Origin of the sequence: Sphingomonas sp. FARSPH, assembly GCF_003355005.1 — a bacterium.
Taxonomy (GTDB): Bacteria; Pseudomonadota; Alphaproteobacteria; order Sphingomonadales; family Sphingomonadaceae; genus Sphingomonas.
Genome location: NZ_CP029985.1, coordinates 2,960,172 through 3,074,763 on the forward strand (window position 1 = coordinate 2,960,172; position 114,592 = coordinate 3,074,763).

Consider the following 114,592-nt stretch of genomic DNA (forward strand, 5'->3'; position numbering starts at 1 on the left):
GCATGTCGATGACCCCGGTGCCGATCTCGATCCGCTTCGTGCGCGCACCGACCGCGGCGAGCAGCGGGAAGGGCGAGGCGAGCTGCTGCGCGAAATGATGGACCCGGAAATAGGCGCCGTCCGCACCCAGCTCCTCCGCAGCGATCGCGAGTTCGATCGACTGGAGCAGGACGTCCGCGGCGGACCGCGTCGCCGAATGCGGCGTGTCCGACCAATGGCCAAACGACAGGAACCCGATCTTTTTCATGCCGATCCTCATTTTGCAGCCGGGCTTGCCACGTGCCCGGCGCGGTATCCGTGCCTACATCGGGTCTTGGATGAACCGGGGCAAGCGGGCGCGGCCCCGCAGGGGACTTGAAGAGGAATGCGAACTCCGGCATCGCAGCGCTCCGCCGGGTAACGGCCTGGAAGAGTGTCCGAGTGGTTTAAGGAACCGGTCTTGAAAACCGGCGAGCGGGTGACCGTTCCGTGGGTTCGAATCCCACCTCTTCCGCCAGTCTCGCGTTTGGCATTCCGGCAGGTGCACGGCGGTATTCGGGCGAACGACCGGGCGCGGCCGTGGGCCTTTCACCTTCGTCATGGACGTCCGCGCCGTTACACCGGCTGCCGCGACACGGCGTGCCCGCGCCACGACGATCCGGGGTTCACCGCGGCGGGCGGGTGTGGCACGAGCAGAGCATGTGGGGGCTTCGATCACAACGGTGGCTACGGGTCGCATCGCTCGCGGTGATGGCGGTGCTCGGCTGCGACGCACCCGCCGCAGCGCAGGATGAAGCGGGATTTCAGGCGTATCTGCCCGAATTGCGCGCGCAGGCGGTGGCAGCCGGCGTGCGGCCGGCGACGATCGATGCCGTCTTTCCCACGCTGACGCTCAGCATGCGGACGATCGAGCTCGATCGCGCGCAGCCCGGCAATCCGGGCAGCAGTGCCACACCGCCGTTCGCGCCTTATCGGCGCAGCCACGTCGACGCGGCGCGTATCGCGCGCGGTCGCGCGATGTATCAGGCGCAGCGCGGGCGCCTGGCGAGCGTGGAACGGCAGACAGGCGTGCCCGAATCGATCATGGTCGCCATCTGGGGGCACGAGACCAATTACGGCGCCTATACCGGCAACTTCGATCTGCTGCGCAGCCTCGCGACACTCGCCTACGAGGGGCGCCGGCGCGCGCTGTTCGCCGGCGAATTCATCGCCGGGCTGAAGATGCTCGATCGCGGCGTGCCGCGCGCACAGCTGACGGGCAGCTGGGCCGGGGCGACGGGCAATCCGCAGTTCTTGCCGTCGGTCTACCTGCGCCTGGGTCGCGACGGCGATGGCGACGGCCGCGTCGATATCTGGAACAGCCCGGCCGACACGCTGGCGTCGATCGGCAATTATTTCGCCAACGCCGGCTGGCGCCCGGGCCAGCCATGGGGTTTTGCGGTCAGCGTCCCGGCGGAGTTCGACAGATCCGACCTCGCCAGCCGACTCGTCTCGCCGCGATGCCCGCGGGTGTTCGAGCGGCACAGCGGTTGGAAGACGATGGCGGAATGGCGCGCGCGCGGCGTGGTGCCGCAGGGCAGGGCATGGCCGGCCGACTCCGTGCTGGCCACGCTGATCGAGCCCGACGGACCCGGACAGACGGCGTATCTGCTCACCGGCAATTACCGGGTGATCCTCGACTATAATTGCTCGAACTTCTACGCGCTGTCCGTCGGCCTGCTCGCCGATGCCGTCGAGGGATGACGCGGCACCCCCATCGGCTTATGGTCGTCATCCTCACCCAAATTCGCCACCTCCATGTTTCGAAAGCGTCAGACCCTGCCATGAACAAGCTGCTCGCCGCTCCGCTTCTCGTCGCCCTGCTCGCCAATCCGACGATCGCCGCCGCGCCGCAGTTCCAGGGGACGGCGCCGATCGCCTATATGGAGGATCTGTCGTCGGGTGCGGTGCTGTACCAGCACGATGCCGATCGCCGCATGCCGCCCGCCTCGATGGCGAAGATGATGACGGTGTATGTCGCGTTCGACCTCATCAAGAAGGGCGAGCTGAAGCTCGACCAGACGATGCCGGTCCGTCCGGAAACCTGGCAGAAGTGGCACGGCCCGCAGGCGGGATCGACGATGTTCCTGTCGTCGGGCGAGAACGTCAGCGTCGAGAACCTGCTGAAGGGCATCGTCACGCTGTCCGGCAACGACGCCTGCGTCGTGCTGGCGGAAGGGATCAGTGGCACCGAACAGACGTTCACCGACCGGATGAACGATGCGGCCAAGCGTATCGGCCTGACGAACAGCCATTTCGGCACCTCGAACGGCTGGCCCGATGGCGGCGCCACCTACGTTACCGCGCGCGATCTGGCGCATCTGGCCGCCGCGACGATCCGCGATTTCCCGGACCTCTACAAGCGTTTCTACTCGCTGCCCAGCTTCACCTGGGGCAAGACGCTGGGCGCGGGGGCGGATATCACGCAGGCCAATCGCGATCCGCTGCTCGGTCGCGTCGCCGGTGCCGATGGCCTGAAGACGGGCCATACGGATGAAGCCGGTTATGGCTTCACCGGGTCAGCGGAACAGAACGGGCGGCGGCTGGTCATGGTCGTCGCGGGGCTGCCCACCTATACCGGCCGCGCGGAAGAATCGGTGCGGTTCATGGACTGGGGCTTCCGCGCATGGCAGGCGAAGCCGGTCGTTGCCGCGGGCCGCGAGGTTTCGACCGCAGAGGTACAGATGGGCAGCGCGCGCAGCGTCGGGCTCGTCGCGCCCAAGCAGCTGACGGTCACCCTGCCCGCAGGCGCTGCGCCGCAGCTGAAGGCGAAGGTCGTCTACGAAGGGCCGGTTCGTGCGCCGATCAAGCAGGGTCAGCATATCGCGGACCTCGTCATCCAGTCGCCCGACATGCCCGAACAGCGCCTGCCCCTAGTGGCGGCGAACGATGTTGGCGAAGCGGGCTTCTTCGGCCGCGCCTGGGCGGGGCTGACGTCGCTGTTCGGCTGATCCGCATGACGGGGGAAGCGGCGCTGCCGCTCGGCAATGCCGACGCACAGGTCGCTTTCATGGCCGCTATGCAGGGCAGTGCAATGCATCATGCGTGGCTGCTCGTCGGGCCCGAAGGCGTCGGCAAGGCGACGTTCGCGGAGGCCGTGGCGCTCCGCCTGCTTGCCGAGGCGAGCGGCACGCGGGCGCTGGCGCCGGGGCTGACGGTGCCCGCCGATCATCCGACCCGCGCGCTGGTCGAGGCGGGTTCGCATCCCGATCTGCGTATCCTGCGCAGGTTGCCGAAGGATGCGGAAAAGCCCGATCAGGATATTGCGCGCAGCATTTCGATCGCGCAGGTGCGCAGCCTGCAACCGATGTTCGCGACGACACCGGCGATGGGCCCGCGCCGCGTCGTCATCATCGATGCCGCCGACGATCTGGAGCGGGGCGGGGCCAATGCGCTGCTCAAGAATCTGGAGGAGCCGCCCGCGGGCACGTTGTTCCTGCTCGTCAGCCATACGCCGGGCCGGTTGCTGCCGACCATCCGGTCCCGGTGCCGGCTGCTGCGTTTTGTGCCGCTCGACGATGCCGCGATGACGCAGGCGCTGAACCGGCTGCTGCCGGAGGCGGATGCGGGCGAGATCGCGGCGCTCGTCGCGACGGGCGAGGGCGCGCCGGGGCGCGCGCTGCGCTACGCCGGGCTAGACGTCGCGGCGCTGGACGATGCGATCGCGACGATCGCGCGCGATGGCGATCCCGGCAACGCCCGCCGCGCGGCGCTGGCCAAGGCGCTGGGAGGCAAGGGCAATGCTCCGCGCTACGAGCTGTTTCTCGAACGCGTGCCCGCGCTCATCGCGCGTGAGGCGCGCGTGCGTTCGGGGCCACGATTGAAGGTCGCGCTCGACGCGCAAGCGGCGGCGCGCGACCTGGCGGGCGCGGCGCTGGGCCTCTCGCTCGATGCGCAGGCGACGGTGTACGAGATGGCGGCCATCGTCGCCACGCTGCGCTGAGCAGCGGTGCGTCAACGCCGGGCTTCACCTGCCCCTGTCGATCGACTAGGGACCCGTCCATGGCCGATCCCTATTACATCACCACCGCGATCCATTATCCGAACGGCCGCCCGCACATCGGTCATGCTTATGAGATGATCGCGGCCGATGCGATCGCGCGGTTCCAGCGGCAGGCGGGGCGCGATGTCCGGTTCCAGACGGGCACCGACGAACACGGCCTGAAGATGGCGCAGACCGCGCGCGCACGCGGCATGGAAACGCGTGCCTTTGCGGATGAGATGTCGTCGTATTTCAGTGACATGGCGAGCAAGCTTGATATCAGCCATGATCGTTTCATCCGCACGGTGGAGCCCGATCACTACGCGGCCAGCCAGGCGATCTGGCGCGCGATGGAAGCGAACGGCGACCTGTATCTGGACCGCTACGAGGGTTGGTATTCGGTCCGCGACGAAGCCTTCTATGACGAGAAGGAACTGGTGGCGGGGGAAGGGGGCCAGCGCCTGTCGCCGCAAGGCACGCCGGTCGAGTGGACCGCCGAAGAGACGTGGTTCTTCCGCCTGTCCAACTATCAGCAGCCCCTGCTCGATTTCTACGCCGCCAACCCCGATTTCATCCGTCCCGAAAGCCGCCGCAACGAGGTGTTGCGCTTCGTCGAGGGCGGCCTGTCCGACCTGTCGGTATCGCGCACCAGCTTCGACTGGGGCGTGCCCGTTCCCGATAGCCCGGGGCACGTCATGTACGTGTGGGTCGACGCGCTGACCAATTACCTGACCGGCGCCGGCTATCCGGACGATACGGCGACGATGGCGCGATACTGGCCGGCCGACCTGCATTTGATCGGCAAGGACATCACGCGCTTTCACACGGTTTACTGGCCCGCCTTCCTGCTGTCGGCAAAGCTGCCGCCGCCGCGCCAGGTGTTCGCGCACGGGTTTCTGCTGCACCGCGGCGAGAAAATGTCGAAATCGCTCGGAAACGTGGTGGGACCGGACGAGTTGACCGAGGCGTTCGGCGTCGATGCGGTCCGCTATTTCCTGCTCCGCGAGGTCAGCTTCGGGCAGGATGGCAGTTATTCGGCGGAAGCGATCGTGACGCGCGTCAACGCCGAACTCGCCAACAGTTTCGGCAATCTGGCGCAGCGGACTCTCTCGTTCATCGCCAAGAATCTGGGCGGCGCGCTGCCGGAGGCGGGGCGTGCCGATCCGGCGGACGCCATGCTGATCGAGGAGGTCGTCGTCGCGTGCGCGGGATTGCGGGCTGCGTTCGGCGACCTGATGCTGAGCCAGGGGATCGAGGCGTGGATGCGCGGCGTGTTCGCCTGCAACCAGTATATCGACGCACAGGCGCCCTGGGCGTTGCGCAAGACCGATCCAGACCGGATGCACGCCGTGCTCGGTACGTTGGTGCGCGCCATCCGCATGCTGGCGATCGCCATCATGCCGGTGGTGCCCGCGTCGGCCGGCAAGGTGCTCGACCAGCTTGGTGCGACCGAGCGCGATCATGCCGCGATCGACGACGACGGCTGGTACGGCCGGCAGGTAGCGTCAGGCTTCGTGATGGCGGCGCCATCGCCGGTCTTTCCGCGGCTCGAACTGCCGACGACCGAGGCGGCGTGATGTTCGCCGACAGCCACTGCCACCTCAATTACAAGGGCCTGATCGAGGATCAGGCGGCCGTCCTGTCGCGCGCGCGCGAACGCGGCGTCGGCGTCATGCTCAACATCGCGACCCGCGAGCGCGAGTGGGACGATATCGTCGCGACCGCGGAACGCGAGCCGGACGTCTGGGCGTCCGTCGGCATCCACCCGCACGAGGCGGACCAGCACCCCCATGCCGATACGGCGAAGCTCGTCGCGCGAGCGCAGCATCCGCGCGTCGTCGGGATCGGCGAGAGCGGGCTGGACTATTTCTACGATCATTCCGACCGCACCCGCCAGCAGACGAGCTTTCGCGCGCATGTCGCGGCGGCGCGCGAAACAGGCCTGCCGCTGATCGTGCATACGCGCGATGCAGAGGAGGACACGCTGGCGATCCTGCGCGACGAGATGGAGCAGGGGCCATACACCGGCGTCATCCACTGTTTCACGGCGAGCGGCGCGTTCGCCGATGCCGCGCTCGCGCTCGGCCTGTATATTTCCATTTCCGGGATCGTCACGTTCAAGAACGCGCGCGATCTTCAGGCGACCGCGGCGCGTCTGCCGGCCGATCGCCTGCTGATCGAAACCGATGCGCCGTTTCTCGCACCCGTGCCGCACCGGGGCAAGACGGGGGAACCGGCGTTCGTCGCGGACACCGCGGCGTTTCTTGCCAACCTGCGCGGCGAGCGTATCGAGAATCTAGCGGCGCGGACCGCAGACAATTTTTACGCGCTTTTTGCGAAGGCGCGCCGGTGAAGGTGCGCATCCTCGGTTCCGGCACGTCGTCAGGCGTGCCGCGGATCGGCAATGACTGGGGCGCGTGCGATCCCGCGGAGCCGCGTAACCGGCGCAGCCGCGCCTCGCTGCTCGTCGAGCATGACGGCGTCCGCATCCTTATAGACACCAGTCCCGACATGCGCGAGCAATTGCTTGCCGCCGACGTCGGCGCAGTGGACGCGATCATTTGGACGCACGATCACGCCGATCACTGTCACGGCATCGACGACGTCCGTCAGATTTTTCACGCTCTCGGTCGCCCCGTCGTCGGTTATGCACGGCAAGCGACGCTGGACGCGCTGCAACGGCGCTTCACCTACGCTTTCGCGGGCCGCGAGGGGTATCCACCAACGATCGCGGCAAACGTTCTGCCCGACCGGCTGACGATTGGTGGCGTGACGATCGACGTGGTCGACCAGCCGCATGGCAACATCCTGTCCGCCGGACTGCGCTTCACGGCCGATGGCAGGTCCGTGGGCTATGCCACGGATTTCCATGTGATGACCGATGCGATGCGTGCGCTATATGCCGACCTTGACGTGTGGATCGTCGACGCGTTGCGCTACGCCCCGCATCCGACGCATCCCGATGTGCCCGCGGTGCTGGGCTGGATTGCCGAGCTGAAACCGCGGCGGTCAGCCTTCATACATATGGACCAGAGCATGGACTATGCCACGCTCCGCGCGACGCTGCCCGCCGGCGTGGAGCCGGGCTATGACGGGCTGGAATTCCATTCATGACGCCGGATTGGGGCGGTCAGGCCGCCCTGTGTCTGCTCCTGCTCATCCTGCCGATCTCGGCACTGATCGCGCGCCGCGTACCGATCCTGCGCGTGTTGCTGTCGCTGGCGAGCTGGGCGGCGATCGGGGCCGTCGCGCTGGTCGCGATCAACCAGCGCGAACGGTTCGATCCCTATCTGCAGCGGATCGCGGCGGCGCTGAAGCTGGACGATCAATCCGTCGTCGGACGGGAAACGCGCATCCGGATGAGCGGTGACGGTCATTTCTGGGCGCGCGTGCGGATCGACGGCGTCGAGCGACGGATGCTCGTCGACAGCGGCGCGACGGTTACCGCTCTATCGGCCGCGACGGCCGCTGCTGCGGGCCTCGACATCAAATCTGGCCTGTTTCCGTTGGTGATCAACACCGCGAACGGTCAGGTCGAAGCCCAGACTGCGACGGTGCGCGACGTCCGGCTAGGCGACATCGCCGCGCGCGATCTGGGCGTCGTCGTATCGCCGGCATTCGGCGACACCGACGTGCTCGGCATGAACTTTCTGTCGAAGCTGAAGTCGTGGCGGGTCGAAGGGCGGACGCTGATCCTGGTACCACACCATCCAAATGTTTTAACATAATACATATTATCGATCCGGTTGAATTGTAAGGGGTGCATTCTAGATCGAAGTGCGAAAACCTAGCTTAAGTGCGGGTTCCACCCGGCGGAGGGTTGCGCATGGGCAGCTACACGCATCTGGATCTCGACGAGCGCCGCAAGCTGTATCAGCTCACCAGCGCCGGTAGAAGTCCGCGCCAGGCGGCGGCCGAGCTCGGGCGTCACCCGTCCACGATCTACCGCGAGCTGAAGCGCAATCACCGGTTTGACGAAGAGCCGATGTTCCGCGGGTACTTTCCGCTGACTGCTCAATCGATGGCGGCTGGGCGACGGCTTAGGGGCGCGAAAATCAGCCGCTATCCCGAGCTCGCCAGCTACATCGTCGACCGGCTGGAAGCCGCCTGGTCGCCGGAGCAGATTGCCGGCTACCTTCGGCACCGTACCGCAGGGCCGCTTCGGGTGAGCCATGAAACGATCTACCAGTTCGTGTATGGGCCCGACGGTCAGGCGGCCAAGCTGGCACGGCTGCTGCCCACCGGCAGGCGGAAACGCCGACGTCGCTACGCTCGCAAGCCACGCGGCCTGAACATCCCGCCCGCCCACACCATCGCGGCTCGACCGCCAGACATCGCTGAGCGGGCCGACTTTGGCCATTGGGAAGGCGACCTCATCGCGTTCAAGCTGCAGCACGGTAAGGCTAACCTCACCTCGCTGGTTGAGCGCCGGAGCCGCTTCACCGTGCTGACGCCCAACAGCAGCCGTCACTCGGCCGGCATCATGGAAGGCATCGAGCGCCACCTCGGCACCTTCCCCCCTTCCCTCCGTCGCACCATCACGCTTGACCGGGGCACCGAGTTCGCCGGGTATGGGCGCCTACGGGAGAGCTTGGGCATGACCGCGTACTTCTGCCAGCCCTCAGCGCCATGGCAGAAGGGCAGCGTGGAGAACAGCAACGGCAGGATACGGCGCTTCCTGCCCTCCGACACGGACATCGCACAGGTACCGCGAGGCGAGCTCGAGCAGTTGGTAGACCGCCTCAACCGAACGCCACGCAAGTGCCTTGCATATCGAACGCCGGGCGAGGTCCTGGCCGAGCAGGTCGCCCTCGTGCTTGAAGCGGAACCGTGACGTTTCGGCATGTCCGCAAGCGCCCAAACTCGCCATCTCAGCCACCGATGATCGTTCCCGAAATCGGCCGCTCGTACAGGATGCGGTCGGCGGTAGAGGAGCAGCAGCCTCGGGCGGACTTAGCTCTTCACTACCAGCCCTGCCCGCCATCGACGCCTGCAAGGATGGCGTCAGTCGCCGCACACGGCGGCCCTGAAAGAGTCCGACCCGTAAAGCGCAACAAAGGCGGAGCGTTTGGCATCGTGTCGCGACCTGTCCTAAGCTCGACGACATGGAACCTAGCAGCAAAGCCACCGCGAAAATACCAAACGATAGTCCTGTCCTTGAAGGCGTAGGCTCGAACGAACTGCCGGGGCGGCAATGTCCTTGATTTTTCGTCCACAACATCGGACGGATTGAAGCTCTCTCCAACATCTGCGATGCCCAAATTTTGCCTGCGAAATTCAGCGGCAACCTCTGGAAGATCGCGCAGTGAGTTAACGATTCGGGCTGGCTCGGAAAGTTGGCACTGCGCTGGGACACCCCCCAGCGGTTTCGAGGCTATGGTTTGGGCATTTGCGACCGGGTGACTGAACCCAAGAGCGCAGGTTACAGCCAAGATCCGTGCTTTGTTCTTCGGCATGCCGCATCTCCGATCTCAGCGACTCAATGGTCGCACACGAACCCTTGCTACGATGCCGGGGGTCGGCGACTGTCCGCTTATAGCTCTTCCATGACAATACCGGCCCGGCTGTTCACCTGCCAATCTCGGCCATTGGCGTACGTCGCCGTTCGGGCCGGCAACGAGCGTGTGTGATTAAGAGGCTAGACAACAGTCCGGTTCCGCGACCAAGAAGGTGATAGTTGTCCCTTACGTCGCCTTCGCCGTCAACGATACTGAAACCCTGGACGCTTATGATACGATCACTCGCAATGAGAGTGACCCCATGACGGCAAACCGCGAGCCCGAGGTACGATCAGGCGCCAGGGGAGGATGGATGGCGCGCGCCATTGCCAGCCTTCTTCTGGGTATTATATCCCTACCCTTGGGCTCTGGAGGCATCTTCAATGCCGTACGCGGCCATGCTTCGCCGCCCGAAACGTTCGTGTCGATTGTTTTCTTTGTGGTCGGTGTTGCGTCGCTTCGTGGTGTGATCCGCAGCCTCAAACACTATCGGCACCCCAGCTCGCTGATCATGGACGAAGATGGGATCGAGGTGGCGGATATCTATCAAACTCGAAGATGGGCGTGGACCGACATTCTCGGTGCGACGACCGGTCGGGGTACTATCTTCATTACGTTGATCGTTCGTCGGTCGGCGCGGAGCCATTCCTACGTCGACATCGGTCCCTGGCCGAGAGGCACGCTACGAGATATTCTCGCCGAAAAGGCTGCGCGGTAGCGCTGCAACCTTTCGAAGGTTGTACTTGTGCCCTCCTATGCCTTTAGAGGGCTGCTCACCGAGCCGTCCGCGCATAATTGCTAGTGGTTGTTCGCGGCCGTTACCGGCGTGACCGAGCCCGCTGCTGTCGCAGCGGGTCCGAGGGCGCAAGAGCCGAGAGGCCATCGCATCAGCGGGGCAGCGCTGCGCTGCTTGGGAGGCTACACGCTGCCCCGCTGCCACGAGGCGGTGTCGCACTTCGGCTTGAAACCGCAAAGCGCCCATACGAAAGGAGACATCTCCGCTCGTACGAAAGGAGACTCCTGGCTTGAGCAGCCCATCCCGGGCTTGCTGCAAGGAGTCCGATGATGACGGGTGCTGTTGAGCCGTTCGAAGGGAACGAAATTGGTTCGTACGCGGGCAAGGCCATTCAGGCATACCTCGATAAGAGGATCAGTGTTGCGGACCTTAAAGCGTCTCTCGGCGTAGCTCGAGCTTATATGTACCGCCTCATTGAGCGGTACCGGCTCGACGGTGAAGCAGGCCTCGTCTCTAAGAAGGTCGGAAACTCAAACGGGTCACGTGCGGTCGGCGACCGCAAGCGGATCATGGACCTAGTCCGAGAGTAAGCGTCCGGTGACGGCGTCACCTCAAACGGGCCGGTAGTTCCACGGCAGCAGTTCAGCGACCCGGCGGGCCGGATGGTCTGCGATGCGTCTGATGGTGTCGGCCAGCCAGGCCTCGGGGTCGACGCCGTTGAGCCTGGCGGTTTCCACCAGGCTGTAGATGCTGGCGGCGCGGTGCCCGCCCTGGTCGGAGCCCGCGAATAGCCAGTTTTTGCGCCCGACGGCGATACCGCGCAGCGAGCGCTCGGCGGCATTGTTGTCGATCTCCAGGCGACCATCGTCGGCATAGCGGGTCAGCGCCTGCCAGCGGGCGAGCGCATAGCGGATGGCGACCGCAAGGTCGGAGCGCCGGGACAGCTTCGGTCCGGTCGCGTCGAGCCACTGGCGGAAGGCATCGAGCAGCGGTCCGGCCCTGGCCTGGCGCGCGTGCCGTCGCTCGTCAGGGAGCCGGCCACGCACATCCCGTTCGACGGCATAGAGGCCGGCGATATGGTCCAGTGCCTCGCGGGCCGTGGGGGAGCCGGTTGCGGCATGGACGTCGAAGAACTTGCGCCTGACATGCGCCCAGCAGGCCACCTCTGCGATGCGGTCGCCATAGAGGCGGTCGAACCCGGCATAGCCATCGGCGTGCAGATCGCCCCGGAACCGGGCAAGATGTCCGGCGGGTCGTTCGCCCTTGCGGTCGGGCGCGTAGTGGAACAGCACGGCGGGCGGAGCCTCGCCGCCAGCCCCGCGCTCGTCGCGTACATAGGTCCACAGCCTGCCCGTCCTGGTGCGACCGGCACCAGGGGCCAGTACCGGCACCGGCGTGTCGTCGGCATGGAGGGTCGCGCCGCCCATGACGTGGCGCTCGAGCGCGTCGACCAAGGGGCCGAGGAGCGCGGCCGAGCGCCCGACCCAGTCGGCGAGCGTGGAGCGGGCAAGGTCGACGCCCTGGCGAGCATAGATGCCCGACTGGCGGTAGAGCGGCAGATGGTTGGCGTATTTGGACACCAGCACATGGGCGAGCAGCCCCGCACCGGGTCGACCGCGCTCGATGGGCATGGACGGCAACGGCGCCTGCACTATGCGCTCGCATGACCGGCAGCTGAGCCGCGGCCGGACGTGGCGCACGACCCGGAACGAGGCGGGCACATAGTCGAGCTGTTCCGTAACGTCCTCGCCCATGCGCCGCATGGCACCACCGCAGTCGGGGCAGACGCACGGTGCCTCATGCACGACCTCGGTGCGGGGCAGATGATCGGGCAGCGGCTGTCGATACGGCCTGGCGGTCTCCCGTGTCCGGGTGACCACCGGCATCGCCGCAGTGGCGGCTTCCGCCTCGCGCTCTTCCAGCCCGAGTTCCAGCTGGTCAGCCTGGTGCGTCAGCTTCTCCGACGAACGGCCGAAGGCCATGCGCCGCAGCCGCGCGACCTGCATCCGCAACTGCTCCAGCTCGGCGCCGGCAGCAATGAGCATGGCCTTCAGAAGGGCGATATCGTCGGGCAGCGAGGCGGCATCGGGCGACACGCCCGCTTATACCAGAACCCCCGTGCCGATACACGCGAAAGCCGCAGGAAACCGTACTTTTTACCAGGCCAAGGTCGGCTGCGAGGACCGGATCGGATGCCGCCAGTCCACCCCTTCGAGCAGCATCGACAGCTGCGCCGGGGTCAGCACCGCGACGCCGTCCGCGGTCGCCGGCCAGGTGAACCGGCCCCGCTCCAGACGCTTGGCATGGAGCACGAGACCCTGACCATCCCACCACAGCAGCTTGACCAGATCGCCACGCTTGCCCCGGAAGGCGTACACCGCACCGCCAAACGGATCCTGGCGCAGCCGCTGCTGTACCAGCGCGGCCAGCCCGTCGAAGCCCTTGCGCATGTCCGTGACCCCGGCCGCCAGATACACCCGGACACCGCCCGGCGGCCCGATCAAGCAAACCCCGCCAGCACGGTCTTGAGCACCCGCGCGTCGATGGGAGGTGCCAGGCGGATGCGTTGCCCGGCCGGGCCGACCACTTCCACCACACCCGGTCCGAGCGGCTCCGAATGCGGCACCATGGGCGCGCCCGCCACCTCGACCGGAATGAATGCCGGCCCCGGCAACGGCAATGCTTCGCTCGCCACCCCGTCGCGCAGCAGCGTGCGTCGCCAGCGATACACCAGCGACGTGCACACCCGGTGTCGCCGCGCCACCTCCAGCACGCTGGCACCCGGCATCATCGCCTCCGACACGATCCGCGCCTTGTCATCTTCGCTGAACCGCCGGCGCGGTTCAGGCCCAACCATCTCGATAATTCGCGTCGCCATGATGCCGCACCGGTGTCTGCCACAGTGCCGAACCTGTGGCTTGCGCATCACCTCGTCAGCAAGGTGGAGAAGACCGGACGCTTACGTCCGAGACCACTATCCCGATTTTGGTCCCACGCTTGCAGCTGAGAAACTCCTCGAGCAACATGGAGAGAAGGTCGGCGTAACGACGCTGAGCAGGTGGATGAAAGAAGCCGGTCTTTGGATCGACCGTCGCAGCCGCCGACCGAGGATCTTCTCACCTCGAGAACCGCGCGAATGCCGCGGCGAACTGATCCAAGTTGACGGATCGTACCACCGTTGGTTCGAGAAGCGTGGCGACGAGTGCTGCCTGATCGTCTTCATCGACGATGCCACTAGCGAGCTCATGTACCTTCAGTTCGTTGAGCACGAGACGTCTTATAACTATATGAGCGGCCTGAAGATCTACATCGAACGTTTCGGCATCCCTGGTGCGCTGTTCTCTGACCGACACGCGATCTTTCGCGTTCCCAACCTGACTTCCGAGGGCGAGCGGGGTCAGACGCAGTTTGCGCGTGCTTGCGTGCGTCTCGGTATCGAGACGATCTGTGCGAAAACGCCGCAGGCCAAGGGTCGGGTGGAGCGCGCCAACCGCACTCTCCAGGACCGGCTGATCAAGGAGATGCGACTTCGTGACATCTCGACAATGGAGAAGGGCAACCTATTCCTCGGCGAATATATACGTATGCACAACGAGCAGTTCGCGCGCCCACCACGAAGCGATCAGAACGGTCATCGGCCGGCGCCCAACCTCGATCTCCGATCACTGATGACGTACACGGTCGAGCGGAAGGTCTTCAAGGATCTGACCGTTTCGTTCAACAAAATTAGGTACGTCCTGGAAGAGTCGGAGACCAGTTGTAGAGCGATCGGAAAGCGAGTGATCGTTGCTGTCCCGCTCGAAGGTGCCGTGGAGATCCTCTTCGAGGAGATCCCCCTTCCCTACAAAATCTTCGACAAGATCCGCCGCGTGCCTGGCACTCCCGAAGTTTTCGATCACAAGCAGTTGGGTGCGGCGTTCGCGCTCGCAAAGGCGATCGGTGAGGCCGAGCCGCACCACTTCCAGAGAAATGGGCACGTGCTGGCGGGATTCCGCAAGCAGTTCTCGGATCCTGCCGACCTGAAAAGCAAGTCGCTTCAGGGCGCTTCGGCCTCTGTCCGCAAGACGTTCAACGGTCGACCTCGTACACCTCTTGGTCGTCATCCGATCGTCATTGCGGAACCCGCTCGGCGAAATTGACGGTCAGCCGGCTTCTTCCCCGAATGCTCTGCAGCGGCGCGTGAAGGCGCGCAACAGCTGATAATCTTCGAGGTATTTTCTGGCCCTGATTTCCGGGTCGGGTTCGTCCCGGATCGGCAGGAAGGCCCGGAGACCGAGACCGGGTCGCAGATCGACCGAGAGCATCTCGATGAGCGCAAATGCCTCACGTCCTGACCATCGCCAAGAAGGAGAGATGCCGGCGCGTCTGTAGAACCTGCTCTCCTGAGGCTCTCCCGTTAAGTCCCGTCGATCGACCAAGGCGCTCCCCAGCGTCCTGTTCAGCGCGCGGGCAGCCTTTCGATAAAGGGCAGTCTCCAACGCAGTCGACTCGATTGTCCCTGCAAGCGAGCTTCGATCGATTCTGATGGTTCCGCTTTTCAACTCTCCGGAACTCGCGAGCAGGGCCCAGCCGATGGCGGTGACTTGCCGCGCATCGAAGCAGATGGCGCCGACCCGGTCCGTTGGCAGGACTTCCGAGGCGATCTCGCCTTCGTACCGTTTGACGTACATGTACATGCGCGCACCTGCCCCCGATCTAAATGCTTGGGAGCGCCGGCGGAGCCGGGTGTTCGTAACCTGGGCACACGGTCCAAGCGCCGCCGCTTTTAGGCAAGCCCTGGACATGTGCGTCGGCCACCCGGCCACGAAGCTCGTGACCGGCGTGTGACTCCTGGGGTTACGACGCCCCACCTCCGGGACGTACCGGCAGGCCAGCGCCTTATGGAGATCCTGCTTGGGCGTCGCAAGTCCTCCTAGGCAGGCGGAGCTTTGTAGATCAACCTGCGCCGGGGCGTGTGACGTCCGAGCAGGTTCCGCTTTGTTGGACGTTTGAAACGCACCTCACTGACGTCTCGGAGGGTTTTTCCCCTTCCCTGTCCGCGCTGGCGAGAAGGAGCTGAGGGTCAGAAGTAACCCCACGCATGGAGGCGATTTGACCCAATTTCGGTCATTCAGCAGCATCTTGCGCCTCCCCAGAACCGGACGCCTGTTAACCTCTTAGGTCCCTACCAGGTACGGATGGGATCTGCACCAGATGGCCGGTCATCCCTCATGCACACGATCTGACGCGGACTTCTGACACCCCGAACGCCGCAGCAAACCGCCGGCTGCGCGCTGGTGTCACAACCGGACGGTTGTGACACCAAGGGTCACGTCAGATACGCATGAACGATCTCGACCAATTCCTCTGCCGCGGCACGTTGCGGGCTGTCAGCGGACGACGACGGATCGATCAGATGCTCGCGGATGTGGTCCTCGATGACCTCGGCAATGAAGCCGTCCAGTGCGCCCCGGCACGCCGTCGCCTGTTGCAGCACGCGCGCGCACTCGCGGTCCTCCTCGACCGCGCGCTCGATCGCCTCAAGCTGCCCGCGCATGCGTTTGAGGCGGTTGAGCAGCTTCTTCTTCTCTTTTTCGACGTGGCTCATGCCTGCTCCGGTTATTCAGGGTTGATCCTATACCCCGGATAGGTATGTGGCGTCCATCAGTCGCGAAGGTTCGCGACTCGAAACCACGGTGCGCGCCTGCGTGCCAGACGAAGGACCAAGATGAACGCCCGATCTGCCGCCGTGTCCAGCGAGGACGACAGTAGGAGCTTTGCTCCGCTGATCCGCACCGCGGGACAGGAAACGGTCGGGGAGTTCGCGCCCATCGCCTGATTGCGGTGTCGCCGATCTCCCGGACCGGATTTTAACCCGGAATACCAGGAGGTCGCCATGACCCTGCTTGTGCTGCGTGTCGAACGACACCCCGATACTGTCCGCGTCGAGCATCTGAGCCGACGCATTCGCCTTGCTCTCTATACGTCCGGCATTCCGCGAAGGCGGGTGGTCTGATCCCGATCACCCGGCGCCACTTCTCTGCGCCGTAACCGAATAGCAGCAGGATAATCTCATGATCCGGACACCCTCGCTGCTGGCGAGCGCCTGCGCGCTTGCCAGCGTCACTCTTCACGCGCCTGCGATGGCTCAGGACGTTCAGGAGCGCGCGCCCGCCGTCACCGCGCCCGCCGCAACCGTCCTGCCAGATGCGATGCCCGCGGATGAACGCATTGCGATCCACGGTCAGGCGACATTCGTCCTCCAAGGCACGCCTGGCTTCGCCTCTCCGTACAGCGGCACCAACAGCCTGACGCCGCGGCAGGCCAAGGAGACGGTGGACGTGACGCTTTACGCCGGCGTGCGCCCGTGGGCGGGTGGCGAGCTATGGGTGAACCCCGAGATCGATCAGGGTTTCGGTCTATCGAACACGCTGGGCGTCGCAGGCTTCCCCAGCGCGGAGGCGTACAAGGTCGGCCGGAGCAATCCCTATTTCCGGCTTCAGCGGCTGTTCTTCCGCCAGACAATCGGATTGGGCGGGGAGCGCGAGGCGGTAGCGGGCGTCGCCAACCAGCTTGGCGGATCGCGCATGACCGATCGCCTCGTTCTGACCGCGGGCAAGTTCGGCGTCGGCGATGTGTTCGACACCAACAGCTACGCGCACGATCCGCGCGGCGATTTCCTCAACTGGTCGGCGGTCGATGCCGGCAGCTTCGATTATGCCGCGGATGCTTGGGGCTACACTACCGGCGTCGCGGCCGAATGGTATCGACGCGCATGGACGCTGCGCTTGGGCGCCTTCAACCTGTCGAAGGTGCCCAACGGCGAAACCCTGGAGACAGGGTTTCAACAATACCAGTTCGATGCCGAGATCGAGCATCGTCATATGCTGGCCGGTCGGCCGGGAGCCGTGCGTGTAACGGTGTTCCGCAATCGCGGACGGTTCGGGCGCTTTGACGAAGCGCTGGCGCTGGCAAGGCTCACCGGCGACGATGCCGATACGGCGCTAGTGCGTCGTCGGCGCACGCGCGCCGGTATCAGCGTCAACGCGGAGCAGGCCGTCACCGACGCGCTGGGCATCTTCGCTCGCGCCGGCATTGCCGATGGCCAGGTCGAGCCCTATGATTTCACCGATATCGATCGCACGGCGCAGCTCGGCTTGGTGCTTAAAGGCGCCTGGTGGCGACGTGTCGGCGATACGGTCGGCGCGGTGTTCATCGTCAACGGCATCAGCCGCGAGCATCAGCGCTATCTCGACGCGGGCGGCTTGGGGGTTCTGGTCGGCGATGGGCGGCTTCCGCACCCCGGCTCGGAATATATCGGCGAAGCCTATTACAAACTGGTCGCGGTAAAGGGCGTCGAGTTCTCGCTCGACTATCAGTTCGTCGCAAACCCCGGTTACAATCGCGACCGCGGCCCGGCCAACGTGTTCGCGTTTCGCGCGCACGGAGCCTTTTGACGGTGCCCGGCCGATGTCCCGGCACCGCCACACTCCGGCGCGGTGGGAGCTGATGGTGCCGCCCCGTGTCTGGTTCACCTTGGCGGACGGGTCACTCCACGGCATCCGTCTGCTTGTCCGCACTCGCATCCGCGCACCGCGGCTGCTGAATTTCGGCATGATCCTGACCGCACGCTTCTCGCGTGCCGGCGTCGCCTCATGGCGGCATCGGATTACGAGAAAAGGATGACGATGTGACGCCTCAAGCGCCTGACGTTCAGCGCACCGGATTCCTCGGCTTCTCGCCCCGTCGCCTCCGCGGCGGCATCGGCTGGCCCGATCTGGCGCTGTTCGCGATCCTGCTTGCCGCCGGTGTCGGCGTCGCCAAGGGTGTGCATGACGCGATCGAGCCGCTGTCACGGCTTCGCGTGGAGGCGGTGACGCTCGATTGGCGCAATCTGCCCCAATATGCGCTGCTGACGACGCTACGCCTGTTCGCCGCGCTGGCGGCATCCTTCGTCTTCACGGTGCTCGCCGCGACCGCGGCGGCCAAGAGCCGGCGCGCCGAACTGGTCATCATCCCGGCGCTCGACATCCTCCAGTCAGTGCCGGTGCTCGGCTTCATGACCTTTACCGTCACCGCGTTCATGGGCCTGTTTCCCGGCAGCCGGGTGGGCGTTGAATGCGCCGCGATCTTCGCGATCTTCACCAGCCAGGCCTGGAACATGGCCTTCAGCCTGTACCAATCGCTGCGACAGGTGCCCGCAGACCTGAACGAGGTCGCCAGCGGGTTCGGTCTGTCGCCGTTGCGCCGGCTGCTGCGCGTCGAGCTTCCGTTTTCGACGCCGGGCCTCGTGTGGAACGCGATGATGTCGATGTCGGGCGGCTGGTTCTTCGTCGTCGCGTCGGAAGCGATCAGCGTCGGTCATACCCAGATCATGCTGCCCGGCATCGGGTCGTGGCTCGCGCTCGCGATCGAGCGACAGGACCTAACGGCGGTAGCGCAGGCGGTCGCCGCGATGGCGATCGTCATCCTGCTTTACGACCAACTTGTGTTCCGGCCCATCATCGCCTGGGCGGACCGCTTCCGCGTCGAACAGACCGCCAGCGCCCATCCGCCGCAGTCCTGGGTTTACGACCTCTTCCGGCGTGCTCGGTTGCTGCCGTCGCTGACGGCGCCGCTAAGGGCCGGAGCGGCGCTGATCTTCGTGGCGGAGGCCGCGCCCCGACAGATGGTGCAGCGTCGCCGGTTCGCACCGCGCAAGGACGACCGGTTGCCGGGCCTGCACTTGTGGACGGTGCTGGTCATCGCTGCCGCGATCGCGGCGAGCCTCTATGCCGTTCGCTTCCTCGGCCAGACGCTGACACCAGGCGATGCCGTACGGGCGCTGGGTTACGGCCTGCTGACCTTGCTGCGCGTCGTCGTGCTGATCGCCATCGCCAGCCTGATCTGGGTGCCGATCGGTGTCTGGATCGGCCTGCGCCCGCTGTGGGCGGCGCGCATCCAGCCGGTCGCGCAGTTCCTCGCCGCCTTCCCGGCCAACGTCCTGTTCCCGATCGCGGTGGTCGTCATCGTCCGCTTCCACCTCGATGCCGACGTGTGGCTGTCGCCGCTGATGGTGCTGGGCACGCAATGGTACATCCTGTTCAACGTCATCGCCGGCGCAAGCGCGATCCCCAACGATCTGATCGAGGCGAACCGGATGTTCGGGGTGCGAGGCTGGCAATGGTGGCGACGCCTGATCCTGCCCGGTATCTTCCCCTATTACGTCACCGGAGCGCTGACCGCGTCCGGCGGTTCGTGGAATGCGAGCATCGTCGCCGAGGCCGTGTCCTGGGGATCGACCCACCTGCGCGCGACGGGGCTCGGCAGCTATATCGCGGACGCGACCGCGGCCGGGGACAGCGCGCGTGTGCTGCTCGGCATCATGGTCATGTCGGTGTTCGTGATCGCGATCAATCGCCTGCTCTTCCGCCCGCTCTACCGCATCTCCGAACGCCGCCTGCGCCTGTCCTGAGGAACCACAAGGCATGACCATTGCCCGCCCCAAGCCCGTCGTCACCATCGAGCGCCTGAGCCATAGTTATGGCGGCATCGAAGGCGGCACGCTGATCCTCGATGATGTCGAGCTGACCGTGAACGAGGGTGAGGTCGTCGGCCTGCTCGGGCGGTCGGGCTCGGGCAAATCCACCCTACTGCGCTCGATCGCTGGCCTGGTCAGCCCGACCGCGGGCGAGCTGACCTTCGCTCCTGACGATGCCGGTGATCCCCGATCGGTCGCGATGGTATTCCAGTCGTTTGCGCTGATGCCGTGGCTGACCGTCCAGCAGAATGTCGAGCTGGGCCTTGAAGCGCAGCGGGTGCCTGCGGATGAACGACGCCGACGTGCATTGGCCGCGATCGACCTGATCGGCCTCGACGGGTTCGAGAACGCCTTCCCCAAGGAGTTGTCGGGCGGGATGCGCCAGCGCGTCGGTCTGGCGCGCGCGCTGGTGGTCGAACCGTCGCTGCTGTTGATGGACGAGCCGTTCTCCGCACTCGACGTATTAACGGCCGAGACGTTGCGAACCGATCTTCTCGATCTGTGGGACGAGGACAAGCTCGGCATCTCGTCGATCCTGATCGTCACCCACAATATCGAGGAAGCCGTGCTGATGTGCGACCGCATCCTCGTGCTGGCATCCAACCCCGGGCGGATCGTCGCGGAGTTCCGGGTCGATCTTCCGCAACCGCGGGATCGGCTCGATCCGGTTTTCCGTGATCTGGTCGAGCAGATTTATGCCCGGATGACGCAGCGCCCCGTGCCGTCGCCCGCATCCGCTACGCCGTCGATCGAACACGGTATCGATCGTCCGCTACCCGACGTGTCGGTCAACACGCTCGCCGGCCTGATTGAGGAGGTCGAGGCCGCCCCTTTCTCGGGCCGCGCGCCGCTCTCAGCCCTCGCGGACACGCTTCAACTCGAAATCGATGACCTGTTTCCGATTGTGGAAAGCCTTCAGCTCCTGCAGTTTATCGACGTGGTGGACGGGGATGCGGTGCTGACCAAGCGCGGTCACGCATTCGCGCAAGAGGACACGGATCAGCGGAAGGCCAATTTCCGGCGCACGCTGGAGACACATGTGCGGCTTGCCCGTCATATCCGCACGGTGCTGGACGAGCGGCCGACACACCAGGCACCGGCACGTCGTTTCCGCGACGAGCTCGAGGATCACATGTCGCCTGACTTTGCCGAGGTGACGCTGAAGACAGTAACGGAATGGGGCCGCTACGCGGAGCTGTTCGCCTATGACGATGACGATGACAGGTTCAGCCTCGATGACCCGGCCTGAACCATACTCACCTGATTACATAGGTGTCAGGACCGGACGGCTCTGACGCTTGGGGTTTCGAAGACAATGGCAGTGCTCGAAGGCCGTCGCTTACGAATACCAGTTCTCAGGCAGTCGAGCCGATCGTCATTGCGCCGTGCTTCCGCTTGGCTTCCGGCTCGACGTGAATCGAGATGATACTGTCCGGGTGCTCAACCTTCAGTGCCGCCTCGATCCTGTCGCAGATGGCATGCGACGCAGCGACGGTCATCGATCCGGGCACAATCAAGTGGAAATCGATGAACGTCATACGGCCGGCATGCCGGGAGCGAAGATCATGCGCCTCCAGCGCCCCAGCCATGTGCGCGTTGATCGTCGCCTCGACGGCCGCGAGGTCCTCGGGCGGTAACGCGGTATCCATCAGTCCCCCGACGCTTTCCGTAATGAGGTGCCAGCCTGCCCACAGAATGTTGAGCGCCACCAGCGCAGCAAGGATGGGGTCGAGAATTTCCCAACCGGTCACCGCGACCAGCAAGACGCCGACGATCACGCCCCCCGAGGTGTAAACATCGATGAGCAGGTGCTTGCCGTCCGCCACCAGTGCGGGCGAACGGCGTTGCCGGCCGGTGCGGATCAGCAGCCAGCTCCATAGGCCGTTCAGCGCCGACGCGCCCGCACTCACGGCAAGGCCCAGCGCAGGGGCTTGCAACGGGTGTGGATCACGAAACGCGCCATAGGCTTCCCGCAGGATCGCGAGCGAGGCGACGAGGATCAGCACGCCTTCCAGAACAGCGGAGAAATATTCCGCCTTGGAGTGCCCATAGGGATGATCGGCATCGGCCGGCCGCAGGCTGATCCGGATCGCGAAAAATGCCGCTACGGCCGTGACGACGTTGATGATGCTCTCGATCGCATCCGAGTAGAGCGCGACGCTGCCTGTCAGGGCATAGGCGAGGTATTTCAGGCCGAGAACGACCAGGCTGACGAGGATGCTCCCCGCCGCCAGTTTCAGGATGTTCGTCGGCTTCGCCGCTGCCGCGCCCGTCACCGGCGGTTGCCTGAGCTGATGGCCGGCACGCAGTTGGCAATGCGGCTTGCGGTTTGCGTCTCTGCCACGTTCTACGCCTCCCTCACGCCGCGCCGGACAGATGCTGGAACAGGATCGATCCGCCGATGGCAACAAGAACGAACCCGCCAAGGATGCCGGCATAGCGACCGAGATAGGGACCGACATGCTTGCCCAGGATCATGCCGCCTGTCGCTACCACCGTCGTGATCCCGCCGATGACCGCACATGCGATCCAAAGGTTCACGTCCATGAGCGCAAGGGAGACCCCGACGGCCGCAGCATCGATGCTGGTTGCGATGGCGGTCGCGGCCAGACGCCAGAAACTCGGGCTGGAAGGCTCGGATACCTCGTCCGCATCGTTTTGCTGAAGGGCTTCGCGGATCATATAGGCACCGACTGCGAGTAAAAGCCCGAACGCCACCCAACGGTCGTAGCTGGCGATCCAGTCGTTCAGCAAATAGCCGAGCAGGTAGCCGATCGCCGGCGTCAGCGCCTCGAAGAAGCCGAAGACGATGCCGACGCGCATCGCGTCCGACCAGCGGCTCCGCTGCTCCGTCGCGCCTTTGCCAAGCGACGCCGCGAAGGCGTCAACGGACAGGCTGGCGCCGAGGGCGCCAAGCGTCAGAATACCAGTCATGCAACATCACTCAGGGGCCTGACAAACAACGACGAGCCCACCTCCGGCCACTTAGAGGCGACACGTCGTTGGTCTTGCCGGGCAAGCCTGATGGCTTGCTGTCCACGCCACGGCGGCAATCCGAAGATGCCGGCGATTATGTTGACGAGGACCCCGCGCAGCAGGTGGCTACTCCCCAAGGAACGACGCAGTACCTAGCGGGATAGGGCAATCCGATCAATCCCATCCGATTGCTTTTGACAAACAATAGTCATAGGGGGTACGCCTATGTCACACCTTACCGGGACTAATGCCGATCTCGTCGCGCGCGTTCGCCGCATCGCAGGTCAAGTGAATGCCGTGGAGCGCGAACTGACGGCTGACGCGTCATGCACGAAGGTGCTGCACCTCGTCGCAGCCGTTCGCGGTGCGGTAAACGGCCTGATGGACGAGATCATTGCCGAACACCTGGAGGCGCACGTCGCGCGTCCCGGTCTGAGCGACGAGGAACGCGCCGAGGGTGCTGAAGAACTGCTGGCGGTGATCCGCCGCTACGCAAAGTAGGTCGGCTAATGGCTACCCTGTCCGAACTCGACGCTCACACCCATGAGCATGTCTACCTTGGCGCAGCGCACGACGAGAATGCGCGCCGCACGCGCTGGGTCGTCGCGCTGACGGCCGTGATGATGATCGGCGAAATCATCGCCGGCTATGTGACGGGCTCGATGGCGCTGCTTGCGGACGGCTTTCACATGGCAACCCACGCTGGTGCGCTTACCGTCGCGGCGGTCGCCTATTCCTTTGCGAAGCGCCATGCCCGCAACCCCGCGTACAGTTTCGGCACCGGCAAGGTAGGCGATCTAGCCGGGTTCGCATCCGCTATGGTGCTGGGACTGATATCGCTCGCGATCGGCGTCGAGTCTGTTGCCCGTCTTTTCCAGCCCATCACCGTCGCGTTCGGTGAAGCTACCTGGATCGCGGTAATCGGCCTGCTGGTGAACATCGCCTCCGCTTTCCTGCTTTCCGGCGGGCACGGTCATGACCATGGGCACCACCACGGTCACGATCATGGGCGCGGGCATCACCACGGCCATGGTCATGGCGGCGACAACAATCTGCGCTCGGCGTACATCCATGTTCTGGCCGACGCCCTGACCTCGGTGCTCGCTATCGCTGCCTTGGTGGCGGGCCGGTATCTGGGCTGGGTCTGGATGGACCCGGTCATGGGGATCGTCGGCGCGATCGTCATCGCGCGTTGGTCGTGGACGCTGATGCGGGACATCGGCCATCCTGCTCGACCGGACTGACAACCATGTCGCCGACGAAATTCGCGAGCTGGTCGAGACACCCGGCGATGCGCGAATCACCGATCTCCACGTCTGGCGGGTGGGGCCGGAAGCCCATGCCGCGATCGTCAGTGTGGTCGGAAAGCCTGACGTGACGCGCGAGCTGATCGAGCGCCGGCTCGCGCCGGTGCACGAACTCGCCCACCTTACCATCGAGCGCCGCTAAGCCATGAAATCGCCTTGCGTTGAGCTATGCGGCTTTGATGGTCGTAGTGGCTGGTGCCGGGGGTGCGGCCGCTCGCGCGAGGAAGTGCGGCGCTGGCGCAACTTGCGGCCCGGCGAGGCGCGCCGGGTGCTGGACGAGCTGCCCCGCCGACTGACGAAACTGGCGCAGACGGACTCGCCGGCTCGGGCGAGCAAATCGTGATCTACCTGGCCATCAAGGCAGCTATCTCCGGGGTGCTCATCGCCGTCGCCTCGGAGTTGGCGAAACGCTATCCCGGTTTCGGGGCGCTGATCGCGTCACTCCCTCTTGTATCCGTGCTGGGCATGATCTGGCTGTGGAACGCGAAGCCCGACTCGGAGAACATGGCTGCGCACTCCGCGGCGACGTTCTGGTACGTCCTGCCGTCGCTGCCGATGTTCCTCGTCATCCCCGTCCTGCTCCGGCAGGGCTTGCCCTTCTGGCTTGCGCTGACGATGGGGTGCGTGCTGACAATCGCGCTGTATTCCGCGATGACATTCACCGGACCAAGGTTCGGGCTGCGGCTGTGATTGTAATCGGCCTGTGACGTAGGGTCGCGTCTGCAACCAGTCGAACACTGATCCGTGATGCCGCGAAGCGCTGACCTTTGATCGAATATGCGCTGCTGTTCGCCGGGGCGTTTGTGGCGGCCGCGATTTCGGGATCGGCCGGGTTTGCGGGTGCGCTCCGGCTCCTGCCCCTCTTCACGCACATCGTCGGCGTCAATGCGGCGGTGCCGCTACTGACGATCGCGCAGCTTGTCGGCAACCTGTCTCGGGCTGCCTTCGGTATCCGCGACATACGCTGGCGCCCGGTCCTGCTTTTTCTCAGCGCCGCGCTGCCTGCCGCCGCACTTGGAGCCTGGTGGTTCGCGGAGCTTCCCAAGGCGCTGATGGTACGCGGCATGGGTGTCGCGATCCTGATCTTTGTCGCGCTGAAATTGCGCGGGCTGACATTCGCGCCGTCGCCGCGGCTGCTGATAATCGGCGGAGCCGTAGTCGGGCTGCTGTCCGGACTGGTTGGCAGCGCCGGATTGCTGGGCGCGGCGATCTTCCTGTCGCTCAACCTCCCCCCCGTCGCCTATGTCGCAAGCGAGGCTACGACGGCGGTCGCGATGCACCTCGTCAAATGGATCGTCTATGATGCTGCCATCGACCTCGGGTCCGGATTCTGGCCCTCGGCCGTAGCCATGAGCATCGCGATGATCGCAGGCACATGGGCGGGCAAGCGTATCATCGAGCGGCTGCCGCTAGCGCAATTCCGGATGCTGGTTGCCGGATTACTCGTGGTCACAGCAGCGCAGATGATTGTTACGGGCTGAGCCTGCTTTGCGAAAAGCGCGTGCGCCGCATGCCGGGGTCACAACCGAACGGTTGTGAGACCTGCCAACCAGCCGCTCGCTGCTGCTCTGACCCACAATCGGACGTTCACCTGAACGCCATCGCTCTCCAGGTTCTGCCATTCGTCCAGGTCAGAAGATTGGTAGCTACCCAATCGCCTCCTCATAAACGGCGACTTCCGCCGAGTTGAGTAGGGCGCAACGGTCGTTCGCATGAAGCATGGCGGGACCCGTGAGGCTATTCGGCCATACGGGTAGCCATGAGGATCGCGATCATCACCGACACCCACCTCGCGGATGGCGCTGACGATTTTCGACGTAATTTAGACGAGGGCATCGATTGGATCGCGGGCGCAAACATCGACCTCATCATCCATCTGGGCGATGTGACCGCAAATGGCGTCATAGCTCCCGAGCAATTCGCCACGGCGGCGCAAGTGCTAGGGAGGGTCCGCGTGCCGCTGCTCGCGCTGCCAGGCAATCACGACGTTGGCGATCCGACGAGCGGACATGAGGCGCCGCTCTCGATCAAGCAGATCCATGCGTTTTGCGATGCATTCGGTCCCGATCGGTGGGTTCATACGTCCGGAGCGTGGACGCTGATCGGCCTGAACGCGCAGGTCCTTGGCAGCGACCTCGAACGTGAGCAGATCGCCTGGCTCGCCGAGGCAGCCGGCGCTGCGCGTGGTCCGGTCGCACTGTTTCTTCATAAGCCGTGGTTCGACACCGGACTCGAAGAGCCATCGCTTCCTCCGACGCGATACGTTCCGCCGTCCTCGCTTAGGGCGCTAAGATCGACGCTCGCTGGAGCCGATCTGCGGCTGGTGGCGAGTGGTCATGTCCACCAATTCCGCCGCCGCATCGTCGACGCCGTCGAGCATGCGTGGATTGGCTCCACCGCCTTTGTCATCCCGAAGCGCTGGCAGCAGACGATCGGACGCAAGGAGACCGGTGTCGCGCTCCTGACGCTCGATGGCGATACGTACGTCTTGGAGGACGTGAAGCCACCACAAATGCGCGACCTCGATCTGGCGGACTATCCCGATGTCTACCCCGAGCTACTCGAGCGTGGATGACCACTTGCCGCGCCGCTACGCGCCCTATGCGGTCGCGGTGCTGCTGCTCGCCTATGTCGTCGCGTTCGTGGATCGGCAGATTCTCAATCTCCTGGTTGAGCCGATCAGGCGCGACACGGGTCTTACCGACGTCGAGATCAGCCTGCTTCAGGGACTGAGCTTTGCCATTTTCGTGTCGGTGGGCGGATTGCCCATCGGTCGCCTCGTCGACACACGCCGGCGCACCGCCCTCCTCGCCATCGGTATCGCGGGGTGGTCGCTGTGTACCGGCGCGTTCGGGCTCGCGGGTAGCTTTGCCGGTATGCTGCTGGCGCGGATCGGTGTCGGCGTCGGCGAGGCGACGATGACGCCGAGTGCCTATTCGCTCATCGGCGATTACGTGAGCGATCGCCGGCTCGGACTCGCCGCCGCGATCTATGGCCTTGGACCGTTCGCGGGTTCGGGGCTGGCGCTGCTGCTCGGCGCGGCGGTGCTTCGACTGCTACCCGCCGATGGGTTCGTCGTGCCGCTGATCGGGAGCATCCACAGCTGGCAGATGATCTTCTTGCTTCTTGTTCCGGTGGGGCTTCTTGTCGCGATCTGGGTTGCGTCCTTGCGTGAGCCGCCACGCCGACTCGCGACACCCGAGCCGCCGGACAAGGCCGCGATCAAGCACTACTTCGCGCAGCATGGTGCAACGATTGCGGGAGTGAATGCCGCGACGGGCTTTGGCGCGATGGCGACCTATGCACTGCTCGCATGGGCACCCGCGCTCTTGTCGCGCCGCTACGGCCTGTCGACCGCGGAAGCGGGGGAGCGTTTGGGGCTGGTCCTGATCACCGCGTGCTGCGCAGGCGTGCTGCTGGCGGGGCAGCTCGGTGACGTGCTACGCCGGCGAGGCCATGCTGGCGGACGGCTGATCGTCCTCGGCGGCGCATTGTTGGGCGCGATCCCGCTCGCCGCCTGGGTGCCATCTGCGCCCACGGCGAATGCCTTCCTGTGGCGCGCGACGCCGCTCTACTTCCTGCTCGCCGCGGCGATCGGGTCGGGACCGGCGACGCTCCAGGAGATCACGCCGAACCAGATGCGCGGGGTACAGCACGCGATCGCGGTGCTTATCGCAAGCCTCTTTGGTCTGGGGCTCGGACCGACGGCCGTTGCAGTGACGACGGAGCACGTGCTGGGCAGCTCAGCGCGTCTCGGCGATGCCCTGATGATCCTGCTGCCATTGATGCTGACGGTTGCGCTTGCCGCCACGCTGCTGACGATCCGCAGCTACGCGCGGACGCTCGCCGCCGTCACGCGCTAAGCGCGTCGAACCGGACCCGCGAGGCTGTCGCTTCGCGCTTCAGCCAATGTGCTAGGCGCGTCTCCGCCGGGGAGCGCGCCGCACGCCGTCCTGCGCGATACAGGCGATAGCGCTCGCCGGTCGGCAGTGCGCGTCCGCACGGTGTCAGCAACCCAGCAGCGAGCGGTCGCTCGCATAGCATCGGCACCGCGAGCGCCACACCCATCCCTGCCGCCGCCGCCTCGTACATCATGCCCAGCGTCGCAAAGCTCCTGATCGGCTGCTCGCCCGCGAGCCCCGCGCCTGCGAGCCAGCGGCTCCACATATCATGCGGCTCACGCACGCCGAGCAGCGGATAATCGGTCAAGGCCGCTTCCTCTGCAGGGCTTGCGCGCCCGTCCGCCAGATGCGGCGCACAGACGGGGCGCGCATCGACATGGATGATGGGCTCTGCCTGCAAATCTGCGATCTCCACGCCTCCCCAAAGGGCAAGCTGCGCCTCTCCCGAGCGCAGGATATCGGGATCGCGCGTCGGCACGACGTCGAGGTCGATGCCCTCCTCCTGCTTCAGTCGAGCAAGGCGCGGCGCGACCCAATGGGTGGCCATGCTATGCGAGGTCGCGAGCGTGATGCGATCGGGATCGGCGCCCAGCATCGTCGTCGCACGTCCGATCGACGCCACCGCGGGTTCGATCAGCGCGAGATAGCGTTCGCCCGCCGGAGTCAGCCGCAGCCCAGGGCCGCTGCGGTCGAACAATGCAACGCCGAGAAAGCCCTCAAGCGACGTGATGCGCCGGCTCGCGCCCGATGGGCTCAACGCCAGCGCAACCGCACCGGCGCGCAGGCCACCGGCGTGCGCCACGCTGACGAACGCCTCGATCGCCTCCAGCGGTGGAGTCTTGCGGAGCATGACCACCTTATGGCGCGGCTCCGTTCCCGTTTTACGACAGCGTCAGAAACGCGCGGACAGCCGCGCATAATAACTGCGGCCGTTCAGACCGATCGGCGTCTCCTCTCCCGTGGGAAAGCTGCCGCCGGTCGACCCGATCACGCTCGCTTGATCCGCAATTTGGTCGGGGCGTGCGTCGAACAGGTTCTGGACGCCCGCGCCGAGACGCAAGCCCTCGCGGACGCGATACCCAGCCGAGAGATCCACCGTCTCCTTGCCGCCGAACGTCTGCACCGCGACCAGCGGCTGCGACGTGTAAGTGCCGAACGCCGCAGCGTTGAGGCCCAGATCAAAACGGCCGCGGGTCAGGTCGACTTGCAGCGTCGCCTTCGCGCGTGGCTGTGCCGCGGTCAGGAACAAGATCGACTTGGTCGCGAGCAGTGGCAGGGTGGGCAGCACCGGGTTTGCGCGCAGGGTGTCCAGCCGATTGTTGAGGTAGCTGTAGCCGGCCGCGACCGACAGTCGGGTATCCGCGCCGAGGCTGCCCGCCCAACGCGCGGTCGCCTCGACGCCCTTCGTCGTCGTATCGACTGCGTTCGTGAAGAAGCGCACCTGACTGAAGCCCGTGATCCCGCTTCGCGCCAACACTGCCGCCACTGCGGCGCCGCCCAACTGCTCGCTGAGGGCGATTCGGTCGCGAATGCGGATGTGGAAATAGTCGACGGTGAAGGAGAAGCCGTCGAACGGTCCGATGACGAGACCCGCGGTCACGTTGCGCGATCGCTCGGGCTTCAGCGCGGTGGCACCGAGCGCCTGAGCCACGGGGTCGGCAACCGGCAGCGTCGCTACGGTCACCATTCGGCCGGCACTCGTCGCCCCCTGTATCGCACTGAAATACTGTTGCTGCAGCGACGGCGCGCGGAATCCCGTGCCGATCGTACCGCGGATCGCGAGCCCCGGCGTGGCGTCGAGCCGGGCGGTCGCCCGCCAGGTCGCCTGACCGCCGAAGTCGCTGTAATGATCGTAGCGTGCTGCTCCGCCAAGCAGCAGCGCAGCGAGTGGGCGCAACTCGGCGTCGAGGAAGGCCGCCCACGCGTCGCGCTTCTCGTCAGTCGGCGTGCGCGGGTTGAAGCCGGCGAAACCGTCCGCACCCAATCCGAAATAGGCCGCGGGCTCGCCGTTGCGGACGGCATAGCGCTCGTGTCGATATTGGCCGCCCGCGGCGATATTGCCGCCTGTCAGTACGCCGTCGAGCGCGCGTGCGAGCGTCAGGTCCGTGACATATTGGTCGTAGGTGACGCCACCCGAGTCGAACCGGGTGGGGCTTGCCGCACCGAGCGAGACGTTGGCCGTGTCGTAAACGGTGAAGTCGGCCCGGTTGCGGCCAAAGCTCTGGCTCAAGTCCGCCCGTATCCCGGCTACGGTCGTGCGCACCCCGGCGGCTGCCTCCACGTCCGTGATGCGCGGTGCGATGATCGGCAGAAAGCCGTTCGGATAGATGATCGAGAAGCTGGGTAGGCGGAAGCCGGCGGCATTGTTCGACAGCTTTCGCGTGTACGTGCCGAACCCGTATAGTTCAGCCGCGCCAAGCGGCAGCGCGGCATCGAGTGCCGCGCTTGCCACGTCCGCGCGCGGGTCGCCGATGCGATAGGTGACGCGTCCAAGCCGCTGATCGACGAAAGCGCGGTTGGTCGGGTCCATCTGCCGCGCGCTGACAGCCCCGGTGACGTGGCCGCCGTCGCCAAGCGGCAGGCCAGCGCTCGCACTGGCGAGCGCCATGAGCCCGTCGCCTTCCTCCGTGACACCGCCCATGAGCTCGCCGGTGCCGCCAGTAGCGTTCGACCTCAGGATAATGTTCACCACCCCCGCGATCGCATCCGAGCCATATTGCGCAGCCGCGCCGTCGCGCAGCACCTCGATCCGCTCGATCGCCGCCTCCGGTATCGTGTCGAGGTCGACGCCCGCGGCACCACGACCGATCGAATTGTTGACGTTGAGCACCGCATTAGCGGCGCGGCGCTTGCCGTTCACCAGGACGAGGGTCTGGTCGGGTGAGAGTCCGCGCAGCGTCACTGGGCGGGTATTGGCTGCGGTGGCGGTGGTTGCGGCACGCGCGAAGTTGATCGAGGGCTGGAGGAAGTTCAGCGCGCGGCCGAGATCGGGATAGCCGCTCCCGGTAAGCGTCTCGCCCGAGACGACGTCGATCGGCGCGGAGGAGGCGAGCGCGGTGCGTCCAACGGAGCGTGTCCCGGTGACGACGATGTCCGCACCGGGCGCAATCTCCGCCGGTTGTTCGGCCGATCCGGCGGGATCGGTCGACTGTGCTGCGACGGGCGCCGCAACCCATGCCATCGTGGCCGCCATCGTTCGTGCCGCCCAAAGCCCCGTGCGCATCGTCCGCTCCCCCGCCCGTCGTCTGCGGCCCGCGATATACCGCTAGAGAGGCGAACCGCAGACCGCGGCGGTGCGCACGCCCGTTGCGGCGCCGACAACACCCGACGCCCGCGCATCCATGCTAAGAGCGGGTTGAGAGGAGCATGATATGACGGCAGTCCCCGACGGCTTCGAGCTGCACACGCGCACGTCCCCACTGACCGCGCCATGGGAGCCGATCTATGCGCGACGGCACGCCGAGCGCTATCTCCTCGCGCTGGAGATACGCACTGCCCACACCAACTCGCGCGGCCTGCTGCATGGCGGCCTGATCGCGGCGCTCGCGGATAACGCGATGGGACTCAGCCTGGGCGAGATGCTGGCCGCCGAAGGCCGTCCCGCAACACGCGGTGCGATCACGACGTCACTGTCGATCGACTATTTAGACCGCGCCGACATCGGCGAATGGCTCGTCTTTACCACCGGCTTCATCCACGCCGGCAAGCGGACCGCCGTAACTGAGGCGATAGTGACCGCAGGAGATCGCGTCATCGTCCGCGCGAACGCCGCATTCGCATTCTCATGAGGCGCAACCGAACAGTGCGTCAATGCTCCGGTACTTTGACGCGTAGCGCGACCAAAAACTGGCTCTTTTGACCCAGTTGCGGTCATTCAGCGGCCTTTATGCGCTTCCCAACTTCGCTCGTTCGTTCATACGAAATGATGAGGCCCCGAAGGAGCCGCGAAGGCTGACGCGGAACGACGTGAAGCGGACAAAGCCGCCATCTATCGAGGTCTAGTCGAACGGGGTTCAACCGAGAGCAGCCATTCACGAGCGTCCTGATTGGCATCGAAATTTCGGAATGGGGCTGGCCCTAAAGCGCCGCTTTCAACTGCCGAGGGGTCTTGCCATGAATGGCCCGCACACGGCGGGCAAAATGGGATCGTGAGGCATAGCCGGCTGCTTGAGCCACCTGCATCACGGAATAGCCGGACGATCCCAGAAGCGCACGCGCCGTTGCCATGCGGACGGACAGCGACACCTCCCGGAACGATGTTCCCGATCTGCCCAACTGGCGGCGAAGGGTGGACGCTCCAATGCCAAGCTCGGCCGCGACCTCGTCGACCTGCCATGCCCGCCCCGGATCGGCCAAGATGATCGCTTCGACCTGTTCTCTCCGGCCGACAGCCGTCAGCATCCCGGCGACCGGGGTTTCCGCCAGCAGCACCAGGATTTCCAGGACGCGGTAGCGTGCCACGGTCGCGGCGACCGCTACATCCATCCCGGTCAACGCACTGGCGGCGTGGCCATATGCCTCGACAAGCGCTGGCGTCAGGCTAATGTCGAGCCGATCGGGTATGGCACCGGTCACCGGGAGGCGCAGGTTGCTGCGTAACGTCCGGCGAAGAATGTCGTCGACCGTGATGCAGATCGATTCATATCGGCCGGATGCAGGATCGGGATTGTTGACCAGATCGAAATCCATGCCGGCCGGGATCACGAACGGAACACCTGCGGCGAATGTCTGCGCCACATCGCCGCGCCAGACTTCCTTGGTGCCGCTTAACACAACCACGACCGCCGGATGCTCCATCCGACTGCGGGCGATGCGTTCGCGCTCCTGGATACAATAGCCGAAGATGCGAACGCCGCTGTCCGCACCATGAGCGACAGTGCCCTGCACGCCTGCCGGTGCACGCAAGTCAGCTAACCGGCTCAATAGTAGCGCTCGCAGCGCTTTGTGATCGTAGGCTCTGATCGGCATGGCACGACAATCGCCCGATCGCTCAGGCCCGGCAAGGACGCAGTGAGCGTTTCGGGCGCAAATACGAGCATCGCCGGCGCATAGGCTCCTCGATGTCCGGGCATTGTCACATCTTATTCGAGGAGAACGCCATGCCTGTTTCGCTGTGGTCCCGTTTCGTAGCGGGGTGCCTGTCCCTTATCGTGAGCGTGGGCGTTCAAGCCACGGCGCCCAAAGCCGAGGTGATGATCTGGCGCCTGGATTGCGGTCAGATCGTGATGAAGGACGCCTCGCCGTTATCCGATACCGGGATCTACGACGGCCAATCCCGTCGGCTGAGCGTCGGCTGCTATCTGATCCGCCACGGCAAGGAGTTGATGCTATGGGATGCGGGCCTTCCAACCTCGCTGCTCGGCAAGCCCATAGATCAACAGCCGATCAGCCCTACCTTGGCGGTTGACCTTCTGACCCAGCTTGCTCGCCTCGGCATTCGTCCATCCGATATTACCAGGCTGGCGCTAAGCCACTACCACTTTGACCATGCGGGACAGGCGGCGACATTCCCCACAGCCACGTTGATGATCGGAGCTGCAGACTGGACTGCGTTGCATTCCAAGAAGATGCCTTTCGGTGCGGACCCAGCCCTCCTTGCGCCTTGGCTGAATGGGAAAGGCAAAGTCGACCCGATCGAAGGAGACCGCGATGTGTTCGGCGACGGCTCGGTGGTCATTCTCGCAACGCCAGGACATACACCCGGCTCCACTGCACTGCTGGTACGCCTGCCCAAGACCGGTCCCGTGCTCCTGAGCGGAGACGTCGTCCATCTGGAAGCGCAATGGCCATTGTCGGCCGTGCCGACCTGGAACACGCAACGCGCCGACAGCTTGGCATCTATGAATCGGTTGCAGAAGCTTGCATCCAACCTCGACGCCACGATCATAGTGCAGCACGACCCAGCCGATATTCCGAAGCTTGCCGCCTTCCCCAAAGCGTCTCGATAAAACGGAGCCGCGCCGCCGTTGGGAAGGTCGGAAGGACAGGAAAGGCAGCCTCGGTTCCTGATACCTCCTGGTTTGATCATTTTACGATGAGCCGGGAATAGGCCGTCGTACGCCGCCGCGGTAACGGCTTGACCCACTTCTGGCCATTCAGGGTGCCTTGCCCGCTCCCCAGCTTCTGCCGTTCGTTCATATCGCAAACGGTCGCTGACCCGCGGTCACCTCCGCTCAGGGAATACCCGGCATTGGGGGAAAGCGGACATAGCTTTTGCGGAAGACGGGATCAGCAGAGCGTCTGGAATGGGTGCTGGCTAGCCGCGAATAACTCGTGCCCCTTGTCGTCGGTCAGCCTGACCAGATGTATACCGCGCTTCTGAGCTGCATCTATCAGCTCCGCCACCCCGCCGTTCACCTCCACCCATTTCAGGTTGCGCTGGCTCATCGTAGCGCCACCGGAGGCGACCTTAGACATCCAATCATCGATTTTCTCCGATCGCATCGGCGTCCTCCTCTTGCCGGCAACTATACAGTCCAACGAGGTCTTCCGCTATTGTGCGGAAGCGGACCATCGCTCCTCGGGGGAAGCGGACGATCTACGAATGACTCTTGAAGCAAAAAACGCACACAGGAATGGGCGATAGCGCAAAAGTCGAGAAGACCAGCAACTCGTCCAACTTCCAATGTGCGTCTGTGCCCGCCCAAGCGAGGGTGAACCACATGCCAGCCCCTACAATGAGGGTATAGCAAACCGCCGCGACGCGAGCGGTGATGTCCACGCTTCCTGGCATCCCCCGTGATACCACTAGCCTTAATCGCTGCATATGGGCGGAAGCGTACATCCAGCGGGCGGCCTGAGCGGATGCCTCTGTTACTGACGCTTGACCACATGCGTAATCGCTGGTTACCGGTGCTCTCGGCGCTCAGGACGATCAACACCGAGCAGGGTGGAAGACGTACGCGCTCTCTGGGAGGCGGGTTTGGGCGGCATGTTTGGAGGTCTTTTTGCGCTGGTGGCGGTCGCGACGACTGCGCCAGACTATGCTGGGCGCTTACGCGCGGACGCGGCCGCCTTTCGCGCCGAGGTGACCGACTCTCATCCCGGCCTCGTCAACGCTCGTGACACCCAGTTTCGCAGCCGGCTTGACGCTGCCTACGCGCAGGCATTGCGCCGCGCGCGAACGACGAGAACCTATGCGCAATACAGCTGGGCACTCTCTGAACTGACCTCGGCGTTCGACGACGGGCACCTCGGGATCATGCCGGACCCAAAGGCTGACGCTGACTATCCCTGGGCTTTTTCATGGCCCGGGTTCGTGACGGAACTCGCCGCCGACGGGCACAGGGTCTCGGCGTCCGAAGAGGGCGGAGTCTCAGCGGGTGCGCTGCTGGTCGGCTGCGACGGTAGGAGCGTCGACCGCTTGGCCGCAGACCGGATCGGGCGGTTCATGGGAAGCTGGAGCCTCGCCAGCCAGCGCCGTGCGCAGGCGGCGACGCTGTTCCTGCCCCCCGACAACCCATGGCTCGGCACCATCCGGCGGTGCACCTTCGAGCAAGGAGGCGTCCGCCGGACCGTGACTCTTCATTGGCGGCCAATCGAAGCGGCCAAGCGCAAGCAGCTGCTTGCCCGGTCGCGCGAACGCTTTCACGCGCCCGTGGCGCTGGAGCGACTGGCTGACGGGACCGTCTGGGTCGGTCTGGGGTCGTTCGACAGCGACGCCACGTCCCCCGACGGACGCGCGCTTGACACGCTGGTGGGCCGGATCGACGCAGACGCGGGCGAACTACGGACGGCTCCTCGCGTCGTGTTCGACTTGCGCGGCAACAATGGTGGTTCGTCCGCATGGATCAACCGATTGGCTTCATCGCTCTGGAGCAAGCCTTTTGTCGACGCCAGACGACCCGACGGCGGCTACGCCGAATGGCGGGTCTCGCCGGGTAATATCGAGCGGATGCAAACCTATCAGACGCAGGCGGCCGCTCGACGAGAGATCGATCCCAATTTCTACAACTGGGCGACCAGGACGCTCGGCGGAATGGAGGGGGCGTTGCGCGATCACCAGGCATTGTGGACCGAGCCGCACGGATCGCGGGCGCCCCGCCCGGTGGCGCCGCCCAATCCGGTGGCGAGCAAGGTGTTCGTGCTGACCGACTACGCCTGCGCGTCGGCATGCCTCGACGCAGTTGATCTGCTCACCGCGCTCGGCGGCGTACAGGTTGGGCAGGATACCAACGCGGACACCGATTACATGGAGATCCGCGAGCGCAAGCTCGCCGATGGTACCGTCATATGGGTGCCCATGAAAGTCTATCGCGACCGCCCACGCGGCTCCAACGTTCCTGCCGTTGCTCAACACGCCTGGGATGGCCGGATGGCCGACACCGCTGGGCTTCAGCGATGGATCGCAACACTCTGAGCGAGGAGGCCGGCAGTCCGTGAACGTCCGCTATTGGGCGTGAGTGGAACGTCCGCTTCGACCGACGTGCCAAACTACGCGGACGGCCGGTCTTGGGGTAAGCGGACGTCCACAAAGCCTGAGCGGCATTCAGGGGTTACGACGCCAATCGAACTGCGTTGCGTCCCGCCGCCTTCGCTGCGTAGAGCGCCTGATCCGCTCGATGAGCGAGATCGGCAAAGCTCTCGGATGGACGGGCAGCGGCAACGCCGACGCTCAGGCTAAGCATTGTTACTGCCGTCTCATCAAAGGCGAGCGGCTCGCGCCGGGCGGCGGCGCCGATGCGTTGCCCGATAACGTGCGCTTGATCGAGGTCGCTGCCGGGCAGGAGGATCATGAACTCGTCGCCGCCAAGGCGTCCGATCACATCATTTGAGCGAACCTGCGCCGTGAGGATATGTGCTAAGTGGCACAGCGCGCGGTCTCCTGCCTGATGCCCCCAGCGATCGTTGATCGATTTGAAATGATCAAGATCGACGGCGATCACGCTGAGCTGCTGCGTTTCGTCCCGGCGGTGGAATTGGTGCCCAACTACCAGATCAAAGCCCGCGCGGTTGAACAAACCGGTCAGCGGGTCGGTGATCGCCTTCTCCATCATTTCCTTGTCGTGTTCGGCAAGCGCCGCGGTAATACGCGCGCGCTTCGTCACCTCGGCGGCGACCGGCAGCGCAGTAAGGAGAAGGATGGCGAGGAACGCTTGAAAAAGGTGCGCCTGTCCTACTGGGCCCTCGGCGAGCATTGCGATTGGTCCTCGAGTATACATTGTCGCAATCCCGCCGATAACCGCGACGATGACCACGGCCGCCTTGGTTCCGAGCCGACCGGTGCGGAACGTAGTAAGCATTATGGGCGGAAACAGCAAAAACAACAGTGGGCGATCCGCTACGAAGAAGACCCCATAGGCGACCAGCGCGGTGAACGTCAGCAGTGTGAACGTCTCGAGCCGCAGTCGCCAAGTCTTGCTCCGAAAGCACGCGACGAACTCACCGCGAAAGGTCGCCAGCAAGACTGGGGTGAAGACGAGCAGGCCAAGCCCGTCGCTCAGCGCCCAGATTGAAAACGACGATCCAATAGCCTCGCCGAAAACCAGGAAGGCTGTCGCCGCACCTACCAGCCCGCTCACACATGGCGCGATGACGCCTGCCGTCCCAATAAAGCGCAGCGTCGCCCCGGGGGATTGCAAAAGCCCGTCGATTGTACGCGCGGGACAGATCAGACGCGCAGCAATTGCGACTTCGATGACGTTGGCCGCGGAATAGAGCAGTGGACCGGCGATCGTATCTCGCGTTATCAGGTTGGCAGCAACGTTGGCGATAAAACCGGCGCTCAATATGGTCAGCCAGCGCGGCTTGCCGTCAACGAGCAGCAAGGCAAGGAGAACGGCGTTGGCGGGCCAGATCGTGGCGATGTCGCGACCGTTGCTCGTCAAATGGATCATCGCGGAGGCAGAGACAAAGTAGAGGGAAGCTGCAAGGAGCCAGAGGCGGGTGGCGTCTGCGGCATGAGCTGCAGGACGATTCTGATTGGCCATCAAGGAACGATGGATCCGTTTCGGTTTCAACGCGGTTAAGAGTGCGTCCTTGAGCCGCTCGTATTGATCGCGAGCCTGAATATCTGATTTTGGGCGAGAGCGGTCGCCCTGCTCTCCCGCCGAGACGACCCAGAACCCGTCATTCGAGGTAACTTGACGACGCCCCAACTTCTGCCGCTCGTTCATCTTGCGCTACTGCGTCACGTACAAGGCACGCAGCGGAAGGAGCGCTCGCGATCAGCGTCTCCTCGTCGGTAATCCGAACTACGGATTGATCGAAGGTTGCTACATGTGGCCGTGGCTGCGATACCGGCCTTCGGGTGCGAGCTTCGGTTCGAAGGCGCAGGGTCATCACGTTGGTCGGGCCGCCAGCGCCGATTGCCTGTGACCTGGACCGCATATGTACAATTTGCATGCACTCGCTTTGCTCAAGCGCCTGCCCGCTTTGCTTTCTTACTTCGGAACTCCCGGCGACTTGCCATTCGCATTGCCCCACGCCGAAGCGCGGGTTGACTGCTAGGATTATGCGTGGCCAGGGAAAGGAACGTCATCGTACGGCGACCGCGCCATCGCTACGACGGCGACTTGGGATGCCCATCTGGCTGTCGCTGCTATGGCGCATTGCCCTCGTCTTGGCGCTGATCGGCGTCGCACTGGCGGGCCATTGGCCCGACCGGGGCGGACTGCGCGACAACATCGACGGCCATATCAGCTTTGCCGACGTTCTATACTTTACAATGATTACCATCACGACGGTCGGTTATGGAGACATCGTGCCGGTGACGGAGGGCGCTCGGCTGTTCGACACGTTCGTTGTCACGCCGATCCGTCTATTTGTGTGGCTCATCTTTCTGGGTACCGCCTATGACTTTCTCCTCCGACGCGTCTGGGACCGCTGGCGCATGAAAATGATCCAGCAGCGGCTGAGTGGGCACACGATCGTCACTGGCTTCGGCACGTCCGGCAGTGAGGCAGTCGCGGAGATGATGCGGCGGGGGACTGATCCTGCGACCATCGTTGTTATCGACGAGCACGCGGCGGCGATCGAGGTGGCCGAAGCCTTGGGCGTGAACGTCATGCAAGGCGACGCCAGCCGCAATGCAACGCTCGAGGCGGTTCAGGTCGCTCGCGCCAGGGCAGTGATCGTATCGGCGGGACGAGACGATACATCTATTCTGATCCTCCTCACCGCACGCCGCCTTGCCCCCGGGGTGCCGCTCAGCGTCGTCATTCGATCGGAGGACAATGAACCCCTGGCGCGCCAAGCGGGAGCGACCACGGTGATCAATCCGGCAAGCTTTGCGGGATTGCTGCTGGCAGGCTCGACCTATGGCGAACATTTGGCAGACTACATCGCCGACCTCTCAGCGCATGGCGGGCGCGTGGCGCTGCACGAACGCGACGTCGCGCCGACCGAGTGCGGCAAGCCACTGTCGGCGCTCACCACCGGACTCGGCGTGCGCATCCATCGCGACGGCACCGCCATCGGCTTTTGGGAGAAGGGCGCGGAGCGGCTCGAACCAAGAGATCGCATTGTCGAGATCGTACCGGCGGGCCGACCCTCTTGAACGGCTCAACCGCAACCGGCTCGAGAAATTCGACCAGTCGGCTCGGCCGGATCGCTTTGTATCGCTGGTGGCGTCGATCGATCGTCGACCCGATCGATCATGAGGCGGTGCTTGCCCGCGTTGTGGAAGAGAGCGGCTGGAGCCCGCGCTTTGCCTTCATGACGATGATGTCCGCAGGCATCGCCGTTCTCGGGCTCCTGCTCTCATCGCCGGCGGTGGTGATCGGCGCGATGCTCATCTCGCCGCTTATGAGCCCCATTCTCGGTTTCGGTTTCAGTCTCGCGCTCTTCGACTTCCGCGAGCTGCGTCGGTCGTTGAAGGCGCTGGCGATCGGCGCCGTTGCAGCGGTAGCGTTCACCTCGCTGCTGGTGCTCGTTTCGCCGCTGCAGGCGCCGACGGCCGAAATCGTGGCGCGGACCCGCCCGAACCTGTTCGACCTTGCCGTCGCGCTATTCGCCGCGCTCGCAGGAACGTTCGCCATCATCCGTGGGCGCGGCGACACGATCGTCGGCGTTGCAATCGCCACTGCGCTCATGCCGCCGCTGGCGGTGGTGGGATATGGCATCGCGACCCGCAATGCGCCGGTCGGCCTGGGCGCCTTTGCGCTATTCGTGACGAATTTCATCACCATCGCGTTGTCGGCAACGCTGATGGCGCGTTTCTATGGCTTCGCCCACCATCTGTCGCGGCGGCAGGGTTGGATGCAAACCATCATCCTCACGCTCGTTTTCGTCATGATGGTCATCCCGCTCGGCATTTCCCTCAATCGGATCGGCCGTGAGGCCGTGGCGACGTCGCAGACGCGCTCGTTCCTGTCCGACCGGTTCGGCGCCGAAGCGCGCGTGACCCAATTAGACATCGACTTTACGGCCGAGCCGATCGTGGTTCGCGCGGTCGTAATCACGCCACGGCGCTCCATGCAAAAGACGAGTGCGATACAGACAGCCCTCGCGAAGCAACTCGGCCGGCCGGTCCGGCTGAACCTTGATCAGATTCTGCTCGGCGCCGGTGCCGACGCCCTTGCCGCCCAACGAGAAGAACTGCGGCAGGCCGGTGAAGCAACGAACACCGCGGCGGAAAAGGTCACCGATCTTGCGAACGGCATCGCGCTGATCACCGGCATCACACCCGACGCAGTGACGATCGATCGTGACCACCATCGTGCGGTGGCCGCTGCCGCATTGCTGCCAGGAGCGAGCATCGCCACCTATCGGGCGCTGGAGAAACGGGCCGCGGAGCAGAGCGACGACTGGGACGTCGCCATCATCCCCCCCAGGGTCCCTTGCCAAAAATCGTCTTCCCCAGCGGTGGCGACACGCTCGATGCCGCGGCAAAGGACGCCTTGGTTACCGCTGCCTGGGCCGCTCATCGGTGGAATGTCAGCACGTTGGCGGTGCCGGGTCTGCCCGCCGGTGAGCCACCGACCTCACCTAACCTCCGCCAACGTCGCGCGCTAACCGTCGCCGCGCTGTTGCGACAGCACGGCATCGCCGTGCGGCCCGCCCAGTCGACGGGGAAGCAGTTCGTTTTGACGCCGGTCGCGGAGACTGCCCAATGAATGGTGATATCGGTCTGACCGAACTCGGCACGCTTCTCATCGTGGCTTCGTTGGTGGCAATGATATCACGGCGGATCGGCCTTCCTTACACGGCCGGCCTTGTGCTTGCCGGGATCGGCCTCGCCTATTTGCCAGTCGGTGCCGACCTGCCGCTGTCGCGCGAGTTGATCTTCAATATATTCCTGCCGCCGCTGATCTTCGAGGCGGCAATGCAGCTGCGATGGTCTCGCTTCAAGGCGGAGATGCCACTGACCGTCGTACTCGCCTTTCTTGGCGTGGCGATCAGCGCCGGCGTCGTCGCGGGCGGCATGCACGTGCTGCTCGGCTGGAGCCTGCTCGGCGCGGCCTTCTTCGGGGTGCTGATCGCAGCGACAGATCCCGTATCGGTCATCGCCGCGTTCAAGGAGATGAAGGCAGAGCCGCGGCTCAGCATGGTGGTGGAGTCAGAAAGCCTGCTCAACGACGGCGTCGCAGCAGTGGGGTTCGCGATCCTTGTCGGTATCGCCAATGGTGATGGGCTAACCGCGTCGGGGGCCTCGCTCGCGCTGCTTTGGACCGTAGCGGGTGGGCTCGTTATCGGTGCGGCGATCGGCTTCCTCGTGCTGACCGTCGCTGGCCGGACAACGGATCATCTCGTCGAGGTGACGCTGACGACCGTGGTCGCCTGGGGTTCGTTCCTGCTTGCCGAGCATATCCACGCATCGGGCGTGTTCGCGGCACTGGCGGCAGGGCTGATCGTGGGCAATATCGGGCCGCGCGGTTCGATCTCGGTTGCCGGTCGACAGCATGTCCAAGACTTCTGGGCCTATGCCGCCTTTCTTGCCAATTCGTGCCTATTCCTCCTGATCGGCAGCCACGAGGCGCACCAGCCGATCGCATTTGTCTCCATGCCGCTGGTCATCGCCATTGTCCTGACGCTGGTCGGCCGTGCTGCCGCGGTCTACCCGCTCGCACTGCCATTCGCGCAGTCGAAACTGCGGCTCCCCGCCACTTACCAGCATGTCTTGGTATGGGGCGGACTGCGCGGGGCAGTGGGATTGGCGCTGGCGTTGGCCGTGCCAGCGAGCGTCGCCGAGCGCGGACAGATCGTCATTATCACCTTCGGCGTCGTCGCCTTCTCGATTTTCGCGCAAGGACTGACGATGCCTCGGCTGTTGCGTCGTTGGAAGCTGACCGGCGCAGACGATGCGGAGCATTGATCAGGAACCGCAGGATGGAGACCCCTCGATCAAAACAACGATGAGGCCAAGCTGCGTTCTCCACGTGCGAGATCAATGTCGGGTGGGGTTCGGCCAAGTCGACGTGCTGCCTATCCCATCTCCGGCCGAACCGTTCGGCTCCCCTCACGACGCGTAGAACGTCTGGCGGGCCGGCGCGCCTTCGAAGCTAGAGGAGGAAGGAATTTCCTCTCCTTTCATGACGAGGGTCAAAGGCCCCAAGCGAGCGTCGTCGCCGAGAGCCGTGTCGTAGAGGACGGTAGAGCCCGCGCCGATGACGACGCCATTGCCGACGCGGATGTAACCCACCTTCATCAGCCGGTCCTCGTAGAGGTGGGTCTGCAGGACCGCATGGTTGTTGAGGACCGCGTCGTCGCCGATCACGACGCAGTCGAACTCGGTGATGTCGGCGCTATCGAGATAGGCGCCTCTGCCCGTCCTGACGCCGAAGAGCCGTAGCGCGACCGGGAGGAAGGGCGTGCCCCGCAGAAGATCCAGCAGCGCCTTGCCGGCCATGGCCCAATACATGACAGCCACGGCCTCGGTGCGGAGCGCCCACCAGCTCCACATCGGCCGCACCGTCGGTCGGTAGCGTCCCATAAGCAGCCACTTATAGGCGGCACCTACCGCCAGCTGAACGAGTGAGATGAGCGTGCTGGCGAGCACGCAGATCCAGAGGGCCTTGCCCCAGTTCTGACGATCGAAGACCGGTGCGAGCACCTCCATGACGATGGTGACGAGCGTGATGAACAGCGCGGTCGGCAACGTGATGTTGAACGCCTCGAACGCCGCACGGCCGATCTTGCGCCGCAGCGGCGGATCGAACGTCTCGCGGACATCGTGATCGAAGCGCTGGCGCGTCGGCAGGCCGAGCGCCGGGGAGCCGAACCAGGTCTCGCCCGCCCCGATGTCTTTTCCGGCGGGGGGCTTGGACTTCACGCCGACCAGCGCGCCCGTTCCGATATGGATGCCCTGCGGGATGACCGCCTCGTTGCCGACGAACACCTGATCGCCCGTCTCGGTGCGTTCGAGCTCCAGCCAGCCACGGCGGAGATGGTCGTCGGCGAACACGACGTCGTCGGCGATGAAGTTGCCGGCGCCGAGGCGGATGAGCTCGTATCGACCGGCGAAGCTCGTCGATATCTCCGTGCCCTTGCCGATCCGGCAGCCCATCAGGCGATACCAGCCGCGCATGTAGAGCGTGGCGAACAGCGAGGAGAGCGTGTCGAGCGCGGCGTCCACCATCAGTCCGACGCCCCAGCGGCGGAGATAGAACAGGCCGGACACCGGGTAGCGGCCGGGTCGCACCCTCGGAAGCACGACCCACCGGATAGCGACGATCAGGACCATGGTGATGGCGATCAGCCCCGCCCCGGCGGAGAGCGCCAGAATGGGCATATACCAGAGATAGGAGACGCCGATGACCGGGTGCACGAATCCGTCCAGCCATTCCATCAGCCTGAAGGCGGGGACTATCGGAAGGATTGCGATGGCCGGCAGAACGAGCAGCATCGCCAGATAGGCGAGGCCGCGAGCGCCGCGCCCCAGAGTCGTTTGCACGGGCGGAGGCGCCAGGTCTTCCGGCTTCGCCTCGCCGACCTTTCCAGCCGGGGCGCCGTCCCATATCTCGCCGTCCGGAACGGTTGTGCCGGCGCGAAGCGCCGTCAGGTCAGCAAGTTCGGAAGCGCGGCCGACCAGCACGTCGCCTTCGATCGCGCAGGAGGAGCCCACCGCGACGTCCGCACCTAGGCGGACGCGGCCGACCACCATGTGGGTGCCGTCGATGCGGGCGTTGGCGAAGACGGTCTTGCTTCCCACACTCGCGTGGTCGCCGAACTCCAGAAGGTCGATCGCTCCCGCGTCGAAGTCAGACAGGAGAACGTCGCGTCCGACCTTCGCCCCGAGCGCCCTTAGGTAGAGCGGTAGGATCGGCGAGTTCTGCATCCACTTCATGTGGACGAGCGACAGAACGCGCTGAACCAGCCACACCCGAAAGTAGTAGGCGCCCCACAAGGGGTAGCGCCCCGGCTTCGTCCGACCGACAATCAGCCACTTCGTTGCGATCGCGAACAGCGCCAGCGCGAGGTTGATGCCTGCGTAGGCGAAGAACACCTGAAGCAGATCGGTGACGATGGCGGCATTGTCGCTGTCGATTAACGTGTAGCTGATGAAGATCGCAAGCCAGGGCGCGGCTTGCATCGTCAGGAGGAGCGGCATCACGGCAAGCTGCGCGAGACCGCAGAGATAACGTCGACCTGCAGGGGCGCGCTCCGGTGGAGCGGGCGGCGCTACGGAACCAACCGCGGCGCTCTCGTCGACCAGCTGGGCGATGCGCCGCAGCGTCCGGACCTGATAGATCTGGTTGAGCGAGAGCCCCTCGATGCCGCCCCGCCGGGCGGCGGACACGAATTGCGCGGCGAGAAGCGAATGTCCGCCGAGATCCAGGAAGAAGTCGGCGTCCAGCGCGACCGGCTGGCCGGAGAAAAGCGGTGCCGCGAGTTCCAGCAGCCTCCTCTCCGTGTCCGTCCCGTCCACATCCTCCATGGCGCCGACGTCGACCCCGGGCAGCGGCCGGTCGGAGAGCGCGGCGCGGTTGACCTTTCCCGAGGCGGCCAGGCGGGGAAGCGTATCGATCGCGATAATAACCGCCGGGATCATGTAGGGCGGCAGTTGCTCGGCAAGCATTGCCTTCCAAGCCGCCACGTTCGCTGCGGCACCCGGCTCGAGCAGCACGTATCCGACCAGCTGATCGTTTGCGGAAGCGCGGCTGACGACGACCGCCGCCTGCGTGACGCCCTCGGCTCGGGCCAGCCGCTCCTCGACCTCGCCGAGCTCGATGCGGAAGCCACGGATCTTGACCTGGTCGTCGATCCGGCCGCGGAAGAGGAGATCGCCTTCCGCCGTCATCTCGACCGCGTCGCCGGTGCGATACAGCACCGGGTCGTGCCCCGTTCCCTCGTGGCGCGGGTTCGGCACGAACTTCTCCCGCGTAAGATCCGGCCGCCCTACGTACCCCAGCGCGACCCCCGGACCTCCGATGAGCAGCTCGCCCTGGCAGCCTCTCGGGACGGGGCGCAGCGCATCGTCGACGACGTGGACCGAGACGTTGGCGAGCGGGCGTCCGATGGTCACCGCCCGACCGGGCTCGAGGTCGGTGGCGGTGGCGACGACGGTCGCCTCGGAGGGTCCGTAGCTGTTGACAAGCCGCCGACCGGGCGTCGCGAAGCGGCGGACGATCGCCTCGGGGCACGCTTCGCCACCGACGATGATCAGCCGCACGCCGTCGAGGTCTTCCTCGATCATCCCGAGCAGCGTCGGGACGACGTCCATGGCCGTGACGCCCCGCTCCCGGGCCAGGGCCGCGAGGCGTTCCGGATCGGCCAGGACGTCCGCCGGACAGACCTCCAGCCGGGCGCCGACGTGCAGCGGCAGCCAGATTTCCTCCAGCGACAGGTCGAACGCGATCGATCCGGCCTGCAGCATCGCGTCCTTCTCGTCGAGGCCGTAGGCGAGCGCGGCTGATCGGAGGAAGTGGCAGATGCTGCGGTTGGCGACGAGGATGCCCTTGGGCCGGCCCGTCGAACCCGACGTGTAGATGACGTAGGCAGGATCGTCGGGACGAGCGGAGGGCAGGAACGGCTCGGGCGCTTCATCCGCCAGTGCCTCGTATTCGAAGACCAGCGTGTCCGTTGGAAGACGAGCGCTCCACCGCTGCGGCAGGAGGATGCCGAGCGCTCCCACGTCGGCGAGGCATTCCCGGATCCTCTCCGGCGGAACGTCGGCGTCGAAGGGCAGCCACGCTGCGCCCGTCCTCGCGATCGCGATCTGCGCGATCAGCACGTCGCGGCCGCGCGGTATCCACAGCCCGACGAATGCGCCGGGGCCCGCACCGCGGCGCCGCAGCGCGCCCGCGAGCCGAGCGGTCGCTTCGTCGAGCTCGCGATAGGTCAGCGCGCCCCGCGCGTCGGAGATCGCGGGCCGGCTCGAGTGCGCCGCCACGCTCGCGCCGAACAGGTCGGCGAGGGTCTCGTCGCGGATGAGGTCCGGCCGTGCGGGGCCGAAGGCGACGCTCTCGCTGCCCGTCACGACGCGACCTGCGTGCCGGACGTCGCGGCGTCGCCCGGTTGCAACGGGCGGGCGATCGCCGCGACGAGAGCCGCATCCATGCGCACGATGTCCACCCTTGCCGCCGGAACACCGTCGGCCGACACCTCGAGGCAGTGGGTGAAACGCACGCGCCAGTCCTCCGGCGCGACCTCGACCCGGTCGGCCAGCTTGGCCGCCGCCTCCTTCGCGGCCCAGACCACGACGTCCGGTCTCGCGAGCGACGGCATGACCAGGGCCACGGCGTGCTTCTCGGCTTGGGGCGCGACGAGCTCGTCCAGCTCCCCCTCAGCGGGGCCGAGATCAACCACATCGAGGCCGAGGGCATCCTCGAGGCCGATCGCGAGCCAGGCGTCGCCATCAACGTAGCTGAGGCTGAAGGCCGGACCGCCGCGAAGGTAGGGCTTGCCGGTGCGCGTCCTGCGGAGCGTCACGTCGGCCGTTGGGCGCCGCAGCACCTGCGAAAGGGCGAGCCGCATCGCGCCATGAGCATGGGCGTAGCGCCGCCGGTCGCAGTGCCTGACGAATGTATTCAGCCGTCGTCGTTCCCACTCTTCTGCGAAGTCGTGGAACACGCTGGTTGCCTCGTCGGCATCGACGTGTGCGAGCGGAATGAGCATGAGGGGCGTGGTCTGCAAGATGGTGTCCGGATCATGGTCCGTCCGCGGCCGACATGCGACCACCGGACCTGCGATGGTTTAATGGGAGCCGCGGTCCCTCTCGCGACAGTCGCGATAAGGCCCCTCGTCAGCGCCAATCAGAACGGCGCGCTCCTCGTCCTGAGCGAGCGCGACGTCGCCGCTCGCGAAGCGTTCCCCGATCGATGACCGGCGCCGTTCCAGGACATAGATGCTCGACTTCGTCTTCACGGTCGCTTGCGATCCGCTGATCATCGCCTCGAAGCCGATGCCCATCGCGCACTCGTAGCGTCGGATCTCGTCCGAGCTCTCTGCAGGCTCGGAGGCCGCGCACGCGAGGAGCAGCGCCGCCGATGCCGCGACGAAGGGGAGATAGCCCATGCAGGAGTGCCTGCCGCCCGGCGACGACATCGCCCTTCAGCCGTTCGGCGCGACGACGATGGAGACCGCGCGGCGGTTGCGTCCCCAAGACATCTCGTCGGAACCAAGGGCCTCGGGCCGCTCCTTCCCGAAGGAGATCATGGTGATTCTGGCCGGGGCGATGCCCTGCCCGATCAGGAAGTCGGCGGCTGCCTTGACGCGGCGGTCGCCGAGCGCGATGTTGTATTCGCGGGTGCCGCGCTCGTCGCAGTGGCCCTCGATCGTGAACGAGACGCCCGGGTGGGCACGGAGCCACCCGGCCTGTCGAAGCAGTGTCGATCGCGACGCCTCGTCGAGCGAGGAGGAGTCGAGTGCGAAGAACACGCGATCGCTTCCCGCCTCTCGCGCGAGGTCGACCTGAAGCCGCGCACTGACATCCTGCGCGCCGCCCTCCCCCTGATCGCCGACGTTCTGGCTGCCGTCGTTCTGCAGCGGCGGCATGGCGCCCGAGGGAACCCGCTTGTGGGCGCATCCCGCGACCAGAACCGCTCCCAGCATCACCGCCGTCCGCACCGCATACCGCATGGCCGTCCTTCTCCTCGGGCACGGCGTAGAGGCGATCGGAGCATGGGTGTTACTATAGGTTTTATATGCATGGACCCCGCTTTTCACGGGCCTAGAAGGGAGTGGCGGACGGGGCGTGGGGCGTCAGCTCTACCCTCGATCGCACCATCACCGCTGCGGCGGGCGCGCCAAGCTCCCCCGTCAACCTGCCCGTCGCAGCGGACCAGCGGGACGGTGCCAAGACGGTGAAGGATGACGAATATCTGATGGCGGCGGCCGAAGGCGGTCCCGTCCCCTTCAGCGTTCGCGACTACGCCCTCAGCGCCGGCCTCACCGTCTTCGCGTGCCTCGTCGCGAACCTGGTCGCCGACGCCTACGGCGAAGTCGCCGCCGCCCTGATCCTCGTGCTCGGCATCGTCGTTACTGGCGCGGTCGGCGGCCTCGTATGCGCGCTCGTCGCTTCGGCCGCCTCGTTCCTCGTCTTCAACTTCCTCATCGCCGAGCCGGTGCTAACCTTGCGTCTCGCCAACGGGCGGGACGTGACCCCGCTCGTCGTGTTCAGCCTTGTCGGCATTCTGTCCGGCGTGCTCGCCGGCCGGCTGCGCGACCAGACGGCCGCCGCGCGTGCCAGCAACATGCGTCTCGGCCAGCTGCTCGCCTTCAGCCGCGCGCTGCAGTCCGCCGCTTCCGCCGAGGACGTCGCGGCCACCCTCAGCAATGTCGCCGAGCGGACGCTGGGCGTGCGTGCGGAACTCCGGAGCGCCGGCGGAGGCGATCGGCCAGGTAACCCGCCTGAGCCGCGTCCCGAGGCATCTGGCGGAGCGGCGGACGCGACACGCCTGACGCTCGAGGGAACCTCGGGCGGGCTCGGAGAGATCGTCCTGGATGGCGATGCTGCTTCCAAGCTGGGGAAGAGCCTCACCGAGGCGCTCGCTCGGCTCGTCACGCTGGCCTTGGAACGCGCCGCGCTCGCCGAACGGGTCGCGGAGCGGGAGGCGGACTTCAAGGCGGAAGGGCTGCGCACGGCGCTGCTCTCCTCTGTGAGCCACGACTTCCGAACGCCCCTGACGACGATCAGCGCCTCGGCCTCGAGCTTGCTCGACTACGGCGACCGCCTCGACCGCGAGACTTCGGCGATGCTGTTGAAGGGGATCGTCGACGAATGCGAGCGGCTGAACCGCTACACGGCCAACCTGCTCGAGATGAGCCGGCTGGAGGCCGGCCAGGGAATGGTCGGTGCGCAGGCGCTCGGCGTCGCGGAGATGATCGCGGTCGCGGTGCAGCGAATCAGGTCGCGCTCTGGCGAGCGCGTCATCCGGGTGGACGCGGCGCAGGACGGAGCACTCGTCAACGCCAACGCCGCCTTGTTCGAGCTCGTGCTGGTCAACGTGCTCGAGAACTCGGTCTCCTACAGCGACGACGGGACGCAGATCGTCGTATCAAGCGACGCCTCGGACAAGACGTGCCGTGTCCGCGTCGCCGATCAGGGCTGGGGCATACCGGAGGCCGAGCTCGGCCGCGTCTTCGGCCGCTTCCATCGCGTGCCGCACTCCGACCGCGCTGCTCGCGGCAGCGGGCTTGGCCTCGCTATCGCGAAGGGCTTCGTGGAGGCGATGGGCGGTTCGATCGAGGCAAGGACCCCCGGGATCGGCGACCGGGGGACCGAGATCGTCATCGAGCTGCCGAGAGTGACGAAGGGACCGGAAGCGTGATCAGCCTGCTGCTCGTAGATGACGAACCTGCCCTCATCGCGGTCCTGGAACCGGTACTCTCCGCCGCCGGCTATGCCGTGACGACCGCCGCAAGCGCCGCCGCCGCGATCCGGGCGTTGGAGGACCGGGAGCCGGACGCGATCCTCCTCGACCTCGGGCTTCCCGACAGGGACGGCCACAGCGTTATCGGCGAGGTGCGGTCGCGCAGCGACGTGCCCATCATCGTCATCTCGGCGCGGCATCAGGAGACCGAGAAGATCGCGGCGTTGGACGGCGGTGCCGACGACTACGTCAACAAGCCTTTCGAGATCGGCGAGCTGACGGCGCGTATCCGTGCGGCGACGCGCCGTCACGCGAACCAGACGGCGCGCGCCGGCCGGTTTGCTGGCGGTCCGCTGGTCATCGACTTCCGCACGAGGACCGTGACGCTCGAGGGCGACCCGGTGAAGATGTCGCCCAAGGAGTTCGAGATCCTAAAGGCACTGGCGCTCAGCGCGGGCCAGGTGGTGACCCATCGCAAGCTGCTCGCCGCGGGCTGGGGCGACGAGAAGGGGGACGGCCAGTATCTGCGCGTCTACATCGGCCTCCTGCGTCAGAAGCTCGAGGCCGAGCCGAGCGAGCCGAAGCTCATCCTGACCGAACCGGGCGTCGGCTATCGCCTGGCGGTCTCGTGATCGCGGCCGCGCGGACCTACCGGCTGCAGATGCCTGGCGACGCCAGCCGTTGTGCTCAGGCGGGTCCGCTGATCAGCTTACCTCGACAGCAGCCGGCGCCGCCGTTGTCGGGCCGGGCTTCACGCCATAGCAGCCCGTGATCAGGCGGAGGACTCGAGCGACCGGTCGCTGGCCCCGGCATCCGCGCGGCAGGCGCCACGATCACGTCGCTTGCAGCCACGACGCATCGACCGATCAGATGGAGCCGATGCGCCCGAGACTATCGGTCATCCGGGAGGACCCGGCCCCGCAACGCGTCCGGCGATGGGCGGCGTCGCTCGTCCCGACGCGTCGCGCCATATTGGAGAACAGGCTGCTCCGGCCGATCGCGCATCGGCTCGCCGATCCGGCGCTATGGCGCTTCCGCCGCAGGCCCGTCCGATCGGGGGTGGCGATCGGCCTGTTTTGCGGGCTGGTCGTTCCCGTCGGGCAGATGCCGCTGGCCGTGGTCGCCGCCCTGCCGCGCAGAGCCAATTTGATCGCCGCGACGACCGCGACTCTCGTCAGCAACCCGGTAACGTGCGGACCGATCTACCTGCTCGCCTACAGGCTAGGCGGATCGGTCATCACGGCCATCGCAGGCGGCGACCGCCCATCGGCGGTGGCGTCGACCGTCGTCGGACTTATCTGCATGGCCGTCGTCGGCGCACTGCTCGGGTTCGCGACGGTCGATCTTCTCTGGCGCCGCAGGATCGTGACCCGGCGCCGAGCTTCGCAGGCGAGCAGACGCGCGGCCCAGACCTGATCAGGCCTGACGGTCCCCCTTCAGCCGGTCGCACTCGACGATCCCGTCGCCGTCCCAGCTCGACGTAGAAGCACGAAGCCGAGCAGTCCCGCCGCCAGCGATCCTGCGAGGACGCCGATCTTCGCCTCCGTCTGCAGGAGGGGGCTCGACGGGAAGGCCAGCAGCGTGATGAAGATGCTCATGGTGAAGCCGATCCCGCACAGGCATGCGACGCCGAGCAGCTGGAGCCGGCCGGCATGGGCGGGCATGTCCGCGAGGCCGAGGCGGACTGCGATCGCCGCGAACCCGAAGACGCCGACGATCTTGCCGATCAGCAGCCCGGCCGCGACGCCGATGGTGACGGGCGCCACCAGCGCACCCGGAGGCAGACCCAGGACCGGCACCGCAGCGTTGGCCAGACCGAATATGGGCACCACGAGGAAGGCGACCGGAAGATGAAGCAGGCGCTCCAGCCGGTGGAGCGGACTCGCACAGTCGGCATCGGAACGGCTCGGCGTGCGGTCCATCGGGATGGTGAACGCGAGCATCACCCCCGCCAACGTCGCATGAACGCCGGAGCGCAGGACAAGCACCCACAGAACCAGACCGACGAGCATGTATGGCGTCAGTCGACGAACCCCAAACCGGTTGAGGCCGATCAGCACGACCAGCGCGGCTCCCGCCCCGGCGAGGTCGGGCAGCGAGAGCCCCGCCGTGTAGAACAGCGCGATGATCAGCACCGCTCCCAGGTCGTCGATGATCGCCAGCGCAGCCAGGAAGATGCGCAGCGACGCCGGCACCCGCTTGCCGAGCAGCGCGACGACCCCGAGCGCGAAGGCGATGTCGGTCGCGGCCGGGATCGCCCACCCCGCCGCCGTCGGTCCGCGGTTGAAGGCGAGATAGATCAGCGCCGGCGCCAGCATCCCGCCCGTCGCTGCTATCCCCGGAAGGATCCGCCGGGGCCAGGTCGAGAGCTGGCCGTCCAGCATCTCACGCTTGATCTCCAGTCCGACAAGCAGGAAGAACAGGGCCATCAGGCCATCGTTGATCCAGTGCACCAGGGAAAGCGGGCCGAGATACGCGTGCAGCATCGTGGCGTAGCCTGGTCCAACCGGCGAGTTGGCGATGGCGAGCGCGACGACCGCCGCAGCCATAAGAACGAGCCCCGCCGACGACTGCGCGTGGAGGAAACGGCGGATTGCGCTCGAGTGCGCGGAGTGGTGTTGCATGGCCTGTAGTCCGGACGCAGATCAGGGCCGCTGGCGGCCCGACCAGCGTGAGATACCTGCCTGCAGCACCATGACGCCGCAGACACCCGCCCCCGCTATCGCATCGGCACGCCCGCTCGGCAACCTTGGCGATGCGGACCGAGGCCGCTCTTCCGCTTAGTAAGACTTACGATAGACGGAGGAAGACGCAACCACCTCCACGCCGCAGCGGGTCAGGAACATTGTCGTTCCGTTGATGTAAATGTCACCAGTACGCTTTAATGACGGCTCAACAGGAGGAACCGTGGAGCTTAAGACGCTAGTCGCAGCCATCGGCATGCTCGCTGTCAGCATCAGCGTTTCCGGCGCCGCGCAGGCACAGCGCCACGGACCGGATCGCCTCGAGCATCGAGACCATCGCGGCCCCGACCGGTTCGATCGCGACAGGGGTCCGCGCGGTCGCTACCATGCTTATGGACAGCACGATCGCTGCCGCGTCGTCTACCGCCATCATCGGCGCGTCCGGGTCTGCCGCTGACGCACGCGCGTCGCCGCCCGCCTGGCCTGGCGGCGGGCGGCAATCGATTCGGAAGACCACCCGCGGCGCGCGATTCTAGCGTCTAGATGCCGTCGCTCGCACTATGGCCGGCGGTCCGCATCGCAACAGGTGCAGTAAGGCTACATCTAAAGTGTCAGCAGCTGTAGAGAACGCCCGCGATGTTGACCGCCCCTCTAATCCGAAAAACTCCCGTTCAAGCGGAAGTCGGATTACTTGAAAGCAGACGCTGGTCCAAGTGGACGCAAAGCCCCCGCCAATCACCCTTTTTTCGAACAGACTGGCTTGGCCTACAGCTAGGTCGGTCGGCCCGCGGCCAGCACGTGGGCCGTAGTCATGCCTGAGCGGTGGGCCTGATCACGATCTCGCCGACGTTGACGCCCGCCGGCTGTCTAATGGCGTAGGCGATAGCCTCGGCGATGGTCTCCGGCGGCATGGCGATCGATCCGCCTGCTGCGATCTGCTCCCGTAGGGTCTCATCGCGGATGTGGTCGGCGAAGCCGGTCGCCGTAAAGCCGGGCGTGAGGGTGGTGACGCGGAGGTTGCCGGCAAGCTCCTGGCGCAGCCCGTCGCAGATCGCGACCACGGCCGCCTTCGTACCTGAGTAGACCGCCATGTTGGGGACGATCTTGCGCGCCGCCGTTGACGCCACCGCGATGAAGTGGCCGGAACGTTGGCTACGGAAGATCGGCAGGGCCGCAGCGATGCTCCACAGGACGCCCTTGACGTTAACGTCCACCATCGTCTCCCAATCGTCGAGCGCAAGCGCGTCGACCGGGCCGATCGGCATCGCGCCCGCATTGGCGACGAAGACGTCGAGTCGACCGTAGGTCGTGACCGCATGCTGCGCCAACATGGCCACGTCCTCGCGCCGCCGGACGTCGACGGGAACGAAGGTCGCAGCTCCGCCGCTCGCGGTGATCTCGTCGACAAGGCGCCGCAGCCGGTTCTGGTTCCGCGCGCCTAACACCACCTTCGCGCCTCGTTCGGCGAGATATCGGGCTGTCGCCTCGCCCATTCCGCCGCTTGCCCCGGTAATCGCCACCACCGCACCGTCGATTATCATCGGACTTTCCTTCCGTGTTGCGCGGGTCGTGGACCCAAACAGCATCAACCGTACCTTTCACACGGCATGCTGGTGGGGTGGTTCGTTCAGGAATCGAGCCCCGGTCAGCTCCTCGGAAACCTGCCAGAGGTGCACCGCCACGTCCTGATCCAGCGCCTGCGGCGGAATCGTCGCGGACGTCGGATAGCCGCGTACCTCGCCGATGCCGTCCGGCCCGTAATAGGCGCCCCCGGCCGCATCCGGCGCGGTCGCCGCGTAGAGCGTCGGCAACGCGCCGCGGTCGGCCGGCTGGAACAGGAATGGCAGCAGCGTCCTCGCGAGCCCGTGGGCGCTGCGGCGGCCGGGACCGTTGTGAAGCAAGTCCGTCCGCGCGATGCCAGGATGCGCGGCGATGCTGACGATGCCCATACCTGCGGCGTCGCTTCGCCGCTGGAGCTCCAGCGCAAACAACAGGCAGGCGAGCTTCGACTGGCTATACGCCTTCATCGCCTTATAGCCGCGCGCGGAGTTCAGGTCGTCGAAGTCGATGACGCCCGTACGCGCAGCCACGCTCGACAGCGAGACCACGCGCGCGCCCGCGGGCAGCATCGGCAGAAGGTGCGCCGTGAGGGCGAAGTGGCCGAGGTGGTTGGTCCCAAGCTGCAGTTCGAAGCCGTCGGCGGTTACCTCGCGCCGCGGCGGGACCATCACGCCAGCGTTGTTGATCAGCATGTCGATCGTTTCGTGACGCGCGGCGATGCGGTCGGCGAACGCCGTGACCGAAGCGAGGCTGGCAAGGTCCAGCTCTTCGAAGCGGACGTCGGCGACGGGGAGCATCGTTCTGATACGGTTCACTGCCTCGGCACCCTTGGCCCCATTCCGGCCGGCAAGAACGACGCACGCGCCCGCCCGCGCCAGTGCGACGGCATCCTCGAACCCGAGCCCGCCGGTTCCGGTCACGATCGCCGTTCGGCCGCGCTGCGGGGGAATATCGTCCTGTGTCCACCTTGCCATGTTTGTGCCTTTCAAATAAAATCTGCACCCGGTGTAACTTGTTACATGCACTCGGTGCAACTATTTTTTCAAGGTGAGCGTGTGGCCGATGCATCTGATGTTGCTCCGCCGACCGGCGTTCGGGAACGCAAACGGCGCGAGACGCTACGGCGGATCACCGACGCTGGCGTGCGCCTGTTCATCGAGAAAGGCTTCGACGGCACGACGGTAGACGAGGTCGCCGCCGCGGCGGGCATCTCGCGGCGCACCTTCTTCCACTACTTTGACTCCAAGGACGACATCCTGCTCTCGTTGCAGAGCGACATTGGCGAGGTCTTTGCTGCGGAGGTCCGCAGGGCACCGCTCGCTGATACCCCGTTTGAAATGGTCCGCAACGCGGCGTTGACCGTCTGCGCGTCGTTCCCACATGACGATATGCTGGCTCTGGACCGGCTGATGCGTGGAAGCGCCTCGGTGCAGGCCCGCAAGCAGGCGAGCTATCGCCAGCAGGAAGAGGCGCTCTTCTCTTCGCTGCGCGAGCGCTGGCCCGAACCCGAGCGGGAAACGCGGCTGCGGGTGGTGGCTATGGTTGCCGTCGGCGCCACCCGGCTCGCGTCCGAGACCTTTAGCCGGGAGAACGGCGCCCGGCCTTTTGACGGGATCCTGCGTGAAGCCTTCGACGTGATGGCCACGGAGTTCACCATGGGCTGAGTTGCGCAGTTATTTGAGGCTGGCGAGACCCACGATCCGCCATTCAGGCGGTGATTGCAGTTCCCAGAAACCGGTCGATCGTTCGCCAACGCTACCCACGTGACCTCAGTCGCTATTAACCCCCTGTTGCTGCTCGGACGCACCATCCGCTAGGTTTGCGCGATAGATAGGCTGGACGTCTTGAACCTCTTTGTTCGAGTTGCCGAGGCGGGCAGCTTCTCCAAGGCGGCGCAGCAGAGTGGCATCGCACAATCGACAGCGAGCAAACGGATCGCCAGCCTTGAGAAGCGGCTCGGCGCTCATCTATTGCGACGGACGTCGCGCGGCCTTGCCCTGACATTGGCCGGGCAGCGCTACTATGATGAAGCGCTACGCTTGGTAGATGCGTTCGAGCAATTGGACGAGACGGTTGGTGAGCACGAGCGTACACCGGCTGGCGTCTTACGCCTGACATGTCCGCCGGGGCTGGCCACGTCATACCTGCTGCCGCGGCTCGGCGCGTTCAGAGCGGAGCTTCCTAAGATTTCGCTCGACTTCGTCGTGTCCCAGGGCAATCTTAATCTCGTCAAGGAGGGGATCGACCTCGCGATCCGGTTTGGAGATCTTGAGGATTCCGAGATGCGTTCGCGTCAGGTCGGCACGGCGGAAGCGATCGTTGTCGCCTCCGCAGCCTACCTCCCCGAGCGAGGCGAACCGACGACGCGTTACGAGTAGCGCGATCATTCGCTGATCGCCTCGGCCCGCAATGGGAAATCCCGCTCCGGGACCTTCCGTCGTGGTCAGGAGTGCGTGACGATCGATCCGCATGGCTCGATCCAGTCGGACGACGTCGAACTCACCCTAGGCGCTGTGAAATGTGGTCTAGGGATCGCCCATGCCGCTAGCTGGCTGTTTAAGGACGAACTCGTATCCGGCGAGGTCCGCAGGCTTCTGACCGGATACGAGTGCCCTATCGTACCTATCAGCGCCGTTTGGTCTAGGAATCGAAGCCTTCCAAAACGTGAAGCTGTGTTCCTCACCTACCTGGAAGCGATCTGCGCTTCCGAGCCTACGCCGCTTCAGTGACGCCGATGAACCGACTAGGTCGACCAGACGAACTTGCGGCGGCTGCCCTCTTCCTCGCTTCTGACGACAGCAGCTTCTCGACGGGGATGGAGTTGCTCGCAGACAGAGGCCACGCGGAGCTTTCGAACCAGCGGTAGCATCGCTTCAAGCCTTTACTTAGCTTGCAACGAACGCAGGGCGGAAGTTCCATGGGATCGCAATGACCCATTTGCAGACATTCCGGATCCCATTCCCGCCCCCCAATTTCAGACATTCGTTCATGTCCGGTCGGTATCTCGAGCGGCAACCGTGGGATGACGAAATCTGTGACGAAACTGCCGGTTGGCGGTCCGGTAGTGAGGGTCAGCTCTAGCCAGGAGAGGACATTGGAGGAGCTTTCTATGTGGCCTATCCTGCTCTCTGGCGCATTGCGATCGCCGTGACTACCTCTCCAGATCAACAGGGAGGGGGCGAGGACCCGAATCGGGATGGACAACAAGACGAAGGGGGCTTGGCTTCTCGCCCAGTCTAAAAGTTTGGACGGCTATTCCGGCGCCGGTGCCGCTCGCCTTGAGAACATCTCGTATTCCGGAAAGGTTGGCCGCCTCTACAACTTGCTCCGCCGGCAGTCAGACGAGCAAAACACGTTCACAATCTCCAAGCAGATCGTGGACAACGCGTGTCAGTTGAACGGTATCGACAAGTCGGCGCGCCGCGACGGACTGCAAATCCTGAAGGACGCGGGCCGCATCGACGTCGCGGGCGACGGATCGGTTGCCGTGCTGGGCGCAACTACGCAGGCGGTTTTGGAGGCGACCGTTGAAATCTTCGACGATCAGGGCCCCAGTTCCGACGAGCAGGCAATCATCGACCTTTCTGAGCGGGTGTCAGGGAAGCCGATGAAGCGCGCCGAAGCCGAGGAGTACATCTCCGACACGCACAAGCTGATGAAGGCCGACGCGACTACCCTCGTAGATCTGTCGAAGAAGACGGCGCTGATCGACGAGGAGGGTGAGCGCGGCAACGGCCTCCTCTTTAATTCGCACACCTTCCGCGACGGCAAGTACGCGGAGAAGGCCCACCGGGTGCTGGAACAGCTCAAGGCCGACGAGCGCACCAGGCTGACCGAGGTTCAGGACATGCTGTCGCGCCGCGGCGCGATGTATGAGGCGGAGGTCGAGAAGATGCTCGGCCCGGACCTGTACAAGCGGCTGGTCAGCGTCGGCCTGTTCGACCGCATGGAGGTCAGCAACAGCACCGAGTCCGTCGGCTACATCGCGTCGCCTAATGACTTCCAGAAATACGGCCGCCCATTCGAGGAGGACCCCATTGACGACGCGAAAGCGCTTATCGCGTCGCTGACCTACGGTCAGACGCGCAGCAACTCCGTGCGCGGTCGGATTACGATGCCCGAAGCACTGATCCGCACCCTTGTCCGCGGCGACGAGCTTGCCGCTGGGGCTGGCGGTATCCGCGCGATTGGGGAGGACTATCGAGAGTTGGAGGCGCGGCAGGTCGTGGAGACGACTGAACAGAGCCGGGGACGATTCACCATGCGTCTCCTAAAGAAGGACGTTGGTGAGTTGGCCCTGACCATCGTCCGCGGCGGAGCGGCGGCCCAAGACGCAGTGCTGATGGACGGCTCCCCGGCGCGCGCCTTCAAGGGTCCTCATGCAAGCCGAAACGAGGTACGGGTCAAGAACGATATTGCCGACAAGCGGTTCGTGCACGACACGCTTGACCGGCTGAGGAGTGAAGGTTGATGGCTTTGGCGAAGGGCGCTGGTCTTGAGGAATTAGCGCGGGCGTATTTCGCGCGGCAGGGCTTCGTTGCCATCCGCAGCGTCTCGATACAGTTCGAAGAGGAGGAGGTCACCGACGTGGACGTCTGGCTGTACGGGCGGCAGGGCGGCGGTGTTCGGACGCGGGCGCTCGTCGACGTGAAGGACAAGAAGTCTCCCAAGGCGTTTGAGCGCATAATGTGGGCTCGCGGTATGCAGTTGGCCCTCAACTGCGACCGGGCGGTGGTCGCCACCACTGACACCAACACGAAGGTGACGCGCTTCGCGCAGCAACAGAAGGTCGCTTTGCTGACGGCCGCCTACCTCCGCAACTGGTCGGGCGGCGACGACGTCTTGAAGGAGCGACTGAGCCTCGAAGAGCTGACGTCGAGCATCCAGTCCTACACCGGTCACAAGCAGGACGGCGATTGGCTTAAGCAGATTGCCGCGGCAAAGTCCGCGGTGGTCAGCCTGGCCCCGTACCCCGCCTTCAACAAGGCAATTGCGTCTTTCCGTTTCTTCGCCGAGCGCGCCGCCACCCGTCCCCAGCACCGCGAGCAGGCACTCCGTGGCGCGTTTCTATCGGCAGCTCTGGCCTGCATGGCGCTCGACGCAGCGCTGGAGAAGCTGTCCTTCGAGGAACCGAAGGCGCGCTACAACTTGCTCTACTCCGGCGTCACCTACGGCGACGCGGGAGACAACCGCGTGCAGAGCAGCATCGACACCGTCCTTTCAGTCATATCGAGGGGCGTAAAGAACGGTCCGGCGCTGGCCCGTCAGACGAGCGACGCACTGGAGGAGATGTTCGCCGGGGTGCGTGCTGAGATCATCGCCGAGTTCTTCGCCAAGGAGCAGAACGCGGCGCACCTGTTCCCAGTCGCGCGCGAACTAGAGGGTCGAGCCCACGCCCGGTCTCGCGAGAGCCTGATTGGGCTCTCGGTCGAGGCTAAGTCGATCATTGGTGTCTTCGCAGACTTCGTCGGTGCCAAGCGCACAGCCCTTTTGAGCAGCGAGTTCGTGGCCGCCGCCTCCACCTGTGCCCGCCAATACGAAGGCTGCCACTGGCTCGCCGCTGCCCCCGCCGACTGCGGTCAAGGCGATGGGTCCGGCTGACGGCACGGCGGCGGAAGATAGCGAGAGCGAGGTTTCGCAGCCTGCCGAATCACCCGATGCGGCGCCGACGCACGACAAGAAGGATGGTGACCCGAGCCCAACCCTTCTCTAGTGACGAGAGTTTCCTCGGCATATCGCCGGGGGACACCGCCGCTGGCGTCGTCCTGCCTAACTAGCTTACAAGCTGGCAACTTCGACATGGACGCAATGGCACTCAGACTGATGGGAAGTTTGGGTTCATAGGGCATGAACGAAGCTGTGGACCATATTTCATGTTCGAAAGGCCGACGGCTCGACGCAAAAAGCCGATACTGGCCTTCTTACTTATCGCTGGAGCAGGAGGCCGATTTTATCTGATCCGGACGTTCGAGTCGCACCTGATGAACGGCAACATCTGGTCGACAACTGCCGAACGAGGAGACCCAATTGCCGTCATCCATCATGGCCTTGCCGCTTCCCGATTTCTGCCGTTTGTTCACCTCGCTACATGCGCTTCTTTCACGGCGAAATCAGCTGATCGGTAAGCGTCCGGTGACGGCGTCACCTCAAACGGGCCGGTAGTTCCACGGCAGCAGTTCAGCGACCCGGCGGGCCGGATGGTCTGCGATGCGTCTGATGGTGTCGGCCAGCCAGGCCTCGGGGTCGACGCCGTTGAGCCTGGCGGTTTCCACCAGGCTGTAGATGCTGGCGGCGCGGTGCCCGCCCTGGTCGGAGCCCGCGAATAGCCAGTTTTTGCGCCCGACGGCGATACCGCGCAGCGAGCGCTCGGCGGCATTGTTGTCGATCTCCAGGCGACCATCGTCGGCATAGCGGGTCAGCGCCTGCCAGCGGGCGAGCGCATAGCGGATGGCGACCGCAAGGTCGGAGCGCCGGGACAGCTTCGGTCCGGTCGCGTCGAGCCACTGGCGGAAGGCATCGAGCAGCGGTCCGGCCCTGGCCTGGCGCGCGTGCCGTCGCTCGTCAGGGAGCCGGCCACGCACATCCCGTTCGACGGCATAGAGGCCGGCGATATGGTCCAGTGCCTCGCGGGCCGTGGGGGAGCCGGTTGCGGCATGGACGTCGAAGAACTTGCGCCTGACATGCGCCCAGCAGGCCACCTCTGCGATGCGGTCGCCATAGAGGCGGTCGAACCCGGCATAGCCATCGGCGTGCAGATCGCCCCGGAACCGGGCAAGATGTCCGGCGGGTCGTTCGCCCTTGCGGTCGGGCGCGTAGTGGAACAGCACGGCGGGCGGAGCCTCGCCGCCAGCCCCGCGCTCGTCGCGTACATAGGTCCACAGCCTGCCCGTCCTGGTGCGACCGGCACCAGGGGCCAGTACCGGCACCGGCGTGTCGTCGGCATGGAGGGTCGCGCCGCCCATGACGTGGCGCTCGAGCGCGTCGACCAAGGGGCCGAGGAGCGCGGCCGAGCGCCCGACCCAGTCGGCGAGCGTGGAGCGGGCAAGGTCGACGCCCTGGCGAGCATAGATGCCCGACTGGCGGTAGAGCGGCAGATGGTTGGCGTATTTGGACACCAGCACATGGGCGAGCAGCCCCGCACCGGGTCGACCGCGCTCGATGGGCATGGACGGCAACGGCGCCTGCACTATGCGCTCGCATGACCGGCAGCTGAGCCGCGGCCGGACGTGGCGCACGACCCGGAACGAGGCGGGCACATAGTCGAGCTGTTCCGTAACGTCCTCGCCCATGCGCCGCATGGCACCACCGCAGTCGGGGCAGACGCACGGTGCCTCATGCACGACCTCGGTGCGGGGCAGATGATCGGGCAGCGGCTGTCGATACGGCCTGGCGGTCTCCCGTGTCCGGGTGACCACCGGCATCGCCGCAGTGGCGGCTTCCGCCTCGCGCTCTTCCAGCCCGAGTTCCAGCTGGTCAGCCTGGTGCGTCAGCTTCTCCGACGAACGGCCGAAGGCCATGCGCCGCAGCCGCGCGACCTGCATCCGCAACTGCTCCAGCTCGGCGCCGGCAGCAATGAGCATGGCCTTCAGAAGGGCGATATCGTCGGGCAGCGAGGCGGCATCGGGCGACACGCCCGCTTATACCAGAACCCCCGTGCCGATACACGCGAAAGCCGCAGGAAACCGTACTTTTTACCAGGCCAAGGTCGGCTGCGAGGACCGGATCGGATGCCGCCAGTCCACCCCTTCGAGCAGCATCGACAGCTGCGCCGGGGTCAGCACCGCGACGCCGTCCGCGGTCGCCGGCCAGGTGAACCGGCCCCGCTCCAGACGCTTGGCATGGAGCACGAGACCCTGACCATCCCACCACAGCAGCTTGACCAGATCGCCACGCTTGCCCCGGAAGGCGTACACCGCACCGCCAAACGGATCCTGGCGCAGCCGCTGCTGTACCAGCGCGGCCAGCCCGTCGAAGCCCTTGCGCATGTCCGTGACCCCGGCCGCCAGATACACCCGGACACCGCCCGGCGGCCCGATCAAGCAAACCCCGCCAGCACGGTCTTGAGCACCCGCGCGTCGATGGGAGGTGCCAGGCGGATGCGTTGCCCGGCCGGGCCGACCACTTCCACCACACCCGGTCCGAGCGGCTCCGAATGCGGCACCATGGGCGCGCCCGCCACCTCGACCGGAATGAATGCCGGCCCCGGCAACGGCAATGCTTCGCTCGCCACCCCGTCGCGCAGCAGCGTGCGTCGCCAGCGATACACCAGCGACGTGCACACCCGGTGTCGCCGCGCCACCTCCAGCACGCTGGCACCCGGCATCATCGCCTCCGACACGATCCGCGCCTTGTCATCTTCGCTGAACCGCCGGCGCGGTTCAGGCCCAACCATCTCGATAATTCGCGTCGCCATGATGCCGCACCGGTGTCTGCCACAGTGCCGAACCTGTGGCTTGCGCATCACCTCGTCAGCAAGGTGGAGAAGACCGGACGCTTACGCTGATCGAACGTCTGGCATTGGGGGGTTAGCGGACATTAAATCCTCGGGCAGCGACTTGCCGGCGTTAAGGTGATATTTCGGTAGGAAAGGGGCCGCTCGATATCGCCATCGTCAGTAGCGATGGTTGCGGTCCCCTTGAACGTGGCTGGGATGCCGTTGCCCGGTCGACCGATGTCAGCCCGCTGCACCGGAGCGTAGAGAGTGACGAGGATGAAGGAGCGAAGTTCTTTCGGACTACCGTGGTTGAACCAAGTGGCACCTTGGCTACCATTTCCCTCGATAACGCCATTGGGTGTGGCACTGCTTCCAGCTTTGATCCGCCAGCCGTTCGGAATGCGGCAGACAGACTTAATATGCACACCCCAGGTTTCGATCGCAAAAGCCTCGATGCTCTCCGTGTCTTTCAGCGATATCCGCCCGATCGACAGTAGGTAGCTTCGTGGGTGGTCGACCGGTGCTGCGCCGATCATGAACAACGCCAAGGAGAGCAAGACTTTCATTTAAGCATGCTTGCACGCCAACGGAATGGCCGCAATTGGGCGGTAGCGGAACGTCAGCTACACGGCTCAAAAGGCTCAGGCTAGGTCCATCACACATTCCGAAGCGGCACCAGAAACCTGCCGCACGTTCAGCTTTACCGCTGGCCGATCAACCTTATTTCCGAACCGCCGGTTTACCGCGGCTGCGTACGCTAACCTGGCAATCTGGCCCGATGGAGATGATCGATGGGTCACTCGTCGATGGACCCCGCCTTTGACGAACTTCGACCTTGGAACGAAGGTCGGCTGATCGGTGCAAAGCGCGCGCTGAAGCAGCAACAGGTCTGGGCCATTCGCTTTTGGCTCGACCAGCATAAACGGTTGCGTGACCGAGCGCTGTTCGACTTCGCCATCGACAGCAAGCTGCGCGGCTGTGACGTGGTCAGAGTACGGATCTGAGATGTAGTTTCTGGCGGGCGCGTCCGTGACCGCGCCGTCGTGGTTCAGCAGAAGACTAGACGGCCGGTCCAGTTCGAGATGATGGACACGGCACGTAAGACAATGCGGGCATGGCTGGAGCGTCGTGGCGGCACACTGAACGACTTCGTCTTCCCGAGCCGAAACAACTACATGGCCCACATGAGCACCCGGCAATATGCCCGCCTCGTACACGAGTGGGTGGTCGGCATCGGTCTTCCGGCTCAAGATTACGGGACGCACTCGCTTCGGCGTACGAAAGCATCAATCATCTACAAGGCGACCGGCAACCTCCGCGCCGTTCAAATTCTTCTCGGCCATGCCAAGATCGACAGCACTGTCCGCTACCTGGGTGTCGACATCGAGGACGCTTTGGAACTGGCCGAACGCACTGAGGTCTGAGCCGACCCAGAATCGGTCATTCGCTGCCTCTCTTCACCTTGCCAACTCTTGCCGCGTATTCATGGTGCATCGGAGCAGGTGCTCGGCCTTCGGCTTGCCCGCGCGGACCATGTGGATATTCCGGCATGATGCTCTGTCTTCTTGGCACGTCGGCGACCTTCTTCGGGCCACACCACGCTCGGCAGCCCGCGATGCGGTGGGGCGGGCATGATCGCAGCACTATGCGGGCGCTATGTAATTAGCTGGAATCGATCTCGAAATGCTATGTCGAGGGCGATAACTGGATTGCCACATCAAGGGTTGTGGCATGGTAGCGTGGCATCGGTCGCGGCGCGCCGACATCGTTCTGCGCGCCACCGGACTTCTTCTTTGCTGGGTGAGTTACACCGCGATTTTGCGGCTCTTCGCCATGCACGTTCCGCCACAGAAAGCTGGCGTCCTTGCCTACGGGATTGCCGCGGTCGGCTTCATGGCCGCGAGTGCCGGCAGCGCACTGACCATCCTCGGTCACCATCTTTTCGATGAAATCGAGGTGAGCGCCCGCTGGCGGGGGCGCCCCGACCTAGATGTCTTCCCTCCGTCAGAAGGTAGCATTGCGATGGACATCCCGGAACCGGCCATGCTGGTCGTAGGCCGTGACATTGATGGTGACTGGACCGTCCGTGAGAGCGCTGGAATGCTCCTGGGGCGCTTCTCATCGGCACAGGCAGCGCAGCGCTTTGCCGAAGCGGAGCGGCGTGGACGAACATCGATTTCAGTTGCGACGTCAGCGGGGGCCCCGCACCGGATTGAGGGACGGCTGAGCCTCGTCAGCGATCGGACGCTGAAAAGCGGTGTGGGCCTTGGGTAAGCTACCTCCACGGTTGCTTGGCGTCGTGCTGCTTGGGTGTTTCGGCGGATCGACGTTGGTCCATCGCAATGTTTACGAGGCGGCGCGGCATGGTCCTGCGCAGGCCGCCGAGTTCGGCCTTGCCCTGCTGACGTTCATCCTCGCCAGCACCGGCATGCTACTGCTGGTCTATGGCGCCAGGCTGTTCAAGCCGGCGCCTGATCGCCTCCCCAGTGCCGAGCAACGTGTTAGAACCGCGTTCCGTGCGCGCCTGAAAGCGCCGATCACACCACAGGGTCGCGCGTTCGATACGCGTCAAGGCGCTTCAATGATGCAGACGCGGCACCGGATGGGTCTGTCGCGGCGCGCTCAATTGATCGCCGAATCCAACGCCCGGAAGTCCGATTGGACCCTGATTGACTGGACATTGGCTCCTCGGCGCTGATCAAGAACTTATGCCTGTCATCGCCGCCTATCTGTACCACCATGGCCGCCGTGTTCGCGAGATCGCGACCGACGAACGGGTCGATTGCCCCTCCGACCGATCGGAGTTCGTCTGGATCGGGCTGACCGACCCGAGTGCTGATGAGATCGACACGCTGCAGCGTCTCTACGACCTCCACCCGCTGGCGGTCGAAGACGCACTGAAGGACGGGCAGCTGCCGAAGGTTGACGTCTACGGCGATCAGTTGTTCGTCATCGGCCGAACTGCCCATCTATGCGACGGGCATATCGTCTATGGGCAGACGGCAGCCTTCCTCGGCCACAGCCATATCATCACTGTACGGCAGGCCTCGACAAGGTCGTACAAGCCGCTGCGCGAGCATCTGGAGGCCGCACCCGACCTGCTGGGCAAGGGCGGCGACTATGTCCTCCACGCCATCCTCGACTTCATCGTCGACGGCTATCTGCCGCTAATGACGGCCCTTGAGGAGGAGGTCGCGAGCATGGAACAGCGGATGCTCGACACCTTCCTCGATCGCGCCGAGATCGCCCGCATCTTTTCGCTAAGGCGTGAGCTGATGCGCTTCGATCGCATTCTGGTGCCGATGGAGGAGGTTGCCCGCAAGCTGTCCAAGAACGAGCTGCCGTGCGTCGATGCCGAGGCTCGGCTGTACTTCCGCGACGTGCTGGATCACGTCCGCAGGGTAGAGACGATGGCGAGCGGCTTGCGCGATCTGCTGTCATCGGTGTTCGAGTTCAGCAATCTTATCGAGCAGCAGCGCACCGGCGCCATCACACGCCAGCTTGCAGCGTGGGCAGCAATCCTAGCCGTACCGACTGCTATCGCCGGCATCTACGGGATGAACTTCGAGCATATGCCCGAGCTGCGAAGCCCCTATGGTTATCCCATAACCATAGGGGTGATCCTGACGATCTGTTCGGCGCTGTACTGGCGCTTTCGAAAGGCGCGTTGGTTGTAGACCGTCCGCACACCAGCCCGAATGCGACGAGCCGTTGTCACGCTTACGCGCGCACTATGCAATTTCCCGGAATCGATATCGAAACACTATGCGGTGCCCCGTACCTCCGAAATGCGGGCGCTGGACGCTCGATTATTGAAGGTTTGAAAGGCGATATGTCGTCTGAACCCACTCCGGAGCCCGACTACCGCGGGACGATTATCTACGTCGGTCAGGACAAAGCAGGCCACTGGCTCGTGCAGGATAGCGGCCACAAGATGGAGGGCCGGTTCGTCTCACGCGGCGCAGCGCTCAGCTTCGCCGAAGCGGAGCGGCAGATTTACCACGCGAGTCTCGAGATCGTCTCGGTACCGTTGGTTCCGTTTATCTCCTTCGAGCCGGTGAGCCCGGCCGAGCACGCACTGCGCCGCGCCGCCTGAGGATTACCTATGACACCGAAACTGAAGCCGTCCGTCACGGCTAATCGTCTGTCGTCCACATCAAGGGTTACTCCGTCCACGATCCTGGGCAGTCGTGCCGCCCATAACGATGCGCGCTGGACTGACATCTGCGCCGCGCTTGATGCCCTGCGCGAGCGAGGGCGCCATTCCGTCCGTATCGTCGACGCTGACTGCTCCTGCGGCACCTTGCTGATCGAGGCAGCGCGTCATGCCAGGACGCTCGGCTTCACGGCGATCGAAGTCCGCGGCATTGATGGCTCACCGGCGATGATCGGGCGGGCGCGTACAGCAGCCGCCCGTCTGCATGAACCGGCGATTGGGCTCACCTTCGAGGTCGCGGACATAGTCGACGCGCTGGCAGGCGAGGCCGATTTCCCGGCAGATATCGTCCTGTGGCACGGCAGCCGCGCAATCAACGACCGGCCAGGCCTACGTGAAAGCCTCGTCAATGCCGGCGACTTGCTCATCGCCGACCGTGATCAGGTGCGGGCGGCATGACCCGTCGCGATCTCCAATGGAAAGCCGGCGGCTTTGCACTGCTGGCCTCCTCCTGTGCGATGTGCCTGGCGCTCGACGGTTCGCCGGCGATGATCGTCTTCTTTCCACTTGCCCTGCTCGGCTTGCCGCTGATGATCCATGGCAAGCGGGTCGGACAATTGCTCCGTGCCGAGCGGCGCGGGCACAGCCACACCGCCGAAGTCGTCCATGCCGCCCGGGTGCGTCGCCGCGGGCAGGCGGACGATGGCTTCGGCCACTGATACGCAAGGTCACCTGTGATGAGCTTTTTCGACTATCGTGACGGCATCCTGTGCGCCGAGGGCGTCCCCCTGCCCGCTATTGCCGATGCGGTCGGCACGCCCGTCCACATCTATTCGGTGAGCGCGCTCCGGCAGGCCGCTGATGCATTCACGTCAGCCCTGCAAGGTCTGCCGTCCGCCCGATTCGCCTTTGCGGTCAAGGCTAATCCCAATGGCGCAGTCCTTCGGCTGCTCGCTGAGTGCGGCTACGGCGCCGACATCGTGTCGGGGGGCGAGCTGCGCCGAGCCCTGGATGCAGGGATCGCGCCTAGGGATGTGGTCTTCTCCGGCGTCGGGAAGACCGACCAGGAGCTGATCGACGCGCTGGAGACCGGCATTGGCCAATTCAACCTTGAACTGGAGGAAGAGGGTCGCGTTCTGGCGCAGTTGGCGCGGCGACGCGGCATGCGTGCACCTGCGGTGTTGCGCGTGAACCCCGATGTCGACGGCGGAACGCACGCCAAGATCACGACGGGGAGGCGGACGAGCAAATTCGGTGTCGATATCGGTGGCGCGCCGGACATGTATGACCGGCTAGCGCGGCAGGAGAACCTCGATCTGCAAGGGATCGCGCTTCACATCGGCAGTCAGATCAGCGATCTGGGGCCATTAGAGGCCGCGTACCGGCGGATCGGCGCCTTGGTGCTCGAACTGCGCGCACGCGGGCACACGATCACCCGTGTCGATCTGGGTGGTGGGCTCGGCATTGCATATCGGCCTGGAGACGTGATGCCGTCGCTCGCCGACTATGCGGCGATGGTTGCGCGTGTAACGCGCGACTGGAACGTCAGCCTCACTTTCGAACCTGGTCGCATCATCACCGGTCTGACCGGCGTGCTGCTAACACGGGTGATTTGGGTGAAGCCGGGTCCGAGCCGTCCGTTCGTCATCGTCGATGCCGCAATGAACGATCTGGCGCGCCCCGCGCTCTACGACGCATATCACCGCTTCTCGGCCGTTCGTCCGGATGGGAGAACGATGGTTGCTAACATCGCCGGGCCCATCTGCGAAACTGGTGACATGTTCGGTATCGATCGGACGATCGATAACGTTGAACGCGGGGACCTGGCCGTTTTCCATGCCACCGGTGCGTATGGCGCAGCGATGGCCTCAAGCTACAACTCTCGCCCGATAAGCCCGCAGGTGATGGTCGATGGGGACAGATTCAAGCTGGTCGGCGATCGTACCTTGCCGTCTGATTTTCCAACGCGGCCAATGCACCAATTTCAAACGGCAGATCGCGCTCTCAACGAAGTAGTGACACGAGCAGCTTAACGCAGCCGTTCCCTTTTGATTTCGAAAGGACCGGCCAGCAGGTCCGGCAACGCCACTTCGAGCGCGGGCCCCAACCACCCAACCGCCCCCTCGCAGTAGAGAATGAACTACGGCAATACGGTGAACCGGACCCAGATGCGGTCATTCCGCGCGAGATTGACGCAGCCTGATTTCTGCCATTCGTTCACGCGAGAAAAGAAGCCTGTTCGCCCGCCAAATTGGACGACCGAGCGTCGGGTATTGGGAGGTTTCGATCCTCCAAAATTTTGGATTCGCGTTCACCCGCGAGAGCAGGTCGACCAACTTGCCGAGAGATGCATCAATCACCCCACAGAATGTGGTCAAATTCATTCTGTGGGGTGAAGGCGACGGATGTCGCGAGCCGCCCTATGCCGAGCAGCGGCAAGTCGCTCAAGTGTCAAAAGTGCGAAAGCATGAGCCCGACGGAGGTTGTGACCACCCAGTTACAGACGTTCGTGCGCCTGCTATCGTCCCGCGACACCGGACTTGTGTGCATCTGGACTTAGCGAATCGCTTCCGTACCTATGGCGGACCAGCCGGAGCGGCCTGGACTGAGATACTTCTGCCTCGCAGGTAACGGAAGTGCGGAAAGCTGATAGCTGCCGATGGTGTGCCAGCTCAAGGCGCAGGCGCTCTGCTTCAGAGCGTGATGCCCGCGCTAACACTGGCCCCGTCAAAGCGATCATCAACTTCGCGCCCGTCGCAAATTACCGCGGATTGGTGTGGGCATCCCCTCCGCAGCGTCACTTGCCTGCACACACGTCACGCTGATCTCGCACTGCATCAGGAGGCTGCGTGATCGCCGAAAATGATCGGAGGTCCCCAGCTTTTTGCTCCAATCGATCAACTGTCTGATCCAATGTGCAAAGTTGATGACCTTTCCGACAGGTCGTCAACCGCTCATGATACCTTTCAGACAGGTGGACAGAGATCCGCCGCATTAGAGAGGATCATCGATGCGCTTTATCTCCGTGCTCGCCCTATCTACGTCGGTCGCCCTCGCGCTTCCCGCTGTAGCGGCAGCGCAGGCCGTGCCGGGAGAGGCGCAGACCAGCCCGGACGCCAGCGCGCAGACCGGCGCGAATTCCAACCCGGACGATATCGTGGTCACCGCGCGCCGGCGGGAGGAATCGCTTAAGAACGTTCCGATCGCGGTGACCGCGATCACGGGCGACCGGCTGAAGGAGCTGCAGGTCAACACCGTCAAGGACATCGCCAACTATACGCCGGGCCTCAGCATCAACTCGGACAGCGTCGGCCGGGCCTTCGTGACCATCCGTGGCATCGGCACCACGCTGATCGATACCGTCCAGCCGGGCGTGGGCATCTTCATCGACGGCATCTACCAGCCCAACACCAGCTATCTGAACTCGCCGATCGTCGACATCGCCCGGATCGAGGTGCTGCGCGGGCCGCAGGGTACGCTGTTCGGCAACAACACGCTCGGCGGCGCGATCAACATCGTCACGCGCCAGCCGGGCAACGCATGGGAAGGCCGCTTCGATTCCGCGGTCGCCGGGCCGGACAATTATGCCTCCGTGTCGGGCAGCATCAGCGGCCCGCTGGTCAAGGACGTGCTCGCCTTCCGGGTCGGTGCCTCCTACCACGTCCAGAACGGCTTCATGCGCAACACGCTGGATGTGGGCAATCAGAACCCGCTGGAGCAGAAGAGCGTCAACGGCACGCTGCGCTTCACGCCGGCGCGCTGGGCGACCTTTACCGCCAACGGCAATTACGACCGCACCTTCGGCGGCAACACCGGCTACATCCATGTCGCGGGCCCGACGGATTATACGCTCACCGGCGCGACCAATCAGCGCAGCCTCGCCACCATCGACTATTACGGCGCAAACCTGAAAAGCGAATTCACGTCCGACCGGCTGAAGACCAAGGCGACGGTCATCCTCGCCTACAACCGCAAGACGTCGTCGGCTGCAGGCGACGGCGACTTCGGGCCGATTGACCTGCTGCGCACCATGGGCGGATCACGGCTCGTCACCAAGACGGTGGAGGCGCGGTTCGACACGCAATGGACGGACGCCATCTCGACCCTGATCGGTGTCTACGGGAACCGCTATGTCCAGACGGCCGACAACCTCAGCACGCTGAACTTCGCCGCCCTCGGCTTGCCCCTCCCCGCCCAACGGTCGCCAAGCAGCACCTACGCCAGGAACGACACCCGCGCGCTGTTCGGGACGATCTTCGTAAAGCTCGGATCGAAGACCGATCTCGCCGTCGGCGGCCGGTACGATCACCAGGCGCTCGAGGCCAGCCAGGTCAGCCGGACCACCATCGGCGGCACACCGTCCTTCTACACCGCCCCCGCCTACAACAAGAACGCCTTCCAGCCGCGCGTCACCCTAACGGAACGGTGGACACCGGACTTCATGACCTACGCCTCGGTCGCGAAGGGCATCCGCGGCGGCGGCCAGAACGGCCCGGGCACCCGGCCCCAAGACGCGACCTATCGCGGCGACAATGTCTGGACCTACGAGCTCGGCACGAAGTTCAGCGGCATGAACAGCCGGCTGACCGTCAACGCCGACATCTTCTACAACGACTATAACGACTTCATCGGCCAGAACTCGCTGGCGCCGAGCTCGACCGGCGCAGGCTTCGTCGCCATCAACCTCAACACCGGCCATGTCGAAAGCTACGGTGCCGAGATCGAGGCGCATCTGCGGCTGACCGATCAATGGCGCATCGACGCCGGCGCCGCCTATCTCCACTCCCGAATCACCGACGACAGCCAGTATTTCGCCACGACCGGCGTGCACGTCTCCTCCGACCGCGTGATATTCACCCCCGACTATAATTTCAACGCGAGCACCACCTATACGGTGCCGATCGGCAGCAGCGCCTTGGTCTTAGACGGCGGGGTGGTCGGCAAGGGGAGCCGGATCGGTTCGTCCCTCAACCCCAATGTCGTGCCGCGGCTGTCCCCCTATGCGCTGGTCAACGGGTCGATCGCGCTGCGCTTTTCGAGCGGGTTCGAGATCGCCGCCTTCGGCACCAACCTGCTGAACGAGAAATACATCGAAAGCTATATCGACCGCTCCGCCCTTGATCGGGCGCTGGGGCCGGCCCTTGGGCCGATCATCGGCTCAAACCTCGCGATCCAGGGCGACCGCCGACGCTACGGCGCCCGCGCGAGCTTCAGGTTCTAGGAACGGTCATGGACCTGGGAACCCCCGTCACGCGCCAGCCGCTCGACGCCGCCTTTATCGAGCGGCTGCAGAGCAGGTTCGGCAAGGACCTGCACTTCGGCGAGGCGATGCTGCGCCAGCATGGTTCGAACGAGGCCCATTTCGACGTCGTGCTGCCGGATGCGGTGGTCTTCGCGCGGTCGACCGAGGACGTCGTCGATCTCGTCAATCTCTGCGTCGCCGCGCATATTCCCATCGTCCCATTCGGCGCGGGCACGTCCATCGAGGGCAATGCGCTACCGATCCGCGGCGGCGTCAGCGTCAACCTTTCGGAGATGGATGCGATCCTCGCGGTCCATGCCGAGGATTTCGACTGCACCGTGCAGGCGGGGTGCCGGCGCGAGAAGCTGAACGAGCATCTGCGCGACACCGGCCTGTTCTTTCCGATCGATCCCGGCGCCAATGCGACGATCGGCGGCATGGCCTCGACCCGTGCCAGCGGCACCAACGCCGTACGCTACGGAACCATGCGCGAGGCTGTCCTCAGCCTTAAGGTCGTCACCCCCGAGGGCAAGGTCATCACGACCGCCCGCCGCGCCCGCAAGTCAGCGGCCGGCTACGACCTGACCCGCCTGTATGTCGGCAGCGAGGGCACGCTGGGCATCATCACCGAGGTGACGCTGCGGCTCCACCCGATCCCCGAGACGATCTCCGCCGCGGTCTGCGGCTTCGAGACGCTCGAGGGCGCGGTCACCACCGTCGTCCAGTCGATCCAGTCCGGCGTGCCGCTGGCTCGTGTCGAGATATTGGACGACATGCAGATCCGCGCGGTCAACGCCTGGTCCAAACTGTCCCTGCCCGAGGTCACCACCCTCTTCTTCGAATTCCACGGCTCGCCCGGCGGCGTCGCCGAGCAGATCGAGCTGGTGGGAATGCTGGCGGCCGAGAACGGCGGCGGCAGTTTCGACTGGTCCAACCTTCCCGAAGAGCGCGCCAGGCTGTGGAAGGCGCGGCATGAAGCCTATTATGCCGCGGTCGCGTTGCGTCCCCGCGCCGTCGGCTGGACCACCGACGTCTGCGTGCCGATCAGCCGCCTGCCGGAATGCATCATCGAGACCAAGCGGGATCTCGCCGGGGCCAGCATGCCCGCAACGATCCTCGGCCATGTCGGCGACGGAAATTTCCACGTCATCTTCGCCATGGACCCAGATTCGGCCGACGAGATGAGGGAGGTGAAGGCGCTGAACGCCCGCCTCGTGGCGCGCGCCCTGGCGATGGACGGCACCTGCACCGGCGAACATGGCATCGGCATCGGCAAGCAGGACTGGCTGGTGCAGGAGCTGGGCGAGTCCGTGGACGTCATGCGGACGCTGAAGCGCGCTCTCGACCCTCAGGATCTCTTCAATCCGGGCAAAATTTTCAGCCTATGACCCCCAGCGTTTCCCATCGTGATTGCGTCCGTTTCGCCACCGCCAGAGCCGGGAGGGCCGCATCCTGTCCGCTCATCAGCTTCCAGGTGACCGCATGACGACGACGGAGCGCTCGTTCGGAGCGTCGCTGCTTCCCCTGCTCGCTCTCGCCCTTGCGATGACGTTGGGCTTCACGATGATGGGGTCGTTCGGCACGGTGCAGGAGGGCGCTAAGGCCGAGCTTCATCTCAGCGACTATACGCTGAGCCTGATCCAGGGCGTCAGCGCCGCCCTGCCCCTCGCCCTCTTCTCCATCCCGATCGGCATCCTAGTCGATCGGCGCAACCGCATCGTGATCATGATCGCCCTCGTCGCCACTTTCGTGGCGGGAACGCTGCTCACCGCGGTCGCACCAGGCGTATGGACGCTGTTCGTCGGCCGCATGCTGACTGGCATAGGCACCACGGGGGCGCTGACCGCCGCCCTGTCGCTGTGCGCCGACCTTTGCGCGCCCACCCAGCGCGGACGGGCGCTGCTCGTCGTGAATCTCGGCAAGTCGCTGGGCCAGGCGATGGCCTTCGGTCTTACCGGTGCCTTGTTCGGCCTATCCGTGCACAAGGCCGCGCCGGACTGGCTCTCCTATGGCGCACCGTGGCGCAGCGCGCATCTGGCGCTGGCAGTGATCGGCGTCGTCGTGGCACTGCCGCTGTTCCTGATGCGGGAACCACCACGGCACGAGGTCGCTGCCAGCACGCATGCTCCATTTCGTATCGTCGTTGCCGAACTCTGGGCACGACGTGCCTTTCTGCTGCCGCTGTTCCTGGGTCAGGTCAGCGTCGTGATGGCGGATGCGGCGGCGGGGATCTGGGCGGCGCCGGTGCTGTCGCGCCGCTTCCAGCTGCAGCCCGACCAGTTCGCTGCCTGGATGGGGCCACTGATCTTTGCGGCGGGCGTCATGGGCGCGATCGTCGGCGGCGTCTCCGCCGACTGGGGGCAACGGCGGGCCCGGCCCGGTGGCCTCCTGCTGGGCGCCGTCGCGGCCGCGGCCGTGGGCATACCCGCCGCGCTCTTCCCCGTGGCACCTTCGGTGCCGCTGTTCGCCATGGCGCTTGGGATGCTGATGCTCTGCGGATCGATCACGGGGGTCGTGACGTCCGTTGCGCTGACCGTGCTCATTCCCAATGAGTTGCGTGGCCTCTGCATTGGCGCCTTCATCGCCATCGCCGGTCTCATCGGCTTCGGCCTGGCGCCGATAATGGTCGCCGCGGCCAGCGGCCTGTTCGGCGGCGAACGGCACCTCGATCAGGGGCTGGCGACCGTCGGCATCATCACCAGCGCCATGTCGCTGCTCGCCTTCGTGCTGGCGATGCGGCGGGCACCTCGTTCCGCCACCGCACAGCCTATCTGAAAGCTCTTGCCGAAGCTATCTGATAGCTATAGGCTACAGCCAATCTGACGAGAGCAGGACGCGAGAGGTGACGATGAAGACGCGGATCGAGGTGTCCTCGGAGATGGAGGCGTTTCTGGGCGCGGGACCGATGCCCGCCGGCGACCGCCTGCGGGATGCGGTCGTCTTCGGCTTCCGACTGTCCGACGCCACCTTCGCCTATAGTCCGGGGCCGGTCGCGGACGATGATGCCGCGGACTTCGACATCGTCTTCATCGTCACGGTCGAAGGCTGCCTCCGGGTGTTCGGCGGCAGCCCTGACGAGGAAGCGATGTGGCATCTGCCCAGCGACATGCGGGCGATCGCTCTGGCGATCCTCGAAAGCCGGTCGGACTGCACCGCCAGCAACACTCTGCGGATGGCCAAGAGCATCGAGCTTCTCTGCGTGGCGTTCGAGAAGTTCTCGGACCAAAGCCTCATCCCTGCCGATGGCGCCGGCGACCTCTCCGCGACCGAGGCGCAGCGCATCGCCGCCGCCCGCCGTCTGATCGACGAGCGCTGGAACGAGAAACTCACGCTCGATTCCATCGCCCGCTCCTGCGGCATCAACAGGGTCAAATTGACCCGCGGATTCCGGAGCATGTTCGACATGAGCGTTGCCGATGCGATCGTGGAACGGCGGCTGGGCGGCGCACGCGAGCTGCTGCTGGTCACCGACCTGCCGGTGTCGTCGATCGGCTACCGGTGCGGGTATCTCAACAACGCCAGCTTCAGCCGTGCCTTCTCGCGCCGCTTTGGCCAGACGCCGTCTCACTTCCGGACCGGGCGCCTCGCGGCATGACCGCCGCCGTCGCCGGATCGCTCGTCGACCAGGCTGTCCGGCGCGTCCGCCAGCACATTCGCGAGCGCGATCTGAAAGTCGGCGATACCCTGCCCGGCGAGGGGCAGTTCGCCGCCGACCTGGGCGTCAGCCGCGCCGTCATGCGCGAGGCGTTCGGTGCGCTGGCCGCGCTGCGGCTGATCGACGTCGGCAACGGCCGCAAGGCCCGCGTCGGCGCGATCGACGGATCGGTGATGGCGGCGTCGATCGATCATGCGGTCGCGACGGCGCAGATCACGACGGCGGAAGTCTGGGACGTTCGCCGGTCCCTGGAGCTGCGCACCGTCGCCCTCGCGGCCGCCAACCGCACTGACGCGGACGCGGTCGAGATCACCAAGCACGCCCGCGAGATGACGGCCAGCGATGGCGACGTGGATCGGCTGATTGGCCATGACATCGCCTTCCATCAGGCGATCGCCCGCGCCGGCGGCAATGCGCTGTTCCATCAGATCGTGCGCTCCTTCGAGCAGCTGATGCGGATCGCCGTCCCGACGGCCTGGGATACGCGGTCGACATCGGCCGAAAGGGACGCCGTGTTCGTTATCCACTGTCGGATCGCGGAAGCCGTCGCGGACAGGGATGCCGCTTCGGCCGAAACGCTGATGGATGCCCATTTCGCCAAGTCGATCAGCGACGTCTTCGAGAGGAACGACAGGAGCCGCTGAACGGCGCGCGCCGTATCCCGGAAGGATAGCCGGGCGCCATTACCAGCAGGTATATCCGCCGTCCGCCAAAACGATGCTGCCGGTCATGAGGCTGGCCGCGTCCGACGCGAGGAAGTGGACGATCGACGCAACCTCCTCGGGCGTCCCGAGACGGCCTTGGGGCGTGGAGTCGATCCAGCGCCGGTACATCTCCCCGTTCTTGTCGGCGAAGGCGTTGAGCGGCGTGGCGATATAGGTCGGCGCCACGGCGTTGACCCGGACGCCGCGCGAGGCCCATTCCGCGGCGAGGCTCCTGGTCAGCTGATGAACCGCGGCCTTGCTGGCATTGTAGTAGCTCTGGGGCTGCGGCCGGTTGACGATGAAGCCCGACATCGAACCGACATTGACGATGCTTCCCCGTCCCGCCGCCAGCATGTGCCGGCCGAAGGATCGCGCGCACCAGAAGGTGCCGTTGAGGTTGACGTCCAGGACGTTGCGCCAATGCTCGTCTGCCACGTCCTCCGCCGGGGTGTCACTGCGCGCGATGCCGGCGTTGTTGACCAGAATGTCGAACGCTCTGGCGCTGTCGGCGACTTCGGTCACACGCGCACTGTCCGTGACATCGAGAGCAACGCCGTCCACCTGATGGCCCTTCGCCCCGAGCGAAGCCAGCGCCGCCGCGATCGCGTCCGCATCGCGGTCGGCGATTGTCACGCGGGCCCCGGCTTCCGCAAGAGCGTCGGCGCAGCAATAGCCAATTCCCTGCGCGCCGCCGGTGACGAAGGCAGTGCGCCCGTCGAGGCGCAGGCGGTCGAGATACATCGAAAGCTCCGGGTTCAGGGCAGGAAGTCGGCCGCAGGCATGCGCGGCTCGTGGATCGCCTCTCCGGAGGCAAGCCGGTAGACGGTCCTTGTCTGCCGATCGAACGGGGCCCAGGGCAGCGAGCCGTCCCGAGCGAACTGCACCCAGATGGCATGGACGCGGTCGGCGAGTTCCTGAGGAGGCGCGGTCCCGCACAGCCCCTCTCCCCCGGTACATGTCGCAAGGCTGTCGAACACGAAGGGCAGCTCCATGCCGTGGGACGCGCCGAGTCCGCCCTCATAGCGCGGGGAGCGCCAGTCGAACTCATAGACATGGGTCCGTCCCCGATGCTCCTCCGCAAAACGGCGCGCGGGCCAGCGGAAGACGAGGTCGCTCAATGCCTCCATCAACACCTGGCCCGCCTTCTTGCCGGGCGAACGATAGGCTTTCAGGACCGCGCGGGCGCGCGGCTGGGACTTGCGAAGGACGATCCAGGCGAGAATGCCGTTGAGCTTGTCGCGGATACCGCTCGGCACGAAATACAGGTTCATCTCGTCGGCGTTGCTTCCGATCAGAAGATCGACCTCGGCACCCGCACCGCGACGCAACGCTTCCAGCGGCTCGACCGGCAGGACGTCGTCGCCATGTACGGGTATGAACCGGCTGATGCCGAATACCGGCTCGCGCCCGTCCGTCCCCCGAAGGTCCAGCCGGGTGGTGGGCAGCGAAACCGTGTCCACGGCGTCGAGCAGCCTGTCCCCGGGCGGCACGGCGGCGAACCCCGCCCGATCCGGGGTCACGTCCAACAGCTTGGCGAGCTTGCGCACGAGGCGCTCGGCGACGCCGATGTCGCGGGTCATCGCGCCGTGGCCGCTCTGAACGATCGCCCGCCGAAAAAGGCCGATGGCAAGAGGCGAGGCGATAAGATCCGCGATCGCCATCGCCCCGGCGCTCTCGCCGAACACGGTGACGTTGGCCGGATCGCCGCCGAACTTGGCGATCTCGTCCTGCACCCAGCGCAACGCCGCGATCATGTCGCGAAGGCCGAGGTTCGTCGGCACGCCGGGAATGGGCAGGAAGCCATCGACGCCTAGGCGATAGTTGATCGCGACATAGACGATGCCGTCGCGCGCGAAGGTCCGTCCATCTTGCACGGACGCGTCCTTGCTGCCGACCACGAAGCCGCCGCCGTGGATGAAGACCATGACCGGCAGGCCGGCACCGCCGTCCGCAGGGCGAAGCACGTCCAGGGTGAGATATTCGTCGCCCGCTCTCCAGCCGTGGCCGATCAGTGGCGCGGCATCGAGGCCCGGCAGCTTGCGTGTCCGTTGCGGTGCGTTCGGCCCTTCCTCCGTCGCCGCACGGACGTCGTACCACGGCGCCGGGGGCTGCGGCGGCTGGAAACGCCTCTCCCCCATCGGTGCGGCCGCATAGGGAATACCGCGATAGGTTTCCACCGCGCCTTCGATGCGTCCGTGCACTTTGCCGGCTTTGAGGTCGATGGTTTCAGTTAGCGAACGTTTCATACCCGGATGATGATCTGGATCTAAGGATGACAGAAGCAATTTAGATATGCTTGGCGGAATGTTGCTGATGCAGAGCGTGTATCGAAGCAACATCGCTGCGAGTGATCCAGTGCCGCCAGGCATTGTAATTGGAAGGGTGATGGCGCCTCGACCCACGCGGACGTTTGTTGACGAACCGGCGCCGCGGCCGCAGCCGCCCTCCGCGGGCATCAGACCATCCAGGCATCAATGGTTCGTAACGATAGCGAACCGCTTGTCGTCCAAGCCTGCTTTTAACCAGACGAATGCGCTCGATGCCGCGTCCGGCGGGGCCGCCCCAAGCCAAGTGTGAGGCCAGTCCAGTCGCCGATGGCGTTCTCCTTGTGCGTCGCAAAGGACCCAATGTCGGTAGTTCGAGCGCCTTTGAGCGCGATCTGAAACCGGCCATTCGTTAGTCGTTCCCAAGCTTGTTGATCGACAACATCATACAAGCGGGCGATCGGCAAATTAGGTTATGGTCATCCGGGTGGTTGCAGTGTCATCTCCAAACGCTAATCTCTCAGAATGAGCGATAGCGAACCAAACAGCACATCTCTTACGATCGCAATTCAACTTCATCTCAAGGAAGCAGCTCGGCTCAGGAAGCTCGATCCGACCGACAAGCGTATAAAGAAAATCATGTTGAAAGTCTCAGACTTGGCCGTAGCTCGGATGAATCTGAAGGTTGCTTGACCCGGCCATGGGCCTTGGACTGGAAGGGGTACAGGCCGAACCTACTGCCGTGATGCTGGAGCAATACGGGCGGCCGAAAATCTCTGCGATCACGAAAATTCCGACTATGCTCATTCTACTGCTTGGACCCAGAAGCAGACGTATCGAGCTCCTCTGCCGGTACCCGGCTACGGTCATTCGTTAATCGTGCAAGTGGCGGACCCCGCACGCATGTCTCCAGGAGAACCAGCGGCTGAGATCGAAGCGGACGCGCCCGTCGTTTGACATTCTTCGTAGGTGTATAGCCCGATGCCGCCCGGCAAATTGGGTTCGGCCATTCCGACCCATGACATCTGTCACTACGCGGCCCACATCGCATGCCGCATGAAACGAACCTCATCGACGAGGTTGAACGATGCTACTGACCGCCTTCGCACTTGCAGCTGCTCTGCCGCACACTGCGGCTGCCGCCCCTACAACGACAGCGCTGGTAGCTGTCGCCCCGCAACACATTCGCGACGGCGGCATGGTCGGCGATCTCTATCGGCCCGCGCGCGCCGGCCGAGCCCCAGCGATCCTGCTCCTCGGCGGATCGGAGGGCGGCCTTGGCAACGCCGCCGCTGTGCAGGCCGCGGCGCTGGCGGCCCATGGCTATATCGTTTTCCAGCTTTCATATTTCGGCAGCCCCGGCCAGCCTGTCGCCCTGAAGTCCATTGAACTCGAAACCTTCACGCGCGCGCTCGACTGGTTGAAGGCGCAGCCAGGGGTAGCGGGCGATCGCATCGGCATCGTCGGTACGTCCAAAGGCGCCGAGGCAGCGTTGCTCGTTGCCTCGCGCCGAACCGATCTCAAGATCGCGGTACTCGGCGTGCCCTCCAGCGTCGTCTGGCCGGGGATCGACCGGGAAGGACTGGTCACAGAAAGCTCATGGACCGCGGGTGGCAAGGCGGTGCCGTTCACGCCTTACGGGTGGACGGGGGAATGGCACGGCATCCATGCCTTGTACGCCGACGCGCTGGCCGATCCGGCCAAAGCCGCGGCGGGCGCCATCCCGGCCGAGCGTGCGCAGGCCGCCATCGTGATGGTCTGTGGCGAAGCGGACGGGCTGTGGCCGTCCTGCCCAATGGCGCGCGCCGTCGAGACGCGGTTGAAGGCCGCCGGGTATAGGCATCCCGTCATGGTGCTTGCCTATCCCGACGCAGGCCATGCCGCCTTCGGCCCTCCCCCCGACCCTGCATCGCAGGCCGCTGGCATGGCGGCTCCGCTCGGCGGGAGTGCGGCCGGCAACCGCGCCGCTCGGGTCGACGGCTGGCCGAGAGTCCTGGCCGCGCTCGATGCCGCGCTGACGCCGGGGACTGATCGATGAGCGGCGATCTGTCCGATGTCGCGCGGTTGACGGGCGTGTCCAAACAACTCGGCGGACGCAATGTCCTTGCCGACCTGGATCTCGCCGTTCGCGCCGATGAAGTCACCGCACTGCTTGGCCCGAACGGCGCGGGCAAGACGACCTCCGTGTCGCTGCTGACCGGACGCATCGCGCCGGATGCGGGAACGGCGGAGCTTTTCGGGCTCGACCCGCGCCGGCCCGCCGCACGACGCCGCCTAGGCGTTATGCTGCAAAGCGCCGGCCTGCCGGACGTGCTGACGGTCGCCGAGCTGTTGACGCTGCAGTCGGGCTATTACCCTGACCCGCGGCCGCTGGACGAGACGCTGGCGCTTGCAGGGCTCGCCGATCTCGCCGGCCGCCGCTGCGCAGCCCTGTCGGGCGGTCAGGCACGACGCGTTCACTATGCGCTGGCTATCTGCGGCCGCCCCGACCTCCTTGTCCTTGACGAACCTACCGCCGCCATGGATCGCGCATCCGCCCGCATGCTGTGGAGCACCGTGCGCGGCCTCGCCAATATTGGAACGGCTGTACTGCTGACCAGCCACGATCTGGCGGAGGCCGACGCGCTTGCCGATCGGATCGTGGTGATGGACACCGGGCGGATCGTCGCAGACGACACGCCCGCCGCCCTGCGCGCACGCGCCGGAGGATCAGTGATCCGCTGCCGCAGCCGCCTGACCCCGGACCGCGCCGCGTCGGCACCCGCGGTCAGGGATGCCGGCATGGACGGAGCGGACCTGCGCATCGTCACCTCGGATGCCGCCGCCACGGTGCGCGCGCTCCTCGATACCGATGCCGCGCTCGCCGATCTGCGCGTCGCCGATGCGACGCTGGAGGATGCGATCGCCGCCCTGCTTGTCGCCCAGCCGGAAAGGATCGCCGCATGACCGCGCTCGTCGCACCCCCGACCGGCGTGTGGCTGCGCGAAGCGGTCGCCGAACTCAAGCGCACGTCGCGACTGCCGCAGTTTCTCGTGCCGACCGTGCTGACCCCCGCCGCTTTCTACGGACTGTTTACGCTGGCGGTGGCCAAGTCCCCCTCCCCCGAATATGCGCTCGGGACGCTGGCGGGCTATGGCGTGTTCGCGGCAACGGGTCCGGCGCTGTTCGGCTTCGGCGCGGGCGTCGCCATGGAGCGCGAACAGGGCCTGATCGAATTGAAGCGCGTCTCGCCGATGCCGGCTGGCGCCTATGTTGCGGCGAAGCTGGTCGCTGCCGTCGCCACCACTGCGCTGGCGCTGGTGCTGATCGATGCACTGGCGATCGTCGCGGGCGTGCGCTTGTCCGCGGCAACCTGGATCGCGCTGACGCTCCTGCATCTCGGCTCGGCAATCCCGTTCGCGCTGATCGGGTTCGGCATGGGCATGCGCATGAGCGGAAAGGGTGCGGTGGCGATGGCCAATGCCCTGTTCCTCGGCGGATCGGTGCTTGGCGGCCTGTGGATTCCGACCCTCATGCTGCCCGGCTGGATGCGGACGCTGGGGCAGGTCACACCCTCCTACCATCTCGGTCAGCTCGCGCGCGGGATCGTCGGCGTCGACACGCTCGGTTCACCCTTCGCGCATGCAATGGCGGTCGCTGCGATGACCGCCGCGGGAGTTGCATGGGCCTGGTCCGGGTGGCGGCGGAGCCCGGCTTGACCAAACGCGCCGACACCGCCGAGAGTTGGGCGATGCGCACGGCGGAACAACGATGGTGGGACGGGCCGTGGCCATGGCTCGTCTACCTCGTCTTCCTACCCCTTCCCTGGCTATGGAAGTTTCCGGATGCGGCGACACTGTTCGCATCGGCGCTGGCGGTGGCGGCATTCCTTCCCCTTTATGTCGCGGCGCATCGCTGGCAGGGCCCGAAGCTGATCGGTGCCTGCGCCGCGATCACCGCGATCGGCGTCGCCCTTGCCGCCGCGCCGGTCGGGTGGACCGTCTTCCCCATCTACGCCGCGTCAGCAATGGGACATGCCCGTCCACGGTCTGTTGCGATACTCGGCATCGCCGCGATCGCCGTGGCGACGACGCTGACCGGTCTCATGCTGACCCAACCGACCTTATGGTGGCTTCCGGGCACACTCCTGGTCGCCATGACTGGCGGCGCGACCATCTCGCGCGAAGCCTTTTATGAACGCACCCAGGCGTTGCTGGCCACGCAGGAGGAAGTCCGCCGTCTCGCTGGCACGGCCGAACGCGAGCGGATCGCCCGCGATCTGCACGACGTCGTCGGCCGCACGTTGACGCTCGTCGCGCTCAAGGCCGATCTTGCCGGCCGGCTGCTCGATCGGGACACGGATGCGACGCGCGCGGAGGTGGAGGCGATCGCCGCCGCCGCACGCGCGGGCCTTGCCGATGTCCGCGCGGCGCTGGCAGGGCAAGCGGGCGGCGGCCTGGCGCAGGAAGTCTCCGCATCGATCGCCGCGCTGCGCACGGCTGGCGTCCATGGAACGCTGACCGGCGAAGCCGCCGATGTCCCTACCAATGCCGGCGCGGTGTTGGCGATGACGCTGCGGGAGGCCGTCACCAACGTCATCCGCCACGCCAGCGCGCGCCATTGCACGATCCACATCGTCATCGACCCCGCCAACGCCCGCCTCGTCGTCGAGGACGACGGCGTCGGCCTGTCCAGCCCTGAGGGCAACGGGCTCACCGGCATGCGCCAGCGACTGGTCGCTGCCGGCGGAGCTTTGCACCTTTCCTCTGCTCGACACGGCACCCGCCTTCAGGCGAGCGTACCGGCATGACATCCATTCGTATCGTGATCGCAGAGGATCAGACGCTGGTGCTCGGTGCCATCGCCGCGTTGCTGTCGCTGGAGCCGGACTTCACGATCGTCGGCCGCGCGGCCGATGGCGACGCGGCGCTTGCGATGGTGCGAGACCTCGCGCCCGACGTATTACTGACAGACATTGAGATGCCCGGTTTAACCGGCCTCGACCTGGCGCGGCGACTGGCCGACGACCGGTTGCAGACCGCCGTCGTTATCGTGACGACCTTCGCACGGCCTGGCTATCTCACCCGGGCCAAAAGTGCCGGGGTGCGCGGCTATCTGCTGAAGGACGCACCGGTTGACGACCTTGCGGCCGCGATCCGCGCTGTTGCGGGCGGCGGTCGGGTAATCCCCGTCGATCTTGCCGCAGCCGCCGGCGAGATCGGTCGCGATCCGCTCACCGACCGCGAACGCGATACGTTGCGCCTCGCAGAGGAGGGGCTGTCTAATAAGGCCATCGCCGATCGGCTTGGCCTGTCGCCTGGCACGGTCCGCAATTACCTGTCCGATGCGGCAGGAAAGCTCGGAGCGGCGAACCGCATCGAAGCCGGCCGCACGGCTCGGCAGAACGGGTGGCTGTGACCCAAACCCGGTCGTTCAGGCCGCCATCCCGGCTTCCCGACTTCTGCCATTCATTCATATTTTGGATTGGTCTCAATGGCCCACGGGTCTCCCGACGCTAAACGGCGAGATTTGGGACATTTCTGCCGTTCCCAGGTGATGTGTCGAATGGCAAGTCCTGCGAAGTGAGGGTCGACGGCTGAATGACCGACTTTGGGCGTTTTGCCTATTGAGGCGTTCTGCGAGGCGGTTTTTCCCTAGCTAAATCATCAGTAATTCCGTGCGCTAGCGCACGCCTTTGCGATGTCGAAGCGCGTAATTCCTTTGTGCCGCAATGAGCGGACGAGCAAACACAAGGAACCGCGACATGAACAGCAAGCTTCTTCTTGGTGCCGCAGCCACCCTCGCCCTGGGTCTTGGGACCCCCGCCTTGGCGCAAAGCGCCGGCTCGAACGTTAACGGCGGCCGTGGCGACACCTCGGTTCGGACCGAGCAGAACAACATCAACCTGAATGCCTCCCGGACGAGCACGGAGGTGAGCAACGTCACCAAGGTCAGCAATTCGAACCGGTCGATGAACCTGTCCTATGCCGACAACTCTCAACGGAACGGCAACCTGCGCCTGGTCGCTGATCAGAGCCTCAATCAGAGCATCAGCAACCGGGGCGCGGTGAACTTCAACGGTCGCAGCAGCGATTATTCCAGCGGCAGCAACACCGTCAACGGTTCGGCGTTCGCGGCGTTCTCCGGCATCCTGAACCAGGGATGGAACACGGGCATCAACAGCAACGCAGCCAGTGCGACCAACATCGCCGCGCAGGGCTCGACGACCTTCTCGACCCGCTGAACGTTTCTCCCTGCCTGTCCCGGACGGCTCCCCCCCCCCCCGTCCGGGACTTTCTTCTTTCTGCCGATGGAGGTAGCCATGCTCTCGCTGATCGGAACGTTGCGCCGCAGCATTCTGCTTGCCGCGGCCTGCGGGCTTGCGACCCCGGTCCTGGCTCAAACCGCTACCGCGCCTAGCGATGGCCGCCCGGACATGATCCGCGCGCAACCTGTGCCCAAAGCACTCGATGACTCGGACATGGCGACGACGCGTGGCGGCCAAGTCGTGGTGATCGGAAACCAGTCGCTGACCAGCACGATTTCCGGCAGCACGATCAACGGCAATTACGCTGCAGGTGCGATTACCTTTTCCGACAATGCGCTGTCCAACTTCAACGGCCTGGGCAATGTCGTCGTCAACACCGGCGCGCAGGCGAACCTGCAGAGCGCGATGAACCTGACGATCAACCTGGGCAAATAGCGCCGAAGGGACGTTGCCATGCAAACCCGCCCGCTCGCGACCGCGCTGGCCTTGGCCACGCTCGTGGCAAGGCCCGCGTCGGCACAGATGCTGGTTGACCAGCCGGGCCGAGCGCCCGGCTTTGGCGTCACCGTGAGAAGCTGGTCGGACATCCCGTTTCGTACGATCGTACGCCAACGGTTCGATTTCAGCTGCGGATCGGCCGCGATCGCGACCCTGTTGACCTATCAATACGATATGCCGACCGATGAAACGACGCCGTTCAAGGCGATGTTCGAACAAGGCGACCAGGCAAAAATCCGCAAATTCGGTTTCTCGCTTCTCGACATGAAGCGGTATCTGCAGACCCGTGGCCTTCCCGCGGAAGGCTATAGCCTCGACATCGATGACATGCGCGCGCTCGGCCGCCCGCTCATCGCCTTGGTGACGATCGGCGGTTATGCGCATTTCGTCGTGGTCAAGGGCGTGCGATCCGGCCATGTCCTGATCGGCGATCCCGCGCGCGGATTGATGTCCGTTCCCGACGCCGACTTCAAGAAGATCTGGGGTGGGCTTGCGCTGATCGTGATGAAGCCGCCCACCAATGTCACGACGGGTTTCAATCTGGCGCGCGACTGGGATCCATGGTCGCCGTCGCCGATCCGGACGTTTCAGGGCGAGCGGACGATCACCAGCATCACCGATAACTTGCCGCCGATCTACCAGATCGAAACGTCGATCCTGCCGTACATAATTCCTGTCGGAGGTATCAAATGATCCGCCATCTGCGCCGCGTCGCGATCGTGACCATGCCGCTGTACGTAATGGGTCTGTGTGCGCTACCGGCCACGGCTGTGGCAGGGGCGATGCCGCGACCGATCGTTCCGCTAAGCGATACGCAACTCGATGCGGCGCGGGGCGGGTTTTCGTGGGGCGGTATGTCGATCAGCTTTGGCGCCGACACGCAAACCTTTCTCAACGGACAGCTTGCCCTTCAGACCGTCGTACGATGGTCGGATACCGGGGCGTCGACGGTGACCACGTCGGGCGGGGGCGTGACGCCTGCCACATTGGCGCAACTCCAATCGCAAATGGGGCGCGGCTTGAATATTCCGGCGTCCGTCGCGGGTAACCAGGTCTTCCTGGCCAATGCTGGCCAAACCGCACTGATCCAGGGCGCTAATCAGGGTCTTCAGAACATCCTGTTGAACAGTGCGGCCGGTCTGAACGCATCACAAGTAACGAACGCCACGCTGTCGATCGGCAATTATGCTTCGTTCGCGTCGGCATTGCATTCGCAGGCATTGGGCAATGCACTGAGCGCCCAGATCGTCGGCATCGGTCGCTGACCCATTGTCCGTGCGTCAGAACGTGAACGGTATCCGCACGGTGATCGAATCGTTGGGCGCATCCTGCGTGACGCCGAACTGAAACGCCAGATTTACCGACGATCGTGCACTCAGCCGATAGGACAGGCCAAAGTCAAGCGCTCCGACCGTGGATGACGTGGACCTCTGCCGGCTGCCGTTCAGTTCCGTGGATGTCGGAAATATGTAGCTGTGGCTGTATCCCAGCGAAAAGGAAAAGCGCGGATTGATGGAAAATCCGAACCCGACATTGGCGGATGCGGTGCCCCCCGGCGTCACCCTTCCGATCAGCGTACCGCCGACGGTGCGGTTAATATTCCGCGGAATCTGATACAGGTACGATACACCGGCGTAGATCACCACGGGATCGGATGGCAGCAACATCGTCAGGCCGGGCTGAACGCCCCAGAAACCGGAACCTGTCGCCAGGCCCTGCGCAATGCCGAACTCGTCATAGGTGATCGAAAACGGACTGACGCCGGTATTGCTCTTCACGCGCAGGCCCGCGACGAAGATTGGCTCGTCCGGCTTGGTCGGCGCATTGAGTTGATAGCGCAGCGCGCCTTCGATATCGCCGATGGCATGTCGGCTGAGGTCGAAACCTTCTGTCACCGTACCATTGCGAACCTGCGCCAGATGGATGCTGTCGTTACGGAACAGCGCCGGTATGGTGATCTCGCCTTCCAGGCGGCTGCTGAAACCGTGCCAGATCGTCAGGGCATCAATGACCGCGTTGCGATCGGCCGTTGACGCCTGGATCGATCCGATCTGCAACCCCGGTACGAGTTCGATGCCGGCGAAGACCAGGCGATCGTTCTGCGAGCGAATATAGGTGAGCGACGACTGGATCGTCGTGCGGCCCGCTGGGGTCAGCACGCCTTGTCCTTGTGGCACCGCTTGCGTTCGTTCGGCAATATTCGCTTTCGGCGCCCCGAGCGACGCTCCGACGGTCTGTTGCTGCGCACTCGGTGCCGGCTCTCCCATCGCGCGTTCCGAATCGAGCAACGCAAAGGGCAACGGGCGCGCCTTGAGGTTGCGTATCTCGATTTGATCGGCGGCAATCTGCTGCTGCTGTGCATCGATCTGCGCCTGCTGGGCCGCGACCCGCGCCGCAAGCGCATCGAGCTGCTTTTGCATGTCCTGCTCTGCGGGCAATTCGGCGGCTAACGCGATCACCGGCATGAAGACGAAGGTCGCCGCCAAAAGGCTCGCGATCCGCTTTGCTCGCTGCGCCATCAGTGCACCATGCCCGGCAAGGCATCGATCGATGCAAGGTGGGGCAACTGACCGCCCTGATCCGCCACCGCTTGCAGAGCGATGCGATCGAACGACAGTATCCGGGACGGCCCGGCGTCTATCAAGCCGCAACGCTTGAAATCGGATAAGATGCGGCTGACCGTATGAACCGTCAGTCCCAAGTGATCGCCGATATCCGATCGGGCTATCGGCAAGGCGAATGACGTTCCGAACCCGCGGTCGATGAGGTCGACCAGAAAGGCCGCAAGGCGGGCATGCGCATGGTGTCGGGAACGCATGGCCAGCACCGCCATCGCGCGGGACAGCGCAGCAGACAACATCTGCGCTTCGTCGATCGCGACCGCGTCGTCGCCATTGGACCATTCATGGGTCCATGTCGTCGTCACCGCTTCGACGACCATGGACGGCTGCGGCTGCGCGAGTCCGACAACTTCGCCTGCGAAGGCGAACCCGGCGACGACGCGTTGCCCGTCCGGCAGGTAGAGGCAAAGCCGTGCCAAGCCTCCATCGACGACCAGCGGCGTTGCCGCGCCGGCGTCTCGCGAACAGATCACGCTGTCTTTCAGATGGAGACGCGGACGATTTGTCCTGACGATATGCATCCCAGCCTCACTGCTATTTCAAGGTTGTCGTCGATTCCACGACCTTGAAATCATCATGCGGCGAAGTGTCCGGGCCGGGCTATCGCGTCTCCTACTCAGTAATATTGCCCAGACAGGATTTACAGTGTCGAATAAAGCAAGGGGTGCACATCTTGCTGCGTCGCAAGGGGCATGAAACGTATCGGCGTTGCCATCAATCCCAAGGTAAGGGCACATGTCACCATATGCGCGCGATTTCGCGCCCGGACCTTCAACCTGATGTTTTCTATATGGCGCTCGACTGTCCGGGGAGCAATGCAGATGCGCTTTGCGATTTCCTTTGCGGAGTATCCATCCGATACCAGTGTCAGAACTTGCGTTTCCCGTTGAGTCAACACGACGGCCTGGTTTTCTACGTTTGCCATTTCATGCTCTCCTGTTTTTATGAGTATGGCGTGTGAGCGTCGGAAGGTGGATGGGCGCAAATTCGAGAAGCGCATCCTTTCTCAATGCCGGTCAAAGACGGTGAACGCGGCGTTTCCTGCGCCAATCCGGCTTCTGGTTCTATTCCGTATTTTTCCGTAGGTTGTCCCACAATGAATGTTTCGGGGAGTTTGGGGGGGGGCGCATGGTTCATGGAGCGGCACTGGGTAATCTTCCCCCGTGGCAAACGATTGCCGATCGCGTCAGCGGTCTATAATCTCGGCCTCCAGGAAGGGGTTAACCGTGCATCGCCTTTGGACCGCCATCGATAGCGCGGCACCGCGCCGGCTGACCAGCCGGGGCGCCTATCTGGAAGCCGTGGGCGTCAGCGTGCTTGGGGTTTGCCTGTCGGTGGGCATCGCACTCGTGTCCCGCGTCCATCTTCCGTTCATTTTCGGATTGGCGGCGGTGCTGTTCACCGCTCTGCGTCACGGATTCGCACCAGCTGTTACCGCCACGGTCATCGGCCTGATTGGAACCGTCTATTTTGGGCCAGTCTCTCCAGTTGTCACGCCGACGAACGTCACCACGATCGCGCTGTTTTCGTTGGCGACCGCCGTCGCTGGCGAAGCACTCCTTCGCCTCCGTGCACGTGCCGACGCCTACGCCTGGCAACTATCTCAACGCAAAGCGTATCTCCAGTCGGTCTTCGCCACGTCGCCAGCTGCGATGTTGGTGATCGCCCACGACGACAAAATCTTGACGTGCAATCAGGCCGCGGCGACGCTGTTCGACTATACGTCCGAGGAGTTGGCGGGCGAGCCGATCAACCGGTTGATTGCGCTCAGGCGCGACCACCGGGCGATCGATGAACTTGCGACGGCCATCGCGCGATATCGTTTGAGCGGAGACTTGGCGATCGGCATCCGTCGCAATGGATCCCCGTTCGAAATTGCGCTCTCGATGGCGGAGATTTCGGTCGGCGCCCAGCAATTGATCACGCTCTATGTCCGAGATGAAAGCCTAACGCGAAAAGCCGCGCTGGACCACGCCGAACTGCAAATGGAGGTTCAGCAAATGAGCCGCGCGACGGCGCTGGGGCAATTAGGAAGCGCGATCGCCCATGAACTGAACCAGCCTCTTGCCTCCGCGGCAAATTACGCGGGTGCCGCGCGCCGATTGCTCGTAGGCGGGCAGCCCGTCGGCAAGGTCGATGCGCTCGTATCCGAATCGATCGGACAGATTTTTCGCGCCAGCGCCATCCTTAAATCTCTTCGACAGTTCGTTGGCTCCGCCGAGCACGAAGCGCAATGGATCGATGTGCGCCAAGTGATTTCCGAAGCCGCGCACCTTGTGCAATTGCCGGTGCGCCACGCCGGCGTGGTGCTCGGTATCGAGATCGCGTCCGATGTCGAATATGTGATGGTCGATCGTGTCCAGATCCAACAGGTCCTTTTAAACCTGATCGTCAATGCGACGCAGGCCATGACGGACTGTACCGAGCGACATCTGCAACTCGCCGTCGTGCGCGGAGATCATGATCTGGCCATCGTCATGCTGACGGACAGCGGCCCTGGTATAGCGCCATTGGCGCGGGACCATTTGTTCAAGCCGTTTTCGTCAACCAAGCACAACGGTTTGGGCGTCGGTCTTGCAATATCGCGATCGATCGTCGAAGCGCATGGCGGACGACTCTGGCTCGATGAGTCCGTCGCAAGGGGGACGCGGTTCTGTTTCACGCTGCGCCATCGTGACGCCATCGATGTCAGCGATGCAGCCTGAACGCCCCATCTACATCATCGACGACGATGACGAGGTGTGTCGGTCGCTGACCCGGCTGCTGCAAACCATGAAAGGGCTTGCACCTCGGACCTGGCCATCGTCCGACGCGTTTCTGGTGGACCTCGACCTGCTGGCGCCGGGAACGGTGATTACCGATATCTGCATGCCCGGTACCGATGGGTTGATGTTGATCGCAGCGATGCGGGCACGCGCACGCCCTGATCCGATTGTTGTCGTCACGGGCCATGCCGATGTTCCGTTGGCCGTTCAGGCACTGAAGGCAGGCGCGGCCGATTTTCTTGAAAAGCCTTTCGAAACCGACAATTTGCTGGCCGTGATCGAACATCTGAACCAGCAACAAGTCGCGTCCCATCCACGCGCTCTCCATCCGCAAATGAGCGCCCTGTCGAAGCGAGAATTCGAGGTCTTCGAATGCCTGGTCGAAGGCGCAACCAATAAGCAGATCGCGTATCGACTGGCGATCAGTCCGCGGACCGTGGAAATATATCGTGCCAACCTGATGGCGAAGATGCAGGCCAACAGCTTGTCGCATCTCGTCCGTATGGGCTTGGAGGCTGGGCTCGGCCGGCAAGTGCCCAAATAGCGTACCAAGGCTGGGCTATTCGCGCCATTCGTGGCGCATGAGCCTGATGCTGAGGGTGTAGACCAGCCCGCTGGGCGGCAGACGCAAGGTTGCTTTGCACCGCCGATTGGATGCGATCAGGTCTTGCAACAGGCGAGATCCGAACCCGACCTTGGCCGGCATCGACACCGTCGGGCCGTCTAGCTCGCGCCATGTCAGGCATAGCTCGTCATCCGTCGCGTCATTCCGTATCAGGGTCCAGCGCACGCCGACGCGCCCGACGAGGTTAGTGAGGGCGCCATGCCGGATTGCGTTGGCACATAGCTCGTGGATGACAATCGCGATAAGGTTCGCCCAGCGCGCAGCGAGGGCGATCGCCGATCCAGACTGCGCTATGCGCGGTCGCAGCGGATCATCGAACCGAGCGGTGACCTGGCCTATCACGTTCCCCATCGAGCAATAGTCCCCCGTCACTTCACAACCAATCCGGGCAACCGCGTCAAGGCTGCGCAAACGATCGATGAAGGCCGTGACCATTGGGTTGGCTTCGAGGGGGGACAGCGAAAGACGGGCGAGTGCGATGGCAAGCGACACCAGGTTGCGTGACCGATGAACCGCCTCATCTTGCGTAACAGATGCGAGGTAGCGATCGTCGGCGGCTTCGAGTAGCAGTTGCACGGCTTTGCCATCATCGGTCGTCGCCGGGATCGGGAAGGTGACACGGACATTGGAGCTGTCTTTTTGTGAAGGGCCGGCGGCTTGAGTCCCGTTAGATTGGTCGCTCGACTGATCGATCAGGCGCGCGGAAACGGGCAAGTCCTTCCATTGGATTGTCAGATATATCGGAGCCATTTGAGTAGACATGCGATGTGGCTTCCTGGCGCGGACCAATGGCAAGAGCGGACGACAGAAGGTCCGCGACGCCATGCTGCTGCTGAACCGTCGTCGCCGCAATTCCGTTGATTTACGGAGCCCGGGCACTGGTAACGGGACAGGCGGCAAGGGCCATCGCGTCAAAGATCGCCCCGCAGTGGATCGCCTGTCTGTGGCGGTGTTGGCGGGTGGAGCACCGCGATGGCAGGCCAGCCCTGGCCACGACCATCAACGGCCCCGGCACGATGATCGAAGTGCTGCAGGCCATTTTTCGCACCCTGAACGGATTGCCTGCTAAACAGGCTGTCTTAGATAGTGATCTGCAGCACATCCAAGTCCCGTGCCCTTCGACAGAATACTCGGTTCGAGCCGGCTTCGCGCTGATTATCCGCGAGGGTTTGGGTGAAGAGTAAGTACCAATACGCCCTTCAAAGTGCTGGCCGCCCCAGGCACTGCGTTTCCGATGCGCGAGCGTTTACTCGGGCATTGGCTAGCGATCTGGCAAAAAATGTCGAACGTGAAATGCGCGATAACGCCGCCGTTGGCAGATCATTGGCCACTTTGGTGACTTGAACGTCGAGAGGGTAGTCTCGGAAGGGACAGGCACGCGCCAGCGTGAATGAATGACCGAAGTCGACGAGCCGGCATTTGGCAGGGAATGACCACAATTGGGCGTAAGCGGCCCCTACCCTTTTGCCTCAACGACCCAGTTGCGGTCATTCATCTCGACCTTGCCGCGTCTCGGTTTCTGCCGTTCGTTCACCTTGCAAGAGCCGCCTCTTCCACCGCACATTTGGATGACCGAACGTCTGGCATTGGGGGAGCGGAACGACCGCTTGCGGGAACAACGGTGGCGATAGCCGACAAAGCGTAGCACCGCCTCGTTCCCGACGGGAATCGAATATCGGGAATTGCAGCTAGCGGCTCATTGCCGTAGGAAATTCGCGTTCTCGGGAGTTTTTCGAAATGCTCCAGCGTCACCGCTAAGCGGAAAGGCACACGCCAGCGGAGTGATCCGCCGACTGGACTCTGGTTTCGAGAACATCATGCAAAGATTGAATAATAAGACGTGCGTCGTCACTGGCGCGGCGCGTGGCATTGGCCGCGCCATTGCTGCCCGCTTTCATGACGAAGGCGCTATCGTCATCGTCACCGACATAGACGAAGCGGTAGGGGCGGCTACTGCTGCCAAGATCGGATGTCGGTTCGAACGGCTAGACGTGCGTGAGGAAGGCGACTGGTCGCGTTTGGCGGGCGTCATTCCGGTGGCCGACGTGATGGTCAACAATGCCGGCGTGACCGGGTTCGAGGCCGGCATGGCCCCGCACGACCCGGAACACGCCAGCCTCGCGGATTGGCGCGAGGTGCACCGCGTCAATCTTGATGGGACGTTCCTCGGCTGTCGTTACGCCATCGGCGCGATGAAAGGCGCGGGAACAGGCTCGATCATCAACATATCATCCCGCTCTGGGCTGGTCGGCATCCCCGGCGCGGCGGCCTATGCCTCGTCCAAGGCGGCGATCCGCAACCATAGCAAGACGGTCGCGCTCTACTGCGCGCAGCAGGGTTGGAAAATTCGCTGCAACTCGATCCATCCGGCCGCGATCCTCACGCCGATCTGGGAGCCGATGCTGGGCACTGGTTCCGATCGGGACGCCAAGATGCAGGCGCTCGTCGCGGACACGCCGCTCAAGCGGTTCGGGATGCCTGACGAAGTCGCGGCCATCGCCCTGATGCTTGCCTCGGACGAAGCGACCTATGTCACCGGCACGGAGGTCAACATCGACGGCGGCTTACTCGCCGGCTCTGCGGCTTCACCCGGTTGAACGCTGTGGTGGGCGTCGCCGATCGCGCTCACCATCCGTTGTCGATTGGGACCCCATAGCGGGAAGGCGGCCCTGCTAGTCGCGCCGAGAGCCGTCCGAAGGGTGCTGTCAGTCTAACGCGAATCGCTCGCCACACGATGCAGGTCGGGCTGCAATGCTCGCGGCTTAGCTCGCGAGCACCTGCCACTCGGCCCGCGCGGCGGACCGTCGTTCCCGGTAAGTTTGTCGGTCGATAAGGTGGCGCTTCAGGCGGAAGTCGTCGTGGATGCTGGCATGGACCGATGCGAACTTTTGCAAGATCTTCATCTGTCGAATCCGCAGCGTCGCTCGCTCTCGTCGTGGGAACGGCAGGTGACTGTTCTCCACCCGGCCCAGCGACCGATCTCCTGACTGTCGCCGCAACCCAGTTCATACATGGCAGCACCATAACTGACCGGCAGGCGCTACGACGGCTGGCTCCGCCTGCGGGCGGTCCCTCGCCGCTGCACTGATCGGAGCTCGCGCTCCGGCTGTCGCTCTCCCGTTCCACGCCCTGGATGACGGGCAACCAGAGTATGCAGCCATGCATGCACCGAGCACGGACAATCTTCCCGCCGGGAGTCGAAGTCGAACGGTAGACGTCGGGCGCGGACCCAAACGTAGTGGGCTTCCTGCACGAGTGACTGCCGTTCACCGTGGAGCAGAGCAGCTTGGGTCCGGGACGGACCTCATTAAATTTTGCCAATCATTTGAAACGTCACACAGCGCACATAGCCGTCGCCGCGAGACCGACGGAGTTTCCAACTTGAACAAGCACGCTCTGCTCGCAGCGACGAGCACCCTTTTCGTCATGTCGAACATGACGTCGGAGTCCGCCCGCGCCCAGACCATCCCGACCACCCAGGCGGTCTCCGGTGCGAGCGCCGACTCATCCCAGGACATCCTGGTCACTGCCCGCTCGGCGCAGACGGCCCGCGCCGAACAGCGGGACGCCGCCAACATCGTGAACGTGCAGTCCGCCGAGACGATCGCGAAGTATCCTGATTACAATGCGGCCGAGGCGCTTGGGCGCATCCCAGGCGTCTCGCTCTCGATCGATACCGGAGAGGGGCGGTTCGTCAACGTCCGCGGTCTCGACGGCAACCTCAACGGCGCAACGTTCGGCGGTGTCGTCCTGCTGAACACGCAGCCAGGCGGCACCTACTTCAATGCGGCCGGACGGGCGGTCGAGTTCGACACGGTGCCGATCGGGGCGGTGGACCGGATCTCGGTGATAAAGACGGGTCTTCCCGACCACGATGCCGAAGGCCTCGGAGGATCGGTCGAGTTGACGCCTCGAAGCGCCATCGGACGAAACCGTCCCTTCCTCGACATGACGCTGGGTGGCGGCTACGAGTCGCTGCGACATACCGGCCTCTACCGGGCGGACGTCACGGCGGGCGGCAGCTTCGGGGTCAACGCCGTCGGGGATCCTCTATTCCACGTCGTCGCAAACCTCTTCCGACATGATGACCGACGCGGCGTCGACGACGTCGAAGCGGCCTATGCCGACCAGCAGCCCACCATTCCAGGCAAGGCCTTCTCGGCGCTCGAGCTTCGGCGATATCAGTATTTCCGGCGGCGCTACGGCGCCACGGGCGAGATCGACGTCACCCCGGACAGCGGCCAGCGCATCTTCCTTCGCGGGAGCATCGCGGGCTACACGGAGCGCGTCTGGCGGCAGCGGCTGGAGATCGACGGCCTGGACGGATCGAACGGCAGCGGCGTCGTCGCGATGGCCGCCACGAATCCGAACGGCTTCGCCGTGTCCGACGCGTCGGCGGTCAAGACGCTGCGCGACGAGGAGGAGGCTCACCGCAACCTGCTGCTTCAGGTCGGCGGCGAACACCGCATCGCGCCAAACGTGAAGTTCGACTGGTTCGCGGCGCTCGCACGCTCCACCTACCAGAAATACCGGGACCGCAACGCGACCTTCTCCGGGCCAGGCGACGGCGCCAACCCCGCGGCCACGTTCCCCATCACCTACGACAACACCTCGGACCCGAACGCCCCCGTTTTCTCGACGGGCCGCGTCAACCTCGCCGATCCGGCCAACTACATCCTCTCGGGCGTCTCGAACCAGATCGAATACGACCGGGACCTCGAACACAGCTTCGCCGCGAACTTGGCGATCTCGCCCGGCCTCGTCGACGGAGACGAGATCAAGATCGGCGGCAAGCTTCGCCTGCGTGGGAAGCTGTCCTACGTCTCGGCGCGATCACAGACGTCCGCGATGGATAGAGGCGCCCCCCTGTCGGACTTCGCCGGCGGAAGCGGCGTCGTCTTTTACGACAGACGCTACGACATTGGTCCCCTCATCGACCCCGGCGCCATCGCGTCCCGCTTCGGCGGTCAGCTCGCCGCTCTCGATCTCGGCCGCGACCAGCTGAGCTTCGACGACCGCGAGGACGTGACCGCCGGCTATGCGCAATACACCGGCCGGTTCGGCAAGCTAGGCGTGCTTGCGGGCGCCCGCGTCGAGCATACCGTCTCCCGCTACGGCGGCTTCGTCACGCTCACGGACGCAAACGGCGGATCGACGACGCAGTTCAACGACATCCGCAAGACCTACACCAACGTCTTTCCGACCGTGCAGCTCCGCTACGATCTCACTGGCCAGCTCGTGGCACGTGCCACCTATTCCACGGGCATCGCGCGGCCGGGCTTCCTGCAGACGATCCAGAGCGGGCAGGTCGACGTCGGAAACCAGATCGTGACGACCGGCAATCCGAACCTGCGCCCCACCTACGGCAACAACTTCGACGCGGCGCTGGAATACTACCTGCCGGAGAACGGGATCATCTCCCTCGGCGTGTTCGACAAGCAGTTCCGGGATTACATCGTCTCACGCACGTTCCGCGCGCCGTATCTGCCCTACAGCCCGACCACCATCTTTACCTACCAGTCCTTCCAGAACGTCTCGGGCGCCTACGCGCGGGGCGTTGAGGCGAGCTTCGTCGACCGCTTCCGCGGCCTTCCCGCGCCGTTCGACGCGTTCGGCCTCGACGCCAACGCCACCTACGTCGATTCCGGTGTCGCCCTGCGTGACGGCGAGGCGAGCAGGGCGCTGCCCGGCACCTTCCACTTCAGCGGCAACGCAGCCCTGTTCTATGAACGCGGCGGCACCCAGATCCGGCTTTCGGGCCTCTACGAGTCGAAGGCGCTGTTCGGCATCGGCGGAAGCCCGGGAACCGACGTGTTCCAGGACAAGCGATTCACCCTCGACCTGTATGCGAACCGGGACCTGACCCCTCGCGTCGCGGTCTACGCCACGGCGCGCAACCTGCTCGACACGCCGCTCCGGTTCTACGAGGGTTCTGCGGACAGGCCGATCCAGCGCGAGGTCTACCGGCAGACCTTCGAGGCGGGCGTCAAGATCAGGCTCTAGCTCCGCGCCGGACGACGTCAGCCTCTCGGGAGTTCGAACGACGCCGTCTCCCGGCGCGTCGTTCGAGCGCAGTCTCGGCGAGCCGGGACGCAGACGGCGTGCTGCACCTGTCGATCGTCAATTTGCACCCCGACCAGGCGGCACCCATCGCCGCGACGCTGGCCGGCGCCTCCGGCCGCATCGCCACCGCCGAGACCCTGACCGCCGACCGCATCGACACTAGGATCGAGTTCGGGCGAAAAGACCTGTTCGTTCCGATCCGGCTCGACGGCGCGCAGCCGACGGACCGGCGCCTTTCGCTGGCGTGCCGGCCAGATTGGTGACCATGGTGACCGTGCGCTAGGGTCCGCTGAACACGCTCGACAATGAATGGCGTTCTGCCACACAAGACCGTGGCGGGCAGGACCGCAGCTTGACCTCGGCATCGCGCGCGCGGCGCGCGTCCGATGCCGACCGGAACGACAGGGGGCCGCCCGCCGACGTCGACGCCTTAGGCGCGGCGGACATCGGACGGCGGCCATGACCTGTATAGCGTCAGCCCCTGGCGCGTGGGACAGGGTCGGCCCGGCGGAGATCCGGCGGCTCCGGGCGCCTCGTCACGATCGGGGCGGCGACATACGTCCAGGCCGCCCCGAATGCCCAGCCGGCCAGGACGTCGGTCGGCCAGTGCACCCCCAGATACACTCGCGAGAGGCCGATCAGCAGGACGAACACGAAGGCCGCAGACGCAATCCCTCGACGGACAGGCGGACGACCGACGCGGTCGAGCGCGAGGCCCGCCAGAAGCAGATAGACGATCGAGGCGTCGGCGGAGTGTCCACTGGGAAAGCTCAGGCTCGACACCTGGACCCAATGCGGAACGACCTCCGGCCGGGCCCGGACGAACACGTACTTTACGAGATTGGCCACGGCGACTCCCGTTCCGGCGCACAGGACGAGCCGGACCGCAGCCGCGCCGCGTCGTGCCATCGCCAGGAGCGCCGCCCCGATCAGCGTCAAGGCCGCCAAGGTCGGGAAGGCGCCCGCCGCCGTCGCCAGCAGCATGATGTGCTTCAACGCAGCCCAGCCGGCGCCCGGGTGATCGATCGCGTGACGGACGGCAACCAGCAGGATGCGGTCGAGCGCGCCGAAGTCCCCAAAAACGAGACGCGACGCAAGCGCGAGGCAGAGAGCGGCTGAGGCGCAGACGACCACTTGAAGCCCGATGGCGCGCTCCAGCACCGGGCGCTGGGCGTCCGGCCGAGGCGGCACGCTCATCCGCGCCGGCCCCGCAGGCGGTGCCAGACGAACCAGATCACGCCGGCAAGGAGGACCGCCGCCAGCGCCGCATCAAACTTGTGGAATAGCGGGGACAAGCGCGGATCGCTGTTCCAACTGCGTCCGAGCATCATGCCGATGTAGGCCAGCGCGAAGCACCAGGGCCACGACACCACAAAGGTGTAGAGGTGGAAGCGAACCAACGGCATCCTCGCGATCCCGGCCGGCAGCGCGATGAACGAACGGATGCCGGGAAGCAGGCGGCCGACGATCACCGCGGCGCCGCCGTACCTTCCGAAGAAGCGTTCGGCGCGGTCGACGTCATGCGTCGTCAGAAGCAGCCATCGACCGTAGCGTTCGACGAAGGGGCGGCCGCCGTGACGGCCCGCCTCGTAGGCAAGCACGGATCCGAGATTGCAGCCCAGCGCTCCCGCGGTCGCGACCAGCCAGAGGTCCAGCCGACCCGTCGAGACCAGATAGCCCCCGAACGGCATGACGACCTCGGAGGGAAGCGGAATGCAGGCGCTTTCGATCGCCATAAGTCCGAGAATGCCGAGATAGCCTCCGGCCGAGATAGCCGCGACGATCCACATGGCGAGCGACGAGATCAGAGCGTCGATTGCCCTCATTGCCGACCCTCCCACACGAAATGGCAAGCCGCAACGGCCGCCTCGCAAACGCAGCGCGTCGCCGCGAAGGCTTCGCCGGTGCAAAGCTTCGGCCTGCGCCGTGCCGGCAGAGCTCCCGCCGCTCGCTCTCCAAATCGGTCCTTCATCTGCGTTACTAGGGCCTCCACTATCGCCGCAGCGGCTCCGCCGTCCCCGTGCGCCTGATCCTGCCACGCCAAACGTCGACCGGCCGCGATCGGCCCCCTTAGGTCAACCCTGTCACAGCAGCGGGCACTTGAAATCCAGGCAGAGACGCCATCAAGCTGTTCTCCTGTTCTGGTATGAATGACGCCGACGTCGCGCAGGGATGACGCGGTTGTTGCCATCGTCAACGCGGTTGCCGAGTCTTTGGCAACATTTTCACGCGCATGCCCGTCGATGCAGGGAACGGCCGGGACGCGATGGTCGACGATCATCGAACTGGACGCCCGTCGTCTGATTGCGGACGACAGGCGGCGGCTAGTAGGGTGGCGGCGCCCGAGGGTATGGAGGTCGGATACATGGACGGACGGCGGTCGACGATCAGCAAGGTCCCCGCGGTGACCCTGGGCTTCTGGGTCATCAAGATACTCGCGACGACGCTCGGCGAGACGGGCGGCGACGCCGTCAGCATGAGCTGGCTCGGCGAGACCACGCCCGAGGCCGGCAGCAACGGACTCAACGGCTATCTCGTCGGAACCGCGATCTTCGGCGTGCTGCTCGTCGCCCTGGCAGCCCTGCAGATCCGGGCGCGGCGCTTCAATCCGTGGCTCTACTGGGCCACCATCATCGCATCGACCACCGCCGGAACCACGCTGGCGGACTTCGCCACCCGCTCGATCGGCCTCGGCTATCCCGGCGGATCAATGCTGCTGCTCGGCCTCGTGCTCGCCTCGCTGTTCACCTGGCACCGCGCGCTCGGGACGGTCGACGTCGACGCCGTCGACAACCCCCGGGCCGAGACGTTCTACTGGATCACGATCACGTTCTCGCAGACGCTGGGCACGGCGTTGGGGGACTGGGTGGCCGATGGCCCACTCGGATATTCCGGCGCGGCGCTACTCTTCGGCGCGGCGCTCGTGATGCTGGCCGTGCTCCATTTCAGCAACGCCGTCTCCCGCGTGATCCTCTTCTGGGCGGCCTTCATCCTCACCCGGCCGCTCGGCGCGACCGTCGGAGACTTCCTGGACAAGCCCGTCGCGAAGGGCGGTCTCGAATTCAGTCGGTCGCTGGCCACCGCGGTCCTGGCGACCGCGATCGTGCTCCTGATCCTTCTCGTGCCGCGAAGAGCGGGCGGACGACATGGCGGCGGGCACGACTGATCGCCGGCATCCGGGGCGCAACGAGGCATACCCACCGCAGATGATGCCAGCTTCAAATCGAGGCGCTCGGCGAGCGTTACCTCGAGCCAACACACCCCACCGCAGCTACCAGATTCGGGCAATCTGCATCGTCCCATTGTCCGGCCACGTCGGCCCACCTGCTCCCTTGCCCCAAGGCGCAATCGCCCTATTCTGTCATGCATGCGTAATACACGCCGTCCCGGCAGGAAGCCCCTCTTCTTTGCTGAGGTTGGGCTAGCTGGAGGCGCGGCGATCCACCTCGCTGCCTGGACAGCCGGTCCGTCATGGGTCGAGGCGCTCGGCGCCCCATCTTCGATCGTCGCTTCCACTGCAGCAAGGAGCCCCGCCGCCGCCATCGGCACCAGCGTCATCGTCGCCATCCTCGTCGGCCTCGCCCTCTGCTGCCGGTCGGTTTCGGTCGTCGATCGCGGTGCGGGCAGGCGGCGGCACATCCTCGGCGTCGCGGCAGCGCTCTTCGTGGCCAGAGGGCTGCTCGTGATTCCCTACTGGCTGTCGGGGACGCGGGAATGGCGTACGCCCATCGGCCATTTCGCCGTGACCGGCCGCTGGTTCGCTGAAGGCTCGATCGTCGTGCTGGCGATAGGCGTGCTGATCGGCATCGGCCTGATCAGATCAGGTCGGGCCGAAGGGTCCCAGGTGCTGGCGGATCCCCGATCGAGCCGATGAAGGCACTATTCTGGAGCGCCGTGATCAGCGTCGTCGCTGTGCCGATCGTGGCCGCGATGATGGTGGTCGTGTCCCGGCGTAATCAGATGGGCGCATTGACCGCGTCCAGACCGCTTATATTTTCTAGTTGGCCCGCGACCGGGGTGTTGGTGGCCGCCGCAGTGGCGATGATTGCCGTCCGGTGACTTGGCTCTACGACGGACTGACGTCACCTTAAGGCAGCGTTCGCGGACCCGGCCGACCTAGGCGAGCTCGTTCACGCTCCCTGAAGTAGCAGGATCGAGGGCGCGAACATGCGCCACCGCTCGATCCCGCTCAGCGGTTACTTCTTGACGGCGTCGTTGAGCGCGTCCGCCTGGTTGGCGGCATCGCTGCGAACCTGGTCTGCACGGTTGTCGAGAGCTGCGGCGGCGTTGTCCATTTTGTTGGCGGCTGCACCACCCATGTTGTTCGCTTCGTCACGCATCGCGCTGGCGTTGTCCTGCATGGCATCGGCCTTGTTATCGGCGACCGAGAGCACATTGTCCGCGCCTTGCGTATTGTGATTGCACGCACTCAGGAGTGCCAGGCTGCCCAAAGCAGCGCAGATCAACTTCTTGTTCACGATGGTCCCCTCTCTAGACGCTGCACTTCGCAGCCGCCTTTGCATCGCGCCATTCGCGTTCACAGGCAATATGCCCCATAGCAATGGCCGCCACCCCAGTGACGTGATATATAAAGGGGCCTGGCGAGAACCGGGTGGGCCGTTGAGCACGAAGCTCCCAAGCGCGTTCGACGGCCCTGCTTGCCAAGATCGTTCCTAGGCGGCGCGGCTCGCGCTGTGGTCGAAACGGATCGTCAGGTCTCTGTTGCGTCGCGCGTTAGCAGGACGCCGACAAATGAGGGGCTACGATTTTCTGCTACTGAGCGCGCTGTCGGCTTTAGAAAGCGTTTTTTAAGCGTTGGCCGAAAAGCCGCTGATGGCCGGCGGTGATGACGCATTTGTCATGGAACGGCGCGCATTGATCACGGCTTGAGGTAGCTCACGTTCACCATCGGAGCTTTCACATGCGCATCGCACTCGCCATCATCGCCGCCGCAACCCTGAGCGCCAGTCCGGTCTACGCGAAGGGTTGCGTCCGCGGGGCAGCGGCCGGCGGCGTTGCCGGCCACATGGTAGGCAAGGGCCATGGCATGGCCGGTGCGGCAGCAGGATGTGCGCTGTCGCATCACCACTATGCGAAGAAAGCCGCAAAGATGAAGAAGTAAGGCGGGCTGGACGTAGCCTATGCGTTGGGACGGTCTGCCCGTCCCGACATCTTCAAGGAGTACGCGCTTTTGGGCCGAGAGACGACTAATTACAGTGTCGCGCTCGGCCTCGCCGCGTTGGGCGTCGTCTACGGCGACATCGGCACAAGCCCCCTCTACGCCTTCAAGGTCGCGGTGCAGGCTGCCGGCGGCGGATCCCAGGCAGCGGTCGGCGTCGCCTCACTTGTCCTATGGTCCCTCTTCCTCGTCGTTTCATTGAAATATGCGATCCTGATCATGCGCGCCGACAATCGCGGCGAAGGCGGCGTGGTCGCGATGCTCGCCCTGCTCGGCGTGCACGATGCCAGACCACGCAGCCGGCAAGCGGCGCTTCTGGTCCTTGGCCTGCTTGGCGCGGCCCTACTCTATGGCGACGGCGCAATCACGCCGGCAATCTCGGTGCTGAGCGCAGTCGAGGGCCTGAAACTTGATGCGCCCCACCTCGCACCGCTGGTTTTGCCCATTACCATTGTCATCCTCATCGTCCTGTTCGTCGTTCAGGCGAAGGGCACTGGCTTCATCGGGCGGATCTTCGGCCCGGTCATGCTGATCTGGTTTGGCGCGATCGCCCTGCTCGGCATCGGGGGGATCGTGCGCGACCCAGCCGTGCTGGTCGCGTTCAGTCCCGTGCGCGCGATCGGCTTCCTGCTGCAAGCACCACTTGGCGTCGGATTCACGGTTCTCGGCGCCGTATTCCTCGCGGTCACCGGGGGCGAGGCGATGTACGCCGACATGGGGCATTTCGGTCGCTTCCCAATTCGGCTGGCCTGGTTCTCGGTTGCCCTACCGTCGCTCGCCCTGAATTATCTGGGGCAGGCAGCGCTGATAGCGAGCCGGCCGGCGGCGCTCGCCAATCCCTTTTACGGGCTGGCACCAGGGTGGGCGCATTATCCGCTCGTCATCTTTGCGACGGCCGCTACCGTCATCGCCAGCCAGGCGATCATTTCCGGCGTCTTTTCGATGACGCAGCAGGCGATACAGCTTGGCTTCCTGCCCCGTCTCTTCATCCGGCACACCGCCCCCGACCAGGAAGGGCAGGTCTACTTGCCGCTGGCAAACTGGACTCTTGCGGTCGCGACGCTGACCGCTGTCTTGGTGTTCCGGTCGTCGGACGCGCTGGCGGGCGCCTACGGCATCGCGGTCTCGGGCTTGATGGCAATCTCGACCTTCCTCGCGGCACTGATAGCCCGCCGCTGGGGCTACAATCTCGGCCTGGTGGCGCTGATCAACGGTGCCTTTTTCATACTCGATCTCATCTTCTTTTCGGCAAATGCCGTCAAGCTGATGGAAGGCGGATGGTTTCCGCTCGTGATCGCTGCCGTTCTGGGCCTCTTGATGCTGACCTGGCGTGAAGGCGTTTTCCTCGTCGAGAACGCACGTGCGCACATGCGCGACGACGAAGATGCGTTCCTCCGCGACCTAGCCCATGCGGCTCCGTGCCGCACCGACGGGATTGGCGCTTTCCTCAGCGCCGGGCAGACGGGCATTCCGCTGTCGCTCACACACTATGTGCGTCACAGCCGATCGTTGCAGAAGCGGGTGATCCTGGTTTCCGTCGGCACAGTGGAGAAGCCGCACCTGACGGACGGTGAACGGGCCGAGGTTATCAAGCTGTCGGACGATGTGGACCGCGTGATCCTGCACTTCGGCTTTATGGAGCATTTTGACGTCCCCTCAGGGCTTCGCACCGCCGGACTTCTCGATGACGAGGCGAGTGGCCACATCAGCTACTACATCGGTCGCGAAACGGTGATCGCGGACGCTAAGATCACGGGGATGGCGCACTGGCGCGAGCGGTTGTTCGTCTCCATGCAGCGCAACACCGCCCCCAACGGCAGCTCCTTCTGCATCCCGTCGCTGCAGCTTGTCGAAATCGGTACCGAAGTAAGAATTTGATCCATCCAAATTGTAGGCGGCGCCTCACGCGAAATTCATGTTTCGGCTGACTATTGGTTATGCATTTATCCCCCTGTGGGCGGCTCCATGCGAACAACAATGTTGATGATCGGGCGAGTTATTTGCGCGTAAAAAGATGAAAGCGTCATGCTTTCGTCATGCGACGCGAGATAAGCCCATGATGGGTATGTTGTCCCTACTATATGAAGGAGAGAGCCGATGGCTGAACATAAGGGCGCGGAACATCATCGCACGGCCGCTGAGCACCACGAGCATGCCGCGAAGCATCACCGGTCGGCTGCCGAGCAGCACGAGGCAGGAAACCACGAGAAGGCCGGCCACCACGCAGCGGCTGCTGGCGGGCATGCAAGTCACGCGCGCGAGCACGGCGAACAGGCGAGCCGTCACCACGCCGAGCACCACGGCGCCTGATGGATCAGGGAGCGCCGGTCGGACTGTCCGACCGGCGCTTTTCGGACGAACCTCACGGAAGATCTGCTTCAGGCGCTCGGCCCTGAAGGATGGCCCACCTCAACCTTGGGCACGGCGACCCACTTACGGCCGTTCACGCCGAGATTCCTCTGCACCGGCTTCGGTCATTCCTTCATCCAAACGTGCGGGCACCGCGATGGCAGCCAGTTTGAACAATTAGCGAACCATCATACATATCTCGCTTGCCGGCGCCGCTCAACATCACCGCTCTCGACATTGCCGAGTGGGCTGACCGTTTCAGTGCTCGATCGCTGCTGCCAGTGCTGGTCAGGCGTCTTGTGCAGGAGGCTGGCACTGCGCTGAGCGCGATTGATTTTCCCGGCTATGACGAGGCGCAGCGGCCGGGATGGGACGGCTGGACGGAAGCGGTCGGCGTCAATTCGTGGGTCCCGGCGGGCCGGGTGGGCTGGGAGCTAAGCGTCGCGGATGACAATCCGGGCAAGCCGAACTGTGACTGGCGGGCACGTGCAACGCTGCCAGCCGAGGAGAAGCAGGCGACGACCTTCCTGTTCGTCACCGCGCGTCGCTGGCCGGGCAAGGGGAGCTGGGTGGAGAAGCGCCGGCGCGAGCAGCTCTGGGCTGACGTCCGCGCCTATGACTCCGAAGACCTTGCGCAGTGGCTCGAGCAGTCGCCGGCGACGCGATTGTGGCTTGCTGGCGAGCTCGGGCGACCGACGGTCGGCCTACGCCCGCTTGACCAAGCTTGGATGGAGTGGGCGCAGGCGTGCCGCCCTGCCCTTTCACCCAAGCTGTTCGATGCGCCGGTCGTGGAGGCGGCTGCACGGTTCTCCACTTGGCGGGAACAGCCGCCGCATCGGCCCTGGGTCGTGACGGCTGACTCCGTTGGCGAGGCAGTGGGCTATGTCGCCGCCGCGCTGCCTGAGCCGGAGCGCGAGCGTGCAATCGTGGTCGACGATCCGCTTGCCCTTCCTGGACTGCTTGTGCAGCGAAGTTCAGGCTTGATCGTCATCGCGCACCCGCAAGCCGAAGCGCTGGCGGCCACTGCGGCCGGCAGCCACCACATGCTCTTTGCGAGAACGCATGCCACGGTACCGGTGGAAGTAGATGTGGCGCTCAGCCCCGCCGGACGCGCTGCTTTCGAGGCCGCGCTTGGCGACATGGGAGTGGCCGAGCAGGAGCGCGACCGGTTGACCACGGAAGCCGGCCGATCACCCACCATCCTGCGTCGTCGACTGGCGATCGCGCCAGTTCTGCGTACGCCTGACTGGGCACGCGAACCGGACCTTTGCCGTAAGCTGATGCCCATCCTGCTAGCGGGCGCATGGCGCGCGGGCGATGGAGCAGACGAGGCCTGCGTGGCGGAAGTGGCCGGTCAGCCCATCGAGGCTGTCGAGCGCGACCTTGCCGAACTGACGGCGCTGGCCGACGCGCCGGTCTGGGCTACGGCCGGCTTTCGCGGCGTCGTATCGCGCAAGGACGCGCTGTTCGCGATTCACCACGCGCTGACCGAACAAGATCTTGCGCGATTCCTGGGTGTGGCGGAGTTGGTGCTGACGCTGGACGACCCCCGGCTCGACCTGCCGGAGGACAAGCGCTGGGCGGCGGGCATCTATGGCGTGCAGGCGGAGGTCAGCGGCGCGCTGCGCGACGCCGTCGGCGAGATGTTGGTACTGCTGGCAATTGAGGGCGATCGATTGCTGGGCGCGCGCTTGGGCTCGGTCGTGACCCGCGTGGATCGGGTGGTCGCGGCGGTGCTGCGCGATCCCAGCCCGCGACGATGGCTGGCGCAGCATCACCTGCGCTGGCTGGCTGAGGCGTCGCCCGACACCTTCCTGGATGCGGTCGAAGCTGATCTGCGCCAGGCCGAGCCGACCATCTTCGCGCTGCTGCGGCCCGTCACCTCGACCCACGGCCGCTGCGAACGCACGGAGCTGTTATGGGCGCTGGAGCTGCTAGCCTGGGAGCCGCGTCGGTTCGCCCGCGTGTTCGCCATCCTGGCTCGGCTGAGCGAAGTTGAGATCAGCGACAATTGGGCCAACAAGCCTGAAGCCTCACTTGGCTCCCTAGTCCGCTGCTGGTTGCCCCAGACTGCCGCGAGCGTGGCGGAACGGGTGGCGGCAATGGGCAAGTTTGCAGCGACGGGGTCACCGGTCGCGTGGCGGCTGCTGCTCGCGCAGTTTCCGCGCGTGGGGCACGCCAGCCCGAACGTACGGCCGCGCTGGCGTGAGGTCCCGGCCGGCGCTGGCGACGGTCCGCTCACGACGGACGTGCGCACAACCATGCTGGGGGCGCTCGACCTGATGCTGGCTTGGCCCAGCTACTCAGTCGCGCAATTGGGCGACCTGCTAACCCTAATCGACGAGTTCCCTGACGAGGCCGTACTTACCCTGCTGGATCGAGCCGAAAGCTGGGCGGGGGCCGCTGCCGATGACGATCGCGCCACCTTGCGTGAGCGGCTGCGGCGCGATTTGAGTCGCCGTCAGCACCGTGCGAACGGCAATCTACCCGCATGGGAAGTACGGATTACCGCGTTCGCCGACGCGCTCGCGCCCACCGACCTGATTGAGCAACACCGCTGGCTGTTCGCGGAGCATTGGGTTCCCGAGTCGGGATACGCCATTGATGACGAGGAGAGCTGGCAGCGGCATCCCGAACGCATCGAAGTGGAACGGACCGCGGCACTTCGGGAAGTGGTGAGCGACCACGGCGTCGATGGTGTGCTGTCCCTGATCCAGGGCGGAAATGCCAGTTGGGTGATCGGTCGCCTGCTGGCGCAGATCGAGCCGGCACGCGTGACCTTCTGGGCGCGCGAACTGCTAAAACATGAGGAGTTGGGAGCAAAGGCCGACGCGGCGCTCGGCTCCTTGCTATCAGCCGTGAACGACGAGCCGCATCAGTCCACTCTGACCAGCCTGCTCGAAGGCGACCACCTGGCGGATGCGGACAAACTGCGCGTTCTGCTGGCGGCACCGGCGGAGGGTGCGACATGGCGGCTGATCGCCGATCGCCACCAGGGCCTTGCTGACGATTACTGGCGCAAGGCGGGTGTTGACGCCTTTCGACTGAACCCGCTTGACACAGCGTTCATGGTCGACCGGCTACTAGACGTTGGTCGGCCGTTTGCCGCGTTTCGGGCGCTTGGCATGGTAATCGAGACTGTCGACCCGGCGCTGCTTGCGCGCGTGCTGGCTGCCATGAGGACGTCGGGCGGCGATGACGTTGCCGTTGCCTGCCCGGACGGCTGGCATCTCGGCAAGGCGCTGGCGCGCGTGTCGGACAGTGGCGCCCTGTCCCGGACCGAGTTGGCGGGCATCGAGTTCGCCCTCAATCCACTGTTCCAGCACAGCGAGCACGGAACGCCGAACCTCGATTGGGTGCTCGCGAACCATCCCGGCGATTTTGTCCACCTCGTGAAGCTGATCTACAAGCGCGACGACGGCCAGGTTGATAACGACAAGGGAACGCCCGAAGCGGCGAACACGGCCTGGCGGGTCTTGCGCGAGGCGCGATGGTTGCCAGGCGCAGACGCCCACGGCTCGATCGACGTCGATGCGATGACCGCCTGGATCGATGCCGCCCGCGAGCTAGCGCGTGAGGCCGCGCGCGGCGCGATCACCGACGAAGTGATCGGCAACCTGCTCGCCTCCTCGCCTGTCGGAGCGGACGGACATTGGCCGCACGAAGCAGTGCGACAGGCCTTGGCGCATGTCGGGACCAAGGACATCGCCGACGGCTTCATCGTCGGTAAGATGAACAAGCGCGGGGTCGTCTGGCGCGGGCCAGGCGGTGAGCAGGAGCGAGCGCTCGCCGCCGAGTTCCAGCGTGCGGCCGAAGCGATGCGCGCCGCGACGCCGTTTGCGGCACAGGCGCTTGATCGGCTCGCCAGCAGCTATGAACATGAAGCCCGACGCTGGGACGGTGACGAGGAAGTCAACCGGCGGCTTGGACGACGGTGAACCTGTCGCCGCGTCCAAATCTAAGGGAGCGAGTTGATGACACTCTGCTATACCTGTCGGAGAAGCCCCCAGTCAAAGTGACAGAACGTTGTCTAGCAGAACCCTACGGTCGTTGATGGCTGCTCTTACGACCCACATTCGGTATTCAAAGGCTCAAGGCACCCCACAAACCAGACGCTCGTTTAGCCTTACCATTTTGGCGTCACCTGGGCCGTTTGATGATTGGCAGCTTTCGAAGCTGGATCGCCGGAAAGCGGACTCGGGCTCTTGGGCACGGCAGACACGCTTAGTCAGTGGCAACGCTCGGAAAACGCTGTTGCTCGCGAACAGCGGGAGTCTAACGCAAAGAGCGGGTGCGATCCTGAAGCGTGAGTGCGTAGGGTGCCTCATCACGAACCATGCGCGCAATCACGTCGATCAGGGATTGTCGCGCTGCCGAATTAGCAAGAAGCTCGGCGGCATGGTCGGAGAGGACGACTCGGACGAGATCGGCGAGGGACGAACCCGCCGCGCTGCTTAGACGAGAGTCGTCCTTGTTCAGCGCCACCGCGATCCAGCCAACAGCATCGAGACGAATGTTCGCTCCCGGAGCGGCAGCGAGAAAGTCCGCGAAGGATCGAAGCGTGCTGTTGTCGTGAATAATATGCTCGGCCGCGAACTTCTCGAAGTACGGCCGAAGGGTCCCGACGTGCGCTTGGACCTTTGGGACGTTGGCGATCTGGCTCGCGGCGTCGATGCCAAGCATGTGGCGCAGGATGCTGCGCGCGCGCCACGTGCGCGATCCCGATGCCCATCCCGGCGCGAAGACGAAGGCCAGCATCGCGTCCCAGTTCGCGTTGAACCGGACGGGATCGACGTCCTTGTAGAGGCGCAGGAAGAGACAGTCGATCAGGTGCTCGAGCGTGAACTCGCCGCGCGGTCCGAGCGCGAGGATCGGCTGCCACAACGAGCGGCTATCGGCGGGATCGCCCATGGGGATCCGCGCGGCGATAGTGCGGAGCAAGGCGAGCCCGAAATCGTCCAGGCGGTCGAACCCATCCCCGTCCGACATGTCGCCGTCGGGATCACCGCGCAGCAGCCAGTCTTGGAACCTCCAGACCATCACGATGATGGCGCGGTGCTCAGGCAGCTCCCCCGCGTCCGGCACCGCGTCTTGGTTCAGCGCCCAGTCGAACAGCGCGGCGAGCAAGTGCGAGGCGAGACCGGCCGAATACCGCCGACGCACGCGTCGGCCTTTGGTCGGAGCCGGGAGCTGACCGAACTTCCGCCTGTACCGGGAACGCCACAACCGATCGACGCGACCCGCCATCCCGACGAGATCCATCACTCGACGCGAGGCGGTGGACGACAGCCTCCGGCGCGACAGCCACCGCCGCCACCGCAGAAGGGTCGAGAACGAGGCGAGGTTCTCCCATTCGCTAGGGCGGAGGGCCTCCAAAGCGGCCGCCAGGACTCCCGCTTCGACGATCGCTTCGTACCGCCGCCCCAGTTCCGCGCGGACGCCGCGGGCGGCCGCGACGGCAGACCGGATGACGGCTACATCACCGGTGGCGATGCCGTGCGTGACGATGCGCTCCCACCGTCCGGGATCCGGCAAACCCCGGGCGAGCGCATGGACCGCCGCCACCGACGCCCAGGTCAGATCGGGGCCGTTTGCGAGCCGGTCGTCGACCTCGCCGTTCTGTCCGGGGTCGTGGCGCACGGACCTGTCGAGGATCGATCCGAGCCGCTCGATCCTGGCCGCATCGCCAGCGATCCAGCCGCTCGCGCCGACGAAGAGGACGGTGGCGACCGCGACCTCGATCATTCGGCGACCGCCTTCCGGAAACTCTTCGAGACCGTTCTCGTCGTCCAGCAGGAGATAGACCTGCGACGCATCCTCGTCCGCGATGGTCATCCCCAGCATGCCCTCGAAGCGGTTGAGCACAGCTCGCAAATTCAGCGTCGCCGGCTGGACGGGTCGCAAAGCCTCAATCTCGGCCGCGAGGTCCGCAGGATATCGCAGAATGAGGCCCGGTTTGCCTTCGGCGTCCACCTCCTCGTGCCAGTTCGCGGGTTCGAGCTCCGCCACTAGCGCCTTCTGGCGGAGCGCCATGTCAGGCTCGGCTTCGGGCCAAGCGGCGATGGCGGCCCGTACCCGAACGTCGAATTCGGGATCGCCCTTCCTGCGGTCCCGGACGACCTCCATCAACGACGTGAGGCGATGCGGCGACTGCTCCCATTCGAGCCCGATCGTCCGCATTGCCTCGCCGGCGCGCATCCAGGTGAACGCATCTGTCCACATCCGCCTCCCCAGCCTGCCGCGCTCCGCCATGAGAAGCTGCGGGGACGTCAGGAGCGGCGCCAATTCGCCCTTCAGAAGCTCGGGCCGAAGCTTCGCGCAGTCGGCGAGAACGCCCAAAACGGCGGCGGACGACGAGGTCGAGAGGAGCTCCTCGAGAACCGGACTCACGTCCTCACCGGCGTTTATCCGCATCCAGAGCCGGCGTTCGAGTGCGTCCAGAGCGGAGTGCAGCTGGCTCGCCGACGAACTCCGTGCATGCGACCAGTCGAGCACCTGCCAATCACCGACGTAGTCACGGGTGACGCCGTCTCCGAACGCTAGGCGGTACGATCCAGGCGTCTCGCCGGCGTCGTCCGCCCATCGCTCGGTGCAGAAGTCGACAAGCCGGACGAGCGCCGACAGCACCTCGGAAGAGCCACCCACCAGGAACGGGAAAAAGGGGCTGTTCCAGAACAGGGTCGGCTGGTCGTCGTGATCAGAATTCAGGCCGAGCCTGCGGTCCACCCGGAAGCCGCTCCGGTCCTCCCGCGGCTGGTCGTCGATGATGCACGCCAGCAGGACCTCGGCCGCGACACCGGGCGAGACCCGCATAAGCGGATTGAGCGCACCCTGCCTGAGCACGGCGGCCCGGAAATCGTCGTCCAGCCGTCCCGAAGGACCCATGGGCCAAGGCGGGAGCTTGCGATCGAGCACGAGCGTCAACGGCGGCTTGGAGCGCGGCCGCGCCGGCAGCCGCGATAGGCGCTCCTCGCAGGTCCGGCGCGCGCGATCCTCCTGACGCAGCGCGTTGACGCGCGTCTGCGTGGTCGCCGACAGGTCGCGGCGCCGCGCCATCTCGAGCGCGAACTCCTCGACCAGCGCCCTCCTGTCGCCGGCGCCGGCCAGGGCCGCCGTGAACAGTCCGGTCTCGTCGTCGGAATGTCCGCCGTAGGAGGCGCGCGCGAGGTTGGACACCTGCCTGACCCTGGCGGTGTCGAGAGCCAGCTCGGCGATCTCTCCGCGCCACAGGACGGCGCGCCCGCCGACCGCCGTCGGCACCTTCGTCAGCCAGGTCTCGCAGGTCCGGGCGACCGTTGGCGAGCCCAGGATACCAATCTCGGCTCGGTGCTGGACGAGGAAGCGGACCATCGGCGACCACGCGGTCCAGACCGGCGTCCGCATGTTCGCCTCGGCATAGAGGCGGACGTCGGGGTCGTCGGAGATCGGCGGTCCGGGCGAGGTCGCGACATGCAGGAAGCGCGAGAGCAGCCGATCGAGCAGCCGACCATCGTCCGCCAGCAGCAGGTCGATACGCTCCGACAGCAGCCGGTCGGCGATCGGGTCCAGGCACAGCGCGTCCAGGAGGACGTCGCTGGCCGAGACGAGGCTGCCCTCGCGCGCCGCCGCGAATGCCCAGCCCCATGCGTTCCGGCCGCGCACCTGCTCGCGAAGCAGAAACTGGCCGAACAGCCTGAGCGCGGCCACCCAGAGCGGCTGGTGGGCGAGAGCCGCCCACCTCGCTACGTCCTCCGCGAATTCCTTGAGGTATTCGTACCGCGCCCAATCGGACGCGAGGTCGTGCTCGAAGCTCAGCCGGTTTCGATCGTCCTGGCGGATTGGCATCCGCTGCCGTCCCGCCTTCCAGGCCATGCGGTCCTCCTGGTCGAGATTGGTCAGCCCGACGCTCCGTTCATAGTCCGCGTCCCGGATCGCGAGGCGGACCATGAAGCCGTGAAGGTCTGGATCACCGTTCGTCCAATGCGCCCACAGCCTGTCCGCGATCTGCGGCCGCGTCGCGATCTGGCCGGCGCCTGACGCCGCGAATTGCGGTCCGGCGGACATGACCCAGCCGAGGGTCCGCAGGTTTCCGAGCGCCGCGAGGAACTGGTCGTCGAACGCATGCTGGCTCAGCGCAGGATCGTTCAGAAGTGCGGCCTGCACCTGCGCCGGCTCGAGCGGCAGCACCCGCACGGTCGAGCCTGCAAGCACGCCGACCAGCGGATCGAGATGCACCTCGAACCCCGCCTGTTGACCAATCGCCACGACCTTCCATCCGGATCCGGAAGTGCGATCCCGCGCGAGCCTCTCGATGAGCTGGCGAAGCCTAGCGATCGCAGTCGCATCCGCGCGCTCGAGCGCGTCGAGCACGAGGATGTTGACGCCGGACGTCGCCGTCGCGAGCAGGTCGCCCAACGGCGCCGTCAGGCCCAGCGCGACGCGTTCGGCATCACTAAGGGCACTCCGCAGCGCCTCCGGACCCAGCCACACCTGCCGCGCCTGCGGGAACGCCTCGTCGAGGGCCGCGCGGACCAGCGCCGATTTGCCGACGCCGGATTCCCCGGTGACCAGGCAGAATCCCACTCCGTTCAGCGCCGCTATCAGTTGGCTGCCGTCGCGTGCGACGACGGTTCCGTCCGGCAGGGCGACCTCGATCGTGTCGCGCTGGTCGCGGGTCAGCGCGGCCAGCCGGTCCCATGACCGGAAGATGCCCGGATGACCGTATTCGACGCGCGCGGCGATCTCGGCCTCGTGCTCGCTGCGCCAAGCCCGCAGTCTCTCGATCGTCGCGAGCGAGGGGTTGTCGTCGATCCACTTTCCGTGGATCGCGCACATCCAGATGCCGTTCGATGCATGCCTGCGCTGCGCGGACGTGAGGGCCGCGTCGTACCGCTCCCCGCCCTTCGCGGCCGCAGAGATGTGCGCCGCGACCCCGGTCATGGTCACGCCGCTCGCACGGTCGGAAGACGGGCCGACGGTCAGACGATCACAGTTCGGATACGAGCACACGTACGCCACGCGCTCGGCGATCTCGCGCTTCGTCGATACCGAGAAATCGTCCCGGGCCGACATCAGACAGCACGCACGAGGATGCGCCTCCGCTCAACCAGGGTCATCGTCCTCCGCGGGCGCGCCATAGGTCTGCTCCGCGTCGAACTCGGCCTGCGCGCGAGCCCTCTCCACCTCGGCCGCCGCCGCCAGTGGAAGCGGCGGTCCGGTCCAGGCGCGTGGCGGATAGGCGTCGCAATTAACCAATCCTCCAGTTCCTGGTAGATCGCGCCCAATTCGCTCTCCACCTCCCTGAACTGCGCTTCGAAGTCCTCCTTCAGACGGCTGCGCTCCGTCTGATCAAGCAGCGGCAGAACCTTCGCACCCCAGCGGTCGGTCACCCTGTCGTAGGCCGTGACGCCGAAGATCGTGTGCGTTGCCGCGTTCCGCGTGACCGCCGCCTTGTCCAGTCGCCGGATCGAAGGGATCAGGCGATCCCGCTCTTTGGAGGTTAGATCAACCGTCTTGGCCACACGGGCCAGCATCTGGCGCTGTGCGTTGTCGGACCTCGAACCGAAGAAGATGACGTCGGCAAGAGGAGATTCGACGCCGGTCAGATGCGTGAAGGCGCGCAGCAGTTGGTGAACCGCGCGGTTCCAACCGAGCGTGACCACACCGACCAGCATGGCATGATCACGCCGCTCCTTCTCGCCCAGCCCGGCCATTGCGATCTCTTCCTCCGGTGTCGCGGTCGATACTATACTCAGCCCACCTTCTTTACGACCATAACACGTCTTGAAACCCGGGCCGAGCAAACAGAGGACGGGTGAGGCCGATGTTGCCTGTGACGAATGGCGGCTTTCGGGATCAGCGGGCGACTAGCTGAATGACCGAATTTAGACGCGCAACTGCCGCCTGCATGACCGTGAACAAACGACCGCTAACCGCCCTCCCTTCTCCAAAGCAGTC

At 65.0% G+C, this 114,592-nt stretch carries 102 protein-coding genes, 1 tRNA gene and 4 pseudogenes (1 of these 107 running past the window's edge); 69 read left to right on the forward strand and 38 right to left on the reverse strand.

Annotated features, from left to right (window positions below; all coding sequences use genetic code 11):
* Positions 1 to 247, reverse strand: the start of a protein-coding gene (locus DM480_RS14015) for an LLM class flavin-dependent oxidoreductase (protein ID WP_115379973.1). It extends 770 nt beyond the left edge of the window; the window shows 247 of its 1,017 coding nt (coding positions 1–247); it begins with the start codon at positions 245 to 247; the stop codon falls past the left edge of the window.
* A gap of 159 nt (positions 248 to 406) precedes the next feature.
* Between DM480_RS14015 and DM480_RS14020 the strand changes: the two genes are divergently transcribed.
* From DM480_RS14020 to DM480_RS17975, 10 genes are all read left to right on the forward strand, one after another.
* Positions 407 to 496 (forward strand) — tRNA-Ser (locus DM480_RS14020).
* A gap of 233 nt (positions 497 to 729) precedes the next feature.
* Positions 730 to 1,722 (forward strand): lytic murein transglycosylase, encoded by a 993-nt coding sequence (locus DM480_RS14025; protein ID WP_232834017.1) that lies wholly within the window; start codon positions 730 to 732, stop codon positions 1,720 to 1,722.
* Positions 1,723 to 1,802: 80 nt separating this feature from the next.
* The gene (locus DM480_RS14030) at positions 1,803 to 2,969 is read left to right on the forward strand and encodes a D-alanyl-D-alanine carboxypeptidase family protein (RefSeq protein WP_115379977.1); all 1,167 of its coding nucleotides are present in this window, start codon (positions 1,803 to 1,805) and stop codon (positions 2,967 to 2,969) included.
* A 5-nt stretch (positions 2,970 to 2,974) separates the two neighbouring features.
* A complete protein-coding gene (locus tag DM480_RS14035) occupies positions 2,975 to 3,961 on the forward strand; it encodes an AAA family ATPase (RefSeq protein WP_115379979.1) in 987 nt (328 codons plus the stop codon).
* A gap of 59 nt (positions 3,962 to 4,020) precedes the next feature.
* The gene (gene metG / locus DM480_RS14040) at positions 4,021 to 5,577 is read left to right on the forward strand and encodes a methionine--tRNA ligase (RefSeq protein WP_115379981.1); all 1,557 of its coding nucleotides are present in this window, start codon (positions 4,021 to 4,023) and stop codon (positions 5,575 to 5,577) included.
* The gene (locus DM480_RS14045) at positions 5,577 to 6,353 is read left to right on the forward strand and encodes a TatD family hydrolase (RefSeq protein ID WP_115379983.1); all 777 of its coding nucleotides are present in this window, start codon (positions 5,577 to 5,579) and stop codon (positions 6,351 to 6,353) included. Before metG ends, DM480_RS14045 begins: the two co-directional genes overlap by 1 nt.
* On the forward strand, positions 6,350 to 7,114 hold the full coding sequence (locus tag DM480_RS14050; protein WP_198665846.1) for an MBL fold metallo-hydrolase: 765 nt from the start codon (positions 6,350 to 6,352) through the stop codon (positions 7,112 to 7,114). The genes DM480_RS14045 and DM480_RS14050 overlap by 4 nt, the downstream gene beginning before the upstream one ends.
* Positions 7,111 to 7,728 (forward strand): retropepsin-like aspartic protease family protein, encoded by a 618-nt coding sequence (locus DM480_RS14055; RefSeq protein WP_115379985.1) that lies wholly within the window; start codon positions 7,111 to 7,113, stop codon positions 7,726 to 7,728. The genes DM480_RS14050 and DM480_RS14055 overlap by 4 nt, the downstream gene beginning before the upstream one ends.
* A gap of 98 nt (positions 7,729 to 7,826) precedes the next feature.
* Positions 7,827 to 8,834 carry an IS30 family transposase gene (locus tag DM480_RS14060; RefSeq protein ID WP_115379987.1) on the forward strand — a complete coding sequence of 336 codons (1,008 nt, stop codon included), beginning with the start codon at positions 7,827 to 7,829 and terminating at the stop codon, positions 8,832 to 8,834.
* Positions 8,835 to 9,811: 977 nt separating this feature from the next.
* Positions 9,812 to 10,216, forward strand: a complete 405-nt coding sequence (locus DM480_RS17975; protein ID WP_125471543.1) for a hypothetical protein — start codon at positions 9,812 to 9,814, stop codon at positions 10,214 to 10,216.
* A gap of 629 nt (positions 10,217 to 10,845) precedes the next feature.
* Here DM480_RS17975 and tnpC (DM480_RS14070) read toward each other — a convergent pair.
* The 3 genes from tnpC (DM480_RS14070) to tnpA (DM480_RS14080) form a co-directional block, all read right to left on the reverse strand.
* The gene (gene tnpC / locus DM480_RS14070) at positions 10,846 to 12,279 is read right to left on the reverse strand and encodes an IS66 family transposase (protein WP_115380751.1); all 1,434 of its coding nucleotides are present in this window, start codon (positions 12,277 to 12,279) and stop codon (positions 10,846 to 10,848) included.
* 111 nt (positions 12,280 to 12,390) lie between these two features.
* On the reverse strand, positions 12,391 to 12,738 hold the full coding sequence (gene tnpB, locus DM480_RS14075) for an IS66 family insertion sequence element accessory protein TnpB (RefSeq protein ID WP_076711207.1): 348 nt from the start codon (positions 12,736 to 12,738) through the stop codon (positions 12,391 to 12,393).
* The gene (gene tnpA / locus DM480_RS14080; RefSeq protein ID WP_056439051.1) at positions 12,735 to 13,112 is read right to left on the reverse strand and encodes an IS66-like element accessory protein TnpA; all 378 of its coding nucleotides are present in this window, start codon (positions 13,110 to 13,112) and stop codon (positions 12,735 to 12,737) included. The genes tnpB (DM480_RS14075) and tnpA (DM480_RS14080) overlap by 4 nt, the downstream gene beginning before the upstream one ends.
* A 1-nt stretch (position 13,113) precedes the next feature.
* Here tnpA (DM480_RS14080) and DM480_RS14085 point away from each other — a divergent pair, with 1 nt between their 5' ends.
* Positions 13,114 to 14,373, forward strand: a complete 1,260-nt coding sequence (locus DM480_RS14085) for an ISNCY family transposase (protein ID WP_232834211.1) — start codon at positions 13,114 to 13,116, stop codon at positions 14,371 to 14,373.
* A gap of 3 nt (positions 14,374 to 14,376) precedes the next feature.
* Here DM480_RS14085 and DM480_RS14090 read toward each other — a convergent pair whose 3' ends face one another.
* Positions 14,377 to 14,910: a hypothetical protein gene (locus DM480_RS14090; RefSeq protein ID WP_115379993.1), complete on the reverse strand. Its 534-nt coding sequence runs from the start codon at positions 14,908 to 14,910 to the stop codon at positions 14,377 to 14,379.
* A gap of 632 nt (positions 14,911 to 15,542) precedes the next feature.
* On the reverse strand, positions 15,543 to 15,821 hold the full coding sequence (locus tag DM480_RS14095) for a metal/formaldehyde-sensitive transcriptional repressor (RefSeq protein ID WP_115379995.1): 279 nt from the start codon (positions 15,819 to 15,821) through the stop codon (positions 15,543 to 15,545).
* A 466-nt stretch (positions 15,822 to 16,287) separates the two neighbouring features.
* Here DM480_RS14095 and DM480_RS14100 point away from each other — a divergent pair, with 466 nt between their 5' ends.
* The 3 genes from DM480_RS14100 to DM480_RS14110 all read left to right on the forward strand — a co-directional run bounded on the left by DM480_RS14100 (position 16,288) and on the right by DM480_RS14110 (position 20,982).
* Positions 16,288 to 17,670, forward strand: coding sequence for a carbohydrate porin (locus DM480_RS14100; protein WP_115379997.1), 1,383 nt, complete (start codon positions 16,288 to 16,290; stop codon positions 17,668 to 17,670).
* A 326-nt stretch (positions 17,671 to 17,996) separates the two neighbouring features.
* Entirely contained in the window at positions 17,997 to 19,667 is a 1,671-nt protein-coding gene (locus tag DM480_RS14105; RefSeq protein WP_443026403.1) for an ABC transporter permease, read from the forward strand.
* A gap of 13 nt (positions 19,668 to 19,680) precedes the next feature.
* Complete coding sequence (locus DM480_RS14110; RefSeq protein WP_115380002.1) at positions 19,681 to 20,982, forward strand: ABC transporter ATP-binding protein; 1,302 nt, start codon at positions 19,681 to 19,683, stop codon at positions 20,980 to 20,982.
* A 106-nt stretch (positions 20,983 to 21,088) separates the two neighbouring features.
* On the opposite strand, the gene DM480_RS14115 is transcribed toward DM480_RS14110, so the two are convergent.
* The gene (locus tag DM480_RS14115) at positions 21,089 to 22,009 is read right to left on the reverse strand and encodes a cation diffusion facilitator family transporter (protein ID WP_232834018.1); all 921 of its coding nucleotides are present in this window, start codon (positions 22,007 to 22,009) and stop codon (positions 21,089 to 21,091) included.
* 82 nt (positions 22,010 to 22,091) lie between these two features.
* The gene (locus tag DM480_RS14120) at positions 22,092 to 22,556 is read right to left on the reverse strand and encodes a manganese efflux pump MntP (RefSeq protein ID WP_232834019.1); all 465 of its coding nucleotides are present in this window, start codon (positions 22,554 to 22,556) and stop codon (positions 22,092 to 22,094) included.
* 378 nt (positions 22,557 to 22,934) lie between these two features.
* Here DM480_RS14120 and DM480_RS14125 point away from each other — a divergent pair, with 378 nt between their 5' ends.
* From DM480_RS14125 to DM480_RS14155, 7 genes and pseudogenes are all read left to right on the forward strand, one after another.
* The gene (locus tag DM480_RS14125) at positions 22,935 to 23,210 is read left to right on the forward strand and encodes a metal/formaldehyde-sensitive transcriptional repressor (RefSeq protein WP_115380008.1); all 276 of its coding nucleotides are present in this window, start codon (positions 22,935 to 22,937) and stop codon (positions 23,208 to 23,210) included.
* An 8-nt stretch (positions 23,211 to 23,218) separates the two neighbouring features.
* Positions 23,219 to 24,158: pseudogene (dmeF, locus tag DM480_RS14130) on the forward strand (CDF family Co(II)/Ni(II) efflux transporter DmeF).
* A gap of 3 nt (positions 24,159 to 24,161) precedes the next feature.
* Positions 24,162 to 24,359 (forward strand): DUF1289 domain-containing protein, encoded by a 198-nt coding sequence (locus DM480_RS14135; RefSeq protein WP_115380010.1) that lies wholly within the window; start codon positions 24,162 to 24,164, stop codon positions 24,357 to 24,359.
* A complete protein-coding gene (locus DM480_RS14140) occupies positions 24,356 to 24,706 on the forward strand; it encodes a DUF3147 family protein (protein ID WP_115380012.1) in 351 nt (116 codons plus the stop codon). Before DM480_RS14135 ends, DM480_RS14140 begins: the two co-directional genes overlap by 4 nt.
* Before the next feature lie 77 nt (positions 24,707 to 24,783).
* Positions 24,784 to 25,497: a sulfite exporter TauE/SafE family protein gene (locus tag DM480_RS14145; RefSeq protein ID WP_115380014.1), complete on the forward strand. Its 714-nt coding sequence runs from the start codon at positions 24,784 to 24,786 to the stop codon at positions 25,495 to 25,497.
* Positions 25,498 to 25,775: 278 nt separating this feature from the next.
* Entirely contained in the window at positions 25,776 to 26,591 is an 816-nt protein-coding gene (locus DM480_RS14150) for a metallophosphoesterase family protein (protein ID WP_115380016.1), read from the forward strand.
* A gap of 37 nt (positions 26,592 to 26,628) precedes the next feature.
* Positions 26,629 to 27,879 (forward strand): MFS transporter, encoded by a 1,251-nt coding sequence (locus tag DM480_RS14155; RefSeq protein WP_198665848.1) that lies wholly within the window; start codon positions 26,629 to 26,631, stop codon positions 27,877 to 27,879.
* Here the strand turns inward: DM480_RS14155 and DM480_RS14160 are convergent.
* Both DM480_RS14160 and DM480_RS14165 read right to left on the reverse strand, forming a co-directional pair.
* A complete protein-coding gene (locus DM480_RS14160) occupies positions 27,869 to 28,768 on the reverse strand; it encodes a LysR family transcriptional regulator (RefSeq protein ID WP_115380020.1) in 900 nt (299 codons plus the stop codon). The two genes, DM480_RS14155 and DM480_RS14160, sit on opposite strands and share 11 nt — an antisense overlap.
* A gap of 42 nt (positions 28,769 to 28,810) precedes the next feature.
* Positions 28,811 to 31,141 (reverse strand): TonB-dependent receptor plug domain-containing protein, encoded by a 2,331-nt coding sequence (locus tag DM480_RS14165; protein ID WP_115380022.1) that lies wholly within the window; start codon positions 31,139 to 31,141, stop codon positions 28,811 to 28,813.
* 148 nt (positions 31,142 to 31,289) lie between these two features.
* Between DM480_RS14165 and DM480_RS14170 the strand changes: the two genes are divergently transcribed.
* A complete protein-coding gene (locus DM480_RS14170) occupies positions 31,290 to 31,706 on the forward strand; it encodes a PaaI family thioesterase (protein ID WP_115380024.1) in 417 nt (138 codons plus the stop codon).
* A gap of 289 nt (positions 31,707 to 31,995) precedes the next feature.
* Here DM480_RS14170 and DM480_RS14175 read toward each other — a convergent pair whose 3' ends face one another.
* Positions 31,996 to 32,805, reverse strand: coding sequence for a helix-turn-helix domain-containing protein (locus DM480_RS14175; RefSeq protein WP_157968804.1), 810 nt, complete (start codon positions 32,803 to 32,805; stop codon positions 31,996 to 31,998).
* A 212-nt stretch (positions 32,806 to 33,017) separates the two neighbouring features.
* Between DM480_RS14175 and DM480_RS14180 the strand changes: the two genes are divergently transcribed.
* Entirely contained in the window at positions 33,018 to 33,866 is an 849-nt protein-coding gene (locus DM480_RS14180) for an N-acyl homoserine lactonase family protein (RefSeq protein WP_115381390.1), read from the forward strand.
* Between the two features lie 280 nt (positions 33,867 to 34,146).
* Here DM480_RS14180 and DM480_RS18140 read toward each other — a convergent pair whose 3' ends face one another.
* Complete coding sequence (locus DM480_RS18140; protein WP_115380029.1) at positions 34,147 to 34,362, reverse strand: hypothetical protein; 216 nt, start codon at positions 34,360 to 34,362, stop codon at positions 34,147 to 34,149.
* A 478-nt stretch (positions 34,363 to 34,840) separates the two neighbouring features.
* Between DM480_RS18140 and DM480_RS14190 the strand changes: the two genes are divergently transcribed.
* On the forward strand, positions 34,841 to 36,277 hold the full coding sequence (locus DM480_RS14190) for a S41 family peptidase (RefSeq protein ID WP_125471545.1): 1,437 nt from the start codon (positions 34,841 to 34,843) through the stop codon (positions 36,275 to 36,277).
* Positions 36,278 to 36,413: 136 nt separating this feature from the next.
* Here DM480_RS14190 and DM480_RS14195 read toward each other — a convergent pair whose 3' ends face one another.
* Positions 36,414 to 38,033 (reverse strand): GGDEF domain-containing protein, encoded by a 1,620-nt coding sequence (locus tag DM480_RS14195; protein WP_232834020.1) that lies wholly within the window; start codon positions 38,031 to 38,033, stop codon positions 36,414 to 36,416.
* Between the two features lie 404 nt (positions 38,034 to 38,437).
* Here DM480_RS14195 and DM480_RS14200 point away from each other — a divergent pair, with 404 nt between their 5' ends.
* The 3 genes from DM480_RS14200 (at position 38,438) to DM480_RS14210 (ending at position 42,172) form a co-directional block, all read left to right on the forward strand.
* Positions 38,438 to 39,415: a potassium channel family protein gene (locus DM480_RS14200; RefSeq protein ID WP_232834021.1), complete on the forward strand. Its 978-nt coding sequence runs from the start codon at positions 38,438 to 38,440 to the stop codon at positions 39,413 to 39,415.
* On the forward strand, positions 39,412 to 40,872 hold the full coding sequence (locus tag DM480_RS14205; protein ID WP_232834022.1) for a DUF389 domain-containing protein: 1,461 nt from the start codon (positions 39,412 to 39,414) through the stop codon (positions 40,870 to 40,872). The genes DM480_RS14200 and DM480_RS14205 overlap by 4 nt, the downstream gene beginning before the upstream one ends.
* A 97-nt stretch (positions 40,873 to 40,969) precedes the next feature.
* A complete protein-coding gene (locus DM480_RS14210; protein ID WP_115380037.1) occupies positions 40,970 to 42,172 on the forward strand; it encodes a cation:proton antiporter in 1,203 nt (400 codons plus the stop codon).
* Positions 42,173 to 42,316: 144 nt separating this feature from the next.
* Here DM480_RS14210 and DM480_RS14215 read toward each other — a convergent pair whose 3' ends face one another.
* The 4 genes from DM480_RS14215 to DM480_RS14230 are packed head-to-tail and all read right to left on the reverse strand — an operon-like array spanning position 42,317 to position 47,877.
* A complete protein-coding gene (locus tag DM480_RS14215) occupies positions 42,317 to 46,276 on the reverse strand; it encodes a Pls/PosA family non-ribosomal peptide synthetase (protein ID WP_115380039.1) in 3,960 nt (1,319 codons plus the stop codon).
* Positions 46,273 to 46,932 (reverse strand): 4'-phosphopantetheinyl transferase family protein, encoded by a 660-nt coding sequence (locus DM480_RS14220; RefSeq protein WP_198665849.1) that lies wholly within the window; start codon positions 46,930 to 46,932, stop codon positions 46,273 to 46,275. Before DM480_RS14220 ends, DM480_RS14215 begins: the two co-directional genes overlap by 4 nt.
* A 60-nt stretch (positions 46,933 to 46,992) precedes the next feature.
* Positions 46,993 to 47,313: a hypothetical protein gene (locus DM480_RS14225; RefSeq protein ID WP_115380043.1), complete on the reverse strand. Its 321-nt coding sequence runs from the start codon at positions 47,311 to 47,313 to the stop codon at positions 46,993 to 46,995.
* Between the two features lie 36 nt (positions 47,314 to 47,349).
* Positions 47,350 to 47,877, reverse strand: coding sequence for an OmpA family protein (locus DM480_RS14230; protein ID WP_115380045.1), 528 nt, complete (start codon positions 47,875 to 47,877; stop codon positions 47,350 to 47,352).
* Between the two features lie 101 nt (positions 47,878 to 47,978).
* Between DM480_RS14230 and DM480_RS14235 the strand changes: the two genes are divergently transcribed.
* The 3 genes from DM480_RS14235 (at position 47,979) to DM480_RS14245 (ending at position 51,026) form a co-directional block, all read left to right on the forward strand.
* A complete protein-coding gene (locus DM480_RS14235) occupies positions 47,979 to 49,568 on the forward strand; it encodes a sensor histidine kinase (RefSeq protein ID WP_115380047.1) in 1,590 nt (529 codons plus the stop codon).
* On the forward strand, positions 49,565 to 50,242 hold the full coding sequence (locus tag DM480_RS14240) for a response regulator (RefSeq protein ID WP_232834023.1): 678 nt from the start codon (positions 49,565 to 49,567) through the stop codon (positions 50,240 to 50,242). The genes DM480_RS14235 and DM480_RS14240 overlap by 4 nt, the downstream gene beginning before the upstream one ends.
* Positions 50,243 to 50,480: 238 nt before the next feature.
* Positions 50,481 to 51,026 carry a DUF2062 domain-containing protein gene (locus DM480_RS14245; protein WP_115380049.1) on the forward strand — a complete coding sequence of 182 codons (546 nt, stop codon included), beginning with the start codon at positions 50,481 to 50,483 and terminating at the stop codon, positions 51,024 to 51,026.
* 20 nt (positions 51,027 to 51,046) lie between these two features.
* Here the strand turns inward: DM480_RS14245 and nhaA are convergent, their stop codons facing one another.
* The 4 genes from nhaA to DM480_RS14265 all read right to left on the reverse strand — a co-directional run bounded on the left by nhaA (position 51,047) and on the right by DM480_RS14265 (position 54,828).
* Positions 51,047 to 52,234: a Na+/H+ antiporter NhaA gene (gene nhaA, locus DM480_RS14250; RefSeq protein ID WP_115380051.1), complete on the reverse strand. Its 1,188-nt coding sequence runs from the start codon at positions 52,232 to 52,234 to the stop codon at positions 51,047 to 51,049.
* A gap of 298 nt (positions 52,235 to 52,532) precedes the next feature.
* The gene (locus DM480_RS14255; protein ID WP_115380053.1) at positions 52,533 to 52,811 is read right to left on the reverse strand and encodes a hypothetical protein; all 279 of its coding nucleotides are present in this window, start codon (positions 52,809 to 52,811) and stop codon (positions 52,533 to 52,535) included.
* Positions 52,812 to 53,103: 292 nt separating this feature from the next.
* A complete protein-coding gene (locus tag DM480_RS14260) occupies positions 53,104 to 53,835 on the reverse strand; it encodes an SDR family oxidoreductase (RefSeq protein ID WP_115380055.1) in 732 nt (243 codons plus the stop codon).
* Positions 53,836 to 53,892: 57 nt separating this feature from the next.
* On the reverse strand, positions 53,893 to 54,828 hold the full coding sequence (locus DM480_RS14265; RefSeq protein ID WP_115380057.1) for an oxidoreductase: 936 nt from the start codon (positions 54,826 to 54,828) through the stop codon (positions 53,893 to 53,895).
* A 45-nt stretch (positions 54,829 to 54,873) separates the two neighbouring features.
* On the opposite strand from DM480_RS14265, the gene DM480_RS14270 reads away from it, so the two are divergent.
* The 5 genes and pseudogenes from DM480_RS14270 to DM480_RS14295 all read left to right on the forward strand — a co-directional run bounded on the left by DM480_RS14270 (position 54,874) and on the right by DM480_RS14295 (position 59,455).
* Positions 54,874 to 55,518: a TetR family transcriptional regulator gene (locus DM480_RS14270; RefSeq protein WP_115380059.1), complete on the forward strand. Its 645-nt coding sequence runs from the start codon at positions 54,874 to 54,876 to the stop codon at positions 55,516 to 55,518.
* 180 nt (positions 55,519 to 55,698) lie between these two features.
* A pseudogene (locus DM480_RS18575) lies at positions 55,699 to 56,583 on the forward strand (LysR family transcriptional regulator).
* 5 nt (positions 56,584 to 56,588) lie between these two features.
* Positions 56,589 to 56,720, forward strand: coding sequence for an SDR family oxidoreductase (locus DM480_RS14285; protein WP_115380065.1), 132 nt, complete (start codon positions 56,589 to 56,591; stop codon positions 56,718 to 56,720).
* Between the two features lie 330 nt (positions 56,721 to 57,050).
* Positions 57,051 to 58,325 carry a hypothetical protein gene (locus DM480_RS14290; protein WP_115380066.1) on the forward strand — a complete coding sequence of 425 codons (1,275 nt, stop codon included), beginning with the start codon at positions 57,051 to 57,053 and terminating at the stop codon, positions 58,323 to 58,325.
* Complete coding sequence (locus tag DM480_RS14295; RefSeq protein ID WP_115380069.1) at positions 58,325 to 59,455, forward strand: restriction endonuclease; 1,131 nt, start codon at positions 58,325 to 58,327, stop codon at positions 59,453 to 59,455. Before DM480_RS14290 ends, DM480_RS14295 begins: the two co-directional genes overlap by 1 nt.
* A 545-nt stretch (positions 59,456 to 60,000) precedes the next feature.
* On the opposite strand, the gene tnpC (DM480_RS14300) is transcribed toward DM480_RS14295, so the two are convergent.
* The 4 genes from tnpC (DM480_RS14300) to DM480_RS17980 form a co-directional block, all read right to left on the reverse strand.
* Positions 60,001 to 61,434 carry an IS66 family transposase gene (gene tnpC, locus DM480_RS14300; protein ID WP_115380751.1) on the reverse strand — a complete coding sequence of 478 codons (1,434 nt, stop codon included), beginning with the start codon at positions 61,432 to 61,434 and terminating at the stop codon, positions 60,001 to 60,003.
* A gap of 111 nt (positions 61,435 to 61,545) precedes the next feature.
* Positions 61,546 to 61,893: an IS66 family insertion sequence element accessory protein TnpB gene (gene tnpB / locus DM480_RS14305; RefSeq protein ID WP_076711207.1), complete on the reverse strand. Its 348-nt coding sequence runs from the start codon at positions 61,891 to 61,893 to the stop codon at positions 61,546 to 61,548.
* Positions 61,890 to 62,267, reverse strand: a complete 378-nt coding sequence (gene tnpA, locus DM480_RS14310; RefSeq protein ID WP_056439051.1) for an IS66-like element accessory protein TnpA — start codon at positions 62,265 to 62,267, stop codon at positions 61,890 to 61,892. Before tnpA (DM480_RS14310) ends, tnpB (DM480_RS14305) begins: the two co-directional genes overlap by 4 nt.
* A gap of 122 nt (positions 62,268 to 62,389) precedes the next feature.
* The gene (locus DM480_RS17980; protein ID WP_125471551.1) at positions 62,390 to 62,854 is read right to left on the reverse strand and encodes a hypothetical protein; all 465 of its coding nucleotides are present in this window, start codon (positions 62,852 to 62,854) and stop codon (positions 62,390 to 62,392) included.
* Positions 62,855 to 63,079: 225 nt separating this feature from the next.
* Between DM480_RS17980 and DM480_RS14315 the strand changes: the two are divergent.
* From DM480_RS14315 to DM480_RS14375, 13 genes and pseudogenes are all read left to right on the forward strand, one after another.
* Positions 63,080 to 63,712: pseudogene (locus DM480_RS14315) on the forward strand (tyrosine-type recombinase/integrase).
* 307 nt (positions 63,713 to 64,019) lie between these two features.
* Positions 64,020 to 64,562: a hypothetical protein gene (locus DM480_RS14320; protein WP_115380071.1), complete on the forward strand. Its 543-nt coding sequence runs from the start codon at positions 64,020 to 64,022 to the stop codon at positions 64,560 to 64,562.
* Positions 64,555 to 64,986: a hypothetical protein gene (locus tag DM480_RS14325; protein WP_125471553.1), complete on the forward strand. Its 432-nt coding sequence runs from the start codon at positions 64,555 to 64,557 to the stop codon at positions 64,984 to 64,986. The genes DM480_RS14320 and DM480_RS14325 overlap by 8 nt, the downstream gene beginning before the upstream one ends.
* A gap of 10 nt (positions 64,987 to 64,996) precedes the next feature.
* A complete protein-coding gene (locus DM480_RS14330) occupies positions 64,997 to 65,965 on the forward strand; it encodes a magnesium and cobalt transport protein CorA (RefSeq protein ID WP_115380075.1) in 969 nt (322 codons plus the stop codon).
* Between the two features lie 155 nt (positions 65,966 to 66,120).
* Complete coding sequence (locus tag DM480_RS14335; protein WP_115380077.1) at positions 66,121 to 66,384, forward strand: hypothetical protein; 264 nt, start codon at positions 66,121 to 66,123, stop codon at positions 66,382 to 66,384.
* A gap of 9 nt (positions 66,385 to 66,393) precedes the next feature.
* The gene (locus tag DM480_RS14340) at positions 66,394 to 66,903 is read left to right on the forward strand and encodes a methyltransferase domain-containing protein (RefSeq protein WP_115380079.1); all 510 of its coding nucleotides are present in this window, start codon (positions 66,394 to 66,396) and stop codon (positions 66,901 to 66,903) included.
* A complete protein-coding gene (locus tag DM480_RS14345) occupies positions 66,900 to 67,163 on the forward strand; it encodes a hypothetical protein (protein WP_115380081.1) in 264 nt (87 codons plus the stop codon). The genes DM480_RS14340 and DM480_RS14345 overlap by 4 nt, the downstream gene beginning before the upstream one ends.
* 18 nt (positions 67,164 to 67,181) lie before the next feature.
* Positions 67,182 to 68,477, forward strand: coding sequence for a diaminopimelate decarboxylase (gene lysA / locus DM480_RS14350; protein WP_115380083.1), 1,296 nt, complete (start codon positions 67,182 to 67,184; stop codon positions 68,475 to 68,477).
* A 977-nt stretch (positions 68,478 to 69,454) separates the two neighbouring features.
* Positions 69,455 to 71,665 carry a TonB-dependent receptor gene (locus DM480_RS14355; RefSeq protein WP_115380085.1) on the forward strand — a complete coding sequence of 737 codons (2,211 nt, stop codon included), beginning with the start codon at positions 69,455 to 69,457 and terminating at the stop codon, positions 71,663 to 71,665.
* An 8-nt stretch (positions 71,666 to 71,673) separates the two neighbouring features.
* A complete protein-coding gene (locus tag DM480_RS14360) occupies positions 71,674 to 73,074 on the forward strand; it encodes an FAD-binding oxidoreductase (RefSeq protein WP_115380087.1) in 1,401 nt (466 codons plus the stop codon).
* Between the two features lie 175 nt (positions 73,075 to 73,249).
* The gene (locus DM480_RS14365; RefSeq protein ID WP_232834024.1) at positions 73,250 to 74,461 is read left to right on the forward strand and encodes an MFS transporter; all 1,212 of its coding nucleotides are present in this window, start codon (positions 73,250 to 73,252) and stop codon (positions 74,459 to 74,461) included.
* A 73-nt stretch (positions 74,462 to 74,534) separates the two neighbouring features.
* Positions 74,535 to 75,281: a helix-turn-helix domain-containing protein gene (locus DM480_RS14370; RefSeq protein WP_115381394.1), complete on the forward strand. Its 747-nt coding sequence runs from the start codon at positions 74,535 to 74,537 to the stop codon at positions 75,279 to 75,281.
* On the forward strand, positions 75,278 to 75,985 hold the full coding sequence (locus DM480_RS14375) for a FadR/GntR family transcriptional regulator (RefSeq protein WP_115380091.1): 708 nt from the start codon (positions 75,278 to 75,280) through the stop codon (positions 75,983 to 75,985). Before DM480_RS14370 ends, DM480_RS14375 begins: the two co-directional genes overlap by 4 nt.
* A gap of 39 nt (positions 75,986 to 76,024) precedes the next feature.
* Here DM480_RS14375 and DM480_RS14380 read toward each other — a convergent pair whose 3' ends face one another.
* Positions 76,025 to 76,786, reverse strand: a complete 762-nt coding sequence (locus DM480_RS14380) for an SDR family NAD(P)-dependent oxidoreductase (protein WP_115380093.1) — start codon at positions 76,784 to 76,786, stop codon at positions 76,025 to 76,027.
* A gap of 14 nt (positions 76,787 to 76,800) precedes the next feature.
* Positions 76,801 to 78,501, reverse strand: coding sequence for a carboxylesterase/lipase family protein (locus DM480_RS14385; RefSeq protein ID WP_232834025.1), 1,701 nt, complete (start codon positions 78,499 to 78,501; stop codon positions 76,801 to 76,803).
* Positions 78,502 to 79,507: 1,006 nt separating this feature from the next.
* On the opposite strand from DM480_RS14385, the gene DM480_RS14390 reads away from it, so the two are divergent.
* From DM480_RS14390 to DM480_RS14430, 9 genes are all read left to right on the forward strand, one after another.
* Positions 79,508 to 80,347: an acyl-CoA thioester hydrolase/BAAT C-terminal domain-containing protein gene (locus DM480_RS14390; RefSeq protein WP_157968807.1), complete on the forward strand. Its 840-nt coding sequence runs from the start codon at positions 79,508 to 79,510 to the stop codon at positions 80,345 to 80,347.
* Complete coding sequence (locus tag DM480_RS14395) at positions 80,344 to 81,255, forward strand: ABC transporter ATP-binding protein (protein ID WP_115380099.1); 912 nt, start codon at positions 80,344 to 80,346, stop codon at positions 81,253 to 81,255. Before DM480_RS14390 ends, DM480_RS14395 begins: the two co-directional genes overlap by 4 nt.
* Positions 81,252 to 82,007, forward strand: a complete 756-nt coding sequence (locus DM480_RS14400) for an ABC transporter permease (RefSeq protein ID WP_115380101.1) — start codon at positions 81,252 to 81,254, stop codon at positions 82,005 to 82,007. The genes DM480_RS14395 and DM480_RS14400 overlap by 4 nt, the downstream gene beginning before the upstream one ends.
* Entirely contained in the window at positions 82,004 to 83,098 is a 1,095-nt protein-coding gene (locus DM480_RS14405; RefSeq protein ID WP_232834026.1) for a sensor histidine kinase, read from the forward strand. The genes DM480_RS14400 and DM480_RS14405 overlap by 4 nt, the downstream gene beginning before the upstream one ends.
* The gene (locus tag DM480_RS14410; RefSeq protein WP_115380103.1) at positions 83,095 to 83,706 is read left to right on the forward strand and encodes a response regulator transcription factor; all 612 of its coding nucleotides are present in this window, start codon (positions 83,095 to 83,097) and stop codon (positions 83,704 to 83,706) included. The genes DM480_RS14405 and DM480_RS14410 overlap by 4 nt, the downstream gene beginning before the upstream one ends.
* Before the next feature lie 346 nt (positions 83,707 to 84,052).
* Positions 84,053 to 84,532 carry a hypothetical protein gene (locus DM480_RS14415; RefSeq protein ID WP_125471555.1) on the forward strand — a complete coding sequence of 160 codons (480 nt, stop codon included), beginning with the start codon at positions 84,053 to 84,055 and terminating at the stop codon, positions 84,530 to 84,532.
* Positions 84,533 to 84,610: 78 nt separating this feature from the next.
* Entirely contained in the window at positions 84,611 to 84,991 is a 381-nt protein-coding gene (locus tag DM480_RS14420) for a hypothetical protein (protein ID WP_115380107.1), read from the forward strand.
* 18 nt (positions 84,992 to 85,009) lie between these two features.
* Positions 85,010 to 85,747 (forward strand): C39 family peptidase, encoded by a 738-nt coding sequence (locus DM480_RS14425; protein ID WP_115380109.1) that lies wholly within the window; start codon positions 85,010 to 85,012, stop codon positions 85,745 to 85,747.
* Complete coding sequence (locus DM480_RS14430; RefSeq protein WP_115380111.1) at positions 85,744 to 86,319, forward strand: hypothetical protein; 576 nt, start codon at positions 85,744 to 85,746, stop codon at positions 86,317 to 86,319. Before DM480_RS14425 ends, DM480_RS14430 begins: the two co-directional genes overlap by 4 nt.
* A gap of 15 nt (positions 86,320 to 86,334) precedes the next feature.
* On the opposite strand, the gene DM480_RS14435 is transcribed toward DM480_RS14430, so the two are convergent.
* The 3 genes from DM480_RS14435 to DM480_RS14445 form a co-directional block, all read right to left on the reverse strand.
* Entirely contained in the window at positions 86,335 to 87,573 is a 1,239-nt protein-coding gene (locus DM480_RS14435) for a transporter (protein WP_115380113.1), read from the reverse strand.
* Positions 87,573 to 88,196 carry a Crp/Fnr family transcriptional regulator gene (locus DM480_RS14440; RefSeq protein ID WP_115380115.1) on the reverse strand — a complete coding sequence of 208 codons (624 nt, stop codon included), beginning with the start codon at positions 88,194 to 88,196 and terminating at the stop codon, positions 87,573 to 87,575. Before DM480_RS14440 ends, DM480_RS14435 begins: the two co-directional genes overlap by 1 nt.
* A gap of 119 nt (positions 88,197 to 88,315) precedes the next feature.
* Positions 88,316 to 88,675: a response regulator transcription factor gene (locus tag DM480_RS14445; protein WP_310596279.1), complete on the reverse strand. Its 360-nt coding sequence runs from the start codon at positions 88,673 to 88,675 to the stop codon at positions 88,316 to 88,318.
* 226 nt (positions 88,676 to 88,901) lie between these two features.
* Here DM480_RS14445 and DM480_RS14450 point away from each other — a divergent pair, with 226 nt between their 5' ends.
* On the forward strand, positions 88,902 to 90,380 hold the full coding sequence (locus DM480_RS14450; protein ID WP_198665850.1) for an ATP-binding protein: 1,479 nt from the start codon (positions 88,902 to 88,904) through the stop codon (positions 90,378 to 90,380).
* On the forward strand, positions 90,361 to 90,984 hold the full coding sequence (locus DM480_RS14455; protein WP_198665851.1) for a response regulator transcription factor: 624 nt from the start codon (positions 90,361 to 90,363) through the stop codon (positions 90,982 to 90,984). The genes DM480_RS14450 and DM480_RS14455 overlap by 20 nt, the downstream gene beginning before the upstream one ends.
* Positions 90,985 to 90,999: 15 nt before the next feature.
* Here DM480_RS14455 and DM480_RS14460 read toward each other — a convergent pair whose 3' ends face one another.
* The gene (locus DM480_RS14460; protein WP_232834027.1) at positions 91,000 to 91,827 is read right to left on the reverse strand and encodes a hypothetical protein; all 828 of its coding nucleotides are present in this window, start codon (positions 91,825 to 91,827) and stop codon (positions 91,000 to 91,002) included.
* A gap of 254 nt (positions 91,828 to 92,081) precedes the next feature.
* Here DM480_RS14460 and DM480_RS18145 point away from each other — a divergent pair, with 254 nt between their 5' ends.
* Both DM480_RS18145 and DM480_RS14470 read left to right on the forward strand, forming a co-directional pair.
* Positions 92,082 to 92,249: a hypothetical protein gene (locus DM480_RS18145; RefSeq protein WP_157968808.1), complete on the forward strand. Its 168-nt coding sequence runs from the start codon at positions 92,082 to 92,084 to the stop codon at positions 92,247 to 92,249.
* A 633-nt stretch (positions 92,250 to 92,882) separates the two neighbouring features.
* Entirely contained in the window at positions 92,883 to 93,662 is a 780-nt protein-coding gene (locus DM480_RS14470; RefSeq protein WP_115380127.1) for an SDR family oxidoreductase, read from the forward strand.
* 165 nt (positions 93,663 to 93,827) lie between these two features.
* Here the strand turns inward: DM480_RS14470 and DM480_RS18885 are convergent.
* Positions 93,828 to 94,093: pseudogene (locus DM480_RS18885) on the reverse strand (IS6 family transposase); the annotation flags it as partial.
* Between the two features lie 398 nt (positions 94,094 to 94,491).
* On the opposite strand from DM480_RS18885, the gene DM480_RS14475 reads away from it, so the two are divergent.
* Positions 94,492 to 97,068 (forward strand): TonB-dependent receptor, encoded by a 2,577-nt coding sequence (locus tag DM480_RS14475; protein ID WP_232834028.1) that lies wholly within the window; start codon positions 94,492 to 94,494, stop codon positions 97,066 to 97,068.
* Positions 97,069 to 97,166: 98 nt separating this feature from the next.
* Complete coding sequence (locus DM480_RS14480; RefSeq protein ID WP_115380129.1) at positions 97,167 to 97,391, forward strand: hypothetical protein; 225 nt, start codon at positions 97,167 to 97,169, stop codon at positions 97,389 to 97,391.
* Between the two features lie 211 nt (positions 97,392 to 97,602).
* Here the strand turns inward: DM480_RS14480 and DM480_RS14485 are convergent, their stop codons facing one another.
* Both DM480_RS14485 and DM480_RS14490 read right to left on the reverse strand, forming a co-directional pair.
* The gene (locus tag DM480_RS14485) at positions 97,603 to 98,325 is read right to left on the reverse strand and encodes a phosphatase PAP2 family protein (RefSeq protein WP_115380131.1); all 723 of its coding nucleotides are present in this window, start codon (positions 98,323 to 98,325) and stop codon (positions 97,603 to 97,605) included.
* Positions 98,322 to 98,954, reverse strand: coding sequence for a DedA family protein (locus DM480_RS14490; protein ID WP_115380133.1), 633 nt, complete (start codon positions 98,952 to 98,954; stop codon positions 98,322 to 98,324). Before DM480_RS14490 ends, DM480_RS14485 begins: the two co-directional genes overlap by 4 nt.
* Positions 98,955 to 99,493: 539 nt before the next feature.
* On the opposite strand from DM480_RS14490, the gene DM480_RS14495 reads away from it, so the two are divergent.
* From DM480_RS14495 to DM480_RS14505, 3 genes are all read left to right on the forward strand, one after another.
* Complete coding sequence (locus tag DM480_RS14495) at positions 99,494 to 100,294, forward strand: COG4705 family protein (RefSeq protein WP_115381399.1); 801 nt, start codon at positions 99,494 to 99,496, stop codon at positions 100,292 to 100,294.
* Between the two features lie 201 nt (positions 100,295 to 100,495).
* The gene (locus DM480_RS17985) at positions 100,496 to 101,002 is read left to right on the forward strand and encodes a hypothetical protein (RefSeq protein WP_125471557.1); all 507 of its coding nucleotides are present in this window, start codon (positions 100,496 to 100,498) and stop codon (positions 101,000 to 101,002) included.
* The gene (locus DM480_RS14505; protein ID WP_115380137.1) at positions 100,999 to 101,187 is read left to right on the forward strand and encodes a hypothetical protein; all 189 of its coding nucleotides are present in this window, start codon (positions 100,999 to 101,001) and stop codon (positions 101,185 to 101,187) included. Before DM480_RS17985 ends, DM480_RS14505 begins: the two co-directional genes overlap by 4 nt.
* A 137-nt stretch (positions 101,188 to 101,324) precedes the next feature.
* Here DM480_RS14505 and DM480_RS14510 read toward each other — a convergent pair whose 3' ends face one another.
* Positions 101,325 to 101,606, reverse strand: a complete 282-nt coding sequence (locus DM480_RS14510) for a hypothetical protein (protein ID WP_125471559.1) — start codon at positions 101,604 to 101,606, stop codon at positions 101,325 to 101,327.
* A gap of 443 nt (positions 101,607 to 102,049) precedes the next feature.
* On the opposite strand from DM480_RS14510, the gene DM480_RS14515 reads away from it, so the two are divergent.
* Complete coding sequence (locus DM480_RS14515) at positions 102,050 to 102,250, forward strand: hypothetical protein (protein ID WP_115380141.1); 201 nt, start codon at positions 102,050 to 102,052, stop codon at positions 102,248 to 102,250.
* 24 nt (positions 102,251 to 102,274) lie between these two features.
* The gene (locus DM480_RS14520; protein WP_232834029.1) at positions 102,275 to 104,185 is read left to right on the forward strand and encodes a potassium transporter Kup; all 1,911 of its coding nucleotides are present in this window, start codon (positions 102,275 to 102,277) and stop codon (positions 104,183 to 104,185) included.
* A 156-nt stretch (positions 104,186 to 104,341) separates the two neighbouring features.
* Here the strand turns inward: DM480_RS14520 and DM480_RS18155 are convergent, their stop codons facing one another.
* Positions 104,342 to 104,608: a hypothetical protein gene (locus DM480_RS18155; RefSeq protein WP_198665852.1), complete on the reverse strand. Its 267-nt coding sequence runs from the start codon at positions 104,606 to 104,608 to the stop codon at positions 104,342 to 104,344.
* Positions 104,609 to 104,859: 251 nt separating this feature from the next.
* Here DM480_RS18155 and DM480_RS14530 point away from each other — a divergent pair, with 251 nt between their 5' ends.
* Positions 104,860 to 108,594: a hypothetical protein gene (locus DM480_RS14530; protein ID WP_125471561.1), complete on the forward strand. Its 3,735-nt coding sequence runs from the start codon at positions 104,860 to 104,862 to the stop codon at positions 108,592 to 108,594.
* Positions 108,595 to 108,931: 337 nt separating this feature from the next.
* On the opposite strand, the gene DM480_RS14535 is transcribed toward DM480_RS14530, so the two are convergent.
* The gene (locus tag DM480_RS14535) at positions 108,932 to 113,707 is read right to left on the reverse strand and encodes an ATP-binding protein (protein WP_115380149.1); all 4,776 of its coding nucleotides are present in this window, start codon (positions 113,705 to 113,707) and stop codon (positions 108,932 to 108,934) included.
* Positions 113,707 to 114,348, reverse strand: coding sequence for a hypothetical protein (locus tag DM480_RS14540; RefSeq protein ID WP_115380151.1), 642 nt, complete (start codon positions 114,346 to 114,348; stop codon positions 113,707 to 113,709). The genes DM480_RS14535 and DM480_RS14540 overlap by 1 nt, the downstream gene beginning before the upstream one ends.
* Between the last annotated feature and the right edge of the window lie 244 nt (positions 114,349 to 114,592).

Excerpts from the sequence above, each read along its gene's own strand:
- DM480_RS14270 (WP_115380059.1), top strand. The coding sequence starts at position 54,874 with ATGCACTCGGTGCAACTATTTTTTCAAGGTGAGCGTGTGGCCGATGCA.
- DM480_RS14330 (WP_115380075.1), top strand. The coding sequence starts at position 64,997 with ATGCCTGTCATCGCCGCCTATCTGTACCACCATGGCCGCCGTGTTCGC.
- DM480_RS14400 (WP_115380101.1), top strand. The coding sequence starts at position 81,252 with ATGACCGCGCTCGTCGCACCCCCGACCGGCGTGTGGCTGCGCGAAGCG.
- DM480_RS14110 (WP_115380002.1), top strand. The coding sequence starts at position 19,681 with ATGACCATTGCCCGCCCCAAGCCCGTCGTCACCATCGAGCGCCTGAGC.
- DM480_RS14435 (WP_115380113.1), bottom strand. The coding sequence starts at position 87,573 with ATGGCGCAGCGAGCAAAGCGGATCGCGAGCCTTTTGGCGGCGACCTTC.
- DM480_RS14230 (WP_115380045.1), bottom strand. The coding sequence starts at position 47,877 with ATGCGGTATGCGGTGCGGACGGCGGTGATGCTGGGAGCGGTTCTGGTC.
- DM480_RS17980 (WP_125471551.1), bottom strand. The coding sequence starts at position 62,854 with ATGAAAGTCTTGCTCTCCTTGGCGTTGTTCATGATCGGCGCAGCACCG.
- DM480_RS14085 (WP_232834211.1), top strand. The coding sequence starts at position 13,114 with ATGCCGCACCGGTGTCTGCCACAGTGCCGAACCTGTGGCTTGCGCATC.
- DM480_RS14485 (WP_115380131.1), bottom strand. The coding sequence starts at position 98,325 with ATGAGCGTGCCGCCTCGGCCGGACGCCCAGCGCCCGGTGCTGGAGCGC.
- DM480_RS14265 (WP_115380057.1), bottom strand. The coding sequence starts at position 54,828 with ATGGCAAGGTGGACACAGGACGATATTCCCCCGCAGCGCGGCCGAACG.
- DM480_RS18140 (WP_115380029.1), bottom strand. The coding sequence starts at position 34,362 with ATGCGATCGGAGAAAATCGATGATTGGATGTCTAAGGTCGCCTCCGGT.
- DM480_RS14165 (WP_115380022.1), bottom strand. The coding sequence starts at position 31,141 with ATGCGCACGGGGCTTTGGGCGGCACGAACGATGGCGGCCACGATGGCA.
- DM480_RS17985 (WP_125471557.1), top strand. The coding sequence starts at position 100,496 with ATGCGTAATACACGCCGTCCCGGCAGGAAGCCCCTCTTCTTTGCTGAG.
- DM480_RS14120 (WP_232834019.1), bottom strand. The coding sequence starts at position 22,556 with ATGCGCGTCGGCATCGTCTTCGGCTTCTTCGAGGCGCTGACGCCGGCG.
- DM480_RS14395 (WP_115380099.1), top strand. The coding sequence starts at position 80,344 with ATGAGCGGCGATCTGTCCGATGTCGCGCGGTTGACGGGCGTGTCCAAA.
- DM480_RS14340 (WP_115380079.1), top strand. The coding sequence starts at position 66,394 with ATGACACCGAAACTGAAGCCGTCCGTCACGGCTAATCGTCTGTCGTCC.
- DM480_RS14430 (WP_115380111.1), top strand. The coding sequence starts at position 85,744 with ATGATCCGCCATCTGCGCCGCGTCGCGATCGTGACCATGCCGCTGTAC.
- DM480_RS14365 (WP_232834024.1), top strand. The coding sequence starts at position 73,250 with ATGATGGGGTCGTTCGGCACGGTGCAGGAGGGCGCTAAGGCCGAGCTT.
- DM480_RS14445 (WP_310596279.1), bottom strand. The coding sequence starts at position 88,675 with ATGCGCTTCTCGAATTTGCGCCCATCCACCTTCCGACGCTCACACGCC.
- DM480_RS14515 (WP_115380141.1), top strand. The coding sequence starts at position 102,050 with ATGCGCATCGCACTCGCCATCATCGCCGCCGCAACCCTGAGCGCCAGT.
- DM480_RS14045 (WP_115379983.1), top strand. The coding sequence starts at position 5,577 with ATGTTCGCCGACAGCCACTGCCACCTCAATTACAAGGGCCTGATCGAG.
- DM480_RS14355 (WP_115380085.1), top strand. The coding sequence starts at position 69,455 with ATGCGCTTTATCTCCGTGCTCGCCCTATCTACGTCGGTCGCCCTCGCG.
- DM480_RS14540 (WP_115380151.1), bottom strand. The coding sequence starts at position 114,348 with ATGGCCGGGCTGGGCGAGAAGGAGCGGCGTGATCATGCCATGCTGGTC.
- DM480_RS14475 (WP_232834028.1), top strand. The coding sequence starts at position 94,492 with ATGTCGAACATGACGTCGGAGTCCGCCCGCGCCCAGACCATCCCGACC.
- DM480_RS14285 (WP_115380065.1), top strand. The coding sequence starts at position 56,589 with ATGAACCGACTAGGTCGACCAGACGAACTTGCGGCGGCTGCCCTCTTC.
- DM480_RS14410 (WP_115380103.1), top strand. The coding sequence starts at position 83,095 with ATGACATCCATTCGTATCGTGATCGCAGAGGATCAGACGCTGGTGCTC.
- DM480_RS17975 (WP_125471543.1), top strand. The coding sequence starts at position 9,812 with ATGGCGCGCGCCATTGCCAGCCTTCTTCTGGGTATTATATCCCTACCC.
- DM480_RS14425 (WP_115380109.1), top strand. The coding sequence starts at position 85,010 with ATGCAAACCCGCCCGCTCGCGACCGCGCTGGCCTTGGCCACGCTCGTG.
- DM480_RS14170 (WP_115380024.1), top strand. The coding sequence starts at position 31,290 with ATGACGGCAGTCCCCGACGGCTTCGAGCTGCACACGCGCACGTCCCCA.
- DM480_RS14210 (WP_115380037.1), top strand. The coding sequence starts at position 40,970 with ATGAATGGTGATATCGGTCTGACCGAACTCGGCACGCTTCTCATCGTG.
- DM480_RS14370 (WP_115381394.1), top strand. The coding sequence starts at position 74,535 with ATGAAGACGCGGATCGAGGTGTCCTCGGAGATGGAGGCGTTTCTGGGC.
- DM480_RS14320 (WP_115380071.1), top strand. The coding sequence starts at position 64,020 with ATGGTAGCGTGGCATCGGTCGCGGCGCGCCGACATCGTTCTGCGCGCC.
- DM480_RS14420 (WP_115380107.1), top strand. The coding sequence starts at position 84,611 with ATGCTCTCGCTGATCGGAACGTTGCGCCGCAGCATTCTGCTTGCCGCG.
- DM480_RS14100 (WP_115379997.1), top strand. The coding sequence starts at position 16,288 with ATGATCCGGACACCCTCGCTGCTGGCGAGCGCCTGCGCGCTTGCCAGC.
- DM480_RS14375 (WP_115380091.1), top strand. The coding sequence starts at position 75,278 with ATGACCGCCGCCGTCGCCGGATCGCTCGTCGACCAGGCTGTCCGGCGC.
- DM480_RS14195 (WP_232834020.1), bottom strand. The coding sequence starts at position 38,033 with ATGAACGAGCGGCAGAAGTTGGGGCGTCGTCAAGTTACCTCGAATGAC.
- tnpC (WP_115380751.1), bottom strand. The coding sequence starts at position 12,279 with ATGCTCATTGCTGCCGGCGCCGAGCTGGAGCAGTTGCGGATGCAGGTC.
- DM480_RS18145 (WP_157968808.1), top strand. The coding sequence starts at position 92,082 with ATGATCGAAGTGCTGCAGGCCATTTTTCGCACCCTGAACGGATTGCCT.
- DM480_RS14095 (WP_115379995.1), bottom strand. The coding sequence starts at position 15,821 with ATGAGCCACGTCGAAAAAGAGAAGAAGAAGCTGCTCAACCGCCTCAAA.
- DM480_RS14035 (WP_115379979.1), top strand. The coding sequence starts at position 2,975 with ATGACGGGGGAAGCGGCGCTGCCGCTCGGCAATGCCGACGCACAGGTC.
- DM480_RS14440 (WP_115380115.1), bottom strand. The coding sequence starts at position 88,196 with ATGCATATCGTCAGGACAAATCGTCCGCGTCTCCATCTGAAAGACAGC.
- DM480_RS14390 (WP_157968807.1), top strand. The coding sequence starts at position 79,508 with ATGGTCGGCGATCTCTATCGGCCCGCGCGCGCCGGCCGAGCCCCAGCG.
- DM480_RS14030 (WP_115379977.1), top strand. The coding sequence starts at position 1,803 with ATGAACAAGCTGCTCGCCGCTCCGCTTCTCGTCGCCCTGCTCGCCAAT.
- DM480_RS14505 (WP_115380137.1), top strand. The coding sequence starts at position 100,999 with ATGAAGGCACTATTCTGGAGCGCCGTGATCAGCGTCGTCGCTGTGCCG.
- DM480_RS14260 (WP_115380055.1), bottom strand. The coding sequence starts at position 53,835 with ATGATAATCGACGGTGCGGTGGTGGCGATTACCGGGGCAAGCGGCGGA.
- DM480_RS14385 (WP_232834025.1), bottom strand. The coding sequence starts at position 78,501 with ATGCCCGCGGAGGGCGGCTGCGGCCGCGGCGCCGGTTCGTCAACAAAC.
- DM480_RS14360 (WP_115380087.1), top strand. The coding sequence starts at position 71,674 with ATGGACCTGGGAACCCCCGTCACGCGCCAGCCGCTCGACGCCGCCTTT.
- lysA (WP_115380083.1), top strand. The coding sequence starts at position 67,182 with ATGAGCTTTTTCGACTATCGTGACGGCATCCTGTGCGCCGAGGGCGTC.
- tnpC (WP_115380751.1), bottom strand. The coding sequence starts at position 61,434 with ATGCTCATTGCTGCCGGCGCCGAGCTGGAGCAGTTGCGGATGCAGGTC.
- DM480_RS14290 (WP_115380066.1), top strand. The coding sequence starts at position 57,051 with ATGGACAACAAGACGAAGGGGGCTTGGCTTCTCGCCCAGTCTAAAAGT.
- DM480_RS14495 (WP_115381399.1), top strand. The coding sequence starts at position 99,494 with ATGGACGGACGGCGGTCGACGATCAGCAAGGTCCCCGCGGTGACCCTG.
- DM480_RS14025 (WP_232834017.1), top strand. The coding sequence starts at position 730 with ATGGCGGTGCTCGGCTGCGACGCACCCGCCGCAGCGCAGGATGAAGCG.
- DM480_RS14160 (WP_115380020.1), bottom strand. The coding sequence starts at position 28,768 with ATGCTCCGCAAGACTCCACCGCTGGAGGCGATCGAGGCGTTCGTCAGC.
- DM480_RS14060 (WP_115379987.1), top strand. The coding sequence starts at position 7,827 with ATGGGCAGCTACACGCATCTGGATCTCGACGAGCGCCGCAAGCTGTAT.
- tnpA (WP_056439051.1), bottom strand. The coding sequence starts at position 13,112 with ATGGCGACGCGAATTATCGAGATGGTTGGGCCTGAACCGCGCCGGCGG.
- metG (WP_115379981.1), top strand. The coding sequence starts at position 4,021 with ATGGCCGATCCCTATTACATCACCACCGCGATCCATTATCCGAACGGC.
- DM480_RS14245 (WP_115380049.1), top strand. The coding sequence starts at position 50,481 with ATGGAGCCGATGCGCCCGAGACTATCGGTCATCCGGGAGGACCCGGCC.
- DM480_RS14225 (WP_115380043.1), bottom strand. The coding sequence starts at position 47,313 with ATGGGCTATCTCCCCTTCGTCGCGGCATCGGCGGCGCTGCTCCTCGCG.
- DM480_RS14150 (WP_115380016.1), top strand. The coding sequence starts at position 25,776 with ATGAGGATCGCGATCATCACCGACACCCACCTCGCGGATGGCGCTGAC.
- DM480_RS14380 (WP_115380093.1), bottom strand. The coding sequence starts at position 76,786 with ATGTATCTCGACCGCCTGCGCCTCGACGGGCGCACTGCCTTCGTCACC.
- DM480_RS14295 (WP_115380069.1), top strand. The coding sequence starts at position 58,325 with ATGGCTTTGGCGAAGGGCGCTGGTCTTGAGGAATTAGCGCGGGCGTAT.
- DM480_RS14180 (WP_115381390.1), top strand. The coding sequence starts at position 33,018 with ATGCCTGTTTCGCTGTGGTCCCGTTTCGTAGCGGGGTGCCTGTCCCTT.
- nhaA (WP_115380051.1), bottom strand. The coding sequence starts at position 52,234 with ATGCAACACCACTCCGCGCACTCGAGCGCAATCCGCCGTTTCCTCCAC.
- DM480_RS14200 (WP_232834021.1), top strand. The coding sequence starts at position 38,438 with ATGCCCATCTGGCTGTCGCTGCTATGGCGCATTGCCCTCGTCTTGGCG.
- DM480_RS14535 (WP_115380149.1), bottom strand. The coding sequence starts at position 113,707 with ATGTCGGCCCGGGACGATTTCTCGGTATCGACGAAGCGCGAGATCGCC.
- DM480_RS14345 (WP_115380081.1), top strand. The coding sequence starts at position 66,900 with ATGACCCGTCGCGATCTCCAATGGAAAGCCGGCGGCTTTGCACTGCTG.
- DM480_RS14055 (WP_115379985.1), top strand. The coding sequence starts at position 7,111 with ATGACGCCGGATTGGGGCGGTCAGGCCGCCCTGTGTCTGCTCCTGCTC.
- DM480_RS14090 (WP_115379993.1), bottom strand. The coding sequence starts at position 14,910 with ATGTACATGTACGTCAAACGGTACGAAGGCGAGATCGCCTCGGAAGTC.
- DM480_RS14490 (WP_115380133.1), bottom strand. The coding sequence starts at position 98,954 with ATGAGGGCAATCGACGCTCTGATCTCGTCGCTCGCCATGTGGATCGTC.
- DM480_RS14415 (WP_125471555.1), top strand. The coding sequence starts at position 84,053 with ATGAACAGCAAGCTTCTTCTTGGTGCCGCAGCCACCCTCGCCCTGGGT.
- DM480_RS14455 (WP_198665851.1), top strand. The coding sequence starts at position 90,361 with ATGTCAGCGATGCAGCCTGAACGCCCCATCTACATCATCGACGACGAT.
- DM480_RS14125 (WP_115380008.1), top strand. The coding sequence starts at position 22,935 with ATGTCACACCTTACCGGGACTAATGCCGATCTCGTCGCGCGCGTTCGC.
- DM480_RS14460 (WP_232834027.1), bottom strand. The coding sequence starts at position 91,827 with ATGTCTACTCAAATGGCTCCGATATATCTGACAATCCAATGGAAGGAC.
- DM480_RS14470 (WP_115380127.1), top strand. The coding sequence starts at position 92,883 with ATGCAAAGATTGAATAATAAGACGTGCGTCGTCACTGGCGCGGCGCGT.
- DM480_RS14135 (WP_115380010.1), top strand. The coding sequence starts at position 24,162 with ATGAAATCGCCTTGCGTTGAGCTATGCGGCTTTGATGGTCGTAGTGGC.
- tnpA (WP_056439051.1), bottom strand. The coding sequence starts at position 62,267 with ATGGCGACGCGAATTATCGAGATGGTTGGGCCTGAACCGCGCCGGCGG.
- DM480_RS14335 (WP_115380077.1), top strand. The coding sequence starts at position 66,121 with ATGTCGTCTGAACCCACTCCGGAGCCCGACTACCGCGGGACGATTATC.